Here is a 114,032-nt window from a genome sequence, read left to right on the forward strand (position 1 = left end):
GGGGGTGGTGGTGGCGGTGCGGACCTGCGAGATGGTCGCCACCGGCGGCCCGGCGTGGCACCGGGCGTTCGTGACCGCGGCGCGGGAAACCGTGGCGGACCCCAGGAACGGCCTGCTGCTGGGCGCCGCGGCCGGCGTTTCCGCGCTGCTCGTCTGGATGCTGCCCATCCTCGCGCTGGTGGCCGCCGGGCCCCTCTGCCTCGCCGCCGTCGCGACCGGGGGCCGCCGATGATGCCGAGCGTGGTCGTCTTCGGTACGGCCGGTTATGCCGCACACCACCTGCGCCGGGCTCGTGCGCTGCACGACCGCGGCGAACTCGTGCTCGCCGGCGCGTGCGACGTCCGTGAACCCCCGGACGAGGCCCGTGCGCTGCTGCCCGGAGGTGCCGTGCTCACCCGGGACGCGGCCGAACTGCTCGCCCGGACCACCCCGGACATCGCCGTGGTCGCCACCCCGCCGCACACGCACCTGCGGCTCGCCAAGCTCGCCCTCACCGCGGGCTGCCACCTGCTCGTCGAGAAACCGCCGGTGCTCGACCTCGCGGCGTTCGAGGAACTCACCGCGCTGGCCCGCGGCCGCGCCTGCCAGACCGGCTTCCAGAGCTTCGGCTCGGCCGCCGTCCCGGTGGTGCGGGCGGCGATCGGGACCGGCGAGATCGGCACCGTCACCGGGATCGCCGCCGCCGGCGCGTGGATCCGGCGGGACCGGTACTTCGCCCGCGCCGAGTGGGCGGGCCGGCGGCGCGTCGGCGGGCAGCCGGTGGTGGACGGGGCCCTGACCAACCCCTTCGCGCACGCCGTGGCCACCGCCCTGCTGGTCAACGGCACCGCCGGAGTGCTGCCGGAACGGACCGCCGTCGAGCTGTACCGGGCCCGGGACATCGAGTCCGACGACACCGCGTGCGCCCGGCTGAGCTTCGCCGGGGCGCCGGACGTCGTCGTCGCCGCGACCCTCGGCGCGGAGGCCGACCACGAGCCGTACGTGCTGGTCCACGGCACGGAAGGCCGGATCCGCTGGCACTACAAGACGGACCTGGTCACCGTCGGCGACCGGCCGCGGCCGGTCGGGCCGCCGCGGGACCTGCTGGCCAACCTGGTCGCGCACGTCCGCGGCGGCGAGCCGCTGCTGGCCCCGCTGGCCGCCACCCGCGCGTTCACCGCGCTGGTGGCGGCGGTCCGCGACGCGCCCGAACCGCTGCCGCTGCCCGCCGAGTGGGTGCGGGCCGTGGGCAGCGGGCCCGAACGGCACTTCGTCGTGCCGGGCGTCGACCGCGACGTCGACACCGCGGCCGAGCGGCTCGCGCTGTTCTCCGAACTCGCCCTGCCCTGGACCGGCGCCGTGCTACCGGAACGAGAGAGGTGATGGCGGTGCGTCGCCACGCGATCATCGGCCTGGGCTCCCGCGCCCAGCTGGTCGCCCGGGCCCTGGCCGCGTCGCCGCGGGCGGAGCTCGCGGCCTTCTGCGACTCCAGCCGGACCCGGATGCGGGTCCACAACGAGTGGCTCGGCACCGGGATCCCCGGCTACCGGCCGGAGGACTTCGCCGCGATGCTGGCGAAGGAACGCATCGACGTCGTCGTGGTGTGCACCCCCGACCACACGCATGCCGATTACGTCGTCGCCGCGCTGCAGGCCGGCTGCGACGTGGTCACCGAAAAACCCATGACGACCGACGTAGAGGGTGCGCGGCGGATCCTGGCGGCCCGGCGCGAGACGGGCCGCTCGGTGCGGGTCGCCTTCAACTACCGGTACAACCCGGTGCACCGCCGGGTGCGCGAGCTGCTGGCCGGCGGCGCGATCGGGGAGATCGGCTCGGCCGAGTTCAGCTGGCTGCTCGACACCGCGCACGGCGCCGACTACTTCCGCCGCTGGCACCGGGACAAGGCGAACTCCGGCGGCCTGCTCGTGCACAAGTCGGGCCACCACTTCGACCTGGTCAACTGGTGGCTCGGCCGGGGCCCCGAGACGGTGTTCGCGCTGGGCCGGCTGTTCTTCTACGGCGACGAAGCCGGCCACCGCACGGACGGCGACCGGTTCGCACTGGACCTCGAAGCCTCGCCCAAGCTGCGCGCCCTCTACCGCGACGCCGAACCGGAAGACGGCTACGTCCGGAACCAGGACGTGTTCGCGCCCGGCGTCACCATCGAAGACGAACTGTCGGTGCTCGTGCGCCACCACGGCGGGGCGGTCCTGAACTACCACCTGCACGCGTATTCGCCGCGGGAGGGGTACCGCGTCGCGTTCGCCGGCCGCGAAGGGCGGCTGGAACTGGACGTCCGGGAGAACGAGTACGCCTCCGGCGCCGAGCCGGTGCCGAAGCAGGGGCGGGCCCGGCTGACCGTGCAACGGCACTGGGCCCCACCGGAAACCGTGTTCGACGGGCTCCTCGGCGACGGCCACGGCGGCGGCGACGAACGGATGCTCGCCGAGCTGCTCGGCGACGCCGCACCGGACGAGCTCGGCTGCGCGGCCGACCACGACGCCGGCTTGCAGGCCCTGCTCACCGGGCTGGCCGCGAACCGGTCTCTGGCCACCGGCCGCGCGGTCGCGGTGACCGAGCTGCTCGGGGAGATCGGGGAACCGGCGTGAGCCGGGCGGCGGTGGGGGACCTGTCGCTGGAGCCGGCCGGGTCCGGCGACGGCCGGGTGCGGGTCCGCCTCGGCGACGTCGTCCTGGCCGAGTACGTGGTCGCGCCGCCGACGCCGGCCGGGGACTCGCCGAAGCCCTACCTGCACCCGCTGCGGACCACCGCGGGGGAGGTGGTGACGGCGGTCCGGCCGCACGACCACACCTGGCACAACGGCCTGCAGTTCACCATGGCCCACCTCTCCGGCGAGAACTTCTGGGGCGGCCGCACCTACGTCCGCGGCCGCGGCTACACCCCGCTGGACAACAACGGCACCATCGGCCACGTCCGCTGGGAGGGCCTCGACGGCACCGCCGGCCACTGCGAGCTGCGGCACGAACTGGCCTGGCGCACGGCGGCCGGGCGGCGCTGGCTCACCGAGCACCGCACGCTCCGCTTCGGCGACGTCTCGGCCGGCGGCGGGCACTGGACGCTCACCTGGTCCAGCCGGCTGCGCAACACCAGTGGCCACGAGCTGCGGTGGGGGAGCCCGGTCACCGAAGGCCGCGATACCGCGGGCTACGGCGGCCTGTTCTGGCGCGGGCCGCGCTCGTTCGTCGGCGGCACGGTCCGGACGCCGGACGGCCGGTCCGCGGCCGACGCGATGGGGCACCGCGCACCGTGGCTGGCCTTCACCGGGCAGCACGACGAAAGCCTGCGCACCTCGACGCTGCTGTTCGCCGACAGCCCGGCGAACGCGGCCCACCCGACGGCCTGGTACGTCCGCGCCGAACCGTTCCCCGTGGTCAGTTTCGCCGCCACCTACCACCGGCCGTGGCTGCTCGAACCGGACGCGGAACTGACCCTGACCCACCACGTCGTCGTCATCGACGGCGACCCGGACACCGCCCGGCTGTCCGAGCTCGCGGCCCGGGCGGCCGAGCGAAGGAGCTGACGACATGCTTAGGAAGGTTTTCGCGGGGTGTCTCGCCCTGCTCGGACTCACGCTGACCGCGGCCCCCGCGTCCGCGCACGGCCGCGACCCCGGCCGGGTCGTGCTCGGAGCGCACGACGGCTGGGCCGCGGCGACCACCGGGACCACCGGCGGCTCGGCCGCGGCACCCGGGGACGTCCACACCGTGACCAAGCGATCGGAGCTGGCCGCGGCCCTCGCGGCGAACCCCGGCGCACCGAAGATCGTCGAGGTCCGCGGGACGATCGAGGGCAACGTCGATGCCGCGGACCGGCCGGCGAGCTGTGGAAGTTTCGCCGACCCGGCCTACACCCTCCCGGCGTACCTGGCCGCCTACGATCCCGCGACCTGGGGGAGAGTGCCGCCGTCCGGGCCGCTGGAGGAGGCCCGCGCGCGGTCGCAGGCCAACCAGGCCGGGCAGGTCGTGCTCGACGTCGGCCCGGACACGACGATCGTCGGGCTGGGCGCGCACGCCACCCTGCACGGGCTGACCCTGCGCGTCACCGGCGACAACGTGATCCTGCGCAACCTGCACTTCTCCGACGCCCACGACTGCTTCCCGCAGTGGGACCCGCTCGACACCGCGGACGGCAACTGGAACTCCGAGTACGACAACGTGGACCTGGCCGGCGCCACGCACGTCTGGGTGGACCACAACGAGTTCAGCGACGGCGGAAACGACCGGCAACCGTCCTACTTCGGCCGCAAGTACGAGGTCCACGACGGCCTGCTCGACATCGTCAACGGCGCGGATCTGGTCACCGTGTCCTACAACCGCCTGCACGACCACGACAAGACCATGCTGATCGGCAACACCGACAAGCCCACCTACGACGTCGGCAAGCTGCGGGTCACCCTGCACCACAACCTGTTCTCCGAGATCGGCCAGCGCGCGCCGCGGGTGCGGTACGGCCAGGTGCACGTCTACGACAACCTGTACCTGGTCAGGAATCCGGCCGCGTACACCTACTCGCTGGGCGTCGGCGTGCAGTCGCGGATCTACGCCGAGAACAACTTCTTCGGGATCCCGGCCGGGCTGCCGCTGGGGCAGCTGGTGCACTACTGGAAGGGAACCGTGCTGCACGCGACCGGCACGCTGGTCGCGCAGGGCTCGTCGTGGCCCCGGCCGGTGGACCTGCTGGCCGAGTACAACGCGGCCGACGACCCCGACCTCGGCCCGGACGTCGGCTGGACGCCGGGCCTGGTCGAACGCCTCGACCCGGCCTGGGCCGTCCCCGCGCTGGTGCTCGCGGGTGCCGGCCCCGGCCGCTGAGGGTCTTCGACACTTTCGCGTTTTCTGAAAACTTCCGGCCGCGGCGACCATCCGGGCGACATGCACGCCGCTGCGGCGAACGACATTGACACCCCGTGTCCGCAACCCGAAACTTCGGTACGAGAAAGCGCTTTCACAACCGGGTCGGACGTTTTCCATCAGCGCCGATTGAAGCTCGAGACCAGGGAGTGATGACGAAATGATTTCCCCAGCACTGTCCCGGATCACCCGGGTGGCGGCGGTCGCCGCCCTCGTGGTTTCGGCCGCGGTCGTCGCCGGCGCGACCGCGTCGGCCGCCTCCTGGCCGACCCCGGGCAGCAGCGTGCCGGTGCCCAAGACGATCAAGGTCACCAGCGGCACCTACGACGGCGGGCTCAAGCGGTTCTACGGCACCGGCGACCTCGGCACCGGCGGCCAGAGCGAGGACCAGGGCCCGATCTTCGAACTGTCGAACGGGACCACCCTGAAGAACGTCGTCCTCGGCAGCCCGGCCGCCGACGGCGTGCACTGCCTCGGCACCTGCACGCTGCTCAACGTGTGGTGGGAGGACGTCGGCGAGGACGCCGCGACCTTCAAGGGCACGTCCGCCTCGCAGACCATGACCATCGACGGCGGCGGCGCGCGCAAGGCGTCGGACAAGGTGTTCCAGCACAACGGCCCCGGCACCATGTACATCCGCAACTTCCAGGTCGAGGACTTCGGCAAGCTGTACCGCTCCTGCGGCAACTGCAAGACGCAGTACAAGCGCAACGTCGTCGTGGACAACGTCACCGCCACCGCGCCCGGCAAGGCGCTGGTCGGCATCAACACCAACTACGGTGACACCGCGAAGCTGACCCGGATCACCATCGTCGGCGACTCCGGCCGCAAGATCGAGCCCTGCACGAAGTACAAGGGCGTGACCAGCGGTGAGCCGACGAAGATCGGCAGCGGCCCGGACTCGACGAACTGCCTCTACACCGCGGCGAACATCACCTACAAGTAACCGACCCGCGCCGGGGGTGGCGGCCGCCGTCCGGTACCCCCGGCGCGTTCCACCGTGGAGGCGTCATGTTCAAGACCCTGCTCGTCGCGTCGGTCGTCGCCGGGGCGTCCCTGGCCGCCCCGGCGGCCGGCGCCGCGGCGGCGAACGTCGTCGTGGCGAAGGACGGATCCGGCAACTACCCGACCGTGCAGGCCGGGATCAACGCGGTCTCGGCGGGCGGCACGGTCTCGGTCAAACCCGGGACCTACCGCGAAGTCGTCTCGGTGCCGTCGGGCAAGACCGGGATCACCCTGCGCGGCACCACCGGGAAGGCCGCCGACGTCGTCGTCGACTACGACAACGCCAGCGGGACGAAGAAACCCGACGGCTCGACGTACGGGACGTCCGGGAGCGCGACCGCCACGATCGCCGCGAACGGCTTCACCGCGACCGCGCTGACCTTCCGCAACTCCTTCGACCGGGGCGCCCACCCGGAGATCAAGGACACCCAGGCCGTCGCGGTCAAGACCACCGGTGACCGGATGGTCTTCGACAACGTCACCTTCCTCGGGCACCAGGACACGCTGTACGCCGACACCGCGGCCGTCGGCACGGCCGGGCGCCAGTACTACCGCAACTGCGCCATCAGCGGCGACGTCGACTTCATGTTCGGCCGCGCCACCGCGGTGTTCGACCGGGCGACGATCACCGCGCTCGACCGCGGTTCCAGCAGCAACAACGGGTTCCTCACCGCGGCCAGCACCCGGCGGTCGAACCCGTACGGCTTCCTGATCGTCGGCAGCCGCGTGCTCAGCGCGGCGGCCAACGCGAGCTTCTACCTGGGCCGGCCGTGGCACCCGGGCGGGGACGTCGACGCCATCGCCCAGGTCCTGATCCGCGAGACGGCCCTGCCGGCGGCGATCAAGGCCGCGCCGTGGACCGACATGTCGGGCTTCTCGTGGAAGGACGCGCGGTTCTCCGAGTACCGCAACACCGGACCGGGCGCGGGGACCGGCACCGACCGGCCGCAGCTGCCCGCCGCGCAGGCCGGGAACTACACCGCGCAGAAGTACCTCGCGGGCGGCGACGGGTGGAACCCCGTGCACTGAGGACGTCGCGGGCCGGGCCGGGGGAGCACCCTCCGTCCGGCCCTTGACGCCCGGGGCGGGCGCCGCCGACCATGTGACCACAGCAGTTGTTAGCGCTAACAGAGGACTTCCATGAGCCTGCGCCGCCTCCCGGCCCTCGTCGCCGTCGCCGCCGCCCTGCTGAGCGCCCCCGCGGCGCAGGCCGCGACCTACCCGGACCCCGGCTACGTCACCGGGGACATCGAGGCGGTGCACGACCCGTCGATGATCCGCGCGGCGGACGGCAGCTACCTGCTCTACTCCACCGACCAGTACCTGCAGATCCGCCGCTCCACCGACCGGATCCACTTCACGAAGATCGGCTCGGTCTGGCCGAACGGGGCGCCGTGGACCGCGCCTTTCACCGATCCCGCCAAGCCGGAGTACCTGTGGGCGCCGGACATCTCGTTCCACAACGGCCGGTACCACCTGTACTACGCCGCCTCGTCGCTCGGCTCCCGCCACTCGGCGATCTTCCTGGCCACCAGCACGACCGGCCTCCCCGGCAGCTGGACGAACCAGGGCATCGTCGTGCAGACGAGCACGAGCGACGACTACAACGCGATCGACCCGAACCTGTTCGTCGACTCGTCCGGCCGCTGGTGGCTGAGCTTCGGCTCCTGGTGGACGGGCATCAAGCTGATCCGGCTCGACCCGGCGACCGGCAAGCGCAGCACCAGCGACACCGCGCTGCGCGGCATCGCCCAGCGCACCGGCGGCACGACGGCCGAAGAAGCGCCGTACATCATCCAGCACGGCGGCTACCACTACCTGTTCGTCTCGTGGGACCTGTGCTGCCAGGGCACGAAGAGCACCTACCGCGTGATGGCCGGCCGGTCGACGTCGATCACCGGGCCGTACACCGATCGCAACGGTGTCCGGCTGACGGCGGGCGGCGGCACGCAGATCCTGGCGAGCCACGGCGCGGTCCACGGCCCCGGCCACGTCGCCGTGCTGCACGATTCCGACGCCGACGTGCTGATCTACCACTACTACTACTCGGACGCGACCCCGCTGACGGGCAAGCTCGGCATCAACCTCATCGGCTACGACAGCGCCGGCTGGCCGTACGTCTATTGAGCTCGTATAACGACCTATACCTCGCCCGACCGGAGAGTCCAGCCATGCGCCGGTTCCTGTCCCTGTTCGTCAGCCTGCTCGTCACGGCCGGCCTTGCTGCCGCACCGGCGCCGGCCGCCCCGGCGGCGGCGCCGGTGCAGCACCAGGTCAGCTTCGACAAGTACTCGCTGATGCTGGACGGCCGCCGCCAGCTCGTCTGGTCGGGCGAGTTCCACCCGTTCCGGCTGCCGAGCCCGGACCTGTGGCGGGACGTGCTGCAGAAGATGAAGGCCACCGGCTACACGGCGGTCTCGATCTACTTCGACTGGAACTACCACTCGCCCGCGCCGGGGGTGTACGACTTCACCGGCGTCCGGGACATGGACCGGGTCCTGGACCTCGCCGCGGAAGCGGGCCTGTACGTCATCGCCCGGCCCGGCCCGTACATCAACGCCGAAGTCACCGGTGGCGGTTTCCCGGCGTGGCTGAGCACCCAGGCCGGCCGGGCGCGCAGCGACGCGCCGGACTACCTCGCCGCGGCCGACGAGTGGCTGACGCGGATCGACCGGATCATCGGCCGCCACCAGTACACCGACGGCCGCGGTCCGGTGATCCTCTACCAGATCGAGAACGAGCTGGCCGCGACCGGCACCGCCCAGCGCAACTACGTCAGGCACCTCCACGACAAGGTGCGGGCGGACGGGATCGCCGTCCCGGTGTTCCACAACGACAAGGGCCGCAACGGGATCTGGGTGCCGCCGGGCTCCGGCGTGCCCGGCACCGTGGCGGGCGAGGTCGACCTCTACGCCTTCGACGGCTACCCCGGTGGCGCCTGCCGGACCGACGCGACGCCGGGCAACCCGAACACCGCGCCGGACTGGGGCACCTACGGGCCGGGCGGGGCGAAGGGCGGCGCGAGCGCGTCGCCGGACACGCCCGGGTTCGTCGCGGAGTTCGGCGGCGGCTGGTTCGACTACTGGGGCAGCAACGGCACCTACCCGTGCACGGCCGTCCGGCAGGGGCCGGGCTACGAACGCGTCTTCTACGGCACGAACCTGGCGAACGGCCTGACGCTCCAGAACTTCTACATGACGTTCGGCGGCACCTCATGGGGCTGGTTGCCGGCGCCGGTCGTCTACTCCTCCTACGACTACGGCGCGGCGATCGACGAAGGCCGTCAGCTGCGGCCCAAGGCGCTGACGATGAAGGAGCTGGGCTACTTCCTCGCCACCGTCCCGGATCTGGCGAAGCTGGAGCACGGCGAGCCGGTGACGCCGTCGTCGGCCGCGGTGAAGGTCTACCACAACGTCAACCCGGACACCGGCGTCCACTTCTACCTGCCGGTGCACTCGCCGTCGAACGCGACGACCGACGACAGCTTCACCTTCCCGCTGTCCACACCGGACGGTGCCTATACCGTGCCGGTCCGGCTGAACGGGCAGGACGCCAAGCACCTGGTCGCGAACTTCGACGTCGCCGGGCAGCACCTGGTGTACTCGACGTCGGAGCTGATGGCGCAGGCGGCCGGCACCGTGCTGCTGCACGGCCGGCCGGGCGAGGACGGCCAGACGGTGCTGCGGTACGCCTCCCAGCCGCGGGTGGACGTCCTGGCCGGGGCGGTCACGACCACCTGGACCGGCCACGACCTGCGCCTGGACTACCGGCACGACGGGCTGGCGCGGGTCCGGATCAGCGGCGGCGGCCGCCCGGCCGTCACGCTGCTGCTCGCCGACGACGCCACCGCCGGCACGTTCTGGCCGGCCAACGACGTCCTCGTACGCGGGCCGGACCTGGTGCGCACGGCGCAACCCGGCCGGTGGACGACGCTGACCGGGGACACGAAGGCACCACGGGAGCTCGAGGTGTGGGGTGCCCGCAGCCCGGTGGTGCGGTGGAACGGCACGCCGGTGCCGGTGCGGCCGACCGCGTCGGGCAGCCTGCTCGCCGTCCGGCCGCTGCCCGGGCCGGCCGACCCGCGGCTGCCCGGGCTCACCGGCTGGCGCTCGGCCCCCGGCTCCCCGGAAGCCGAGCCGGGCTACGACGATGCGGCGTGGCCCGCCGCGGACCGGACCATGACCAGCAGCACCACGCCGCCCCCGGCCGGGCAGCCGGTGCTGACGGCCGACGACTACGGCTTCGGCGTCGGGGACGTCTGGTACCGCGGCCGGTTCACCGGGACCCCGGGGGAGCAGCTCGGCCTGCGCTACGGCGGCGGCGGGGCCGGGATGCTGCAGGCGTGGCTGGACGGCCATTATCTCGGCCAGCACGTCCTGCCGTCCGCGCCGGCCGCGCCGCCGACGACCGGCACGGCCGCGTTCACCGTGCCCGAAGACCTGCGCAGCGACGGCCCGCACGTGCTTTCGGTGATGGTGCGGAACAACGGCCACAACGAGGACGGCGGCGTCAACGACGCCCACAAGGAAGGGCGCGGGCTGATTTCGACGTCGCTGACCGGCGTCGCGTGGAAGCTCCAGGGCGGGACGCCCGACCCGGTGCGCGGTCCGCTGAACAACGGCGGCCTGGCGGGCGAGCGCGCGGGCTGGACCCTGCCGGGCTTCCCCGACCGCGCCTGGACGCCGGCGGCCGTCCCCGCGCCGGCGGCGGCGCCGGGGACGACGTGGTACCGCACGACGTTCTCGTTGCGCGTCCCGCGTGGCCAGGACACGTCGGTGGGCCTGACGATCGGCGACCCGGCGAAGCCGCGGTCCGGCGGCCGGTACCGGGTCCTGGTCTTCCTCAACGGCTGGAACGTCGGCCAGTACATCGGGGACGTCGGGCCGCAGCACACTTTCGCGCTGCCGGACGGGATTCTCGACGCCCACGGCCGCAACACCCTGGCGCTGGCGGTGACCAGCGACGGCGGTGCGGGCAACGGCCTGGAACGGGTCGCGCTGACGGATCTGGGGTCGGCGCGGGGCGGTGTCCCGGTGCGGCCGGTCGCCTCACCGGGTTTGGCCGCGCCCGCGGCGGGGTAGTGGGTGATCACCCGAACGTGATCCCGTGTGGAAGGAGCCCGTCGATGACCGTCCTCGACCCGTCCGCCCTGCTGCTCACCGCGACGACCGCGGAGCCCCGGCCGGGAACTCTGCGGGTCACGGTCACCGGCGAGATCGACATGGCCACGTGCCCGCGCCTCGACGCCGAGCTCGAGCGGGCGGTGGCGGCGGCACCGGAGCGGCTGGTCGTCGACCTGGTGGGGGTCGGCTTCTGCGGCGTCACGGGCGTGGCTTCGCTGGGCCGGTTGCGGACCCGGTGCCGCGAAGCGGGAATCGACCTGGCCCTGAAGCCGTCTTGGGTGGTCACCCGGGCGCTGGACAACGCGGCGATCGCCCCGCTGTTCCGGGTGGAAGGCCGTCAGGAGCAGGTCATCGCGCGGTGACCGGCGGCCCGGTGAACGTCCGGGCCTCTTCGCCGGCCGCGGCCAGTTCGCGTTCCGCGGCCGCCGCGTCGCCCGGTGCGCCCCGGCGGCGGAGGGCTTCGGCGTGGCGGCGCCGGGAAAACACCACCGCCGGCCAGTGGGCCAGCGCGAGGTTGTGCCGGACCGCGGCCCGCAGGTGCGTCACCGCCCGGTCCGCGTCGCCGGTGGTCAGGGCCGTCGTGCCCATCGGGTGGTGGACCGAGCCGAAGCAGGCGGCGCCCAGGCTCGCCATGGCCGGCAGGTGGCCGAACGGGCGCAGCAGCTCGTGGATCCGCGCCGCCGTCGCGGGGTCGTCCAGGAGGTAGGCCGTTTCCGCCGCGCCGCACAGGGAAAGCAGCCACGTGCTCGACCGCGGCAGCGCGCCCGGGTCTTCGCCGCACAGGCGGGCCGGCGCGCCCGCCGCCGTCCGGCGGTCGCCGGCCGAGGCCGCCGCCACCGACAAGGCCGCGTAGTACGAGTCGTCGACGAGGCTCAGGGTCGGCGAGTGCATCAGGCCGTCCAGCACCGGCACCAGTTCCCCCAGCCGGCCCTGGAACCACCGGATGGCCACCAACTGCGCGCCGTACCAGCCCAGGGCGTCGTAGTCGCCCGCTGCCTGGCCGAGTTCGGCGCACGCCTGCGCCCCTTCTTCGGCCTCGCGGAACCGTCCGGCCCGGATGTGCAGCATGACGTGCAGCGCGTCCGCCACGAAGCCCGCCGCCAGGTGCTTGCGCTCGGCCAGGAGGTCGTCCAGCTCGCCGAGGCGCCGCTCGGCGTGCGGGTCCGCGGCGAGGAACGAGTCGACGGCGTCCCACAGCACGCCCATCACCAGGTCGGTGCGCCGCCCCGAGTGGCCGCTCACCGCGACCAGCTCGGTGGCCAGCGCGTGCCGCAGGTGCGTGTGGTCGGGGCCGAGCAGGCAGTGGTGGGCGAGGCTGAGCGCTTCGGCGTGCGCGACCGGGTCGCCCGCCGCCCGGGTCCGCTCGGCGACCCCGAGGATCCGCTCGTGCGTGCCGGCTTCGTAGTCCAGTTCGGCCGCGAGCCGCGCGCGGAGCCGGTGGCCGAGCGAGGACTCCGGGTCCACCCGGTCCAGCGCGTACCGCACCCGCGTCAGCAGCGACGCCGACGCCGCGCACGTCCGGTGTTCGTGCACCCACACGCCGCCCAGGCCGAGGGCCGCGCGAGCGAGTGTCCCGGTGTCGCCGGTCCGTTCGGCGCGGAGGTAGGCGGTTTCGAAGTGTTCGCGGCCGGTCCGGAGGTCGCCGTCCTCGAGCAGCGCGTGCTCGCCGGCGGCCAGGGCGTCGTCGGGGGCGGTCACCACGGCCTCGGCGCGCACCGCGAGCAGCGCCGGGTCGTGGGCCAGCACCCGGCGGTGCACCTGCGCCAGTACCGGGGACGGCTCGACGCCGGAGGCGGTGATCAGGCCGTGGCGGGCCCGCCGGAACGCTTCGAGCGCGTCACCCTGCCGCCCGGCCCGGTAGAGCGCCGTCATCAGCTGCGCCCACAGCCGTTCGTGGCCGGGGAACGCGGCGGTCAGCGTCTCCAGCTCGGCGATCAGGCCGGTGTCTTCGCCGGTGGCGAGGTCGGCGTCGATCCGGTGCCGGACGGCGTTGTGCCGCAGCCGGTCGAGCCGCATCCCTTCGGCGGCCAGGGTTTCGACGTCGGCGAACTCCTCGTAGGCGCCCCCGCGCCACAGGGCCAGCGCGGCGGCGGGTTCCCCGGCCGCGAGGGCCCGCCGTCCCTCGGCGGCGAGCTGTTCGAACCGCGTGGCGTCGAGGGCCGGGGGCGGCAGGTGCAGCACGTACCCGGGGGACCGGGTCAGCAGCACGCCGGCGTCGACCGTGCCGCGCAGGCACGAGAGGTAGGTGCGCACGGTCCGGTCGGCGTGCGCGGGCGCCCGCTCGCCCCACAGCGCCCGGCCCAGCGCGGGGACGCCGACGACCCGGCCCCCTTCCGCTGCCAGCACCGCCAGCAGGGCGCGCAGGCGCGGCCCGCCGACGTCCCGCAGCTCTCCGCCGACCCGCACCTCGAACGGTCCCAGCACCCGGAGGTCCACTCCGCCCGTGCCCGCCCCTCCGCGCGCGGGTGTGCCGCGCGCTTCGGCGTACAGGAGCGGCGCGCGTCGCCCGGGATACGTCCGACAGCGGGATAAATGTCCGTCGACGAACTGTCGACGGATTGTCGAGCGCGGTGGCCAGTCTCGGTGCCACGGGCCGAAGGGGTCCGCCAACCACCGGTTCTTCGGGAGGACGTCCATGGAACGCACGATTCGGGGTCTCGCACCGGTTCTCGCCGCCGCGGCGGCGGGGACGGCGCTGCTGTCGGGTGCCCCGGCGGCCCAAGCCGCGCCGGCGCACTCCGCGGCCGTGCTGGAGGTGAAGAGCGCGACGTGGGGCCAGCTGCACGTCGGGGACTGCGAGCAGGACAACGGCACCATCGTGATCCGCTCGGACGGCACGGGTGACTGGAGCGCGACGACGCTGACCTTCCAGACGCACTCCGGCGACGTCTGGCACTCCGGCTTCGACTTCAAGACCACGGCCGGGACGAAGCTGTTCTCGGCGGGCACGTTCGACAGCCCGCGGATGAACGACGGCAACCCGCCGCCGCGCTACTTCTGGACGAAGCACTTCACCTTCGACGCGGCACTCTTCGGTGCCGTCGACATTTTCAAGACCAACCAGCACTCGAGCTGCTGACGGGGTGAGGGCCGCGCTGGGTCACGGTGCGCCGGGGCCCAGCGCGGTGCCCGCGACGGCCCCGCCGGGACGGGGTTCCTTCAGCTCGACGAAGAACGAGTGCGTCGGCGTCTCGCCGATGTTCTCGCCCGAGTGCTCCTGGGCGGCGACCCAGCGCACCGCGCCGGCGGGCAGGTCCACCTGCACCTCGCGGCCGCCGGCCGAGATCCGGCGGCTGAACGCGCTCAGCGTGACCATCACCGTGTCGGGGTGGCGGTGCGGTGCCGTCCGGTCGCCGGGGCCGTCCCGGTACTCCAGGACCCGCACCCGCTCATTCTCGAAGACCACCCGGTACAGCTCGGGGTTCGTGTCGGCCGGGTCACCGGTCATGGCCGCCTCCTTCGTGGGACTGGAGTACCATGATGGCATGGCAGTACCGTATGAGTCCACGGGCCGGAGCCGGCAGAAGGGACGGACCCGGGCGGCACTGGTCGCGGCGGCCCACGAACTGCTCGCCGAGGGCCGCTCGCCGACGGTCGAAGACGCGGCCGAGGCGGCCGGCATCTCCCGCACCACGGCCTACCGCTACTTCCCCAACCAGCGCGCGTTGCTGCTGGCCGCCTACCCGGAGATCCAGGACGACGCGGGCCTGCTGCCCGCGGACGCGCCGGCCGACCCCGCGGCCCGCCTCGCCCTGGTGATGCGCGCGTTCGTCGAGTTCACGCTGCGCTGGGAGCCGCAGCTGCGCGCGCAGCTGCGGCTGTCACTGGAATCCGGCGCGCCGCAGCCGGTGCTGCGGCGCGGCCGGGCGATCCGCTGGATCGAGGAGGCGCTCGCCCCGCTGGCCGGCACGCACCCGGAGGTCGACGTCCGGGGCCTGGCCGTGGCCATCCGGTCGGCGACCGGCATCGAGTCCCTGGTGTGGCTCACCGACATCGGCGGCCTGGACCGCGACCGGGCGGCCGCGGTGCTGGCCGGTTCGGCGCAGGCCATCCTGCGCGCGGCGCTCGACCCGAGCTAGCTGATCGGCACGGTCGCCGTGCAGGACTCGGTGCCGTTGTCGAACGTCGCCGCCGCCGAGCCCACCGACGTGGCCGGCACGTCGGTGCCCGTCGGCGTCGTGAAGGTGGTGCTGCCGGTCGTCGGCAGGGACCGCGTGTACACCGTGTGCGTCGTCGATCCGGTGCGGTAGGAGATCCGCAGGGACACCTTGCCCACGGCGTCGCCGATGTAGGGCCCCGACGTGGTGTACCCGTTCATGATGCGGTGGTAGCCACCGGAAGTGTCGTACCGGAGGGTGAACGTGCCGCTGTAGGCGCCCGCGTGGCAGACGGCCGTCCGCTGGACGATCGTGGCCGCCTGCGCCGGGGCGGCCGGTACCGTCACGCCGGCCAGCAGCGCCACCAGCCCGGCTGTTACCGCAGTCTTCATCTTCGTCCTCCCGCTCGGTCCGCCGTCATCCTGCCCCCGCCCGCTTCCGTCCCGCTTCCGTTCACGCGGTGGTGCGCACCAGCAGGACCGGGCAGGCGGCGTGGTGCAGGAGCGCCTGGCCGGTGCTGCCGAGCAGCAGGCCGGGGAACCCGCCGCGGCCGCGGTCGCCGAGGACGACGAGCTGGGCCGCGGCGCTGCGCTCGACGAGCTCCCGCCGCGGGTGGGCGTGCACCACGACCTGCTCGACCGCGACGTCGCCGGTGTCGTGGGCGAGGACCCGCTCGCCGAGCAGCCGGCGCCCCGCCTCGGTGACGCACCGCGGGTCCCGGTGCGGCGGGGGAGTGTCCGCCCAGGCGTGCAGGACGACCAGCGGTGCCCGGCGCGCGCGGGCCTCGGCGACGGCGGCGACCAGCACCCGGCCGCCGGCGTCGCTGCCGTCGATGCCGGTGACGACCGGGCGGGCGGCCGCGGCGGGTTCGTCCCAGCTGTCCCCGCGGACGACGACGGTGTCGCAGCGCGCGTGGGTGCCGACGGCCGCGGCGACCGAACCGGCGAGCAGGCTGGTAAGCCTGCCGTGCCCGGCCGACCCGACGACGAGCAGCGCGGCCGCGCGCGAGGCCCCGATCAGCGCCTGGGCGGCCCGGTCGGGATCGAGCCGGGCGGCGGCTTCGGGCACCCCCTGTGCGGCGGCGAGCTCCTGCGCGGTCCGCAGCGCGCGCCGGCCCCGGGCGCGCAGGGCGTCGACCATCTCCTCGGGCGGCGGCACGACCCCGCCGGCGACCAGCGCCGGGACGTCGAGGGCGTGCACGATCTCGAGCGGCGCGTCCCGCAGCCGCGCGGCCCAGCGGACGGCATCGAGCGACTCGGCCGACCCGTCCACCCCGGCAACGATCGGCCCTCCGGCGGCGGTCATCCTCCAGACTGTAGGCGCGGCCGCCCACGCCGGGGACCCCTAAGTCGCGTACCCGGACGGTCGGCTTGCGTACCGGGATGGTCGGCTCGTGTACCTGGGCGGTCGGCTTGCGTGCCTGGGCGGTCGGCTTGGCCGGACGTCTGTCGTCCGGTCGCGGGCGGGACCGGGGTCGGGCATGATCTGCGGCGTCCCGACCTGATCCCGGAGGAGCCCGATGGCGGTGCTGGTCGTGACGGCGGCCGTGCTGGGGCTGCTCGCCGGTTCCTTCCTCAACGTCGTGGTCCACCGGGTGCCGCGGGGCGAATCGGTCGTCCGGCCGCCGTCGCGGTGCCCGGACTGCGGGCGGGGGATCCGCGCGCGGCACAACGTGCCCGTCTTCGGCTGGCTCGTGCTGCGCGGCCGGTGCGCCGGCTGCGGTTCCCGGATCAGCGTCCGGTACCCGCTGGCCGAGCTGGGCACCGCGGTGCTGTTCGCGCTGCTGGCGCTGCGGTTCGGCCCGGCCGACCTGCCCGCCTTCCTGTACTTCGGCGCGATCGGGATCGCGCTCGCCCTGATCGACCTCGACTGCCGCCGCCTGCCGAACGCGATCGTGCTGCCGTCCTACCCGGTCCTCGCCGTCCTGCTGACCGCGTCGGCCTGGTACCGCGGCGACTGGTGGTCGCTGGCCCGCGCCGGCCTCGGCGGCGCCGCGCTGTTCGCCTGCTACCTCGCCCTCGCCCTGGCCTACCCGGCCGGCATGGGCTTCGGCGACGTCCGGCTCGCCGGCATCCTCGGCGGCGTGCTCGGGTACGTGTCCTGGGCGGCGCTGCTGATCGGGGCGTTCGGCGGGTTCCTGCTCGGCGCGGTCGCCGGCGTCGTCGTCCTCGCGGCCGGCAAGGGCGACCGCAAGACGGCGTTGCCGTTCGGGCCGTTCATGATCGCCGCCGCCCTCGTCGCGCTCTTCGCGGCCGGCCCGCTCGGGCAGGCATACCAGCGGCTGACCGGCCTGGCCTGAGCGCTCACCGGTCCCCGGACCAGCTGAGCACGGGCACCTGGCGGGCGCCCGGCACCGGGTTCGCCGGATCGCCGTCCACGTAGGCCACCCGGGCCCGGGCCGCCGGCGTCCCGGGGCGTGCACGTCCCCGCGCCGGGACAGACGCCGGCAGTGCCGTTGCCGGCGACCGGCACCGGCCGGGGGAGCGCGTCGGCCCGCACCGCCGAAGCCGGGCAGGCCGGGACGGGCCGGCCGCGGCCGTCGACGGGCTTGCCGACGCCGGCCGTCACGGTCTGGACGAGAATCGGGAAGTTCTCGGCGTCGGTCAGCCGGAGCCACCGCGTCCCGGTCGCGCCGGGGAACGACGCGGTGGCCCGGCCGGGCACGCCGGCGATGCCGAACTGCTTGCTGCCGTTGCCGTTCGCGGTGTTCCCGGCGGGCGCCGGGCCGGCCGCGAACCAGGTGAGCACGACGGTGGCCAGGGCACCGGCCGCAACCGGGAGCCGCCACCTGGGCATCGGGCAGAGTTGAACATGTTCAACTCTTTCGATACCGTCGGGTTCGTCGAAAGGGGCGGTCGTGAAGGTCGTGATTCCGGGGGGCACCGGACACCTGGGGCGGGTGCTGGGCCGGGCGCTGGCGGGGCAGGGGCACGAGGTCGTGGTGCTGACCCGGCGGGCGGCGCCGCCGGAGCCGGGGGTGCGCCACGTCCATTGGGACGGGCGGCGCGCCGGGCCGTGGACGGCGGAGATCGACGGCAGCGACGTCGTGCTGAACCTGGCCGGCCGGTCGGTGAACTGCCGCTACACCCGGGCGAACCTGCGGGAGATGATGAACTCCCGCGTCGACTCGGCCCGGGTGGTCGGCGGCGCGATCGAGCGCGCGGCGCGCCCGCCGCGCGTCTGGCTGCAGATGAGCACGGCGACGATCTACGCGCACACGTCCGGCCCGCCGAACGACGAAGCGACGGGCACCCTCGGCGGCGCCGAGCCGGACGTGCCCGCGTACTGGGCGTACAGCGTCGACATCGCGAAGGCGTGGGAGCGCGAGCAGGACGTGGCGGACACCCCGCACACGCGCAAGGTCGCGCTGCGCACGGCGATGGTGATGAGCCGGGAACCGGGCGGCGCGTTCACGATGCTGCTGCGCCTGGCCCGGCTCGGCCTGGGCGGCCCGGTGGCGGGCGGCGCGCAGTACCTGTCCTGGATCCACGACGACGACCTGGTCCGGGCGATCGGGTTCCTGATCGGCCGCGACGACGTGCGCGGGCCGGTGAACCTGGCGGCCCCGGAACCGTTGCCCTACCGCGACTTCCTCCGCGTGCTGCGCACGGCGGCGGGGATCCCGGTGGGCCTGCCGGCGACGAGGTGGATGGCGGAGATCGGCGCGTTCGTGCTCCGCAGCGACACGGAACTGCTGCTGAAGAGCCGCCGGGTGGTCCCGGGCCGCCTGCTGGAGGCGGGTTTCGAGTTCACCCACCCGAAGTGGCCCGCGGCGGCCGAGGACCTGGTCCGCCGTTCACGCGCCCCCCTGACCCCGGTCACCTGACCCGCCCGACCGTCCAGGTACGCGAGCCGGCCATCCACATACGCGAGCCGACCATCCAGGTACGCGAGCCGCCCGCGCCGGCCGGTCAGCCCACTCAGCCCACTCAGTCCACACAGGACGGTCAACCCAGCTCGGCGTTGTCGCGCAGCCGCCGCAACACCAGGGCCAGGTGCAACCGGAACCTTCCCGCCGGGGAATCCACCTCGAACCCCAGCACCGCCGCCGCGCGGGCCAGGCGGGCCGGCATCGTGCTGTGGTGCCGGTGCAGCACCGCCGCCGCCTTGCGGGCCGAGCCCGTTGCGCACAGGGCGTCCAACGCCGCCAATGTGTCTTCGCCGTGGGGTTCGGCCGCCAGGCGGTCGAGGCCGCGGATGTCCGGGAGCTCGGCCAGCTCCGCCGGGCCCAGCTTGCCCGCCACGGCCGCCAAACCGCCCAGCCGCTCCCACCACACCAGCGGCTCGGCCGCCGACGTGAACCTCAGTGCCGTCCGGGCCGCCGCCCACGACCGGGGAGCCTCCAGCGCCGGCCCGTCCGGGCCGATGCCCGCGCGGGCGCCGTCCGGCAGCGAGGCCACCTCGCCCGGCAGCAGCACCACCCGCACCCCGCCCAGCCGGGCCGACCGGCCGGCCAGCGCGTCGACGCCGGTGCCCGCCAGCACGCGCAGCCGGGTCGACGGGCCGAAGCCGAGCAGGTGCAGGGCCCGGGACCGCTCCGCCGTGCCCGCGTCCGAAGACAGCGCCAGCTCGACCAGCGCCGGATCGCCCAGCTCGGGCCGCGGGACGCCGGAGTGCTCCAGCAGGATGGCCGTGGCGATCGCGAACCGTTCCAGCAGCATGTCGTCGAGCGGGACCGGCTCGCCCGCCCGGGCCACCCACACCACCACGCCGGCTTCCAGCGTCCGCGTGGCCGCCCCCGCGGGCACGCCGCCGGCGGTCACGGTGTCGGCTCCCGGTGACGCGCACAGCGAGAACCCCTGGCCCGGCGCGTGCACGCCGACCGGGCAGCCGGCCAGGCCCGCCGTGCTGTGCACCAGCGTGTCCAGGCCGGCGCGGCCGGCGATCAGGCGGTCGAAGAACCCGATCACCCGCACGGCGTTCTCGGCGTCGGCGTCGAGCCCGGACAGCCTCAGCAGCAGCCCCTTCATCCCGCCACGATAGGCGCGCCCGCCGCCGGATGGCGAGGATCGGCGCGGCAACGCCCGCCGGGTGGCGGTGGCCGGGGTCACGCCCGGCGGCCGATGATCGGACCATGACCTACGCGATCGATCCCGAGCTGCTGCCGTGGCTGGACATGCTCCCGGCCGTGACCCTCACCGACCACGAGGCCCTGCTGTCCGCACGTTCCTCGATGGCCCAGCTCGCCGAAGTGCTGCCGGCCTGCGAACCGGCGCAGCCCCTCGACGTCCGCGACACCGCCGTGCCCGGGCCGTCCGACGCCCCCGACGTCCCGGTGCGCGTCTACGCGCCGGCGAACCGCACCGCGGCGGCGCCCGGCCTGCTCTACATCCACGGCGGCGGCTTCGTCATGGGCGACCTGGACACCTTCGACGCCCACCTGCTGCGCCTGGTCGACGAGCTCGGGATCGTGATCGTTTCGGTGGACTACCGCCTGGCGCCCGAACACCCGTTCCCGGCTCCGGTCGAGGACTGCTACGCCGCCCTGGCCTGGGTCGCCGCCAAGGCCGGCGAGCTGGGCATCGACCCGGCCCGGCTCGGCGTGGCCGGCGAGAGCGCCGGCGGCGGGCTCGCGGCCGCGGTCGCCCTGCTGGCCCGCGACCGCGGCGGCCCGGAGCTGTCCTTCCAGTACCTCGGCATCCCGGAACTGGACGACCGGCTCGCCACGCCGTCGATGCGCGCCTACACCGACACGCCGGTCTGGAACCGGCCGAACGCGATCTTCAGCTGGACGAGCTACCTCGGCGCGGAACCGGGCGGCGCCGACGTCTCGCCCTACGCCGCGCCGTCCCGCGCCACCGATCTAGCCGGGCTGCCGCCGGCGTTCGTGACGACGTGCCAGTTCGACCCGCTGCGCGACGAAGGCATCGACTACGCGCAGCGGCTGGCCCACGCCGGTGTGCCGGTCGACCTGCGCCTGTACCCGGGCACCTTCCACGGGTCCTCGCTGGTCGAGACGGCGGCGGTCTCGCGCCGCATGTTCGCCGACGAACTCGACGCGCTGCGGCGCGGCCTCGGCATCGAAAGCTGACCGGCGGCCGACGCCGGGACGCGGCCCGCCATTTGCCCGCGGGCCGCGTCCTGCGGGACGAAATCGGCCTCCCCGTCCCGGCCCCGGTTTCCGGTCCGTGAAGCCACAATCACGGACATCGAGTCCCGGAAATGCGGCTCCCACGGAACATCAGCCGGCGGCCGTGACGTCGATCAGCACCTTTCCGGTGACGCCGTCTTCCGATGCGGCATGCGCTTTCGCCGTCTCGGAAAGCGGGAACCGGTGGACCGGTACGCCGTGGTCCTCGTCGAGCCGCAGCGCGCCGTCGGCGAAGGCCGCGGTGATGTCCTCGGTGCCGGCGCGCAGCTTGTCCTCGCCCACCGTGTAGAGCACCAGGAACTGGTAGCGCACGTTCAGCCACAGCGCCGGCCCGAAGTCCAGCGCGATGGTGCCGGTGCCCCGGTCGTCGCCGTAGGCCGCGACCGTGCCGCGCGGGCGCAGCACCTCCGTGTGCAGCTTCGCGTTGACCCCCGCCGCGACTTCGACCACCACGTCGACGCCCTCGGGCGCGACCTCGCGGACGCGCGCGGCGAGTTCCGGGTCGGGGTACCGCAGCACGTGCTGGGCGCCCGCGGCGCGGGCGAGGGCGGCCTTCTCGTCGCTGCTGACCGTCGCGACCACCGTCGCCCCGGCCCAGCGGGCCAGCTGGATCGCCGCGTTGCCGACCGCGCCCGCGCCGCCGCTGACCAGCACCGTGCGGCCGTCGAGCGCGCCGGGGGACAGGCGCGACGGCCCGTCTTCGGCGACGGTGAGCGCCCGGTGCGCGGTCAGGGCCGGGACGCCGAACCCGGCTCCCTCGTCGAACCCGGCGCCGTCGGGCAGCCGGACGAGCTTCGCCGCCGGGAGCACCGTGTACTCCTGCGCGGTGCCGGACAGCGGCCCGTACGCGCCGGCGATGACCGTCCACACGCGGTCGCCGGGGGCGAAGCCGGTGACGTCCGGGCCGACCGCGTCGACCACGCCCGCGCCGTCCTGGTTGGGCACGGTTTCCGGGACCTCGGCCCCGGGCTCGGCGCGCAGCCCGCTGCGCGCTTTCCAGTCGGTGGGGTTGACCGCGGACACCACGATCCGGACGCGGACCTCGCCGGGCCCGGGGTCGGCGGCCGGGCGTTCGGTCGGCGACAGGACCTCGGGACCGCCGTGGCGGCGGTAGACGACTGCTTTCATGCCGGGTGCAATCCCGGGCGTGGCCGGGTTATTCCCGGCGTGCCGGGAATGGGGCCTCGGTAAATGGCTTTTCCGGCCGCGGCCGGAAAGGGAAATCGACGCGCGGGGATGATCCCCCGGGCGGGCGATTTTCCGTGCCGGCGTCAGCGAAATCGGCGGCCGTCCCAGAAACTGGGCGCGTGGGAGAGGAAAAGCGCACCCCGGGGGACGAACGGCCGAAGCGCGACGACGGTGAGCCGACGCCGATCTTCGACGCCGTGTTCAGCGCGACGCGGGCCCAGGCGAATACGCCGGAACCGGCCGCGGAACCGGAGGAAACCGGGCGGTGAGCGGACACGGCCCGCCGATGTGCGGCACTTCGTTCGACGTCCGCAGCGAACATGTAGCATCCCGGGTGCACGGGCACCCGCGCTTGAGGAGTGAGCTTTGGCCGGCGTCGTGAACAGCATGATCGCCGCCGAGTACGCGGCGGGCGCGTCGATCTCCGAGCTCGCCGAGCGGTGGGGGATCGACCCGCGCCAGGTCGTCGAACGGATCTCGGCGGCCGCCCGCTCCTGAGCCGGAGCGCCCGGCTCAGATCGCCCGTTCCCCCTTGCCCAGCACGACGATGCCGCCCTCGCTGACGTGGTAGTGCCCGCGGTCGCGGGCCAGGTCGACCCCGATGTGCGCACCCGGCGGCACCACGACGTTCTTGTCCAGGATCGCCCGCCGCACCACCGCGCCGCGGCCGACGCGGGCGCCGTCGAGCAGCACCGAGCCCTGCACCACCGCGCCCTGTTCGACGATGACGTCGGGGGAGAGGACCGAGTCGACGACCTGCGCCCCGGAGATGATGCAGCCGTTGCTGACGATCGACTGGTTCGCCGAGCCGCCCTCGACGAACTTCGCCGCCGCCCGCTGGCCGGGGTGGGCGAGGATCGGCCACCGCCGGTTGTAGAGGTTGAAGATCGGGTGCGTCGAGATGAGGTCGGTGTGCGCCTCGTAGTAGCTGTCGATCGTCCCGACGTCGCGCCAGTAGCCGTGGTCGCGTTCGGTCTCGCCGGGCACGACGTTGGTGTTGAAGTCGTAGACGGCGGCTTCGCCCGACTTGACCAGCGCCGGGATGATGTCGCGGCCCATGTCGTGGTGCGAGGCGGCGTTTTCCGCGTCGGCGTAGAGCGCTTCCAGCATCACCTTCGTGGTGAAGATGTAGTTGCCCATGGACACGTACGCCTCTTCGGGGGAGTCCGGCAGCCCCGGCGGGTCGGCGGGCTTCTCCATGAAGGCGTCGATCAGCAGCCCGTCGGTGGTCCGGATGACCCCGAACGAGCTCGCTTCCTTCCGCGGCACGCGGATGCCGGCGACGGTGACGCCCGCGCCGGAGGAGATGTGCGCCTCGAGCATCTGCCGCGGGTCCATCCGGTAGATGTTGTCCGCGCCGAACACCGCGATGTACTCGGGGTTCTCGTCGTGCACGAGGTTGAGGCTCTGGTGGATGGCGTCGGCACTGCCCTGGTACCAGCGCGGGCCCAGCCGCTGCTGCGCCGGCACCGGCGTGACGTACTCGCCGGTCAGCGCCGAGAGCCGCCAGGTCGTCGAGATGTGCCGGTCGAGCGAGTGCGACTTGTACTGCGTCAGCACGCACAGCCGGCGGATCCCGCCGTGCACCAGGTTCGACAGCACGAAGTCGATCAACCGGTGCGTGCCGCCGAAGGGCACCGCCGGTTTCGCCCGGTCCGCCGTCAGCGGCATCAGGCGCTTGCCCTCCCCGCCCGCGAGCACGATGCCCAGGACATGGCATTCGCTGTTCACAGCGACCTCCCGCACGCCTCGTAGAGGGCGACCGTCCGCTCGGCGATCGCCTTCCAGCCGAACTCGCCGACCGCGCGCTCGCGGCCGGCGGTGCCCATCGCGGCGGCCCGGTCCCCGGCGTCGACCACTTCGTTCAGCGCATCGGCCAGGCCCGCCTCGAACGCTCCCGCGTCCCCTTCGTCGTAATGCACGAGCAGCCCGGTCCGGCCGTCGTCGACGACCTCCGGGATGCCGCCGACGTCGCTGGCCACCACCGGGGTGCCGCACGCCATCGCCTCCAGGTTCACGATGCCGAGCGGCTCGTAGACCGACGGGCAGGCGAACACCGCGGCGTGCGTCAGCAGCTGCACGACCTCGTCGCGGGGCAGCATCTCCGGGATCCAGCGGACGCCGGTGCGGGTCTTCTCCAGCTCGGCGACCAGGCCGCGGAACTCCGCGTCGAGCTCCGGGGTGTCGGCGCCGCCCGCGCACAGCACGAGCTGGACGCCGGGGTCGAGCGAGGCGCCGGCGCGGACGAGGTGCGGGACGCCCTTCTGCCGGGTGATCCGGCCGACGAACAGCACGTACGGCCGGTCCGGGTCGATGCCGTGCTTGGCCAGCGCGTCGGTGCGCGGGTCGGGCCGGTAGAGCGTGGTGTCGATGCCGTTGTGGATCACGTGCACGCGCTCGGGCGGCACCGAGGGGTAAGCGGCGAGGACGTCCCGGCGCATGCCGCCGCTGACCGCGACGATCGCGTCGGCGGCTTCGTAGGCTTCGCGTTCGATCCAGGACGAGACGCGGTAACCGCCGCCGAGCTGCTCGGCCTTCCACGGCCGCAGCGGCTCCAGCGAGTGCGCGGTGACGACGTGCGGGATCCCGTGCGTCATCTTCGCGAGGTGCCCGGCCAGGTTCGCGTACCAGGTGTGGCTGTGCGCGAGGTCGTGGCCTTCGAGGGCGTTCGCCATGGACACGGCGATGTCCATGGTCGTGAACGCGGGCTGGCGGTAGCCGTGCGGATCGGTGTGCCCGGTGGCGTCGGCGCGGTCCGCGCCCCAGCAGTGCACGTCGAGGTCGACCAGCGGCCGCAACTCCCGGGCGAGGAACTCAACGTGGACCCCGGCGCCGCCGTAGACTTCCGGCGGGTATTCGCGGGTGAGCAGGCCGACCTTCATGATGCGAACCCTATGGCCTTTCCCGGCCGCGGCGCAGTCTGGCGTCCAGGGGATTTCGGCGAGTTTTCCGTCACGGCCCCGTGATCACGGCCCGGGGGTGAGGGTGAAGTGGCCGTCGCCCTTCGCCGCGGACCGGACCGGCCAGCTGTCCGGTCCGGTCGCCGGGCCCGAGCCGTACTGCAGCCGGTAGTCCGGCCGCCGTGGCGCGAGCGAGGTGTCCAGCCAGTGGTAGTTGACCCGCAGCGCCAGGCTCATCAGCGGGTTGGCCAGCTGGATCCGCTTCTCGATCAGCTCCACGGCGTGGCCGCGGTCGGAGAACTCGTCGATGATCGCGCACTCGCAGTAGTAGGCGAGAGTGCCGATCTCGCCGGGGCTGGCGACGCTCGCGCCGTGCAGCCGGGCGCCGAGTTCCGTCCCGACCCGGGCGTAGTCGCGGGCGCTCGCCCAGTTCCCGAAGACCACCGGCGACGGCCACGGCAGCCCCTGCGCGGCGTCGACCGCGGCGGCGCTCAGGGCCAGCACCCCGGTGAGCCCCAGGGCCAGCACCGGCGGCCCGGTCCGCCACCCCGTCCGCTCGCGCGCCTGGGCGTACCAGGTGCCGAAGGCGGCGACGGCGAACGTGCTCGCCGCGGTCACCGGAGCCACGTAGTACCAGTGGAACGGGCCGACGCCGAGGAACGAGTAGGCGACGTAGTGCAGGATGCCGCCGCCGGCCAGCGCGGCGACCGGGCCGAGCGCGGGGAACTCCGGCCACCGCACGGCGAACCGCGCCGCGGCCCAGGCGGCGAGCGCGACCACACCGACGACGGCGGGCAAGAACGACACCAGCACGGTGACCGGCCAGCCGAGGTAGTACATCATCGGCCCGGTGCTGTAGCTCCACGGCGCGAACACGCCGGCCTGCAGCTGCTTGATCACGAGCGTGTCGGGCACGAACGAGCCGAAGGCGAGCCAGCTCACCAGGAACCACGGCGCGGCGGTGAGCGCGGTCAGCCCGGCGGCGGCCCGCCACCGGCGCCGGAGCGCGGGCGTGCTCACCCCGATCACCACGACGAACACGACCAGGTCGAGCCGGGTGAGGACGGCGAGGCCGCCCGCGACGCCGAACCAGGCCGCCCGGCCTTCGAGCGCGCAGACGGTGAGGGCCAGCAGCACGACCGGGATCAGCAGCACTTCGAGCCCGACCGCGGACAGCACGAACGGGTTCAGCAGCACCAGGGCGACGCCGAGCACCCCGGCCGCGGGCGGCAGCGCGAGCACGCGGCCGGCGCGTTGCCACAGCCAGCCGAGCCCGGCGCCGCACAGGACGGTGAGGACGCCGAGCGCCACGACCGGGTGCGGGTCGCCCGCGACGCGCGTCACCAGGGTCAGGGCGGCGAGAAGCAGGACGTTCAGGGGCGAGGTCGCCGAGTTGGCTGGCGAACCGGGGATGATGCCCCATTCGCCGTGGACGGCAAGGTTCCTGGCGTAGGCCAGGGTGATGTAGCCGTCGTCGGTGAGACTGGTCCGGACCAGGAAGAAGACCGCGGCGCCGAGCACCGCGCCGAACGCAGCGGGCAGCCACTGGCCCCGCGCGCTCGTCCGTTCCGCGTTCGTTGTTACCGCCAGCAACCTGCCTACCTCGTCGTGCGGGACTTCACCCGATCGTGGCATGTGCGGCGTGGGTTCGCAGTACGGCGAGTCACGGCTGAGCGGGTGCCGCCGTCCTCGAACCGGAGCAGGCAGCCGGGCCCACGGCCGCGTGGGCGGCGTCGAGCCGCGGGTGCAGGGGCAGCACCCGATCCAGGCCGAGGAGCTGCAGCGGCCGGGTGACCGCGACCTCCCCGGCCGCGATGGCGTAGGGGACACCGCGCGCGGCCGCGGCGTGGAAAGCCTCGGCCAGCACGCTGAAGACGGTCGAGTCGCAGAAGGTCGTCTCGGTGAGGTCCGCGACGACGCCGCGCGCGCCGTCGTGGATCGGCGTCAGCAGGACTTCGCGGAGCCGGCGGGCGCAGCCGAGGTCGAGCTCACCGGCGCAGTGCACGGTGACGATCCCGGCGGCGGTCGTGGTGTCGAATCGGGGCGCGGTGCGGTGGTCGGTCATCGGGTCCCTCCCTCACTCGGGCGCCTAGCAGGTGATACCCACCCCGGCGTGAGATCACTCCCCGCCTGGGCCGGAACGCTGCGGCATCCGAGGGAAGCCGATGCACAACCGTTGCGTGGAGGTATAGCGTGGAAGGGCACGACGTAGCCGGCCGTCCCGAACGCCACACCGGGCGACCGGCCGGATCCGGCCGACGCGGGCCGGATCACCGGCGCCGGGCGGCGCCGAGGGGGACGCGGCCGGCCTTCGCCCCGCCGCCGCGTCCCCGCCGCCGGCTTCCGGCCGCCGGCCTTTGCCTTGGCCGCCTTCCCGCTGCCGGCCTTTGTCCTGGCGCTGCCTCCTCGTCGCCGGGTCCCCGCTGCCAGCCTTTGCTCGCCGCCGCTGCCTCCTCGTCGCCGGGTCCCCGCTGCCAGCCTTTGCTCGCCGCCGCGGACCCCGCCGCCGGGTCCGGGTGATGGCGCTTTCCCGGCCTCGGCGTGGGCCGCCTTCGCGCGCGCCGGCTCGAGGCGCCGCTCGCCGCGTTTTCCGGTGGCGGCCGCACCCGGGCCGCCACGATTCCGGCTGGTCGGCACCGGGCCGGCCACCCCTCCGTCACCAGCGGCTCGCCCGGTGCCGGGCCCCTCGCCACCTGCGCCTCTTCGCCGTGTCGCCGGTGAGGTGCCGTCCGCGTCGCTAAGCTTCCAGACGTCCGCCGTCCGCGAGCGAAAGGATGCGGTGGAACCCGAGAACGTCGACGCGCCGTCCGTCGCAGGAGCCTGGGCGCCCGGCAAGGTGGCCGAGCTGCTCGGCGTGTCGCCGGTGACGCTGCGCAGCTGGAGCGCGCGGTACGGGATCGGCCCGCCCGCCGGCGCCGGACGGCACCGCCGCTACTCCGACGCCGACGTCCGCCGCCTGCAGCACATGCAGCGCCTGGTCGCGCGGGGGATGCCGGTGCGGGAAGCCGCGGCGGCCGCCTTCGGCGGCGGACCGGGGGCCACCGGCCGCGAGGTGCCGGCGTCCCGCCGCGTGGACGAGCTCGCCGGCGCCGTGGACGAGCTCCGCTACGCCTCGGTCGCCGGCCTGCTGGACGAAACCCTGGGCACGCTGGGCCCGGCCGCGGCCTGGACGGAGGTGCTGGCACCGGTCCTGCGCGGCCTCGGCGACCGCTGGCAGCGCGGCGACGTGTGCTTCGCATCGGAGTGGGCGTTGACGACGGAGATCTCCCTGGCGTTCGAGCGGTTCAGCCGCCGCTTCCCCGAGGCGGTGCCGGGCCGCCCGGTGCTGCTGGCGTGCTGCCCGGCGGAGCGGCACTCCCTGCCGATGGAGGCCCTGCGGGCCACGCTGGCCGAATCCGGCGTCCCGGTCGCGTACCTGGGCCAGCTGGTCCCGGCGGAGACCCTGGCGGACCTGGCCGCCCGCCTCGACCCGGTCCTGGTCCTGCTCTGGTCGAAAGCACCCCCGACGGCGGACGACCTCCTGGCGGCCCGCATCCGCGACCTCGGCTGCCCGGTCGGCACGGCGGGCCCGGGGTGGGACCACCTCGGCGACCGCGGGTTCCCCCGGGTGAACGACCTGGCCTCGGCGATGGAGCTGGCGGTCCGCTACGCACAGGTGTAGCGGCGCAGGCGGGCGGGACTGCAGCTGCCTGGTCGCAACGCCCACCCGGCAATCGTCGCAACCCCGTTGCGCCCCCCGAGCCGGCCCGCCGGCACTCGACGGACCCCCACACCCGTCGCCGGCGGCCATGACCGCGTCGTCCTCGTCACCGAGCAGTACCTCGGAAAGTGGGAGGCCGCGGTTCCCGTCCACGTCCGGGAGACCCGGCGGCACAGCCGGCACGAACACGAGCCGGAGCTGCGGAGCGGATACTTCCGCGGCTCGGCGACGCGTCCTTCCGGATCATCCCCTGGTGGAAGGAGGTTGGTCGCCCACGACCAAACCGGATGCTGATTTCGTCCGCGGCGACGAACTAGGCTGACGGCGTCGCGCCTAGCTTCAGGAGGTGCTCGTCTCCGTGAACCTGCGCCCGCACGCCAGCCTCGGCCGTGTCCTCGACGACCTGGGCGGCACCCTCCTGGACCTGCTCCTCGGCGACGGCGACCGCCCCGGCGGCATCGGCGGTGTCGCCATCCACGACCCGCTGGACGAGCCCGCGCTGCCGCAGCACGCCCTGGTGCTGGGCGTCGGCCTCGCCGATCCCGACGAGGTCGTGCGGCAGCTGCGGACCCTGGCCCGCCACGACGCGGCCGGCCTCGTGCTGCGCGCGCCGGTCACCGTGACCGCGGCGATCACCGCCGCCGTCGCGGAAACCGGCGTCGCCCTGCTGAGCCTGGCGCGGGGTGCGTCCTGGGCGCAGCTCGCCGCCATGCTGCGGTCGCTGCTGGCCGAGGGCGACGTCGGCGACGCCCAGCCCGAGACCCTCGCCGGGCTGCCGTCGGGCGACCTGTTCGCCGTGGCCAACGCCATCGCCGCGCTCATCGACGCGCCGGTCACCGTCGAGGACCGGCGCTCGCGCGTGCTGGCCTTCTCCGGCCGGCAGGACGAAGCCGACCCCTCACGCGTCGAGACCATCCTCGGGCGCCAGGTGCCCGAGCGGTTCGCCCGCGCGCTGGCCGACCGCGGGGTGTTCCGCGAGCTCTACCGCACCGACCAGCCGGTCTACGTCGACCTGCTCGACGCGGGCCTCGACGGGCTGAAGCTGCTCCGGGTGGCCGTCGCGGTCCGCGCGGGCGACGAAATCCTCGGCTCGATCTGGGCGGCGGTGCGCGAACCGCTGACCGCCGACCGCACGCAGGCGCTCTGCGACGCGGCACGGCTGGTGGCGCTGCACCTGCTGCGCGTTCGCGCGGGCGCCGACGTCGAACGGCGGCTGCGCGCCGACCTGCTCAGCACGGCCCTCGAAGGCGGGGCCGCCGCGCGCGAGGCGCTGAGCCGGCTCGGTCTGGCCGACCAGCCGGTCGTCGTGCTGGCCTTGGCGGTGCTGGGGCCGGGCGCCGCCGCCGACGCCGAGCTCGCCGCCGACCGGCAGCGGCTCAGCGACGGCCTGGCGATGCACCTGAGCGCGGTGCACCCGCGCTGCGCCGCCGCGCTCGTCGGCGACACGGCGTACGGGCTGGTCCCGGTGATCCGCGACGCCGACGGCGAGCGGCGCGCCCTGCGGATCGCCAAGGACTTCCTGGACCGGGTGGGCGACCGGGTCCGGGCGGTGGTCGGCATCGGCCCGGTGGCGCGCAGCGCGGCCGAGCTGCCGGAAGCCCGCGACAGCGCGGACCGGGCGTTGCGGGTGCTGCGCTCGGGCAGCGGCGCCGGCCGCCGCGTCGCGCTGCTGGCCGACGTGCACGTCGAGGCGCTGCTGCTGGAGCTGCAGGACCTGGTCGCCGCGCGCGGCGACCGCCCGACCGGCCCGGTCGCGCGCCTGCTCGCCTACGACGAGCAGCACCACGCCCACCTCGTCGAGACGCTGCGGGCCTGGCTGGACGCCTTCGGCGACGTCATCGCGGCCTCCGCCGCGGTCCACGTCCACCCGAACACGTTCCGCTACCGCCTGCGCCGCCTCGCCGAAGTCGGCGGCTTCGACATGGCCGACCCGGAGGCCCGGTTCGCGGCCATGCTCCAGCTCCGCGTGGTGGCCCCACCCGCCACCTGACCCCGTGCGGAAGAAGCCGACTCGCGTGACTGGAGCCGGAACTCGCGTGACTGGAGCCGGAACTCGCGTGACTGGAGCCGGAACTCGCGAGATCCGGGTTCGATCACGCTGGTCACGCGGGTCGACTCCCGGATCACGCGAGTCGACCCTTCCCGCACGGCGGTGAAGGGAAAACCGGTTGGCGGCGGCGCCGGGCGTGGCTAGGCTGCGCCGGAACCTGTCCACCGCGTCGAACGAAGGGAGCCGGCCGTGCGTGTGCGCATCGCTGTCGCTCCCCGGTCGCGGTCCGAGGTGATCCTGGTGTCTTCGCGCCCTCGGTGCCTGCCGCGCGGCTCGCACCGGACTCCGTGACGCGTTCCTGAGACGCCGGTCGCGGGGAATCGCGCCGTCCCGATCACTTCGTCCACAAAGGACACGGCTGTGCGTACCACCCTGACCACCGTCCGCAACCTCGGCATCCTCGCCCACGTCGACGCGGGCAAGACCACCGTCACCGAACGGATCCTGCACCGCACCGGCGCCACCCGCAAAACCGGCGAGGTGCACGACGGCACCACCGTCACCGACTTCGACCCGCAGGAACGCGACCGCGGCATCACCATCTTCGCCGCGGCCGTCAGCTGCACCTGGGCCGGCCACCGGCTCACCCTCATCGACACCCCCGGCCACGTCGACTTCACCGACGAGGTCGAGCGGTCGCTGCGGGTGCTCGACGGCGCCGTCGCAGTGTTCGACGCCGTCGCGGGCGTCGAGCCGCAGAGCGAAACCGTGTGGGGGCAGGCCGACCGGCACGGCGTGCCACGCATCGCGTTCGTCAACAAGCTCGACCGCGCGGGCGCCGACCTCGACACCGCCGTCGCCTCCATCCGGGCGCGGCTGCACCCGGCGCCGCTGGTCGTGCAGCTGCCGATCGGGCGCGAGGACGGCTTCACCGGTGTCGTCGACCTGCTGCGCCTGCGGGACGTGCCGGCCGACCTGGTCGCCGAGGCGCGCCGGCGGCGCCGGGTGCTGGAAGAGGCCGTCGCCGAACTGCACCCGGTGGCGCTGGACGAGTTCTGCGCCACCGGCACGGTTTCGGCGGAGACGCTGGAGAAGGCGCTGCGGGAGCTGACCCTCAGCGGCGCCGGGCTCGTCGTGCTGTGCGGCGCGGCCTACCGCGACCGGGGGATCGAGCCGCTGCTCGACGCCGTCGTGGCCTACCTGCCGTCACCGGCGGACGTCCCGCCGGTGCGCGCCGACCGGCCCGCGGACCCGGCCGCGCCGCTGGCCGCGCTCGTGTTCAAGGTCGTCTCGGCGGCCACGGGACGGCTGACCTACCTGCGGGTGTACTCGGGAACGCTGCGGAAGGGGGACCAGGTGACGGACGCGGGGCGCACCGAACGCGTCGCGCGGGTGCTGCGCGTGCAGGCCGACCGGCAGTCCGAAGTGGACAGTGCGGTGGCCGGTGACATCGTCGCGGTGGCCGGGCCGAAGGCGGCGCGCGTCGGCGCCACGCTCTGCACGCCGGGCGCCCCGGTGCTGCTGGAGCCGCCGGTGACGGCGGACCCGGTGGTCTCGGTGGCGGTCGAGCCGCGGCGCGCGGGCGACGGCGAGCGGCTGACGGCGGCACTGGCCCGGCTGGCCGAGGAGGACCCGTCGCTCGTCGTGCGGGTCGATCCGGAGACCGGGCAGACGGTGCTGTCCGGGCTGGGCGAACTGCACCTGGAGGTGGCGGTGGAGAAGCTGCGCCGCGACCGCGGCCTGGAGGTCGCGGTGGGCCGCCCGTCGGTGGCGCACCGCGAGACGGTGGTCCGCGGCGTGCCGGGGCTGGTCTACCGCCACGTCAAGCAGGACGGCGGCGCGGGCCAGTTCGCGCACGTGGTGCTGGACGTCGCCCCGGCGGCCGACGGGTTCGAGTTCGCGTCGGCGGTCGTGGGCGGCCGGGTGCCGCGCGAGTACGTCCGCGCGGTCGAGGCCGGCTGCCGGGACGCCCTGGCGGAGGGACCGCTGGGCGGCCACCCGGTGACGGGCCTGCGCGTGACGCTGACCGACGGGGCAACGCACCCGAAGGACTCGTCGGACCTGGCCTTCCGCACGGCGGGCCGGCTCGGCCTGCGGGAAGCGCTGCGGGCATCGGAGCTGCGGCTGCTCGAGCCGGTGGCGGAGGTGGTGGTGACGGTGCCGCCCGACGCGGTCGGCACGGTGCTGGGCGACCTCGCGGCCCGCCGCGGCCGGGTGGCGGGCTCGGCGGTGCGCCCGGGCTCGGCGGTGGTGACGGCGACGGTCCCGGTGGCCGAGCTGTTCGGCTACGCGAACCGCCTCCGAAGCCGGACGCAGGGCCGCGGCACGTTCACGGTGCGCCCGGCCGGATTCGCACCGGTCCCGTGAAAGCCGTGAGTGGTAAGGCGGGTTCCAACCCGCCTTGCCACTCACGACAGCTGCGGCAGCGCTCAGGCGCGCGGGAGGGACGCCACCCCGGCCAGCAGCCGGTCCACGTCTTCTTCGGTCGTGTACGGCGCGATCCCCGCCCGTACCGCCCCGGTGTCACCCAGCCCCAGGTGCCGCGAACACTCGATCGCGTAGAAACTCCCCGCCGGCGCGTTCACCCCCGCCGCCCCGAGGTGCTCGTACACCGCCTGTGAGGGCACGCCTTCCACCGAAAACAACACCGTCGGCGTCCGGTGCCGCCCAGGCGCGCCGTAACGCGTGACTCCGGGCAGCGAACCCAGACCACCGTCCAGCCGGGCCAGCAGGGCGTTCTCGTGCTTCTCCAGCTCCGCCATCGACGCCAGCAGCCGCGCGCGCCGGGAACCCGTGCCCGGCACCAGGTCGGCGAGGAAGTCGATCGCCGCCGTCGTGCCCGCCAGGAGCTCGTACGGCAACGTGCCCAGCTCGAACCGCTCCGGGACCGCGTCGGTCGAGGGCAGGAGCTTGTCCGGGTGCAGCGTCTCGAGCAACGCCGGTGCCGCCGCCAGCACGCCGAGGTGCGGTCCGAGGAACTTGTACGGCGAGCACGCGTAGAAGTCCGCCCCGAGGTCGTCGACCGACACCGACGCGTGGGGCGTCAGGTGCACGCCGTCCACGTACAGCAGGGCGCCGGCGGCATGGACTTCCGCCGCGATCGCCGGGATGTCCGGGCGGGTGCCCAGCAGGTTCGACGCCGCCGTCACCGCGACGAGGCGAGTCCGCTCGGTCAGCAGCGGGCCGATCGGGGCGAGTTCGCCCGTCGCCGGGTCGAAGTCCGCCCAGCGCACCTTGGCGCCCGTCTGGACCCACGGGCGGATGTTCGCGTCGTGGTCGAGGCGGGTGACCACGACTTCGTCGTCCGGGCCCCAGGTGCGGGCCAGCGTGCGGGAGAAGTCGTAGGTCAGCTGGGTCATGCTGCGGCCGAAGACCACGCCCGCCGGGTCGGCGGCAAGCAGGTCCGCGACCGCCTGCCGGGCGTCGGCGACCACCGCGCTCGCCCGGCGCTCGGCCGCGGTGACGACGCCGCGGTTGGCGATCGCCGCGCACAGCGTGCCGGCCACCGCCGCCCCGACCACGTCGGGGACCTGGGAGCCGCCGGGGCCGTCGAAGTGGGCGGCGTCGAGGGCGGGGAAGTGCTCGCGGATCTTCCACACGTCGTAGGTCACCGCGCCAGCATGCCTCAGGATCGGCGCAGCGGGGCGGCCGCGGTGACCGGCAGCTGCGGCGGCGCCGCCACCGGCCGCCGGACCGGCGCGGGCGGGCGCAGGTGCCGGCGCAGCCGCTGCGTCGGCTTCTCCACGTAGTTCCAGGACAGCTGGCCGACGACGTAGGCGGCCGGCACGGCCAGCAGCATCAGCAGCCACACCTGCCGCACGCCGGCGAGGATGAGCAGCTGCTGGATCGGGAAGCCCCAGATGTAGGTGCCGTAGCTGCCGTAGACGTACGGCGCGGCGGCCTCCAGCTTCCGCGGCCAGTGCGTGGCCAGGGTGATCGCGCCGTACGCCGCGCTGAGGGCCAGCGCGTACCGGCTCGCCGGCGTCTGGCTCAGGCCGAGGTACGCGGCGAACAGCACCAGCGCCACCCACGGCTTGAGCGGGATCCGGTCGCGGTAGGCGTGCAGCACCACCCCGATGACGAAGGGCACCAGGAACGACACCGTCGACCCGATCGGCACGACCAGCAGCGACCCGCCCGCGCCGTGGTACTCGAACGTCGCCTTCAGCACGCTGTCGGTGTAGACCATGCCGCCGAGGACGAGGAACAGGAACCAGCGCGGCACGCCGATCAGCACGACCAGCCCGGCCACCAGGACCAGCCCGTAGCCGAGCAGCTCCATCGGCAGCGTCCAGAGCGCGCCGTTGACCGAGAACGGGTACGGGTTCGCCGCGAACACCCCGGGCAGGTCGTGCTGCATGTAGAACAGCACGGTGGTGCCGACCAGGTAGCGCCAGGTCTGGATGTGCGTCCAGTAGGCGTGCGCCGGCCACGTCGTCACCAGCGGGCCGAGCACGAACACCGTCACCAGCAGCACCACGACCAGCGGCGGCATGATCCGCAGCAGCCGCCGCGCGGCGAACCGCCACCACGACGGGTCACGGGACCAGCTGTCCTGGATCTGGTAGCCGCTCATCGCGAAGAAGCCCATCAGCGCGATGTAGCCGGGCGACATGTGCCAGGACGCGGGGAAGATCGTCAGCCGCTGCGGGTGCAGCAGCGGCATGCTGTGGTCGACGATGACGGTGATCGCGCCGATCATCCTCAGCCACGCGAAGCCGGTGTTGGGATTGGCGTGAATTTTTGGCGAGGTCGGCACGGGACGGGATGCTAGCCCATCCGGTTGTGCCGCTTGACCCGAACGGCCGTGAGAATCAGCGTCCGCGGTTGCGCGGGTGCTCCCGGGCGCGGCGTTCGTTGCCGTGCTTGTAGTTGCCGGTCACGCGGGCCATCAGCAGCTGCTGGTCGTCGCCGCGCGCCACCGCGGCCAGGAACCGCGCGGCGGCGGCCCCGCGCAGCGTCCCGGCGGGCCGGCCGTGGTGGGTGATGGTCACCGTGCCGCGCTCGTCGCGGTAGGCGAAGCCGTCCGGAGTCCCCATGCGCCCAGGGTGGCACGGGCGGCAAGGAGTTTTCCGGGGGTTTCCCGGATGGTGCCCCGGCCGGGACCCGACAGAATGCGGGGGGTGACCGGAGGGGGATCAGGGGTGCGGTTCAAGCTGGGGAACAGGTACGTGCTGCCCGGGGCGCAGCTGCTCGTGCTGGTGGCGTTGCTCGTGTCCTACAACGGCGGCCGGTGGCGGTTCCCGGCCTACCGGGTCGACCTGGACGTCTACCGGCTCGGCTCGGCGGCCCTGCTGCACGGCCAGGCGCTCTACGGCACGCTGCCGCCGACCGGCGACGGCCAGTCGCTGCTGTTCACCTACCCGCCGTTCGCGGCGATCGTCCTGGCCCCGCTGGCGCTGCTGCCGTACTGGGCCGCCTGCCTCGCGCTCACCCTGCTCACGCTCGGGCTGCTGGCCGTGGTCCTGGTGACCGTGCTGCGGGCGCTCGGGGTGCGGTGCGACTGGCGGCGCGTCGGGGTGCTGCTGCTGGCCGCCGAAGTCCTGGAGCCGGTGCTGCGCACCTTCTACGCCGGCCAGATCGACCTGCTGCTGCTGGCGCTCGTCGTGCTCGACGTCCTGGTCGAGACCCCGCGCCGGCCGCGTGGCCTGCTGATCGGCCTCGCCGCCGCGGTGAAGCTGACCCCGGCCGTGTTCCTGCTGTACTTCCTGCTGCGCCGGGACACCCGGGCCGCGCTGACCGCCGCCGTGACGTTCCTGGCCGCGACGGCGCTGGGCTTCCTGCTCGCCGGCGCGGATTCGGTGCGGTACTGGACGGGCGCGCTCTGGGACACCGGCCGCGTCGGCGAGCCGACCTACGCCGGCGACCAGTCGCTGCTGGGCCTGCTCGCCCGGGCCGGGGTGCCGGTCCAGGCGCGGACGGCGTGGTGGCTGCCGCTGGTCGCGGTGGTGCTCCTGCTGACGGTGTGGGGGATGCGGCGTGCGCTGAACGCGGGGGAGACGACGCTCGCGCTCGGCCTGAACGCCGTCGGCGGCCTGCTCGTCTCGCCGATTTCGTGGACGCACCACTGGGTCTGGGCGGTGGTCGTCCTGCTCGGCTGGGCGGAGCTGGCCCGCCGGACGCGGCGGCGCGGGCCGGCGGCCTTGGCCGGGGCCGGCGCGGTGCTGTTCGTCGCCGGGCCGCAGTGGTGGTGGCCGCGCGGCGGCGAAGTGGAACGGCACTGGAACTTCGGCCAGCAGCTCACCGGCAACGGCTATGTCCTCTTCGGGCTCGCGGTCCTGGTCACGGCGTTGCTGGTGCGGTTCCGGCCGCGGGACGGCGTCCTCAGCGGCGCCGTGCCGGTCCGCGCCGGAGCCAGCCCCAGCCGAGAATGAGCATCGCGGTTCCGAGCGCCAGGTCGAGGCAGACGCCCGCGGTGTTCACCGGCAACGTGTCGGTGACCGCGGACGGCAGCGGGAGCAGCCCGGCCAGCCCCACGACGGCGTAGCAGGCGCCGGCGACGAGGAGGAACCGGGCGGCCCAGCGCGGCGACCGGGTGCAGAACACCGCGACGGCGCCGGTCAGCAGGTGCACCAGCGCCCACGTCCCGGACACGGCCAAGCCGCCGAAGAGCGTACGCGGACCGCCGCCGGCGGCCGCTCCCGTCATCAGCTCCAGCGCGGCGAGCACGAGGAACAGCAGGCCGATCAGCATGCCCATGCCCTGGACGGGGGCGGGACCCCGCTTCGGCACCCGGGTCTCGGGTTCGGTGGCCGTCATACCTCCGGAGTTCCCCGCACGTGCCCTTTTAATGCACCGCATCAGGGGTAACCGGGCACGAAACGGACCGCCGAGCAGGAGTGAGACGATGACCGAGTACCGCCACACCGCGACCGCCGACATCCCCGCCGACGAGCTGTTCGCGTTCCTGAGCCACCCGGAGAACCTGCCGCGCTACTTCCCGGAGATGAAGGTCGCCGAGCCGAAGGACGGGGACACCGTCCACGTCGAGGCCGAGGTGCACGGCCACCGAGTCGCGAGCGAGGCGTGGCTGCACACCGACCCGGGCACGAGGTCGCTGAAGTGGGGCGCCGAAGGCCCCGACGACTACCACGGCGAACTGCGCATCCGCGAGGACAGCCCGGCGACCTCGGAAATCACCGTCACGCTGCACAGCGTCCGCGAGGCCGACGGCGACGAGGTCCAGCAGGGCCTCGAGCGCACGATCGCCGCGATGACCCACGCCGCGTCCGCCGACGCCGACGTCGAAGCGGCCGAAGGGCAGGGCGGCTGGAGCTCCTACGACGACAAGAGGGACTCCTCCAGCTGAGGCGGGAACGGCCCGTAGGCGTTGCCGCGCGCGCCGCGGGTGCGCACGCCGGGCAGGGCGAACAGGTACTTGAGCAGCTTCGGGGGCGCGGTGCCGCGGCCGCGGGCCCGGGCGGCGGCCGCCCGCCGCTCGACCCGCACCTGGTCGGCCTGCACCCGCTCGATCGCCCGGATCCGGTCGGCCTGGACGCCGGCCAGGTCCGCCGGGGTGACGCCGCCGCGGCGTAAGGCCGGGACCAGCCGGTTCGCCGCGGCGACGGCGTCCTGCACGGCCATCAGGATGCCGTTGCCGCCGACCGGGGAGATGACGTGCGCGGCGTCGCCGAGCAGCAGCAGCCCCGGCCGGTGCCAGCGGTCCACGCGCGAGATGTCCACCGACAGCAGCGTCGTCTGCGAGAAGTCCGTCAGCAGGTGCGCCCGGTCGGCCAGCCACGGCACGCGCTCGCGCACGAACGCCCGGACCGGCTCGACCCCGCGCTCGCGCAACGCCGGGTACGAGCCCTTTTCGAGGCTGTAGCCCACCTGCCAGTCGCGGACGCCGCCGAGGACGCCGACGTAGGCGTCGCGCCCGAAGTAGAGGTCGAGGTCGGCGTCGGGCGGGTCGCCGGGGGAGCGGGGCAGCCGGAACCAGAGCAGGTCGGTGGTGGCGCCGAGCGACCGCGCTTCGAGCCCGGCCAGCCGCCGCACCGTGGAGAACCGGCCGTCGGCCCCGACGACCACGGACGCCGACAGCTCGCCGCCGCGGTGGCGGACGCCGGTGACCGTGCCCGCGGCGTCTTCGAGCAGCCCGGTGACCTTGGCGTTGGTGCGCAGGGTGAACGACGGCAGAGCGCTCGCGCGCTCGGCGAGGAAGTCGAGGAACCGCACCTGGGGCATCAGGGCGACGTAGGCGAACGGGGTGCGGAGGCGGTCGTAGTCGGCGGCGCGGTAGACGCCGTCCGGGGTGTGGAACCGGAACGAGCGGGCTTTGAAGTGGTCGAGCTCGAGGAGGTCGCCGGCCAGGCCGAGGCGGTCGAGCAGTTCGAGGGTGTAGGGGTGCAGGGAGTCGCCGCGGAAGTCGCGGTCGAAGTCCGATCGCGACTCCAGGACGGTGACGTCGATCCCGGCGCGGGCGAGCAGGTAGCCGAGCAGCAGCCCGCCAGGGCCGCCGCCCGCGATCGCGACGCTCACCGGGTGTCCGCGGTGGACAGGCGGAACACCGCCATGCCGGGCAGGTGCTCGAGGATCTGCCCGGGCGTCGCGTCCTGGGGGACCGGGAACGCCCGGACCGCCCACGGCACCGACATCGCGGCCAGGTAGGCGGCGACCACGGCGGCCGCCTCTTCACCGCCGGCCGGCTCGGCGTGCCGCTCCTCGCGGAGGCCGCCGGAGAGCAGCGTGCAGTCCGGCGTGGCCAGCAGGTTCTCCACCCAGTCGCGGTCGCGGACCGGGGAGACGAGGTACTGGCCGCCGTCGTGGGCGACGACGGCCAGCGGCACCCGCCGCGGAGCGCCGCTGCGGCGGCCGCGGGTCTCGACGACCCGCAGCGCATAACCACCGTCGGGTGGTGCCTCGGCGGGCGCGTCGATCAGCTTCGCGGTCATTTCGGCGTTCATCGCTCGGACGTCCACCCGGTCCACGGTAGCAAAACTAGCTAGTTTGTCTAGCTACCTTAGAATGACCGGGTGGAAGACCGTCCCGTCGCGCTCCGGGTGAACCTCGCCTTGCGGGAATTGCTCGCGCTCGCCCACGACGTCCAGGTCGCGCTGGCCCGCCGCCTCGGCCTCGGGGCGACCGACGTGCAGGCGCTGCAGCACCTGGCGGGCGGTAGGCCGATGGGCACCGTCGACCTCGCGCACGCGCTGAAGATCCGGTCCGCGTCGGCCACCGTCCTGGTCGACCGCCTGGAGGCCGCCGGGCACGTCCGCCGCGGCCCGCACCCCCGCGACGGGCGGCGGATCACCCTCGTCGTCAGCGAAGCGGCGCGTGCCGAGGTGCGGGCCGCGCTGGCGCCGCTCGTCGACGCCATCACCCGGTTGACGGACGGCCTGCCGGCGGGGCAGGCCGAGGTGGTGGCGCGGTTCCTCGGCGACACCACGGAGGTCCTCCGGGCGTACGCTGCGCAGCCGCCGGAAGCGGGTTAGCGTTCGCGCATGCGAGACGAGCCCGCGCTGTGGCTGTTCGCCGACCAGCTCGGGCCGCACTTCCACAGCACGCCCCAACACCGCCACCGAAAAGTGCTGCTGATCCGCTCGGCCGCGGCCTTCGCCGCGAAACCGTTCCACCGGCAGAAGCTGCACCTGGTCCAGGCGGCCCTGTACCGGCTCGCCGCCGACCTCGGCGACCGCGCCACCCTGATCGACGCGCCGGACTACCGCACCGGCCTGCGCCGCTTCGGGCGCCCGGTGGTGGTGCACGAACCGACGTCGCACGCGGCCGACGCCTTCGTCCGGCGGCTGCGCGACGAAGGCGTCGTCACGGAAATCCTGCCCACGCCGGGTTTCGTGCTGTCCAAAGAGGACTTCGCCACCTGGGCCGGCGGGCGCACGCGGTTCGTCATGGAGGACTTCTACCGCGACCAGCGCCGGAAGTTCGGCGTGCTGCTCGAGGCCGACGGCGAGCCCGAAGGCGGGCACTGGAACTACGACCACGACAACCGGCGGCCACCGCCGAAGACGGTCCGGCTCGACGTCCCGGCGCCGTGGCACCCGCGGGAGAACGAGATCGACGAGCGGGTCCGCGCCGAACTCGACGCGGCTGAGCGCGCCGGGGAGATTCACCCGGTCGGTGTGGACGGGCCGCGCCGGTTCGCCGTCGGACACGACGAGGCCAAGCGGGCGCTGCGCCGCTTCCTCGACCACCGCCTGCCCGCGTTCGGCCCGCACCAGGACGCGATGCTCACCCACGACTGGGCGATGGCGCACGCGCTGCTCTCGGTGCCGCTCAACCTGGGCCTGCTCGACCCCCGCGAGGTCGTGCGGCAGGCCGAGGCGCGGTACCGGGCCGGCGACGCGCCGCTGAGCAGCGTCGAGGGGTTCGTCCGGCAGGTGCTGGGCTGGCGCGAGTGGGTGTGGCACTGGTACTGGCACGCCGGGCCGGAGTATCTGCGCCGCAACGCCCTGCAGGCGCACCGCGAGCTGCCGGAGTGGTGGCGGATGCTGGATGCCGACGCGGTCGAGGCGGCGTGCCTGCGCACCGCGCTGGCCGGCGTCCGCGACCGCGGCTACGCCCACCACATCGAACGCCTCATGGTGCTCGGCAACCACGGGCTCCAGCGCGGCTACGACCCGGCCGCGCTGACGCGCTGGTTCGCCACCGCCTTCGTCGACGGGTTCCCCTGGGTGATGCCGGCGAACGTGATCGGCATGAGCCAGTACGCCGACGGGGGAGCCGTGGCGACCAAGCCGTACGCCGCCGGGGGTGCCTACATCAACCGGATGAGCGATCACTGCGGGGGCTGCGTGTTCGACCCGAAGAAGCGGACCGGGCCGGACGCGTGCCCGTTCACGGCGGGCTACTGGGCTTTCCTGGATCGCAACGCCGGCCGGCTGCGGGGCAACCACCGGATGCGGCAGCCGCTGCGCGGTCTCGAACGGCTCGCGGACCGCGCCGAAGTCGTGGCCCGGGAAGCGGACCGCGAGCACTTCTGACCGTATAACGATCTATACGGCGGCCACTGAGTGACCCTGCTGTGGCCAGCACGAACAACCCGCAGGCGACGGCCGCGGCCACCTGGACGCTCACCGTGCAGGCCGCCCGGGCCGCGGCCAGGAGCTCGGGGGCCGACGCCAGGCCGTGCGACGCCGCTTCCGCCTGCGCCGGACCGGCCGTCGCCAGCCGTTTCGCCGCGTCCGGCACGCCCGGCGGCACCACCAGATGCGCCGCGTAGACGGCGGCGGCCAGCGCGCCGAACGCCGTCGTGCCCAGGCCCGCGCCCAGCTCGTAGCCGGTCTTCTCGACCGCGGCCGCGCCGCCCGCCCGGCCGGCGGGCGCGGCGGACAGCAGCGTGTCCGTGCTCGACGTGAGCGCGAGCGCCATGCCGAAGCCCGAACCCACCAGCGCGACCCCGAGCCACCACGGCGACGTCAACGCGCCCGCCGCGGGCAGGCCGAGGGCGGCCGCGGCCAGGGCGAACCCCGCCGTGCGGACCTCCACGTTGCCGAACCGCGCCAGCAGCGCCGGGGCGACGACGCTGCCCACCGCCGACGCCCCGAGCACGAGCAGCAGCCGCGCCGCCGCGGCCGTCGGGGAGAGGCCGAGCACCACCTGCAGGTACTGGGCGAGCAGCAGGCCGAGCCCGACCAGCGTGCTCATCACCAGCAGCACCCCACCGGCCGCGCCCGGCACGCCCGGCCGGCGGAACAGGGCCAGGTCCAGCAGGGGCACGGCCGCCCGCCGCTGGCGGCGCACGAACAGCGCGAGCAGGACGCCGCCCGCCGCACCCGCCGCCAGGCCGCCCCCCGACGGCCCGGCGGCGAAGGCGATCCCGAGCACGCCGCCGGCCGCGAGCCCGGCGCTGAGCGCGTCCCACGGCCCGCGGCCGGGCGGGGTCCGCGGGAGCCACCGCAGCGCCGCCACCACGGCGGCGAGGATCACCGGCGGGTTGACCAGGAAGGTCGCCCGCCAGCCCCACGTTTCGACGAGCACCCCGCCGAGCACCGGGCCGAACACCGAGCCCGTGCCGGCGATGCCGCTGCACACCGCGATGGCCGTGCGCCGGCGTTGCCGGTCGGGGAACAGCTCGCGCAGCAGCGACATCGTCACCGGCATGATCAGCGCGCCGCCGACGCCGAGGGCGGCCCGGGCGGCGAGCAGGGCCGGGACGTTCGGGGCGAGCGCGCAGGCCAGCGACGCCACCCCGAAGACCGCGTAGCCGGTGACGAGGACCCGGCGCCGCCCGAAGCGGTCGCCGAGCGTGCCCGAGGGCAGGAGCAGCGGCGCCGCGGTCAGCGGGTAGATCGCCACGATCCAGACCTGGGCGGCGGCACCGGGCCGCAGCTGCCGGACGAGGTCGGGCAGCGCGACGTGCAGCACCGTCGCGTCGACCGCGACCAGGAACAGGCCGGCGCCGAGCACGGCCAGCAATGGCCACGCCCGGACGCCGGCGTGCGTCACGGCCACAGCAGGCCCGCCAGGTGCCGCGCGACGACGTCGACGTGCGGCGGGTCGACCACCGAGAGGTGGTGCGCGGCCACCGGCACGATCTCCAGCCACGGGCACAGGTCAGCCCACCCGGCCGCGGGGTCGGTGCGGGAGTAGCGCGGTTCCATCGCGAGCCCGGCCGCGTACGGCTCGGTCGCCCGGTACAGCACCACCCGGCCGTCGTAGGGCCGCGGTGTCCCGCGTTCCGCCGCCAAGGTGTCCTCGAAGGACTGCTGCTGGTGGCGCAGCACGCCCGGGCTCAGCAGCCCGGCCTCGGCGACCCGCCGCATGGTGAGGTCGATCTGCTCCTCTTCGGGCAGCGGCGCGAGTTCGTCGTGGGCGAGCCGGACGGTCCGGCCGTAGGTGCCTTCGACGTAGCCGGTGAACCGCAGGAACCGGCGGGCCGACGACGCCCGCGGGTCGAGGTCCGGTTCCGGCAGCGGCAGCATCGTGTCGATCAGGGCGACGAGTTCGACCGGTTCGCCTTCGTCCGCGAGCCGCGTGGCGACGCCGTAGGCGAGGGCGCCCCCGAACGACCAGCCGGCGAGCCGGTACGGCCCGTGCGGCCGGCGGGCCCGGACCAGCGGCAGCAGCCGGTCGACGCGCTCCTCGATGGTGCCCCCCGGCACGCGTTCGAAGCCGACGCAGGGGACACCGGCGGGCAGCCGGTCCAGCAGCGGCCGGTAGACGGTGCAGGTGCTGCCGCCGGGGTGGAACAGCAGCAGCGGCACGGTCCCGGCGTCGCCCGCCTTCAGGACGTGCACGGGTCCGCGTTCTTCCCGGGTGTCGAGCACGGCCCGGGCGGCGTCGGCGATGGCGGCGAGGGAGTCGTGCGCCAGCAGCTCGGCCGGCCCGATCGGGGTGTCGAGCTCGGTGGTGAGGCCGTCGGCGAGCAGCCGGGCCAGGTGCTCCGGGTCTGCGCAGGCGGTCAGCCGGGCGTGCGTCCCGCCCGCGTCGGTACCGGTGTGCTCGCGCCAGAGCCGCAGGACGAGGCGGTCGGCCGCGTCCCAGGCCCGGCCGCGGGGCGCGAGGTCGCGGTTGAGGTCGGCGAGGGTGGCGCCGCGCAGGACGGCGGCGGTGTCGGGTTCGGTGCCCAGCTCCCGGCGGACGGCTTCGCGGATCCGGTTCGCCATCAGGGAGTCCAGCCCCAGGTCGACCAGCGGGGTGCCGGGGTCGAGGCGGTCGGGGGACAGGCCCATGATCGCCGCGACGATCTCGGTGAGCCGGTCGGCCCCGGTGGCGCGGGCCGGTGGCGTGACGGGCCGCGGCTCCTCGGTGTGCGGCCCGGTTCCGGTGTACCAGTGCCGCTCGTGGCGCCAGGGCATCGGGGGGACGTCGGCGAGCCGCGCGCCGTCGTCCGGGGTGGTGAGGGTGATCCGGGTGCCGGCGCAGTACAGCGTCCCCGCCGCCGCGCCGAACGCGCGGACCTCGTCCTGGCCGCGGCGCACGGTGCCGGTCACGACGGCGTCGGCGAGCCCCGCGGCTTCGAGCGTCCGGGCGAGCGAACCCCGCAGGATCGGGTGCGGCGAGACCTCGACGAACACGCGGTGGCCGTCCGCGGCCGCGGCGGTGACGGCCTGCCGGAACCGCACCGGGCGGCGCAGGTGGGCGGCCCAGTAGCCGCCGTCGAAGTCCGGCAGCTCGCGCGGATCGGTCAGGACCGTGTCGTACCAGGGCACCAGCGGCCGGCGCCCGCCGAGCTCGGCGAGGGCGTCGCGCAGGGCGCCGAGGACGGGCTCGACCCCGGCCGAGTGCCCGGCGACGCCGACCGGCAGCCGCCGCGCGCTCCGCCCGGCGGCGGTGAGCTCCGCGACGAGGGCGTCGAGCACGGCCGCGTCCCCGGCGACGGTCAGCTGCCCGGGTGCGGAGTCGACGGCGAGTTCGACGCCCGGGTGGGCGGCGAGTTCGCCGGGCGTCAGCTCGACGGCGGCCATCGCGCCGCCTTCGCCGATGGTGCCGAGCAGCCGCGCCCGGGTGGCGACCAGGTGGACGGCCTCGTCGGCGGTCAGCACCCCGCCCACGACGGCGGCGGCCGCGGACCCGAGCGAGTGCCCGAGCATGGCGGCGGGCCGCACCCCGAGCGCCTCCCACCGCGCGGCGAGCGCGACCTGCATCCCGAAGATCGCGAGCTGCGTCTCGGCGAGCGAGCGGGGCGTGCCGCCGGTGAGCAGCGCGCGCAGGGAGCGTCCGGTGTGCTCGGTGAAGGGATCCCCGAGCTTGTCGACCTGCGCGGCGAACGCGGGTTCGGCGGCCAGGAGCCGCCGGCCCATCCCGGGCCACTGGGAGCCGTGCCCGGAGAAGACGAAGACGGGCCCGTCCCCGCCCGCGGCGGCACCGGTGACGGCCCCGGCGGGCAGCGGCTCGGCCCCGGCGGCGACGGCCCGGAGCAGGCCGGCGAGCTCCTCGTGCCGCTCGGCGACGAGGGCGGCGCGGTGCGGATCGCCGTTGCCGCGCCGGAAGAGGGTGTGGGTGATGTCGGCCAGGGGGCTCTCTTGTCCGGCGGGGGAGTCGAGCCAGGCGGCCAGCTGGGCGGCTCGCTCGGCGAGCCGGTCGCGGGTACGGGCGGAGAGAACGGTGATGCGGACGCCGCTCTGCGGCGAGGGGGTGAGGTCGGCCGGTGGTGCGGTCCGGTCGCGAGGGCCGCGCGCCGAGGCGCTGCCGGGTGGCTGCGGGTCGGGGCCGGTTGCGGCCGCGCGGCGAATGCCGTTCGTTCGCGGGCCGCCGCTGTCGTGCGCCGAGGCGCCCGTTCGTCGCCCGCCCGCCGGTTCCTCGACGACCACGTGCGCGTTCGTCCCGCCGAACCCGAACGCCGATACCCCGGCCACCGCACGGCCGTTGTGCCGGGGCCACGGCGTCGCCTCCGTCACCACCCTCAACCTCAGCTCGTCGAAGGAAATGTGCGGGTTCGGTGCCGTGAAGTGCAGCTGCGGGGGCAGCGAACCGTGCTTCATCGCCAGGACCACCTTGATCAGCCCGGCGATCCCCGCCGCAGCCTCCGCGTGCGCGATGTTCGTCTTCACCGAGCCGATCAGCAGCGGTGCGTCCGCCACCCGGCCCGCGCCCAGCACCGCGCCGAGCGCGCGGGCCTCGATCGGGTCGCCGAGCAGCGTGCCCGTCCCGTGCGCCTCCACGTAGTCTACTGTGGACGGATCGAGGCCCCGGTACGCCTCGCGCAGCATCGCCTGCTGGGCTCCGGGGTTCGGCGCCGCCAGGCCGTTCGACCGGCCGTCGGAGTTGACCGCCGAGGCGCGGATCACCGCGAGCACCCGGTCGCCGTCGTATTCGGCGTCCGTCAGGCGTTTCAGGACCACGACGCCGCAGCCCTCGGCACGCGCGATGCCGTCGGCGCCCGCCGAGAACGTCTTGCAGCGGCCGTCGCCGGCGAGCAGCCCGGCCGCCGCGAACGCCGCCGTCGGGCCCGGCAGCAGCATCAGGTTGACCCCGGCCGCCAGCGCCAGGTCCGCGTCGCCGTCGCGCAGCGCGCGGACCGCGTGGTGCACCGCCACCAGCGAAGACGAGCACGCCGTGTCCACCGCCATGCTCGGCCCGCGCAGGTCGTAGACGTAGGACAGCCGGTTGGCCGCGATGCTGCCCGCCGCGCCGGTCGCCGTCCACAGGTCCGGCTCGCCGCCGGTCATCGTCAGGTGGCCGTAGTCGTGGGTGGCGATCCCGGTGAACACCCCGGTCCGGCTGCCGCGCAGCGACGCCGGCGCGATCCCGGCGTCTTCCAGCGCCGCCCAGGTGACCTCCAGGAGCATCCGCTGCTGCGGGTCCATCGTCGCCGCCTCGCGCGGGGTGATGCCGAAGTGCCCGGCGTCGAACCCGGCCACGTCGTCGAGGAATCCGCCGAGCACCGGCGCCGCGGCGGCGTCCCAGCGGCCCGGCGGGGCGGTCCGGACGGCGTCCCGCCCGTCGCGAAGCAGCGCCCAGAACTCGTCGGGCCCGTCCGCGCCGGGGAAGCGGCAGCCGACGCCGACGACGGCGACCGGGTCGGTCCGGCGGCGGTCCGTGCTCCGCGGGACGTCGGGCTCCTCGGTGCCGGTCAGGCTGCGGACGAGGTGGTCGATCGTCGGGCTCTCCCACAGCAGCGTTGCGGGCAGCCGACGGCCGAGCCGTTCCTCGAGGTCGGCGGCGATGCCGACGGCCTGGCGGGAGGACAGGCCGTAGTCGCCGAGCGGGTGGCCGGGTTCGGCCCGGACGCCGGTGTGCTCGGCGACGGTGTCCAGGAGCCAGCGGCGCAGGATGTCGGTCGTCGGGTCGCTCATCGCGCCAAGGCCTTTCCGTAGTCGCCGGCGAGGTAGCGGTCGCGGCAGGCGGCGCGCGCGATCTTGCCGCTGGAGGTGCGCGGGACCCGCCCGGGCGGGACGAGCAGGACGTCCCGCAGCGCGAGCCCGTGCGCGTCGGAGACCAGCCGCCGGATCGCGGCGGCGAGGGCGCGCTCGGCGGGTTCGGTCAGGTCCGCGTGGGTCCGATGTTCGGCGATCACCACCACGGACTCGGTGTCGGTGCCCTCGACGGCGAACGCGGCGACGCTGCCGGGGCGGATGGCGGCGTCGGCCGACGCGGCGGTCGCCTCGACGTCCTGCGGGTAGTGGTTGCGCCCGTCGACGATGATCAGGTCCTTGATCCGGCCCGCGATGTAGAGCTCGCCGTCGTGCCGGACACCCAGGTCGCCGGTCCGCAGCCACGGCCCCGCGGGCCGGCCGCCGGCCGCCCGCGCGCCGAAGGTTTCCGTGCTCTCCAGGGGTTTCCGCCAGTACCCGGCGCCGACGTTGGGGCCCTGCACCCAGATTTCGCCGACCGAGCCGTCCGGGAGCGCGACGGCGGTTTCCGGGTCGACCAGCGCGACGAGCTGCCCGGCGGGGGTGCCGCAGGCGACCAGCCGGACGCCGTCGGCGGCCGGGCGTGCGGTGCCCGTGCCGAGGGCGTCGCGGTCGAACGTCGTGACGCGCGGGACCGCGGCCGGGCCGGTGGTGACGAAGACGGTCGCCTCGGCCAGTCCGTACGCCGGGCGGGTCATCTCCGGCCGGTACCCGGCGGCGGCGAAGGCGGTGTGGAAGCGGTCGAGGACGTCCGGGTTGATCGGCTCGGCGCCGTTGACGATCGCGGCGACGCGGCCGAGCCGCAGCCGGGCGCGGTCGGCGTCGCGGATCCGGCTCGCGCAGTAGTGGAAGGCGAAGTTCGGCGCCGCGCTCCAGCTGCCGGCGTGGTCGCCGAGCAGTTCCAGCCAGCGGACCGGGCGCTCGATGAAGGCCAGCGGGTCCATCAGCACCGAGCGCAGGCCCAGCGCCAGGGGCGTGATCAGGCCGAGGACGAGGCCCATGTCGTGGAACAGCGGCAGCCACGAGACCGTGGTGGCGGCCGCCGGGTCGAGGCCGAGGCCCCGGACGGCCTGGGTGACGTTGGCCAGCACGTTCGCGTGGGTCAGCACCACCCCGGCCGGGCTGCGGGTCGAACCGGAGGTGTACTGCAGGTACGCGACGTCGTCCGGCGCCGCCTGCGGCGCGGGCCACGACCGGGCCGGGCCCGGGCGGTCCACCGCGACGACCGGGACGTCGTCGCCGAGGAACGCTTCGACGGCCGCCTGCGCGGCGGTGTCGGTGACGACGGCGGTGGGAGCGCAGTCGGCGAGGACGGCGGCGAGCCGGCCCGCGTGGCCGGGCAGGCCGGGGTCGAACAGCGGCACCGCGATCGCGCCCGCGGCGATCGCGGCCAGGAAGCCGACGACGTAGCCGGGGCCCTGCGGGGCGAGCACGGCGACGCGGTCGCCCGGTGACACCGGCAGCGCGGCCGCGGCGGCGTCGACGCGGCCGGCCAGCTGCCGCCAGGTCAGGGTGCGCCGCCGCCCGGCGCGGTCAGTGGCGAAGTCGGCGAAGGTGAGAGCGGGGGCGTCGGGGGTGGCCGCCGCCCAGTGGCGCAGGCACGCGGTCAGGGTGTCGCCGCCCAAAGCGTTCGGGGACATGGGTTTTCTCCTTGCGAGGTCAGCGGCCGAGCCGCGGGGCCGCGTGCTGCCACGCGGCGACGGCCAGGGTGTCGAGGTCGAGGCCGGTCGGGCCGGCGTCGCGGAGCAGAACGAGCACGTCGCCGGCGGCGATGGCGACGGTGCGCAGGCGCAGGCCCGGCACCGCGGCCGGCTGGCCGGGCAGGGTCAGGACCTGCTGGTAGGACAGGGTTTGCGCGCCGGGAACGGCCGGCGGGGCCGTGACGGTCGTGGTCGAAACCGCCGGCAGGTCCTGGTCGTCGACGGTGACCTGGCCGCAGCGGCGGGCCTGGGCGGTCCAGGCGGCGAGGTCGGGCGGGTGCGGGGTGCGGGCGACCAGCTCGGACACCTGGCCGCCCGCGACCGTCGTCTGGAAGCCCTGCCCGGTGCCGGCGCGCAGCAGCCGCCCGTGGACGACGTCGGCGCACGCCGTGCCGTCCATTCTGTCCGAAGTGGACAGTGCGGTGGCGATGTCGAACACGGCGCGGGTCGCGGGGCGCCCGGGTATCGCTTCGGGGGGGAGCAGGGCGGCGGGAGGTACCGCGGGCGGTCCGGGAACCGGGGTCGTGGCCGCGGCGCGGATGGCCGGTGCGGCCCGTCCGGCCGGGGAAATGGTCGTCACCGCGGCCGCGGCGATCAGGAGGACGGCGGCGCGAGCTGGGGAGAAACGAATTCGGGCAGGCATGGGGGACCCTTCCGGGAGCATTCTCGGGGGAGGTGCGGTCCCGGCGCTGGAACCCTTCGCCGGGAGGATGCGGACCCGGCGGCACGGGGAAGGCTACCGGTCGGTAATCGGTTACCGGAAGCACCTCAAGCCGGCGTAAACATCTTCGTGTACGGGCGGTGACCTGCGGACTCCCTGGTTACTGGCGAGTTCGGGACGGCGGAGTGGCACGGGCGTCCGAGATTGGCCACGCTCCGCGACCGGCGACTCACCCGGGCGGGGGAGTTTGTTTTCCTGTCATTCACATTGTCCGCCCGCATCGTGGACAGGACAATTGCGGTTCCGGACGGGTTTCCGCTAACTTGGCCGCACTTCTTCGGAATTTTCGTGAACGGGAAAGGAAACGCATGCGCCTGGTGGCGAGGTGGTGCATGGTGCTGGTGGCCGTGGCGGGCACGCTGCCCGGCACGCCGGCCGCGGCGGCGGTGCCGGACGCGCGGGCGGACGACGGGTCGCACGTCGTCGCCGAGACCACTGTGGACGGTGACGGGCGGGTGCTCGACCTGACCGTGCGCTCGACCGGCGTCGGGGCGTACGCGATGGTCCGGCTGATCCTGCCGCGGGCCTGGGCGGCCGAGCCGGACCGGACGTGGCCGGCGGTCTACCTGCTCGCCGGCGAAACCCGGCTGCAGGACTACCGGGGCTGGAGCGCGAACACCGACGTCCGGCGGCTGGCCGACGACGCCGGGGTCCTGGTCGTGATGCCCGGCTCGGGGCCGGCGGGGTTCTTCAGCGACTGGTGGAACTACGGCAAGGACGTCGCGCTCAACCAGTGGGAGACGTTCACCGCCGTCGAACTGCCGCAGCTGGTCGACCGCGGCTACCGCGGGAACGGGCGGCGCGCCGCGGCCGGCCTGTCCCTCGGCGGCTACGGCGCGATCGAGCTCGCCGCGCGGCGCCCGGGCGTGTTCCGCTACGCGGCGTCCTTCAGCGGCAACGTCAACCCGACGGGGCCGGCCGGCGAGCTGCTGACCGGCGCGATCGTGACGTCGGCCCGCCTCGACCCCGAGGCCCTGTGGGGCGACCGGCGGCGCGAGGCGGCCCGCTGGGCGGCGCACGACCCGCTGGTGAACGCGGACCGCCTGCGCGGCACCGAGCTGTACCTCTCGGCGGGCAACGGGCTGCCGGGACCGCTCGACGCGAAGCTCCCGATCGACGTGCTCCCCGGCGCGATGCTCCTGGAGTTCCTGTGCGGCGCCCAGACGACGGCGATGGCCGGCCGCCTGCGCGACCTCGGCGTGCCGGCGACGGTGGACCTGTACGGGCCGGGCACCCACCAGTGGGCGTACTGGCAGGAGCAGCTGCACAAGACGTGGTCCCGGATGCTGGCGGTGGTGGCGTCGTGAAACCGTCCTATGTGGTCACCGGAGCGGCGGGCGGCATCGGCCGCGCCTGCGTGGCGGAGCTGGTCCGGCGGGGCGCGCACGTGTGGGCGAGCGTACGCACCGACGCGGACGAAGCGGATCTCGAGCGCGCGTACGGCGAAGCGGTCACGGTGCTGCGGATGGACCTGCGCGACGCGGAGTCGATCGAGGCGTGCGGGGAGCGGGTCGCGGCGGCGGGACCGTTGCGCGGCTTGGTGAACAACGCGGGCCTGGCCCGGCCGGGCCCCCTCGAGCACGTGCCGCTGGCGGCGTTCCGGGAGCAGCTGGAGGTGAACGTGACGGGCCAGCTGGCGGTGACCCGCGCGATGCTCCCGGCCCTGCGGCGCGCGGAGTCGGCCCGGGTGGTGACGCTCGGCTCGATCGGCGGCCGGATAGCGGGCCCGATGGTGGGCCCGTACCACACGGCGAAGTTCGCACTGGTCGGCTTGACGGACAGCCTGCGCGCGGAGCTGGCCCCCGAGGGCATCCACGTGGTCCTGGTCGAGCCGGGCGCGGTGACGACGGCGATCTGGCCCCGCGCCCGCGCGGCGGCGGAGGAGGTCCGCGCGGCCTTGTCCCCGGCAGCACTGGAGCGCTACGGCGACCAGCTGGCGGCCGCGGAGCGCAGCGCGGCGAGATCGGAGCGGACGGGAGTGCCACCCCGCCGGGCGGCGGAGGCGGTGGTCCGGGCGTTGGTGGCCCGCCGGCCGGCGCCGCGGTACCTGGTGGGCACGGACGCCCGGGTCGCGGCGGTATTGGCGAGCCTGCCGTTCCGGTTGAGGTACCGCTTGACGGCGGCCAGAAGGTGAGCCGCCTGGTCGTCATCGTCGCGCCCGGGTCGCGAGGGGACGTTCAACCCTGTGTCGCCCTCGGCGCCGGGCTGGCCGCCGGGGGTGAGCGGGTCCGGGTGCTTGCCGCGCCGGCCTTTCGCTCGCTTGTCGAGTCGCGTCACCTCGGCTTCTCGCCGCTCTCGGCCGATCCCGGTGCCCTTCTCGGCTCGGCTGCCGGGCAGGCGTGGACCTCGGGCCGGAACCGGCTCGCCTTCCTCTCCGGGCTTCGCGATGTGCTGCGGCCCGTCCTCGACCGGCTCCTCGCCGACGTCCACGCCGGGGCCCGCGGGGCCGATCTGGTGCTCGCGCCCTCGCTCGGCTTCCTCGGCGCGCACCTGGGCGCCCACCTCGGCGTCCCCGATGCCGAACTGCACTACCAGCCCAGCGTGTCGACGCGGGCCTTCGCACACCCCCTCCTCCCGCACGCCGCCCGGCTCGGCCCCTGGGGCCGCCAGCTCAGCTTCGCCGCCGTCGACACCCTCGCCTGGCAGGTCCTGCGCCCCGGAATCGACCGCTGGCGCGTCGGAACGCTCGGCCTGCCCCCGGCCGGGCGACGCGGGCCGCGGCGGCGTTCGGCCGTGCTGTGCGCCTTCTCCGACGCCGTCGTGCCGCAGCCGCCCGACTGGCCCGGCCGCGTGCACGTCACCGGCTACTGGTTCCTCGACACCGCCGGCCCGCCTCCGGACCCGCGGCTGCGCGACTTCCTCGCCGCCGGGCCACCGCCGGTGTACGTCGGCTTCGGCAGCCTGCAGCCCGCCGCCGCCGAACGCACCTTCGACGTCGTCCGGACGGCGTTGCGCCGGGCCGGCCTGCGCGGCGTCCTCGGCGCCGGGGTCGACGACGACGACGTGCTGGTCGCCGGGGACGTGCCGCACGAGTGGCTGTTCCCGCGCACCGCCGCCGTCGTCCACCACGGCGGCGCCGGCACCACCGCGGCCGGGCTGCGGGCCGGGGTGCCCACCCTGGTCTGCCCGGTCTTCTCCGACCAGCCTTACTGGGGCGAACGGGTGTCGCGGCTGAGCGCGGGCCCGAAACCGCTGCCCCTGAACCAGCTCGACGCCGGCACGCTGACCGCCCGCCTGCGCGAGCTGACGGAGAACCCGCTGTTCCGGCGCGGCGCCCAGTACGTCGGCGCACGCCTGCGCGCCGAGGACGGCGTGGCCCGCGCGTGCTCGATCCTGCGGCCGGGTTAGGCGAAGATCGTCAGCGCCAAACCCGTCCCGATGATCACCACACACGCGGCGATCGTCGTCCGGCGGTAGTACAGGATCAGGGCCGCGAACTCGCGCAGCAGCGCGCTCGGCAGGAAGTACCGGGCCGTCGGTGAGCCCGTCGCGTGGAACGGCAGGCCCAGCCGGCGGCACTCCACCGCCGTCCGGAACACGTGGTAGTTGCTCGTCACCGCCACCACCCGGCGGGCGTCCGCGGGGAGCAGGGCGGCCGAGAAGCGGAGGTTCTCCTCGGTCGTCGCGGCCTGGTCCTCCCGCCGGATCCGGTCCGGGGGCACGCCGCGGTCGCGCAGGTAGGCGTCCATCGCTTCGGCTTCGCTGACCGTCTCACCGGGACCCCGCCCGCCGGAAACGACCAGCAGGGGCGGGGCCGCCTCCCGCCCGGCGAGGCGGATCGCGCGGTCGAGGCGCCCGGCGAGCAGCGGCGGCACGCGCTCGCCGGCCAGGCCGCAGCCGAGCACGATGATCGCGTCGAACCCGCTGCGGCGGCCGAGCCGGCCGTACACCACCGAGTAGATCAGCAGCGACAGGAACAGGAACCCGAAATAGCAGGCAAGCACGGCCGCGATGGCCACCAGCGCCGAGCCCCACCGGCCGAGCGGGACGAAGAACAACGCCTCCAGCCCGACGAGCCCGGCGCCCAGGCCGAGCGACAGCAGGTTCCCGGCGCTGCGCCCTTCCCGCCGCCACATCCGCACGCCGTTGACGACCAGGGCGACCGGCAGCCCGAGGGCGACGAGCACCGCCAGCACAGCGAGCACGCCGAGCAGCAGCGGCGTCAGCCATTCGAGGTGCAGGGCCGCGCGCAGCAGCCACAGCGCGGTCAGCAGCAGCGCCACCCCGAGCCAGACGGCGTTGCCGAGCCGCCGCGGTTCGCGCGCCAGCCGCACGGCGAACACGACGAGGGCGATCCCGGCCGCGACCGGCAGCACCCCACCGGCGACGTTCACCGCGGCCTCCCTGGTTTCCCCGTGTGCGGGTCCAACCTAGCCGGGCCGCCCTCTGGCATGGTGAAGGGCGTGACCGATCGGCGACCGGCGTTCGTGCTGCACGAGCACTGGCGTCCCCGGCACCACTTCGACCTGCGCCTGGAGGAGGCGGGGGTGCTGCGCTCGTGGGCCGTCCCGCGCGGCCTCCCGCCGGACGCGGGCACGAACCGGCTGGCGGTCGCGGTGCCGGACCACGCGCTCGACCACCTCGCCTACGAGGACGAGACGAAGAAGATCGCCGACACGGGCTGGTGGGACGAACACGACCGGACGGAGAAGCGGATCCTGTTCACCCTCCACGGCCGGACGGGAGCGGTGCGGTACGCGCTCATCCGGACGGCGAGCGACTGGCTGCTGCACCGCACCCGCGACCAGCCGGGCGAGGAGGGCGGCCCGGGTCAGGCGGGCGACACCTGAGCGCGAGGCCGGAACCGGACCCCGGTCGGCATCGCCCGGTGCGCCCAGTACCCCAGCACGCCCAGCAACGCGATCTCCAGCACCATCATCAGCCGCTCGACCAGGCCGGTCGCCACCGTCGGCAGGTGGCCGCCCAGGACGACGTTCACCGCGAACGGGACGATGAACGGCAGGTAGAACGGGATCGCCGCCAGCGCCAGCCGCCGGGACCAGGTCGCGAACCGCCGCCAGCGCGGGTCGTCGCGGTGGCGGCGGCCCAGGGCCCAGCCGACCACCGGCAGGCTCAAGCACGTCACCGCCGAGGCGTAGAGGTGGATCTTGCCCGTCGCCGTGACCGCGCCGCCCTGCGGGTCCTTCGCGAACACCGCCACCGCCAGCAGGCTGACGCACCACAGCACCTTCGCCGCCACCAGCGCCGGGTTCGCCAGCAGGCCACGGCGGCAGAGCGCCACCAGCAGTAAGGCCGACCCCGTGCTGGTGAGCAGCAGCGAGCCGTCCCACAACCCCCGGCCCGGGCTCAGCGCGTAGTCGCTGAGCATGGTGCTCACCGGGTCGAGCGGGGCCAGGCGCCGGTCGACGTGCAGCACGGTCAGGAGCACGACGGCGCCGGCGAAAGCGGCGAGGGCTCCCGGGACGAGCAGGCGGGCGCGCAGGCGGGGACGGACGGGTGCGGGACACAGCATGTGGAAAGACACTCCGGGACGGTTCGGCTGGTTCAGGCGCAGCCGCGGACGCTACCCGTGACCTTTCCGTGACCATCGCCGACGCGCCCGCGCTGTGACGCAGGACACGTCAGTGGTCGCCGTCCTGGGGGATTTCCGCCGAGTCGGTCAGCCGCAGCTTGCGCCGCGCCCGCTGGTAGAACGTCGTCATGCCGAGCCGGACCACCCGGGCCGCGCTCGGCCGGCCACGCAGGTCGAGCCGGTCGCCGGCGGAGACGTACCCCTCGACCTGGCCGTCGACCTCCACCGCCAGCCGGCCGCTGGTCGGCAGCAGCTCCAGGGTGACCTCGTCGTGCACCGAAAGCACCACGCCCCGGCTGTACGCCGAATGCGGCGCCGCCGGCGTCACCAGCAGCGCCTCCACCGCCGGGCTGGTGATCGGGCCGCCCGCCGAGAAGCTGTACGCCGTCGAGCCGGTCGGGGTCGCCACCACCACCGCGTCGGCCGAGTAGCTCACGAACGGCTGGCCGCCGACCCGCACGGCGACCACCGCGCTGCCGTCACCGGGCACGCGCACCACCGCGATGTCGTTGAACGCCGTGATCTTCCGTCCCTGCAGCACGGCGTCCACGGCCAGCCGCGGCTCCACGGTGAACTCGTGGCCGTCGATGGCCGACAGTGCGCCGGGCAGGTCGGGGACGTCGACCTCGGCGAGGAAGCCGAGCTTGCCGAGGTTCACCCCGAGCACCGGCGCGCGCTGGCCGTCGGCCAGCCGCATGGCCCGCAGCATCGTGCCGTCGCCGCCCAGGCTGACCACCAGGTCGGCGCGGCGCCCGAGCTCCTCGGGCGTCACGCCGACCGCGGCGCAGTTCAGCCGGACGATCTCGTCGGCGATGCCGAGGACCTCGATGCCCCGGTTCCCGGCCCAGCCGAGCACGGCTTCGACGGCGGCCGCGGAGTCGCGGCGAGGGTGCAGCACGAGTCCCGCGGAGTGCATGTCAGCGGCCCCGGGCGGGCGGAGTACCGAGCTTCATGGGCCCAGTCTGCCCGCTCCCGCCCGTCCCCGCCGCGAGAACCGCAGCGCGCCGTCGTCGATCCGGCCGTGCCGGAGCTTGACGACGTCGTGCGCGTAGCTCATGCCCAGCTGCCACGGCGCCCGCGAACCGGCCTTCGGGAACTCGTCGATCGACCGCAGGACGTACCCGGCGTCGAAGTCCAGCAGCGGCCGCTCGGTGACCGCCGGGTCGTCGTTGACCGGGACGGCCTGGTCGTGACCGGTGCGGTCCAGGTGGCGCAGCAGCCGGACGACGTACTCGGCGACGAGGTCGGCCTTGAGCGTCCACGACGCGTTCGTGTAGCCGATGGTGAACGCGAAGTTCGGCACCCCGCTGAGCATCATCCCCTTGTACGCCATGGTTTCCGGCAGCTTGACCGGGTTGCCGTCGACGACGAGCTCGATGCCGCCGAAGGCCAGCAGCCGCAGCCCGGTGGCCGTGACGACGACGTCCGCTTCGATTTCACCACCCGATTCCAGCCGGATGCCCCGCTCGGTGAAGGACGCGATCCGGTCGGTGACGATCGAGGCGTCACCGTGGCGGATCGAGCGGAACAGGTCGCCGTCCGGGACCAGGCACAGACGCTGGTCCCAGGGCTGGTAGCGCGGCTTGAAGTGGGTGTCGACGGCGTACCCGGCCGGCAGCTGCTTCAGCGCCGCCTTGCGGATCAGCCGCTTCACCACGCCCGGGCGGCGCCGGCTGAGCTGGTAGATCAGCGTGCTCACGGCGACGTTCTTCCAGCGCGCGATCGGGTACGCCAGCTTCGGGCCGAGCAGCCCGCGCAGCCGGTTGGCCAGGGCGTCTTCCGACGGCAGCGAAAGGATGTACGTGGGGGAGCGCTGCAGCATGGTCACGTGCGCGGCGCGGTCGGTCATCGCCGGGACGAGCGTCACCGCCGTCGCGCCGCTGCCGATGACGACGACCTTCTTGCCGGTGTAGTCCAGGTCCTCGGGCCAGTGTTGCGGGTGCACGACGGTGCCGCCGAAGTCCTCGAGGCCGGGAAACTCCGGTGTGTGCCCGGCCGCGTAGTCGTAGTAGCCGCTGCAGAGGTACAGGAACTTCGCGGTCAGCCGGACGGGGGAGCCGTCGTGCACCGCCTCGACCGTCCACTGAGCGTCCTCTGTGGACCATTCGGCGCGGACCACCCGGTGCCCGAACCGGATGAACCGGTCGATCCCGGCGTCGGCCGCGGTGTCGCGGACGTACCGCAGGATCGACGGGCCGTCGGCGATGGCCTTGCTGTCGGTCCACGGCCGGAACCGGTAGCCGAGGGTCTGCATGTCCGAATCGGACCGCACGCCCGGGTAGCGGAACAGGTCCCACGTGCCGCCGATCGCTTCGCGGGCTTCGAGGATCGCGTAGGTCTTGCGCGGGAACGCCGTCCGCAGGTGGTGGGCCGCGCCGACGCCGGACAAGCCGGCCCCGACGATCAGCACGTCGACGTGGTCGGTCATCTCAGGCGGCCTCCGTCCGCCGTCGCCGCATCACGCGGGTCAGCACGGCGTTGTAGTGGGTGGGGGTGATGCGGGCCAGCGCGTCGAACAGGTAGGCGTCCGGGCCGACGAGGATCCGGGCCTTCCCGCGGTCGACGCCGGCGTGGATGACGGCCGCCGCCTTGTCCGGCGACGTCATCGTCATGGCCTCGAACTGGGCGGCCAGCTGTTCGTGGGTGCGGCCGCGCCCTTCGGGGTCGCGGCGCACCCGGGCGTTGCGGGCGATGTTCGTCGTGATGCCGCCCGGGTGCACGGTCACCGCGCGGACGTCGGTGCCGCGCAGCTCCTGCCGCAGCGATTCGGTGAAGCCGCGGACGGCGAACTTCGCCGCGCAGTAGGCGCTCTGGTAGGGCATGCCGAGCAGGCCGAACACGCTGGAGGTGTTCACGATCGCGCCTTCGCCCTGCGCCACCAGGATCGGCAGGAAAGCGCGCGTCCCGTGCACCACGCCGTGGAAGTTGATGTCGTGCAGCCAGTCGTCGTCCTCGGGCACCGCGTCGAGCACGGTGGACGTCACCGCGACGCCGGCGTTGTTGAACACCGCGGCCAAGGGCGCCGGGAGCCAGTCGCGGACTTCGGCGGCGAACTTCAGCTGGTCCCCGGCGTCACGGACGTCGAGGACGCGGGTCAGCACGTGGCCGTGCAGGGCGGCCGCGGTGGCCTTGAGGCCGTCTTCGTCGACGTCGGCGACCGCGACCGGCGAGCCGAGCCGGGACAGCCGGGTGGCCAGCGCCCGGCCGATGCCGGAGGCGGCGCCGGTGATGACGACCGGGCGGCCGGCGAGGCTACGAGGCCGGGACATCGCTGCTCCTCGCGTGCTGGTCGATGAGGTCGAGCACGGTGGGCCACGCGCCTTCGGGGAGGTCGTGCCCCATGCCCCGCACGGTTTCGCGGCGGGCGCCCGGGATGGCGCGCGCGGTGGCGGCGCCGCCGGTGGGGTGGACCATCCGGTCGCGGTCGCCGTGGATCACCAGCGTCGGCGCGGTGATCTTCCGCAGCAGCGGTGTCCGGTTGCCGGACTTCATGATCGCGGCCAGCTGGCGGCCCACGCCGCCGGCGGTCGGGTCGCGGTCCCAGCCGGTGCCGGCCAGCTCGCGCACGAAGGCTTCGTCGAACGGGAAGCCGTGCGAGCCGATGTGCCGGAACATCCGGACGGCGCTTTCGACCGCCTCTTCGCGGGACTTCGGCGGCTTCGCGCCCATCATCCGCAACGTCGAGAGCGCGGGACGGCCGAGCAGCCGTGACCCGGTCGTCGACATGATCGACGTCAGGGTGCGGATCCGGTCCGGGTACAGCGCCGCGGTGGTCTGCGAAATCATGCCGCCCATCGAGACGCCGGCGATGTGCGCGGTCTCGAGGTCGAGGGCGTCGAACAGGCCCATCGTGTCGGCGGCCATGTCCGTCAGGTCGTACTGCTGCGCGGGAAACCGGCCGGCGAGCATGCCGAGCAGGCTCGGCGGCCGGAACCGCGGGTGCGTCGAGCGGCCGGCGTCGCGGTTGTCGAACCGGATGACCTGGTAGCCGCGTCCGGCGAGGTTCGCGCAGAAGGCGTCCGGCCAGCTGTGCAGCTGCTGGCCCAGCCCGGCGACGAGGACCAGCGGCTCGGCGCCGGCGTCCCCGATCCGTTCGTAGGCCAGGGAAATGCCCCGGCCGGCGTCGGCGATCTCTTCGGTCACGATTCTCCTCCGGTGCTCCGGCGGCGCACGACCGCGCGGCCGCCCTTGGCCGGGGCGTAGGCCACGCCCCGCGAGTGCCAGCGTTCGCCCGGTTCCCCGGTCGGAACCAGCGTGAAGTCCCGCAGCAGGGTCCGCAGCACGACGGTCATCTCCATGGTCGCGAAGGCGGCGCCGAGGCAGCGGCGGGTGCCCCCGCCGAACGGGATCCACTGGTAGAGATCCGGGCGCGCGCCGGCGAAGCGGTGCGGGTCGAAGGTGGCCGCGTGCGGGAAGACGGCGTCGTCGTCGTGGATCAGCGCGATGCTGACCAGCACCGCGTACCCCTTCGGCAGCGTCCACCGGCCGAGCCGGAAGCCGTCCTGCTTGACCTGCCGGGCGGTGAGGTCGATGACCGGGCGGGTGCGCTGAACCTCGAGGATGGTGGCGTCGAGCAGCTTGCTGTCCTCGGCGTCGATGAGTTCCTCGACGAGCGCGGGGTGCCGGCGCAGCCGTTCGACGGCCCAGGCCAGCGTGGTCGCCGTGGTTTCGTGCCCGGCGGTGAGCAGGGTGAGCAGCTGGTCGGAGATCTCCTCGCGGCTCAGGCCCGACCCGTCGTCGTAGCGGGTCTGCAGCATCATCGCGAGGACGTCGTCGCCGTCCGGCCGGGCCTTCGCGATCAGCCGGTCGACGATCGCGTCGTACTCGCGGCGCATCCGTTCGAAGCGGCGCCACGGGTTGAAGCGGCCCTTCTTGGAGATCGGTGCGACGGCCAGCCGTGAGCCGAGGGTGACGAACGGCGGGAGCAGCTCGCGCAGCTCGGCGAATTCGGCCCCTTCGGCGCCGAACACCGCGCGCAGGATGGCGTTGAGGGTGATCCGCATCATCGACGGCAGCGTGGCGAAGGGCTTGTCGTCGGGCCAGGTCGCCAGTTCGCGGACGGTTTCCTCTTCGACGATCTTTTCGTACGCCGCCAGCCGCCGGCCGTGAAACGGCGGCACCAGCAGCTTCCGCTGCCGTTTGTGCTCGTCGCCGGACAGCGCGAACATCGACCGCGGCCCGAGCACGCGCCCGAGGTTGACCTCCAGGTTGTCGACGAGGTCGGGCCCGGAGGTGAACAGCTGCTTGATCTCGGCCGGGCCGCTGATCACGACGGCCCGCCCGAAGATCGGGACGTTCACCGTGAAGGCGTCGCCGTAGCGGTCCCTGAGCCGCCGCATCCCCCGCAGCGGCTGGGTCAGCGCGTAGGCGCCCTGGACGGCGCGGGGCACGGTGGGCCCCGGCGGCAGCGTCGTGGGGCTCGTCATGGTCGTCATCGACCCTCCCGGAAGGTGGTACGCGAGCGTACCGTCGGTACGGTACGCCGGTGTACCATCTCCTTTCAAGAGGAGGGGTATAGCGTGATTCCCGTGGACGTCGACACCCGCCGGCACCGGCAGCGCCTGCTGGACGGGCTGGCCGGGTCGATCACCGAGGACGGCTTCCGCGACACGACCGTGGCCGGCATCGTCCGCCGCGCCCGGACGTCCCGCCGCACGTTCTACGAGCACTTCTCCAGCCGCGAGGAATGCCTGATCGCCCTGCTGGCCGACGCGAACCGGTCGATGATCCAGCAGATCTCGGACGCGGTGGACCCGCGCGCGCCGTGGGCGGTCCAGGTCCGCCAGGCGATCGAAGCGTGGATCGCCTGCGCGGAGTCGGAGCCGGCGATCACGCTGAGCTGGATCCGCGACGTCCCCGCGTTGGGCGCCCAGGCCCGCGACCTGCAGCGCGACGCGATGGAGGGCTTCATCGCGATGACCCAGCGGCTGACGGACACCCCCGAAATGCGCGCGGCCGGGATCAGCCCGCCCTCGCGGCAGCTGTCGATCATGCTGCTGGGCGGGTTGCGTGAACTGATCGCGACGACCGTCGAGGACGGCGGCCGCGCGGGGGACGTCACCGAAGTCGCGGTGCGCGCCTCGATCGCGCTGCTCGGCCCGGCGTAGCCGCCCGGGCCGGGGTGGCGGCACCCGCCGGCGGATGCCGCCACCACCTCCCCCTGCCGCAGCGCCGGAGTCGCGCTGCCCGAGATCAATCTCGCAGGCCGCGGCGGCCCGGGGGAGGGAGGATTCGCGGGATACTTGCGGCCGGGCGTCAGCCCAGCGCGGCCAGCCGGCGTTCGACCCGTTCGATGTCGGACGCCCGGTGCTGCTGCCGGAAGAGGGCGAGGGCGTCGAGCCACAGGTGCCGGGCCCGGCGGTACCGGTGGGCCGAGGCGTAGACCTCGGCGAGGTCGGCGAGCACGACGGCCTCCTGCTTGGGGTCGCACGCTCCGCGCAGGAGGATGACCGCGCCCCGGTAGTGGCGGACCGCGCTGTGGTTCCGGTGGGCTCGGTGGTCGATGTAACCGAGGCTGTGCAGGGTGTACGCCTCGGCTCCGGGGTGCTGGAGCCGGCGGAAGAGGCGAAGCGCGGCTGTGCAGTAGGTGGTGGCCTCGCCGAGTTCGCCGAGGCGCGCGAGTTCCCACCCGACCGTGTTGAGCGCACTGGCGGTACAGGCGGGCCGGTCGAGCCCTTCGAACACGGACAACGCCTCTCGCGCTGACGCCAGGGCGCGCCGATGCTCGCCCAGCTGTTCCCAGGCGGCGGCGATGGCCTGGTGCGCGCTGCCCTGGCCGGCGAGGTCGCCCTCGAGCCGGAACAGCTCGAGGGCCCGGCCGAGGTGCGCCATCCCGGAGACGTGGTCTCCGACCATCATCCGCGCCCAGCCGAAGAGACGATGGACCCGGGCCTGGTCGGAGACCGGGTGGATGCCGGCGACGGCGTCGATCGCGGGCTGCCAGGCCCGGAGGTTGTCGTGCTGGCGGTCGTGGCGCAGGTGGTGGGTGTTCATCGCCCACGCGATGCGCCACACCTCGCCGGTCCAGCCGAGTTCGGCCGCGCGCTGCTGGACGGCGAGGAGGTTCGCGTGTTCGTCCGTGAACCACCGCACGGCCGCGGCGTGGTCCTCAAGGGCCGCGGGAACGCACCCGGGCGGCGGGGGCGGCAGGTCGATCGGCGGGCGGTGGTCGTCGAGCAGGCGCTCGGCGGCGAACGCCGTGTGCAGGTAGAAGCCGGTGAGCCGGCGCAGGGCCTGGTCCCGGGCGGTCCCGGACAGATCGGTGCGCGCGCGGTCGCGGGCGTAGAGGCGGACGAGGTCGTGCATCCGGTACCGGCCGGGGCGGTGCTGCTGGAGCAGGTGGGCGTGCTCGAGGGCGCGCAGCGGGGCCCGGACGCGGTGCAGGGGCCGGCCGGCCAGTGCGGCGACGGCCGCGGCCGGGACCTCGGTGCCGGGGACCAGCCCGAGGTGCCGGAACACGTCCGCGGCTTCGTCGTCCAGCGCGCGGCAGGAGGCGGAGAAGACCGAAGACAGCCGCACCGACGCCTCGCCGGCGTCGAGCCCGTCCAGCCGGCCGGTCTCGTCGGCCAGTTCGGCGGCCAGCAGGGTCAGCGGGAAGCCCGGGTTCGAGCCGGCGCGGGCCGCGACGATGCTGATGGCCAGCGGCAGACCCGCGCAGAAGCGGACCAGCGCGGCGCTCGCGCCGGCCTCGGCGCCGACCTTGGCCGCGCCGAGGTGCTTGACGAGCAGCTCGCCGGCTTCGGCCGGGGTGAACATCGGCAGCCGCAGCGCGTGCGCGCCGCGGGCGACGAGCCCGGTGAGGTGGTGGCGGCTGGTGACGATCACCGTGCAGCCGGCGCTGCCGGGCAGCAGCGGTTCGACGGCGGCGCTGTCCCGCGCGTTGTCGAGGATGATCAGCAGGCGCTTCCCGCTGACCAGCGTCCGGTACAACGCGGCCTGCGCGGTCAGGCCGGCCGGGATGGCCGACGGGTCGGCGCCGAGGGCGTCCAGGAAACCGCGGATCGCGGTTTCGGGCGGCATCGGCGCAGCGGCGGGGTCGAACCCGCGCAGGTCGACGTACAGCTGGCCGTCCGGGAACCGGTGCCGCTCGCGGTGGGCCCAGTGCAGCGCCAGCGCCGTCTTCCCGACCCCGCCGGCGCCCGCGACCGCCGAGATGACCAGCACGGAACCGTCCGCGGCCCGGGTACCGGCGGCCGACAGCTCGGCCAGCTCGTCCGCGCGAGCGGTGAACCGCAGGGGTGGCGCCGGGAGCTGGTGCGGCACGGGCCGGCTCTGCGTGACGGGAACCGTGGCCCGGCGGGGGTTGACGAACCCCAGTTCCGCGTCGGTGGCGACGGCGAGAACGGCGCGGAACGCTTCCCGGTACCGGGCGTTCGGCCACCGGATCGTGCCGCGCTCGAGCTTCGCGACGTAGTTGTCGTCCAGCGCCGCCCGCTGCCCGCCGTGGTCCCAGAGGTGCGCGTTGACTCGCTCCGCCAGCTCCCGCCGCGACAGGCACTCGCCGGCGTGGTGCCGGGACTCCGTGCGTTCCCGGGCCGCGCGAAGCCGGTTGTTCTCCGTCACCGTCGCCGAGCTCCTCCCGCCAGTTCAAGCCCACAGGGTGACCATCCGTGCGCGCCTTGTCAACGCGCACCGGGCCCGCTCAGAAGGCGGGCGCGAACACCTCGCGGCACCAGGTCCGGAAGTCCGTCGCCGTGATCGTCGCCTTCGCCCAATCCGCGTCGTAGACGCCCTCGTCCTGGGCGGCGAACATCTCGACCGCGTCCGCGACCATCCGTTCGCCCGCGCCCTGGGACCGGCGCATCGCCGCGAACTCGGCGAGGGAAATCCGGTGGTAGCGGACCGGACGGCCGAGCTGTTCGCCGATCACCGCGGCCATGCCGTCGGGGGTGAGCCGGTCCGGGCCGAACACCGGCACGGCCGCCTGCCCGGTCCAGGAGAGGTCGGTCAGCAGGCCGGCGGCGGTGGCGGCGATGTCCCGCGTCGCGATCGTGGCCAAGGGCTGGTCGCCGGCGCAGGTCAGCGAGAACGCGCCCCGCTCCCGGATGCCGGGCAGCTGCCCGAGGAGGTTCTCCAGGTAGAAGGGCGGGGACACCGCCCGGTAGGCCGCGCCCGCCCGCTCCAGTTCGGCGTCCATGGCGAAGGCCGCGGAGAGCACGCCGGCCGGCTTGGCCCAGCCGTGCCCGGCGCTGCTCACGGCGACGACGTGGCCGACGTCGTGCCGGCGGACGGCTTCCCGGCCCGCCCGGGCGAAGTTCAGGTAATGCTGCTCGGCGCTCGGTGCTGCGGGGTTCGGCGGAACGAGCCAGAACAGGGCGTCGGCGCCGGGCAGGGCCGCGTCGAGCGTGGCCGGGTCGTCGTGGGTGCCCTCGACGACCTCGACCTGCTCGCGGACGTCGTCGTCGAGCCGTGCGGCGTCCCGGACGACGACCTTGACCTTGCGGCCCCCGGCGAGCAGCAGCCGGACGAGCCGGCGGCCGACCTGCCCGGCCGGGGTGGTCACGACGATCATGGCGGCTCCTAAGGTGAAGGTGAATTCCGGTTCCGAATATAGCCCGGATGCCGCCGCAGTCAAGTACGCTGAGGCCACCATGACCGCTTCCCGACGTGCGCTGCGCGCCGACGCCCGGCGCAACCGCGACGCCATCCTCGACGCCGCCGGCGAGCTGTTCGCCCAGCGGGGCGACGCCGTCCAGATGGAGGAGATCGCCGACCGCGCCGGCCTCGGCGTCGGCACCCTGTACCGCCACTTCACCGACAAGAAAGCCCTGCGCGCGGCCATCATCGGCCGCCGGTTCGAGGAGATGACCGTCCTCGCCCAGGCCGCCGAGGAAGCCGGGGACCCGTGGGCGGCGTTCGAGTCGCTGCTCTACGGCTACCTCGAAGCGGCGGAACCCGACGCGGCGTTCCGCTTCGCCCTCCTCGGCCCGGAGGAGCCGGCCTGGGCCGACATCGAAGACCAGAAGAACGCATTCGCGGCCATCGTCGACCGCATCGTGCACCGGGCCGTCGAAGCAGGCCGGCTGCGGGCCGACTTCGAGGCGGGGGATTTCATCCTGGTCACCCGCGCGGCCATGGCCAACATGACGGGCGGCGGCCGGTGGCGCCGGCTGCTCGACCTGCAACTGGAGGGAATCCGCGCCTGAAGCGCGCGGCGGGGGTGTCGTTGAAGGGGCTATCCCGCCTCAGGTGACGACCGGATCGCCGAGGCCGAGCTCGGGCGGCCGCCCCCGCCGGCTGACGACGACGGCGGCGGACCCGAAGGGCGACGCGGGAACCCCGGGCCGGGACATTTCCAGCCGCAGCACCCGGGCGCCGGTGACGTCGAGGTCGATGGTCGCCGGCTTCCCGGCGGCGACGTCGTGCTCGGACCGCGGCGTTCCGTCGAGCACCACGCGGACCCGCCCGACCTGGAAGGGATCCCGGGCGTCGTCGAGCACCCCGGCGACGGTGGTGAACCGCTGGTAGCGGCCGTCGAGGTCGAGTTCGACGAAGCCGGCCCCGGTCGCGGTCGGCGTGGCGGGCCGCAGGACGATGCCGTGTTCGTAGTGCGTGCCGTCGATCGATGCCCCACCGCGGCGCACCCCCTGGCTGGCGCACGTCCACGGCAGCTCGCCGGCCCGCACCGGCTGGGGTTCCGCTGCCCCGCCACCGAGCCAGGCACCGCGGCGGGGCATCGGGTACTGCCCCTGTCCCGTGATCGCGGCGAGCAGATCGGTGACGCCGGCCCGGGTGAACTCCTCGACGTGGTACCGCGTGGTCGAATGGGCGTTGAGGAACGTGGGGATCTCGTCGACCGAGCGGCCCGGCAGGATGACGGGCAGCACGCGCTCGGTCTCCCGGCGCAGGTCCCGGGTCAGGTTGTTCCGGATGATCCCCGCCTCGAACTGGGCGCCCCGGCCTTCGTGGGGCATCGCCGCGCCGTCCGCACGGCGCTTGTACTCGGGGGACGCGATCACCAGGATGAAGTCCGCCTTGTCCAGGTGCTCGACCGCCCACAGGGACCAGTCCCGGCGGGTGTTGTCGTACCACGCGTCGAGGTGCACGTCCAAGCCGATGACCGCGCGCAGGAACGTCGCGAACTTCCCGACGAGCTCCTTGTGCTCCGGGGTGTCGTGTGAATAGGTGACGAACACCCGGGGTGCCTCGCGGTCGGACATCATCTCGCTCCTCGGATATACCGGAAACGATTGACGATTTCGTTTCCCGTGTGCGCCTGTCATATATCGGTGGCCCGGCGCGTTGTCAAGAGCGCTTTTTCCGGTGGCTTGAGGGGGTGGCCAGTTATTGTCCGGGATCTGTCAGGTTTCCGCCTTCTTCGGTGGCACGCAGCGGATCTAGGATCGGATCCGCCTGGTAAGGGGCAGTTAAGGAGCGAGCGCACGCGTGTACGAGTACGACGTGTTCATCAGCTACCAACGCTCCGGTCATGACGTCCCGTCGTGGGTGCGAAATCATTTCCACCCCCGATTGACCGAGGTACTCGACAACAACTTCTACCGGGACGTCCGGATATTCCTGGACGACCGGATCCCGACCGGTGCGAACTGGCCGGCGCAGCTGCGGTCGGCGCTGCAGCGCACCCGCGTGCTGGTCCCGGTGTGCTCGCCGAAGTACTTCAAGGACGAGTGGTGCCTGGCCGAATGGCACTCGATGGCCAAGCGGGAAGAGCTGATGGGCGATGACCCGCGTCAGCTGATCTACCCGGTCATCTTCTGCGACTCGTGGAACTTCCCCGACTACGCCAACGAGCGGCGCATGCGCGACCTCCACAAGTGGAGCCAGCCGTTCGAGCACTTCCAGGCCGCGCCGGCGTACCTCGACTTCAACGAGCAGATCGGGCAGATCGCCAAGGAGCTGGAAGAGCTGATCGAACGGGCGCCGGACTGGCGCGCCGACTGGCCGGTGCTCACGCCGGCCCCGGAACCGCCGAAGCGGGCGCGGATGCCGAGGTTCTGACCCATGCCCGGATCGGTCTTCACCTTCTACTCCTACAAGGGCGGGGTCGGCCGCAGCTTCACCCTGGCCAACATCGCCGTGCTGCTCGCCCGGTGGGGGCACCGCGTGCTCTGCCTGGACTGGGACCTGGAGGCCCCCGGCCTCGCCGACTACTTCCGCGACCGGCTGCCCCGGCGGCCCGGTGGCGGCGTGGTCGACCTCGTCGCCGACTTCCGGCGTGGCCGGTTCGCGCCCGAAGCGCACGTCCTGCGGCTCAAGGACGTCGGTGCGCTCGACTTCATCGCGGCCGGCCGGGAGGACGCCGGCTACATCGGGCAGGTGCAGGAGATCGACTGGGAAGCCCTCTACGAGGACGGGTTCGGCGAGTACCTGGACAAGTGCCGTGAGCAGTGGGCCGCGGACTACGACTTCGTGCTGATCGACAGCCGGACCGGGATCTCCGACATCGGCGGGATTTGCACGGCGCACCTGCCGGACCACCTCGTGCTGCTGTTCACCGCCAACCGGCAGAGCATCCACGGCGCGGTGGAGGCGGCCCGGCGCGCGGACGCGGCGCGCAACCTGCTGCCGTTCGACCGCGCGAGGCTCACTGTCCTGCCGGTGCTGTCGCGGTTCGACAACCGGGAGGAGTACGACCGGTCGGAGACGTGGCGCCGGTTCGTCGTCGACAAGACGGCCGAGCTGTACCGGACGTGGCTCGACCAGACCGTCGAACCGGCGACGATGGTCCGCCACCTCACCCTGCCGTACGTGTCGTACTGGAGTTTCGGCGAGCAGCTCCCGGTACTGTCGGAACAGACGCCGGGAGCGGACCAGATCGGGTTCGCGCTCGAGACGGTCGCGGCCGTGATCGCCTGCCGGCTCGACCGGACCGACCTGCTGGCCGAGAACCGCGATGCGTACGTGGCCGCCGTGCGGGCGAGACGGCAGGAGTTCCGGCACGACCTCCGGGTCAGCACGCCGCGGACGGCCTTCGACACGGCGACCGAGCTGGTCACCGCGCTGGAAACGCACGACGTCCGCGCGGTGAAGTCGCTGTCGGGCGACCGTTCGCTGCTCGCCCGCGCCGAGGACGACGCGCGGCACCTGTGCCTGGTCGTCGACGGCAAGGTCAGCCGCTGGCAGGCGGCCGAGGTCGAGCTGTTCCTGCACCGGACGCTCGGCCAGGACCGCCGGGTGATCCCGATCCTGACGGCAGGCACCGAGGCGGCGTCGCTGCCGGGCTACGTCGGGAACCTCCGCTACCTGCGGCTGAGCGGCACGCGCGGGCCGGCCGAGGTGGCCCGCGACCTGGTCGGCCAGCTGAAGGGACTCACCCCGCTGGTCGACGCGGACGACGACGTCGACCTGGCCGCTCTGCTCGGCCAGGCCCGCGGAGCGCGGCTGCGCCCGTCCCGCTGGGACCTGGTCGACGAGCTGGTGACGGCCCTGCAGCCGGCGGTCGGCGCGGGCGACACCGACCGCGCCCGCGACCTGGCGACCGACCTGGCGGTGGCGATCAAACACCGCCCCCCGAACGACGACACCCACCTCGCGGCGCCCACGAAGATCCGCCTGTCGATCGACTGGCTCCTGAGCATCCTCGAAGCCCGCGCCCGGACCACGACGAAACCGAACCACCGGAAGGATCTCGGATGACCGACCGCTTGGCGCACAAGCAGATCGCGGCGCTGTTCACGCTGATGGTGCTGGGCCGGGAGGTGCCCAACCAGGAACTGGAGGAAGTCGTCGGGTTCACCCTCACCGGCCCCGAACGCACCGGCCTGAAGGAACTCGGGTACATCGAAAGCGACCGGACCGGGCCGCGGCGGAGCTACGTGCACCAGTTGAGCGACGACGGCTGGGCGTGGTGCGAGAAGGAGCTTTCGGCCGGCGGCCCGCCTCCGCAACGAGGGCAGAGCCCCCTCGCCTCGGCGTTGTACGTGCTGCTCGGGGGCTTGAACGGGTACCTCCGGCGAGAGAACAAGCGGCTGTTCGAGGTTTTCGCTCCTCCGGCCGGAAACTCGGTCGAGACGCCGGCCGAGCCCGAGCCGAAGGGGGACCTCGAAGACCGCATCCGGGTCGCGTACCGCGAACTGGTCAGGGAACCCCGGGGCTGGGTCGGCCTGGTGGACCTGCGCCCGAAGCTCGGCGCGCCCGCGGCGGAGGTCGACGCCGTGCTCAAGAAGCTGAGCAGTGCCGGAAAGGTGCACCTCGTCCCGGAGGACAACCGCAAAGCGCTCACCGCGGCCGACCACGAAGCGGCCATCCGCATCGGCGGTGAAGACAACCACTTCGTCTCGTTCGAGGCATCGTGATGGACGAACTCCAAGCACTGGCGACCCTGAGCTTCGACTGGGCGGACACCCCCGACCACGTCTGGCGGGACTCGCCGTACCACGTGGACGGTCTGCACGCCGACGCGCTCGCCGCGCTGGACACGGGTATCCGCGATGCCGTCGCCAGCGACGGACCCAGCCCCATCGGCCTCGTAATGCGCGGGCTGAAAGGAGTCGGCAAGACGCACCTGCTCGGCCTCGTCCGGCGCCAGGTCCACCGCGCGCGGGGGTACTTCTTCCTCGATGACGTCACCGCGGCCGAAGCGTTCTGGGAGAACACCGCGGAGGCGCTGCGCCGCGGGCTGGCCCGCCCGGACGATTCCGGCGAGTCGCAGCTGAAGAGCTTCCTGCTCCGCGTATGCCTGCGTGCCCAGGTCAGCGCCGAGGTCACGGCGACGATCCGGCGCGGCCGCGGTCTGACCACGGCCGATGTCGAAGCCTTCGTGGACGGGGTGGCGACGCTCGACGAGATGGTCGCCGACGAGTGCGGGGACACGGCACGCGCTCTCGTGCTCATTGCGAGCCGGGACCGCAGTGCCAAGTACATCGGCGAGGACTTCCTCGACGGTGACACGGAGCTGACATCCGAAGCTCGCCAATGGAACATCTACTCCCGGCCGAAACCCTCCCGGGTCCTCGTGCGGGAGATCACGCGGCTGCTCGCCCTCACCGGACCGGTCGTGATCGCCGTCGACCAGCTCGACACCCTGGTCGCGCGCTCGAAGCAGGGCATGCTGGGCGAAGGCGTCGGGGAGGATCCGCTGGTGGCGCAGATCGCCGACGGGCTCATGGGGCTGCGGGAGGTCACCCACAAGACGCTGACCGTCCTGGCCTGCCTGCCGTCCACCTGGGAGCAGATCAAGTCGAAGGCGGCGGGCACCGTCCCGGACCGCTTCCGGGAATCGTTGATGCTGGGCCGGATCATCGATGCCGAGGTCGGCCGGGCGCTGGTGGCGAAGCGGCTCGGAGTGGCCTACCAGGACATGGGGTTCACGCCGCCGCACCCGACCTGGCCGGTGGCGCCGGCGGCCTTCGACGCGCCCTGGGAGCAGTGGACTCCGCGGGAGCTGCTGAAGCGCATCGGTGCGCACATCGACGCGTGCCTGCGTGCCGGGCAGGCACGCGAGCTCCTGTCCTTCGACGAGAAGGCCGTCGTGCCGGTCGCGCCGGTGCGGACCGCGGTCGAGAGCGACCGCTTCGCCGACCTCGACGCCGAATTCGAGAAGCTGCAGGCGGAAGCGGAACCCGAGAAGCTGCTCGCCGAAAAGACCGTGGACAAGGCCATGCCGGACCTCCTCTCGGCGGCTCTGCGTTGCTGGGTCACCGAAGTCGGCGATGATGACATGGAATGGTCGTGCGAGCGCCAGAACGGCCGGAGTGAGGTACACGCCTGGCTCACACGTACCCTCGACGAGGCCGCCGATCTGCAGGAGCACTGGGCGTTCCGGGTGATCGCGGCCCGGGATCCGCGAGCTGCGCTGAGCCGCTTCCGGAAAGCCCGGTCCGCGGCGGGGCAGTTGCAGGGCGCGGACAACCGGCACCTCGTCATCCTCCGGGACGCCTGGGGACGCGGGGCCAAGACGCGGGAAGAAGTCACGAAGTTCACCACCGCGGGCGGCCGGACGATCCCGCCCAGCCCGGCCGACGTGAAAACCTTCTGGGCGTTGCAGAAGATGCTCGGCAACGGCGGCCGCGAACTGCACGAGTGGCTGATCGACCGCCGGCCCGCCAGCCGGTCCGAACTGCTCTCCGCCGTCCTGCCGGAGAAGCCGTCGGGGCAGCCTGCCGAAGGGACGCACCCGCCGCCCGCTGAGGGGGAGATCACTCTCGGGACCGTCGTCGGCTCCGGGGAGCCTGTGCGGGTCGAACTCTCCGCCCTTCGCAAGCACGCCGCCGTCTTTGCCGGGTCCGGATCCGGGAAGACCGTTCTACTACGGCGGATCGTCGAAGAATGCGCTCTTCTCGGCGTCTCCGCGATCGTGCTCGATCCGAACAACGACCTCGCCCGGCTCGGGGACCCCTGGCCCGAACCGCCGGACGGCTGGAAGGACGGCGACGCCGGACTCGCCAAGCGGTACCTCGCCGAGACCGATGTCGTCGTCTGGACTCCCGGGCGCGCCACCGGGCGGCCGCTTGCCTTCCGGCCGCTGCCGGACTTCGCCGGCGTTCTCGACGACTCGGATGAGTTCGCCGCCGCCGTCGAGGTGGCCGTCGCGACGCTTGCGCCGCAAGCGCGGCTGACCGGGAGCACCGCGAAGACGAACATCGGGCTCGCCGTGCTGCGGCAGGCCGTCGTGCGGCACGCGCGGACCGGGTCGCGGAGCCTGCCCGAACTCATCGAGCTGCTGACCGACCTGCCCGAGGACGTCAGCAACCTCAACGACGCCCCGCGCATCGCCGCCGGTCTGGCCGAGGTGCTGAAGGCCGCGATGGTCAACGACCCCCTCTTCGCCGGCGGTGGTGAGCCGGTGGACCCCGGAGCACTGCTCACGCCGGCGGAGGGAAAGCGGGCTCGCGTCTCCGTGATCAGCTTCGTCGGCCTGCAGGCGGAGGAGCAGCGGCAGAACTTCGTCAACCAGCTGCAGATGGAGCTGTTCGCCTGGATCAAGCGCAATCCGGCGGGGGACCGGCCGCTGGGTGCGCTGTTCGTGATGGACGAAGCCCAGACGATGGCCTCGTCCGGGAGCCTGACGGCGAGCACGCGCAGCACCATCGTGCTGGCTTCGCAGGCCCGCAAGTACGGCCTGGGCCTGCTTTTCGCCACGCAGGCGCCGAAGGGCCTGCACAACCAGGTGGTCGGCAACGCGATGACGCAGTTCTTCGGCCGGCTCAACAGCCCGGCGCAGATCGCGGCGGCGAACGAGCTGGCGCGGGCCAAGGGCAGCCCCGTCGCGGACATCTCCCGCCTGGAACGCGCGCAGTTCTACGTGGCGGGGGAGGCGTTCGGGTTCCGCCAGGTGGCGACGCCGCTGTGCCTGTCCCACCACCCGGCGAGCCCGCTGCGGCTGGAGGAGGTGATCGCGCGGGCGCGCCGCGAGGCCGAGTAGCGGCCCGGGTCCGGGAACTTCACCCGGCGAGGAGGAAAGTGGTGGCCCGGCCCCGGAATCCGGGACCGGGCACCGGTCTCAGTCCGCTTCCGGGAAGTGGATGTCGGTGACGTGCACGTCCACGACCTCGACGTCGAGGCCCAGGTACTGCTCGACGGCGTCGATCACGGCGACCCGGAGCTGCTCGCCCAGCGCCTTGACCGCGTGACCGAACTCGAGCACCACGGGGATGGTGATCCAGGCGACCTCGTCGGCGAGTTCGACCGTCAGGGCGCTTTCGTCGACGCTGTGCACGCCTTCGGCCTGGCCGGCGATGCGGAGCACGATCTTGCCGACGACCCCGTCGGCGACCGTGGTGCTGCCGCGGGTGCCCGCGGCCGGGCGGGCCGCGGCCGCCGCGGTCCCGGCGGCCGGTTCCGCTTCGGCGACCGGCTCGTCCGCGACCGCTTCTGCGATCGGCTCGGCTTCCGCGACCGGCTCGTCCGCGACCGGCTCGGCTTCCGCGACCGCTTCGGCTTCGGCTTCGGCGACCGGTTCGGCTTCGGTTTCGGCCGTGTTCGGGTCCGTGTCGTCGTCTTCCTCGTCGGCGTTCTCGGCGGCTTCCGTCGCGGTTTCCGCCTCCGGTGCGGTTTCCGCCTCCTCGACAACGACGGCGACCGCCGCGTCGTCGGTCTCGGCGGCGGGCGCCTCGGCGACCACCACCGGCTCGGGCTCGACGGCGCCGTAGGCGTACCCGCCGGTGTTTTCGTTCTTGGGGCGGCCGAAGATGCTGTTCATGACGTCGGACATGGTTTCCCTTTCCGGGAGCGACGACTTCCTGTGGGGACGAGCAGACGGCGACATGATAGGGGCACCGCTGTGATCCGCGGCACAGGACCCCCGCCTTCGAGACTCGCTTGTGTCCCAACAGGTATCCGGCGTGATCACCGTCCGTCAGACCGGGATCGGCGATCAGTGATCAGCGCCGGAAAACCGCGTCCAGGAATTGTCCACTATTCGCGGGGAAATCCCTTCACGAAAACAAGCGCAGCGAGACGCTCGAACCGAGCGCCTGATATCCCGCCGGGGTGAGGTGCAGGTGGTCGCCGACGTCGTAGGCCGGGAGCAGGTGCGTCGGCGCCGCCGGGTCGCGGGCCACCTTGTCGAAGTCCAGCAGGGCGTCGAAGTGACCCGGGCCGCGGATCCAGTCGTTCACCCGCTGCCGGGCCGCTTCGCGTTCCGGCAGGTCGTAGGCCGTGTTGCCGCCGAACGGGGTGATCGTCGCGCCGTACACGCTGATGTCCTGGGCGTGCGCGCGGGTCAGGATCTGGTCGTACGCGTCGATCAGCTGGTCGGCCACGGCCGCCGCGTCGGCCGGGGCCGCCGTGCCGATGTCGTTGACGCCTTCGAACACGATCGCCCGCGAAACCCCGCTCGTCGACAGGAGATCGCGGTCCAGGCGGGCCAGCACGTTCGGGCCGAGGCCGTCCTGCAGGACGCGGTTGCCGCCCGCCGCCTGGTTCACCACGGCCACCCCGTGCAGGCGCGCGGCCAGGACGTCCGGCCAGCGGTCGTTGCCGTTCGTGGTCGACCCGCGACCGTCCGAAATGGAATCGCCGATCACCGCGACCGCGGACGCGGGCGAAAGCACCTCGACGCCGCTGAAGAAGTACCAGTGGTCCACCGGGGTCGCGCCCGGCAGGTCGGTCGCCGACACCTGGTTGCCCGTCAGCAGGTAGGACGTCGTGCGGGAGCCGGGGTGCGAGGTGATCGACGTCGACGCCTGGCCGTGGGCCAGGTAAGCCGTCACCGTGATGTTCTCCGAGGGCCGCACCGGGAACGGCAGCGGGTCGGACACGACCTGGGCGCCCATCGGCACCACCGTCGACGCCTTGCCGTGGAACGTCACCGGCACGACGCTGCCCGGAACCACCGACGCGACCCCGGCGGCACCGCCGGCCGGCCGCGCCACCGACACCGCCGTGAGCGGCAGGGGCGCCCCGCCGAAGGCGTTGGAGAACCGCAGCCGGATCCGCGGGCCGCCGGCCGTCACGTGCGCCGTCTCGCGCACGGATGCGTCGTCCAGCACCCGGTCGGTCCCGGTGAACGGGGCCGGTGGCAGGTTGCCCGGCTCGGTCAGCTGGGGCATCGACGTCCAGGTCGCCACCCAGTGCGACGGCGCCGGACGGCCGGAGGCGCCCACGAACAGGGCGGTCAGCACGGCCAGGAACAGGACGACCAGCGGACGTTTCACGACGAGAACTCCGGGGCCAGGACCCGGTCGAAGCCGACGAAGCGGCGCGGCCCGGTCAGCGTGCAGTGCAGTGTCGCGACGATCTCCTCGCTCGACGTCCCCACCCGCAGCTCGACGTCACCGGGGTCGACCTGACGCCGGCCCGCGCGGCCGGTGTAGGACGTCAGGTCCGCGTGCAACGCGATGTCCAGCACCGTCGTGGCGCCGGGGGCCACCGTGACGCGGCGGGCCGCGACCAGCTGGCGCTCGGGCCGGGCCACCTCGGCCACCGGGTCGTGCAGGTACACCTGGACGACTTCGGACGTCTCGCGCTGGTGGTCGTTGCGCAGCGTCACCCGGACCCGGCAGACGCCGTCGGTCGGCCAGAGCGAGCCGGTCGCGCTGACGTCGAGCCAGGTCACCGGGGCGTAGGACAGCCCGTGGCCGAACGGGAACAACGCCGTCGGATCCACTGTGGACACTTCGCTGCGGCGGCCGAGCGGCGCCGACAGGTAGGTCGAGGGCTGACTCGCGCCGGCCGCCGGGAAGCTCACCGGCAGCCGCCCGGCCGGGTTGAGCCGGCCGCTGAGGACGTCGGCCAGCGCCGGCGCGCCCTCCTCGCCGGGGTAGAAGCCGCACACGACCGCGGCCAGCCGGGGGAGCTGCCGGGACAGCTCGTACGGCCGTCCGGAGAGCAGGACGAGCACCACCGGCTTGCCCGTGTCCAGCAAGGCGTCGAGCAGTTCCTCCTGACGGCCCGGCAGCCGCAGGTCGGGCGCGTCGCAGCCTTCGCCGGACGTCCCGCCGCCGAACAGCCCGGCGCGGTCGCCCAGCACGGCCACGCACACCGACGCTTCGGCGCACGCCGCCACCGCCTCCGCGATCCCGTCGTCGTCCCCGCCGGTCACCGGGCAGCCCAGGGCGTAGGTGACGTCGTAGGACGCGCGCAGGGCTTCCAGCACGGTCGGCACCGACACGCCGAACGGGACGTCGGGGTGGTGGACGCCGACGTGCAGCGGGAACGAGTAGCAGCCGAGCATCGCGCCGGGTGTGTCCGCTCGCGGGCCCACCACGGCGATCCCGGAGCCGGGCGCGAGCGGCAGCGTGCCGTCGTTGTGCAGCAGCACGATCGAGCGCTCGGCGACCTCGCGGGCCAGCGCCCGCGACTCCGCGTCGTCGAGGTCGATCTCCTCGGGCACCTCCGGCGCCCAGTCCGCGTCGAGCAGGCCCAGTTCGCACTTCTGGCGCAGCACCCGTTCGAGGGCGCGATCGACGGCGGCGACATCGACCGCGCCCCCTTCCACCGCGGCGAGCAACGGCTCGCCGTAGCAGTCCATCGTGGGCAGTTCGACGTCGATGCCCGCGGTGAGCGCCTGCCGCGCGGCGTCGCCGCGGTCGGCCGCGACCCCGTGCAGCCGGTGCAGGAAGGCCACCGAGAAGTAGTCGGCGACGACCGTGCCGTCGAAGCCGTAGGTGTCGCGCAGCAGGTCGGTCAGCAGCGTCGTGTCGGCGGCGGACGGGACGCCGTCGGTGTCGGTGTAGGCGTTCATCACCGACCGGGCGCCCGCGCGCAGCGCGAGCTCGAACGGCGGCAGCAGGACGTCGGCGATCTCCCGCGGTCCCGCCGAAACCGGCGCCAGGTTGCGCCCCGCACGCGAAGCGGAGTACCCGACGAAGTGCTTGAGCGTGGCGACGATGCCGGCCGACTCCAGGCCGGCGACGTACGCGCTGCCGATCGTCCCGACCAGGTACGGGTCCTCGCCGATGGTTTCCTCGACCCGCCCCCAGCGCAGGTCGCGGGCGACGTCGAGGACCGGCGCGAGGCCCTGGTGCACACCCAGGCCGCGCATCGTCCGCCCGATCCGCGCGGCCATCCGGCGCACCAGATCGGGGTCGAAGGTCGCGCCCCACGACAGCGGGGCCGGGTAAATCGTCGCCTGCCACGCGGCCAGGCCGGTCAGGCACTCCTCGTGCACGACGGCCGGGATGCCGAACCGGCTGCTGGTGACGATCTGCCGCTGGGTGCGCGCGAGGCTGCGCGCGCCGATCACCGGGTCGACCGGCCGGGTGCCGAACGCGCGGGTCAGCTGCCCGATGCCGTGCCGGACCAGGTCGTCGAGGTCCACCGCGGCGTCGACGAAGTCGTGCTGGTGCGGGGCCATCTCGCCGCCGGAGTCGATGCCGACCCAGACGCCGTAGAGCTGGGCCAGCTTCTCGCGCAGGGTCATCCGCGCCATCAGGACGCGGACTCGCTCGCCCGGATCGGCCGCGGGGTCGCGCCACGGCTCTCCGGCCGTGGTGGGCTGCGTGGTCAAGGGTTTCCGCCCTTCGTCTGGGGGAGGCGTGGGAAAGGAGCTCAGGGGAGGGCGCGGGTCGAGTGCCGCACCACCAGGCCGGTGTCGAGGGTGACGTGGGTCGGCCCGACCTCGTCGCCGTTGATCAGCGCGATGAGCATCCGGATCGCCCGGAGGCCCATCTCGCGGATCGGCTGGTCCACTGTGGTCAGTGGCGGGCTGCAAAGTGCGGACTCGGGCACGTTGTCGAAGCCCACCACGGAAAGGTCGGCGGGCACGGAGAGCCCGAGCTCGCGGGCCGCGCCGACGGTCGCGATGGCCGAGATGTCGTTCGCGGCGAACACCGCGGTCGGCCGGTCCGGCCCGGTCAGCAGGGCGTGGGCCGAGGCCGCGGAGACCTCCGGGTCGTAGGCGCCGACCCGGATCAGGTCTGCGTCCGGGGTGATGCCCGCGGCCGTCAGCGCGCGCAGGTACCCGGTCTTGCGCAGCTCGGCCGACTGCAGGTCGGGGCGGCCGGAGAGGAACGCGATCCGCCGGTGCCCCAGCTCCAGGAGGTGCTCGGTGGCCAGCTGCGCGCCGCGCAGGTTGTCGGAGTCGATGGTCGGCAGGTGCGACGGCCCGGTGTGCGGGTCGACCGCGACCACCGGCGTGCCGGGCACGGCCTCCAGCGAGACGGCCGGCGTGACCAGCACGGCGCCGTCGACGAGGGTGCCGCTCAGCCGGGAAAGGTAGCGCTTCTCCCATCCCACCGGGTCGCCGGTGCGCCCGCCCGCGGAGTAGACGACCAGTTCGAAACCGCTGCCGCGGATGGCGTCCGCGGCTCCCTTCAGCAGCTCGGTCGAGAACGGTTCGAGGTCGGCGACCAGGATCCCGATGACGTTCGTCCGGTGGTTTCTCAGGCTCTGCGCCACGAGGCTGGCCTCGTAGCCGAGCTCTTCGATGACGGCACGGACGCGCGCGAGCGTCGCGGCGGAGACGCCGTAGCGCTCGTTGATCACTTTGGAGACCGTGGCCACCGAGACGCCGGCCCGGGCGGCGACGTCACGGATGGTCACCCTGGAACTGGGCTGCATCGGCTCAGACTAACCATGGAAAACGTTATCGACAACGATTGACATCGCATTTGCCCGGGGAGCAGACTCTTCGCCAACCCGGGCGCAGTCGCCCCGTCCAACTCGGCCGAAGTCGTCAGGAGTGGACCCACGATGTCCTTGAAACACCGGATCCCCGTTCTCGCCGCCCTGGCGGCCGTCGTCCCGCTCGCGCTCTCGGCGTGCAGCGGGGGAAGCAGTGACACCCCCGCCCAGCCGTCGGGCCCGGTCACCCTCACCTGGTGGCACAACGGCACCACCGACCCGATCAAGTCGGTCTGGGCGCAGGTCGTCGCCGACTACCAGAAGGCGCACCCCGAAGTCACGATCAAGGCCCAGCCGCTGCAGAACGAGGACTTCAACACGAAGGTGCCCCTCGCCCTGCAGTCGCCCGAGCCGCCGGACATCTACCAGTCCTGGGGCGCGGGCGACCTGGCCGGGCAGATCACCTCGGGCAAGGTCGCCGACATCACCGGCGACACCAAGTCGTGGATCGAGCAGGCCACCGGCAAATTCGGCGAGAAGTGGCAGGTCGACGGCAAGCAGTACGGTGTGCCGTTCACGCAGCACTTCGTCGGCTTCTGGTACCGCAAGGACCTGTTCCAGCAAGCGGGCATCACCACCCCGCCGAAGACCATGGACGAGCTGAACGCCGCCGTCACGGCGCTGAAGGCCAAGAACATCGCGCCGGTCTCCGTCGGCGGCAAGGACCGCTGGCCGGATGCTTTCTACTTCAACTACTTCGCCATCCGCGAATGCTCGACCGCGGTGCTCCAGCAGTCGGTGAAGGCGGTCAAGCTCGAGGACCCGTGCTGGACGAAGGCCGGTCAGGACCTGAAGAACTTCCTGGCCACCCAGCCGTTCCAGACCGGGTTCGCCGGCACGCCCGCCCAGCAGGGCGCGGGCAGCTCCGCCGGTCTCGTCGCCAACGGCAAGGCCGCGATGGAACTGCAGGGCGACTGGGAGCCCGGCACGATGTCGTCGCTGACCGAGGACAAGGACCTGGACTCGAAGATCGGCTGGTTCCCGTTCCCGACCGTGGCGGGCGGGCAGGGCGACCCGGCGGCCGCGCTCGGCGGTGGTGACGGTTTCGCCTGCACCACCCGTGCCTCCAAGGCCTGCACGGCCTTCCTGCAGTACCTGGTCAGCGAGCCGGTGCAGACCGAGCTCGCCGCGAAGGGGACCGGCCTGCCCGTGAACGTCGCGGCCGCGAAGTCGCTGAAGACCGATGTGCTCCGGCAGGTCAACGACTACGGCACGAAGGCCCCGTACGTGCAGATGTACTTCGACCGGGCGTTCCCGACGGCGGTCGGCGCCGCGCTGAACGACGCGGTGGCCAACATGTTCGCCGGCCAGGGCACCCCCGAAGGCATCGTGACCGCCGTCAACCAGGCCGCGGCGGGCAACAAGTGACCACGGCGACGACCCCGGTGCGAGCGGCGGCGCGGCCGCCCGCACCGGCGGTCCGCGCCCGGGGAAAACGCTCCGGCCTCGGCAAACGGCTGGAGCTGGTGGTGCTGCTCGGCCCGGCCCTGCTGGTGTTCGCCGGGTTCGTCCTGGTGCCGATCGGGATCGCCGCCTTCTACAGCCTGTTCAAGTGGAACGGCTTCGGCGCGCTCGACGACTTCGTGGGCTTCGACAACTACGCCGACGCGTTCACCGGCACGGTGTTCCAGAGCGCCATCGTGCACAACCTGATCATCGCCGGGTTGTCGATCGTGGTGCAGCTGCCGCTGTCGATCGGGCTGGCGATGCTGCTCAACCGGAAGCTGCGGGGCCGCGCCGTGCTGCGCGCCCTGGTGTTCGCCCCCTACGTGCTGTCCGAGGCGATCACCGCGGTCATCTGGTCGCTCATGCTGCAGCCGGGCGCGTTCGCCGACCAGGTGCTCAAGGCCGTGGGGCTGGGCGGTGCCGTCCACCAGTGGCTGGCCGACCCGGGCATCGTGCTCTACACGATGTTCGCGGTGATCACCTGGAAGTACATCGGGTTCGGCATCATCCTGCTGCTCGCCGGCCTGCAGGGCGTGCCGGCCGAACTGCGCGAAGCCGCGGCGCTCGACGGCGCTTCGGCGTGGCAGACCACCCGGCACGTCGTGTTGCCGCTGCTCGGCCCGACCATCCGGATCTGGATCTTCCTGTCGGTGATCGGCTCGCTCCAGCTGTTCGACGTCATCTGGATCATGACCACCGGCGGCCCGGCGAACGCCTCGACGACGATGGCGACCTACCTGATCGACCACGGCTTCAAGCGCTACGAGTTCGGGTTCGGTTCGGCGGTGGCGGTGATCCTCTTCGTCATCTGCTTCCTGTTCGCCCTGCTGTACCAGCGGTTCGCGCTCCGCCGGGACACCCAGGGCGCCCTGACCAGGATGGTGGGCTGATGCGGTCCGGCAAGTTCGGCCTGTCGATGGGCTACCTCGCGGCGATCGTCATCGTCGGCGTGACGGTCGTGCCGCTGCTGTTCGTGGTGCTCGGCGGGTTCCGCACCAACGCCCAGATCAACACCGACCCGGCCGGGCTGCCCGGCCCGTGGGTGACCGACAACTACGCCTCGGTCCTGGGCTCGAGCGCGTTCTGGACGTTCCTGGGCAACAGCGCACTGATCGCGGTGATCGCGACCGCGGTCGCGGTCGCCCTCGGGGCGATGGCCGGGTACGCCCTCTCGCGGTACCAGTTCAAGGGCCGGGAGGCGTTGTACACGCTGTTCACCATCGGCCTGCTGTTCCCGCTGACGGTGGCGACGCTGCCGCTGTACCTGTGGCTGCGCCAGCTGGGCATGCTCGAAAGCTTCTGGGGGGTGGCGATCCCCGAGGCGGCCTTCTCGCTGCCGGTGACGATCGTGATCCTGCGGCCGTTCATGCACGCGATCCCGGGCGAGATCGAGGACGCGGCGGTGCTCGACGGCGCCACCAGGCTCGGGTTCTTCTGGCGGATCCTGCTGCCGCTGTCGACGCCCGCGCTGACCACGGTCGCCGTGCTGGCCTTCGTCACCAGCTGGAACGCCTACCTGCTGCCACTGCTGGTGTTCAACGACTCCGGCCACTTCACGCTCCCGCTCGGCGTCGCGATGTTCCAGTCCCAGTTCTCCCAGGACACCGCCCGGGTGCTCGCGTTCACCGCCTTGTCGGCGATCCCGGCGCTCGCGTTCTTCGTGCTCGCCGAACGGCGCATCGTCGGCGGGCTGACCGGATCCGTGAAGGGCTGACTCAGGAGGTCTGCCGTGCCGTCCGAGGTCCACCGTCGTACCTTCCTCCAACTGCTCGCCCTGGCCGGGGCGGGGTCCCTGGCCCTCCCGGCGCTGGCCGAAGCCGATACCGGTTTTCCGTTGGTGTCGCGGGGGAAGGCCGCGACGATCGTGGTGAGCGACGGCGATCTGCCGGGGGTCCGGCGCGTCGTGGGCGACCTGGCCGCCGACATCGAGCGGGTGACCGGGGTCCGGCCGGCCGTGTCCGGCGTGGTTCCCGCCGGTGGGCCGGTGGTGCGGGTCGGCACGCTCGGGCACAGCCCGCTGGTCGACGACCTGGTCGCGGCCGGGAAGCTCGACGTCACCGGGATCGCCGGGCGGTGGGAGACGTCGCTGAGCCAGGTCGTCGACGGGCAGCTCGTGCTGACCGGCAGCGACCAGCGGGGCGTGATCTACGGCGTCTACGAGGTGTCCCGGCGCATCGGCGTCTCGCCCTGGTACTGGTGGGCGGACGTGCCGCCGCGGCGGCAGAGCGAGCTGCACCTGCCGCGCGAGCGGTTCAGCCTCGGCACGCCGCACGTGAAGTACCGCGGGTTCTTCATCAACGACGAGAACCCGGCGCTGGGCACCTGGGCCCCGGCCTGCTTCGGGCCGGGCCGGGCGCCCGGCTTCCCCAACGGGTTCAACCACCTGTTCTTCGCCAAGGTCTTCGAAACCATGCTGCGGCTGCGGGCCAACTACCTGTGGCCGGCGGTGTGGGGACGCGCGTTCGCCGAGGACGACCCGCTCAACCACGCCACGGCCAAGGAGTACGGCATCGTCATGGGCACCTCGCACGAGGCGCCGATGATGCGGGGGATCGAGGAGTGGAACCGGCACGCGGTGCCCGCGGTCCGCGATGCGGCCGGGACCATCACGACCCCGGGGCACGACCCGTACGGCGGCACGGGGGAGTGGAGCTTCCGCCGCAACGGCGAGGCGATCAAGGCGTACTGGGCCGACGGCATCCGCCGGATGGTCCGCGAGGACTTCGAAGGCGTCGTCACGCTCGGCATGCGCGGCAACGGCGACGTCGGCCTGCCCGACGGCGACGGCATCGAGCTGATGCGCGAAATCATCGCGACCGAGCGGGACATCCTCGCCCGCGAGACCGGCCGGGACCTGTCCACGGTGCCGCAGGTCTGGACGCTCTACAAGGAAGTCCAGCGGTACTGGGCGAAGGGCCTGCGCCCGCCGGACGACGTGATCGTCGTGTTCACCGACGACAACTGGGGCAACATCCGCAAGATGCCCGACCGGTCCCTGCCGCCGCACCCCGGCGGGTACGGGCTGTACTACCACTTCGACTACGTCGGCGGCGGCCGCAACTACAAGTGGGTCGACACCGCGCTGCTCGCGAACACCTGGGAGCAGCTGCACCAGGCGTCCGCCTACGGCAACGACCGGCTGTGGGTGGCGAACGTCGGGGACATGAAGGGCAACGAGCTGCCGCTGCAGTTCTTCCTCGACTACGCCTGGGACCCGGCCGCGCTGCCGGTCGAGCGGCTGTCCACTTGGGAGCGTTCGTTCGCCGCGGAGAACTTCGGCGCGGCCCTGGCGGCGGAAATCGCCGGGGTGCTGCACGACTACGGCCGGCTGCAGTCGCGCCGCAAGCCGGAGCTGCTCAACCGGCGGATCACCGTGGACGCCGCCGGGACGATCACCTACGACGACCAGATGACGCCCTTCAGCCTGGTCAACTACCGCGAGCTGGACCGGGTCACCGACGAGTGGCGCGACCTCGCGGCCCGGGCGGCGAAGATCGGCACGCGGGTGCCTGCCGGGTACCGCGACGCGTTCTACGAGCTGGTGGGGTACGAGGTCGAGGCGTCGGCGAACCTGTACGCGTTGCGGCGGGCCGAATTCACGAACCTGCTGTACGCGGCGCAGGGCCGGGCCTCGGCCAACGGGCTCGCCGCCGTCACGGAGGCCCGGTTCGCCGACGACCTCGCGCTGGCGGAGAAGTACAACACCGGCATCGCCGGCGGCAAGTGGAAGGGGTTCCAGACCCAGCCGCACATCGACTACGGCGACGTCGCCCGCTACGGGCCGAACGCGCCCTGGCAGCAGCCGGAGCTGAACAACGTGGCCCTGCCGGACGTCATCTTCCCGGCGGTGCGGCGCCTGGACCTGCCGGCGGCGGCGTCCCCGGGGATCGCGGTCGACGGCTCGCCGGACGCGTGGCCCGGCGCCGCGGGACGGCCGGCCCTGCCGGAGTTCAGCCCGTACCAGAGCGCGCCACCGCAGTACATCGACGTGTTCAACCGCGGCCGGACGCCGTTCCGCTGCACCGTTTCGTCCGGTGCGCCGTGGGTGCAGGTCGAACCGCGCGGCGGCCGGGTCACCGAGGAGCTGCGGATGACGGTCCGGATCGACTGGGCCCGGGCGCCGAAGGGCACCACGACGGTCCCGATCACGGTGACGGGCGCGGGGACGTCGGTCACGGTGGACGCCGTCGTCCGCAATCCGGTGCTGCCGCCGCGCGGGTTCGTCGAAGCCGGCGGGTACGTCTCGATGGAGGCCGAGCACTGCACGGCCAACGTCGGCGCGGCGGCGGTGTCGTGGCGGCGCATCCCGGACCTCGGCCGCACGGGCGCGGGCATGACCCCGTTCCCGGTGACGGCGGCGAGCCAGGCACCGGGCGCCGGCCCGCGCCTGGAGTACCGGATGACGCTGTTCACGCCGGGCCCGGTGACGGTGTGGGCGTACTTGTCCCCCCGCAGCAACGTCCTGCAGGGCGACGGCCTGCGCTACGCGGTCTCATTCGACGACGCGGCCCCGCAGACCGTGAACATCACGACGGCCACGGGCGCCGACGACACGACGATGAACCGCCAGTGGGAGAGGACGACGTCGGACAACGTGAACCTGACGTCGACCCGGCACGTGGTCGAGGCGGCGGGACAGCACGTGCTGAAGTTCTGGATGGTGGACCCGGCGGTGATCGTCCAGAAGCTGGTGGTCGACACGGGCGGGTTGCGGGCCAGCTACCTGGGGCCGCCGGAGAGCATGCGGTGGCCGTGGTGAGCGAGGCGAAGGGGCGCGCCCCTGGTCCACGCCGGCGGGGGAAGCCGCAGAACGCCCACCCGCCGGGGGCGCCCCCCGTTTTCCACTCTACCGGTGAGCACCGACGATTCCGGGGCCCGGGAACAGCGGGCCGACCGCCGGCGCCGCGCCCGCCGGCCGTGGCTCACGCCCTACCGCCCGCCGCCGGTCAGCACCCGGTAGCCCCGGTGGGCCGGGGCCGCCGTGCTGTGGCGGACCACCAGGCTGGTGGCCAGCTCGAGGCGGTGGCTCTCCGGGTCCACGCCGCGGGCCAGGGAAATCGCCAGCCGGGCGCCCGCCGCCGCCATCTCCTGGAGGGGCTGGCGGACCGTCGTCAGCTCCGGGGTCAGCCAGCGGGCGATCGGCAGGTCGTCGAAACCCACCACCGAAAGGTCGTCCGGGATGCGCAGTCCCGCGTCGCGCGCGGCTTCGTACACGCCGAGCGCCTGCAGGTCGCTGCCCGCGAACACCGCCGTCGGGCGGTCCGGGAGGGTGAGCAGTGATGCCAGCTCGCGGTAACCCGAACGGACGTGGAAGTCGCCGCGGCGGACCAGGGCCGGGTCGAACGCCAGGCCGGCCGTCTCCAGTGCCGTGCGGTAGCCGTCGATGCGGGCCCGGCTGCACAGCACCCCCTCCGGCCCGCCGATCATCGCGATCCGGCGGTGGCCCAGCTCCACGAGGTGCCGGGTCGCCGTCAGGCCGCCCTGCCAGTTCGTGGCCCCGATCGAGGGCGTCTCCGGCCCGGGCGCGCCCGCCGGGTCGACGACGACCAGCGGGATGTCCCGCGCGCGGAGCTTCGCCAGCTGCCCGCCGGTGAAGTCGGAGCAGACCGAGACGATGCCGACCGGCCGCCGGGCGAGCACGCTCTCCAGCCAGCTCTGCCCCGGCGTGTGCCGGCCCGATGAGTCGGCCAGCACCACCGCCATTCCGTTTTCGCGGGCGACGCACTCGACCCCGCGGATGATTTCCAGCGCCCAGGTGCTTTCGAGTTCGTGGAACATCAGTTCCAGCAGCCGGGAACGACGGGAGCGTTCGTCGGCCCGGCGCCGGTAACCGTATTTCCCGATGACCGCTTCGACACGGGCACGGGTGGTTTCGGCGACGTCGGGCCGGCCGTTCAGAACTTTCGAAACAGTCGGCACGGAAACACCGGTCTCGGCGGCGATCCGGGCAATGGTCACCCGGGATGCGCTCGGCTCGAGATCGTCGGACTTCGTTGTCATGAAGGAGATTCTAGGTCATCGAAACCCGATTTGAAACGGTTGGAAACTTTCGGAGCTCCATTGTCACGCGGAGGTAGAAGATGTCGGCAAGAATTCCTAAGAAACGCGCCCTGATGGCGGTTGCGGCCGTCATGGGTATTACGGTCTGGCAGGCGCCCGCCGCATCGGCGTCGGTGCCGCTGCAATACACCACGAACCGTTACGTCGGCAGCGCGGTGGCGGCGGCCTACCTGGCCTCGGAAACCGATTACCGGGCGGTGCTCACCCGGGAATTCGACAACGTGACGCCCGAGAACGAGATGAAGTGGGGCACGGTCGAAGCCGTACGCGGGACGTACGACTGGTCCGGCGCGGACGCGATCGTCGAGTACGCCCGAAGCCACCACAAGACCATCCGCGGGCACACCCTCGTCTGGCACTCCCAGCTCCCGGACTGGGTCGCCGCGCTGCCCGCCGACGAGCTGCGCCGGATCCTGCGCGACCACATCACCACGGAAGTCAAGCGGTACAAGGGGAAGATCCGCGCCTGGGACGTCGTCAACGAGATCTTCAACGAGGACGGCACCCGGCGTGACACGGTCTTCCGGCAGAAGCTCGGCGACGGCTTCGTGGCCGACGTCTTCCGCTGGGCGCACGCGGCCGACCCGCACGCGAAGCTCTACATCAACGACTACAACATCGAAGGGATCAACCCGAAGAGCGACGCGGTGTACGACCTGGTGAAAACGCTGCGGCGGCAGGGCGTGCCGATCGACGGCGTCGGCATCCAGGGGCACCTGTCGATCCAGTACGGCTTCCCGGGCCAGTACCGCGAGAACCTGGCCCGCTTCGCCAAGATCGGCGTGGAGACCGCGGTCACCGAGGCGGACGTCCGGATCCCGACCCCGCCCGACGCGGCCAAGCTCGCCACCCAGGCGAGCTACTTCGGCCAGCTCTGGGACGGCTGCCACGCGGTCCGCAAGTGCGTCGAGTTCACGACGTGGGGCTTCACGGACCGGCACTCGTGGGTGCCGGACGTCTTCCCCGGCGAGGGCGCGGCCTGCCTGTTCGACGAGAACCTGCGTCCGAAGCCGGCGTACTTCGCCCTCAACCCCTGACCGGGACGCGGCCGGGGCGCAGCCCGCGCGTGGCGAGCGCGGCGAGGATGCGGGGGACCGCGTCGAGGGTGGCCGGGCGGCCTTCGTGCAGCAGCACGACGCCGCCCGGCTCCACCCCGTCCGCCGCGGCGACGATCTCGTCCGCGGAGCAGCCGGCCCAGTCGCGGGTGTCGACGCTCCACAGCACCTCGGTGAGGCCGTGGTCCGCCAGCATCGCCCGGACGGCGGCGTCCGTGTCGCCGTAGGGCGGCCGGAACAGGGCCGGGCGGATCCCGGTCAGCCGGGTCAGGAGGTCCTGCGTGCGCCGGACCTCCTGGTCGCGGGCGGGCGCGGGCAGCGTGGACAGGTGCGGGTGCGTCCAGGTGTGGTTGCCGATCGTGTGCCCCGCCGCGGCGATCGCCCGGACCAGGTCCGGGTGCGCCGCGGCGTGCTCGCCCCACAGGAAGAACGTCGCCCGCGTGCCGCCGAGCGCGGCCAGCAGCCCCGGGGTCGTCTCGGGGTACGGGCCGTCGTCGAACGTCAGCGCGACCGTGTCCATCCGTCCAAGATCACCCGTGCCCGCGGCGGCGGGCAAGGACTTTCGAACGGTTATCGGGCCAGGGCCGCCAGCCGCTTGGCCGTCGGCCAGCGCACGTTCCACGCCCAGCCCAGCTTCTCGAACGCCCAGATCACCCGGGCGGAGACGTCGAGCTGGCCGCGCAGCACACCGTGGCGGGCCGAGGTCGGGTCCGCGTGGTGGGTGTTGTGCCAGGACTCGCCCATCGACAGGATGGCCAGCGGCCAGAAGTTCGCCGACCGGTCGCGGCTGGCGAACGGGCGCTCGCCGATCATGTGGCAGATCGAGTTCACCGACCACGTCACGTGGTGCTGGAACGAGATCCGCGCCAGGCCGGCCCAGAGGAACGCGGTCAGCGCGCCCCACCACGACAGCGTGAGCAGGCCGCCGAGCACCGCCGGGAGCAGCAGGCTCAGCACCACCCACAGCGGGAAGAGGCGGTCGACGACGCGCAGGTCGCGGTCGGCGGCCAGGTCCGGAGCGAACCGGTCGACGTTGGTCTTGTCGCGGCCGAAGAGCCAGCCCATGTGGGCGTGCCAGAAGCCACGGGCCAGCGCCACCGGGGACGTGCCGAACAGCCACGGCGAGTGCGGGTCGCCGTCCCGGTCGGAGAAGGCGTGGTGGCGGCGGTGGTCGGCGACCCAGCCGATCACCGGCCCTGCGCGGCGAGGCCGCCGGCGATGGCCAGCGCGATCCGAAGCACCCGCTTCGCCCGGAAGGAGCCGTGGGTGAAGTAGCGGTGGTAGCCGACGGTGATGCCGAGCGTCGACACCACGAAGAACGCGCCGCCGAGGGTGAGGTCGAGCCAGCTGACGCCCCAGCCCCAGAACACCGGGACGGCGGCGGTGAGCGCGAGGAACGGGACGATCAGGAAGGTGCGGATGGTGATCAGCTCGGGGATCGTCTGCTTGCCGTCGAGCACGGGTTTGGGGGTGGGCCGGGCAGCCTTCAAGGAGGCGGTCATGCGGTACTCGTTTCGAGGTCAGCGCGCGCGGGAGGGGATCCGCGCGGAAGCCGGGGAGCGGGAACACCCGGCGATCAGCGGTCTGCGGAAGGCCGGGCTCGTCGCCGCTCCTGCCGGCGATCGGCCTCGATGGCCACGGGGCGAGGGGGGAGACCGGCGGGCCGCCGACGTCCGAGGGCCCCTCGACGTGCTCCACGTTACCGGACCGTTGTGAATCCGCAGTGTGGCTCGGAACGAGTAAGGCCCCCGCCCCGGAGGGGGCGAGGGCCTTAGGGTGCCTCGTGGCTCAGATGACGCTGACGCGCTGGGCCTGCGGGCCCTTCTGGCCCTGGCCGATTTCGAACTCCACGCGCTGACCCTCGTCGAGCGACTTGAAGCCGCTGCCCTGGATCTCGGAGTAGTGGACGAACACGTCCGGACCCCCGCCGTCCTGCGCGATGAAGCCGAAGCCCTTTTCGCCGTTGAACCACTTGACACTGCCCTGAGCCATACCCATACCTACTCTTTGTAGTGAGCCTGGATGCCCCGTTCGGACACCCGGTCTCAAGACCATTATCCCATCACCGGGCCGAAGAGGCCACCCCCGGTCGTCAAACTCCCCAATCGGGGCGCAGCGGCATGCTCATGCCGCCCTCGCGGTCGGTCCGGACGCCCAGGATGTGGTGCAGCTCGATCTCGCGGCGTTCGAAGGCCAGCCGGCAGGCCGCCAGGTAGAGCGCCCACACGCGGCTGCGCCCGGCACCGGCCTCGGCGACCGCCTCGTCCCAGTGCTCGTCCAGGTTGGCGCACCACCCGGCCAGCGTCTTCGCGTAGTGCTCGCGCAGGTTCTCCGAGTGCCGCACCTCCAGCCCGGCGTCGTGCATGGCCGTGACCAGCTCGCCCGGGGACTCGAGCTCGCCGTCCGGGAAGACGTACCGGTCGATGAACCCGCGCGACCGGTGGGCGACGCTGGAATCGGGGTTGGTGATGCAGTGGTTGAGCAGCCGGCCGTGCGGCTTCAGCTTGGCGGCCAGGAAGCGGAAGTAGCCGGGGACGTTGCGCGCGCCGATGTGCTCGGTGAGCCCGATCGAGGAGATCGCGTCGAACCCCGTTTCGGTGACGTCCCGGTAGTCCAGGTGCCGGATCTCGGCCCGGTCCGCCAGGCCGAGCGCGACGATGTTCTTCTGCGCCCACTGCGCCTGTTCACGCGAAAGGGTGACACCGAGCGCCTCGACGCCGTAGTGCCGGACCGCGTGCGCGACCATCCCGCCCCAGCCGCAGCCGACGTCGAGCAGGCGCATTCCCGGCTCGAGGCCGAGCTTGCGGCAGATCAGGTCGAACTTGTTCGCCTGGGCCTCTTCCAGCGTCGCGTCCGCGGTCGGGAACACCGCGCACGTGTACGCCATCGACGGGCCGAGGACCAGTTCGTAGAACCGGTTGGACACGTCGTAGTGGCTGGCGATGGCTTCGCTGTCGCGTTGCTTCGAGTGCCGCAGCGCGGTCAGCCCGCGCCGGAACCGGCTCGGGTGTTCCTCGGCCGGCGGCTTGACCGGCCGCAGGTGGCGCGGGCCGAGCTTGCGCAGCAGCCACACCCGGTCGGCCGGGGTGAGCTGGTCGACCTGGGCGGCCAGTGCGTGCAACGCCGTGTAGAGGTCGCCTTCGACGTCCAGCGCGCCGGCGACGTACGCGCGGGCCAAGCCGAGGTCGCCGGGGGAGGACATCAGGTAGTCCAGCGCCAGCGGGGACCGCACCCGGATGGCCACCGGGGCGTCGGCCGGGCCGCTGCTGCTGCCGTCGTAGGCGGTGATCGACACGGTCGCGCGCGGGCCGAGCAGCCGCTCGAAGACCTCGCCGACCGTGGGGCTGTCCTGGGTCACGTTCGTTCCTTTCACCGGCGGCGGACGCACTTCTCGTAGAGGCCGAGCAGCCGCTCGCCCGGGTCGTAGGCCTGCTTGAGCGCGCGGTAGGCGTCGCCGTTGTAGAGCCGCCAGAACTCGTCTTCGGTGTAGAAGCTGTCCGAATAGAGCGACTTGTGGCCGCCGAGCCGGGTGACCTCGGCCTCGACCAGCCGGTTGTGCACGCCGTCGCGCTCGCCGGGGTCCAGCGGCACGGCCGACCAGAACCCGAAGTTGACGTAGAGCTCTTCGGGGTCCAGTTCGTAGAGCGGCCAGCGGACGCCGCCGGGCCGTTGCCGCAGCGGGCAGATCCAGACCGGGCTGATCGGGATCTCCCGTTCGAAGAACTCGAGGAACTCCGCGGCCCGGCTGAGCGGGACCTCGATGTCCTGCACGATCGTCTCCTCCGGCGGCAGGCGCCGGAGTTTCAGCAGCCGCTCGGCGATCCGGAACCGGCGGTCGAGGGCGACGGCCTTCCAGTACACCGAGGACCGGAGCAGGCGGCGGCCGAGCAGCAGCCGCGGCAGCTTGTGCTGGACGCCGAACGCCCGCGAGCACCAGAACCAGTCCGTGTCCCAGCGCCAGAGGTAGTCCCGGACGGTGAGGTGGTCGGTTCCGCGTTCCCGGATCGAGCGGTAGTAGATGTTCAGCCAGGTGTAGTCGCTGGTCGCCGGCGCGCTGTCGGTGAACGTGCCGAGGGTGAGGTACAGCTCGTCCGGGCCGAACACCGTGCCGTCGACGAAGTCGTGCTCGCCGGCGTCGCAGGCTTCGCGAAGGGCGCTGAAGTAGGTGTCCCGGTCGTGGAAGCGGACGTGCCGGAGCTCGACGAACGGCTTCACCGGCTCCAGGAGGATCCGCAACCGCAGGGCGTAGCCGAGCGTGCCGTAGGAGTTGGGGAAGCCGTGGAACAGGGCGCGGTGCTCGTTGTCCGGCGTCGCGACGACGATCCGGCCGTCCCCGGTGAGCACCTCGAGCTCGAGCACCGACTCGTGCGGCATGCCGTTGCGGAACGACGAGGACTCGATGCCGAGCCCGGTGACCGCGCCGCCGAGCGTGATGGTCTTGAGCTGCGGCACCACCAGCGGCATCAGGCCGTGCGGCAGCGTCGCGTCGACGAGCTGCTCGTAGGTGACCATGCCCTCGACGTCGGCGGTGCGGGTCTCCGGGTCGACGCGCAGGACGTGGCTGAACCCGGAGACGTCCAGCCCGGGGTGCTTGGCGGCGGCGCGGGAGCGGAAGAGGTTCGACGTCCGTTTCGCCAACCGGACGGTCGCTTCGCCGCTGATCGCGGTGAGCTGCCGTCTCAGGGCGTCGACGCGGGCTTCGTGCGCGGGGAAAGCCGGGCCCGGACGGGCTTCCGGCACCCCGGCCTGATCGATGGTCACGTCCCGATCCTGCCTCACGCCGACGGCGGGCGCACTGGTGCCACCGGTGCACGATTTCCCGGCCCTTCCCGGGGGGTGGGAACCGGTCCGGATCAGGCCACCGCGCGGAGCGGGCGCTGCCCGTCCAGCAGCGACTCCGCGTCGGCGAGGACGGCGTCGACGTGCCGCAGCCGCTCGGCCGTGCGGCGTTCGACCGCGGCCAGCCGGTCCGCGCGGGTGCGGGCGCCGGCGACGATCCGGTACGCCTGCGCGCGGGCGTCGGCGGTCCGCCGCTGCGCGGCTTCTTCGGCGTCCCGGACGATCGCGGCAGCGCGCTCCTTCGCCGTCGCGACGATCCCGTCCGCTTCGGCGCGCGCCAGTCCCAGGAGGTGCCCGACGCGGTCGCCGACCGCGGCCGGGTCCGCGGGGGTGCGGCAGAGCCGGTCGGTGCGGGCGCTCAGCTCGGTGAGTTCGGTTCGGGCCCGTTCGAGCTGCCGCGCGAGCGTCTCGGCTCCGGCAACGGCGGCGTCGCGGTCGGCCGTCAGCCAGCGGATCTCGGCGAGGAGCTCGTCGATCCGCTCGTCGACCTGCTCGCGGTCGTAGCCGCGCAGCCGCAGCGCGAAGCTCTCGGGCAGGGGCAGCGGCGCGGTCATCGGGCCGCCGCCGGCCGGCGCAGCACCGCGGCGAGTGCGTCGGCGTCGTCCGCGGTCCGCAGCGGTACGGGGTCCGGCCGCCCGACGGTGTGGTCGTCCTCGTACAGGGCGGCGACGAACCGCGCGACCCGCCGCGGGGGCGGGGCGACCGTGGGGCCGCCCAGGTAGCGCAGGACGATCAGGTCTTCGCCGGAGTGCGTCTCGACGGCGGCCGCCCAGCCGTGCACCTCGTCCCAGAGCAGGGCCAGGTCCCGGCCGGGGTAGTGCGGCAGCCGGGGGTCGAGGGCGACGTAGGCGGAGATCGGGCGGTCGTGGTCGACGGCGCACGATTCGAGGCCGATGCCCAGCTCGGCGGTGACGTCGCGGAGGTAGCCGAGCAGCGCGGGGACGGCGGGGTGCGGGTAACCGGTCGGGAGTTCGATCGATGCGGTCACGGGGGTGCGGCACCTTTCTCTTCGGGTGCTCCTGTTCTAACATGTCATCGGAATGATGACAACAGGGATGTCGCCGGATGGACGACACAGCCGCCCGGTTCGCCGGGATTGACCCCGGCACCGGCGGGGTACCCGATCGAGTGATCGCGGAGGATCCCGCGGCGGGACGGGGAAAGCGAGGCGGCGTTGAGCATTCTGATCGACTTCGGGCGCGACACGGAGTTCTCGTTCGAGCGGCGGTTGCGGGGGTACGTGGGGGCGGTCGCCCGGGCGGTGGGGGTGGGCCTGGAGTCCTGCACGCTGGACACCGGCACCCCGGCGGCGGCCTACATCGCCCTCGACTGGCGCCTGTCCCGGTTTCCCGGCCACGACCTGGCCCTGGTGTGGGACGAGGTCCACGGCTGGGCGGCGGCGCTCGAGGACACGACCGGTTCGACGGTCCTGACCTACCTCGGCGGCGAAGTCCTGCCGGACCCCCGTGCGGTGGTCCGGTTCCTGGCGGCGGTCCGCGCGGACGACCCGGACGCCGGCACCCTGGACGCCCCGGTCCTGCGCGAGGCGGGCGATCACGAGCAGCTGCTGGCGCTGGTCCCGGAGGTGGCACCGGCCGCCCGCGCTTAGGCAGACTGAGGGGCATGGGGGAGCTGACGGCGGAGGCCGTGGTCGACCGGGCGGTGCCGCAGACGCCGAGGCTTTCCCCGGACGGCCGATGGGTGGTCTTCGTGAGCGCCCCGGTGAGCCGGTTGGGACAGCACGCGGTGAGCGGCCTGTGGCTCGCTCCCGCCGACGGGAGCGAGCTGCCCCGTGAACTCGCCCCGGGTCCGGCGGAGGACCGGGAACCGCGCTGGTCGGCGGATTCGGCGTGGATCTGGTTCCTGTCGGACCGCGCCGAACCCGGTACGGCGCAGCTGTACCGGGTGCGCCGGGAGGGCGGGACGCCGGAGCGGCTGACCGACTGGCCTCCGGGCATCCACGATCACGTACTGCTGCCGGACACCGGCGCGGTGGTGCTCGTCGCGCCGGAGGAAACGGAAGCGACAGCCGACCCCCGGGTGCGCGTGGTGCGGCCGGGTGCGGCCGAGGCACCCGTCTGGGACACCGTCGCCCGGCCGCAGCGGCTCTGGCTGCTCGACCCGCGGACCCGCGCTGTCCGCCCCCTCGGGGACTTCGGCCGCCGGCACGTCACCGGAGCCGCGCCCCGGCCGGACGGCCGCACCCTCGCCGTGCTCACCTGGTCCGTCGCCGACCGGGAGCCGGGGCGCTTCGATCCCGGCCTCCACCTCCTCGACCCCGCCACCGGTGCCCGGCAGGAGCTCGGCGTCCCGGCGCCGGAGGCCCGCTCGCTCACCTGGTGGCGCGACGCGACCGGGTGGCGCCTCGCCTACCTCGGCGTGACCCCGCCCGGGCTGATCGGGGGCAACGCCGTCTTCGACGCCGGTGACCACGGGAACCTCACCGCCGGGCTGAGCTCCTGCCCGGCCGAGCTGGCCGGGTCCGGCGACGGCGGCCTGCTGGCGCTGTTCGCCGACGGCCTCGACACCACGATCCGGCGCTTCGACCCCGCCACCGCCACCTTCGCCGAACTCGGCCACGCGCCCGGCAGTCTGGAGGACCTGAACGCGAGTGCCGGCAGGATCGCCGTCGTCGCGAGCACCGCCACCGAGCCCGACGCCGTCCACTGCGGACCACCCGGCGGCCCGCTCATCCCGCTCGGCGAACCACCGCTGCCCGGGATCCGGTGGGGCACCCAGGAACGCCTGTCCTACCGCGCCGGAGACGGCTTGGAGCTCGACGGCCTCCTGATCCTCCCACCCGGCCGGACCCGCGCCGACGGACCGTTCCCGCTGGTCACCCTGGTCCACGGCGGCCCATACGACCGCTACGCCGACCGGTTCCAGCTCCACTGGTCCCGGTCCGGCCAGTGGCTGGCCGCCGCCGGGTTCGCGGTGTTCCTCCCGAATCCCCGCGGCGGCCTCGGCCACGGGCACGCCTTCGCCGCGTGCATCGAAAAGGGCGTCGGCGGTGCGGAGTTCACCGACCTCCTCACCGGAATCGACCTGCTCGTCGAAGCGGGCGTCGCCGACGAAGACCGGCTCGGGATCGCCGGCGGGAGCCACGGCGGGTTCATGGCCGCCTGGGCCGTCGCGCACTCGGATCGCTTCAAGGGGGCCGTCGTCAACGCGGGCGTCATCGACTGGCCCCTGCTCGGCGCGACCGGTGAGCACGGCCGGTACGACTTCGCCCTCGGCAGCCGCGAAACCAGCCCGATCACCTACGCGGACCGGATCGCGGCCCCCGTGCTCATCGCGCACGGCGAGGACGACACGAACGTCCCGCTCTCGCAGGGCGAGCTCCTGCACCACGCCCTCGGCGACCGCGAGCACGAGTTCGTGGTCTACCCCCGGGAGGGGCACTCGCTCCGTGAACGCGGCCACCAGCTCGACTACCTGCACCGCACCCGCGACTGGTTCCTACACCTGCTCGCCTAACTTGAACTCCGCTTCACCGGTGCGGTAGGAGAACCCGTCGGCGCCGATGGTGACGTCGGCTTCGCGCGGCTCGGCCCGTTCGAGGACCGGCTGGACCGAGCCGTCGAGGTCCAGCACGACCGACGCGTCGGTGTACCAGCTCGGCACCACCGGGTTGCCCCACCAGTCGCGGCGCTGGTTGTCGTGGACATCCCAGGTGATCACCGGGTTGTCCGGGTCGCCGGTGTAGTAGTCGTGCGTGTAGAGCTCGATGCGGTGCCCGTCCGGGTCGCGGACGTACAGGTAGAACGCGTTCGACACGCCGTGGCGGCCCGGCCCGCGCTCGATCATCCCGGACTTCCGCAGCGCGCCCAGGTGGTCGCAGATGTGCAGGATCTGGTGCCGCTCGTGCGAGGCGAACGCGATGTGGTGCAGCCGCGGGCCGTCGCCACCGGTCAGGGCCACGTCGTGCACCGTCGGCTTGCGGAACATCCAGGCCGCGTACACCGTGCCCTCCTCGTCCTGGATGTCCTCCGAGACGCGGAAACCCAGGCCCTCGTAGTACTTCCGGGCCGCCGGGACGTCCGGGGTGTCGAGGTTGAAGTGGTCCAGCCGCGACAGGGCGCCGGCGCCGTGGACGTCGTAGCGCTGGGTGAACCGCTCGACGTGCTCGGCCTCGTGGAAGAACTCCACCGGGAACCCGAGCGGGTCGAGCACCCGCACCGCCTCGCCGATCCCGCGCGTGGCGCCCGCCGCCCGGCGCTCGACCCGGCAGCCGAGCGCGCGGTAGTACGCCTCGGCCAGGTCGAGGTCGGCCGGGGTGCGCACGCGGTAGGCCAGCACGCCCAGCGCGGGCACCGGTCCCTTCCGCAGCACCAGCGAGTGGTGCAGGTACTCCTCGAACGCCCGGAGGTACAACGCGTCGGCGTCTTCGTGGGTGACGACGAGCCCGAGCACGTCGACGTAGAACGCCCGCGACGCGGCCAGGTCCGTGACGACGAGCTCGGCGTACGCGCAGCGGATGACGTCCGGCGGAGTGGTGGTCATGACTGTCCCTTCCGGACGGCACCGAAGCGGGCGGTGTGGACCGGCCCGAGCGAAACGTGGATGGCCTGCTGGTCGGTGTAGAAGTCGAGCGAGCGGTAGCCGCCTTCGTGGCCGAGGCCGGACGCCTTGACCCCGCCGAACGGCGTCCGCAGGTCGCGGACGTTGTGCGAGTTCAGCCAGACCATCCCGGCCTCGACGGACTGCGCGAAAGTGTGCGCCCGCTCCAGGTCGGCCGTCCACAGGTACGCGGCCAGCCCGTACTTGACGCCGTTGGCCAGTGCGAGGGCCTCGGCTTCGGTGTCGAACGGGGTCAGCGCGACGACCGGGCCGAAGATCTCCTCCTGGAAGATCCGTGCGGTCGACGGTACGTCGGCGAACACCGTCGGCGCCACGTAGTTGCCGCTGTCCGACCCGGACGGGCGGCCGCCGCCGGCCAGCAGCCGGCCTTCGGTCTTGCCCAGCTCGACGTACCGCATCACCTTGTCGTAGTGCTCCGGGTGCACCAGGGCGCCGACCTCGGTGGCCGGGTCGTGCGGGTCGCCGACGACGATGTTCGCCGCCCGTTCCGCGTACCGGGCGCAGAATTCCTCGTAGATCGGGCGCTCCACCAGGATCCGGCTGCCCGCCGTGCAGCGCTCGCCGTTGAGGGAGAACACGCCGAACAACGTCGAGTCGATGGCGGCGTCGAGGTCCGCGTCGGCGAAGACGATCGCCGGGGACTTGCCGCCCAGCTCCATCGACATGCCCTTGAGGTGGGCGGCGCAGTTGCGGTAGATCGTCTGCCCGGTCGTGGTCTCGCCGGTGAACGAGATCAGCGGGACGTCCGGGTGCTTGACCAGGGCGTCACCCGCTTCCTCGCCGTAGCCGTTGACCAGGTTGAACACGCCATCGGGCAGGCCCGCGCCGGCGAAGATCCCGGCCCACAGGCTCGCCGAGAGCGGCGTGAACTCGGCCGGCTTGAGCACCACCGTGCAGCCCGAGGCCAGCGCCGGTGCGAGCTTCCAGCTCTCCAGCATGAACGGCGTGTTCCACGGCGTGATCAGCCCGGCGACGCCGACCGGCTTGCGGTGTACGTAGTTCACCTGCCGGCCCGGCACCTGGTAGGTGTCGTCGGCCTGGGCGACGACGAGGTCGGCGAAGAACCGGAAGTTCTCGGCCGCGCGCTGCGCCTGCCCGAGGGCCTGGGTGATCGGCAGGCCGGTGTCGAACGTCTCCAGCTCGGCCAGCCGCTTGTCCTGCGCCTCGACGGCGTCGGCGATCTTGTTCAGGATCCGGGCCCGGGCCCGCGGCAGCATCCGCGGCCACGGGCCTTCGACGAACGCCTTGCGCGCCGCGGCGACCGCCCGGTCGACGTCCTCGGCCTGGCCCGCGGCCGCTGTGACGTACGGGGTGTTGGACACCGGGTCGAGCACGTCGAACGTCCTGCCCGAGACGCTGTCGACGAGCTCACCGCCGATGTAGTGCTTGAGCTCGCCCGGCAGTCCTTCCGGGACGTAGTGGGTCATCGCGTTCCTTCCACGGCAGAGCCTTCCACGGTGAAGCCTTCGGTCGGCGACAGGTATTTCGCGCCTTCGGTCATGAGGTCCTCGATGCGGGCGACGCCCTTCGCGGTCGGCGGGATCAGCGGCGGCCGGACGTGGCCGGAGGCGATCAGCCCGCGCTGCTGCAGGACCCACTTGCCCGGCGCAGGGTTGGTCTCGACGAACAGCAGATCGACGAGCGGGTGCAGGCCGTAGTGGATCTCCCGGGCCCGTTCGTGGTCGCCGGCCTCCCACGCGGTGTACATCTGCGCGCAGGCGGCCGGGGCGATGTTGGCCGTCGCGCTGACGAACCCGGCGCCGCCGAGCGCGAGCAGCGGCAGGCAGAGCAGCTCGATCCCGGACCAGACCAGCAGTTCCCGGCCGCACAGGTGCAGCACGCGGGAGAAGTGCTCGAAGTCCTTCGTCGTCTCCTTGATCCCGACGAAGTTTTCGCACGAGCGGTACAGCCGCGCGACGGTCTCCGGCGCGAGGTCGACCGCGGTCCGGCTCGGCACGTTGTAGGCGACGATCGGCAGATCGGGGAACTCCCGGCAGACCGTGCGGTACCAGACGAACAGCGCGTCCTGCGTCGGCCGCGCGTAGTACGGCGTGATGACCAGGGCGGCGTCGATCCCGGCGTCCTGCGCGAGCGCCGTCAGCTCCAGGGTTTCGTCGAGCTTCGCCGAGCCGGTGCCAGGCACGAACGGGACGCGGTCGCCGACCTCGGCGGCCACCGTCCGGATCGCCTCGGCGCGCTCGGCCACCGTCTGGGAGCCGGGCTCGCCGGTGGAACCGCCGATCGAGATGCCGTGCGTGCCGGAAGCGAGCTGCCAGCGCACGAGGTTCGCCAGGCCGTCGTGGTCGACCGCCCCCTCGGCGGTGAACGGCGTCATCAGCGGCGCGATCGACCCGCGGATGGCCTGGGGGTCGGAGCGGAATCGCATGGGTTTCCCTTTCCTGCGTCAGTGGCGGCGGTAGGCGAGGTAGGCGTCCAGGGTGGCCAGCCGGTGGGCGCGGACGGCCTGTTCGACTTCGGCGGCGGGTGCGCCGTTTTCAAGGAGGCCGAGGATGGTTTCGTGCTCGGCGACCGATTCGCGGGCGCGCCCGGGCACGAAGCTGAACGTCGAAGAGCGCAGGCCGCTGAGCCGGTCCCAGCCGCGCCGGACCAGGTCGAGCACCTGCGGGTTGGGGCAGGCGTCGAACAGCACGGCGTGGAAGTCGCGGTTGAGCCCGGTGAACCGGGCCGGTTCGAAGTGCCCGAGGCAGCCGGCCAGTTCGGTGTTGAGCGCCCGGGCCTTCGCCAGGGCGCCGGCCGGGAGGACGGGGGTGGCGAGCGCGGCGGCGTAGCCCTCGACCAGGGCGAGGGTCTGCATGGTGTGCTGGTACTCGCTTTCGTCGACCATCGCGACCTGCGCGCCGACGTTGCGCTCGAAGGTCACCAGGCCCTCGGCCTCCAGCAGCCGGATCGCCTCGCGGATCGGCACCACGCTGACGCCGAGCTCCTGCGCGAGCTGCCCGAGGACCAGCCGGTAGCCGGGGGAGAAGGTGCCGTCGGCGATCCGGGCCTTGATCCACCGGTAGGCGATCCGCGACTTGCTCATCGCCGCGCCGTTCACCGTTTCGCGCGCCATGCGGTGTACCTCCCGCGCCAGTGCTCGTCCATCGGGTAGAGCCCCTCGACGCGTTCGCCCGCGGCCACCTGCTCGGCGATGAACGTCTCCTGCAGCTCCTGCTCGATCGCCGCGTCGACGATTTCTTCGACGAGGTCCGGCGGGATGACCAGGACACCGTCGCCGTCGCCCACGATGACGTCGCCGGGGCAGACCGCGGCGCCGCCGCAGGCGATGGCGACGTCGACGTCCCACGGCACGTGCCGCCGGCCGAGCACCGCCGGGTGCGGCCCGGCGTGGTAGGTCGGGATGTCCAACGCGGACACCGCGGCCAGGTCGCGGACCCCGCCGTCGGTGACGATCCCGGCCGCGCCGCGCACCTGCGCCCGCAGCGCGAGGATGTCGCCGACGGTGCCGGTGCCGCGTTCCCCGCGGGCCTCCATGACGAGGACGTCGCCCGGGCCGAGCGTGTCGATCGCGCGCTTCTGCGCGTTGTAGCCGCCGCCGTGGGCCTTGAACAGGTCTTCGCGGTAGGGCAGGTACCGCAGGGTCCGCGCGCGGCCGGTCAGCCGGGCGCCCGGCCGGGTCGAGGTGAGCCCGTCGATCGACACGGCGTTGTAGCCGCGCTTGCGCAGCTGGGCCGACAGCGTGGCGGTGCCGACGGACTCGATCCGCTCCTTCAGGGCCGCGGTCAGCCCGAACCCCGGCTCGGCCGTCCCGTACGCGTCCGCGCGCTGCTGCTCGTCGACCCGGGGGAGGGCGCCGTACGGTCCGAACGGGACGGTCCCGCCGGCGATCGTCGTGACGAGCCGGCCGGTGGTGTGGCGGCCGCTGTCGACCTCGACCTCGACGACGTCGCCGGGGATGACGACCGACGCGCCCGCGGGGGTGCCGGTCAGGACGACGTCGCCGGGTTCGAGGGTGATCAGCTGCGAGAGGTCGGCGACCAGCCGCCCGAAACCGAAGAGCAGGTCGCCGGTGGTGTCCTCCTGGACGAGCTCGCCGTTGACCCAGGTCCGCAGCCGCAGCGCGGCCGGGTCGAGGTCCGCCGCGGGCAGCACCGCCGGGCCGAGCGGGGTGAAGCCGTCGCCGCCCTTGGACCGCAGGTTGCTGCCCTTGTCGGCGTACCGGAGGTCGTAGACGCCGAAGTCGTTGGCCGCGGTGACGCCCTCGACGTACGACCAGCCTTCTTCGGGCGTGACGCGGCGGGCGGTGCGGCCGATGACCAGCGCGATCTCGCCTTCGAAGCCCAGCAGCTCGGTGCCGGCCGGGCGCTCGAGCACGGCGCCGCTCGCCGCGACGGACGTCGGCGGCTTGAGGAAGTACGACGGCTGCTCCGGCACCCGGCCGCGCTGGGCGGCGCGGGAGCGGTAGTTCAGGTGCAGCGCGATGATCTTGCCGGGCCGCGCGATGCTGGTCATCCGTGGTTCCTGCCTGCCGGTTCGGGAAGATATCCAAAATAATATACGATCGGTGGCACGGGGAAACCCCCTTTCAGGTCCCGTAGTGCAGCCAGACGGACTTGACCTCGGTGTACGCGTCGAGGGCCCACGGCCCCATCTCGCGGCCCCAGCCGGACGCCTTGTAGCCGCCCCACGGCGCCGCCATGTCGGGGATCGGGGGCATGTTGACGAAGACCGCGCCGGCCCGGATGCCGTCGGCGTACCGCTGGGCCGTGCGCAGGTCGCGGGTCCACACCGTGGCGGCCAGGCCGTACTCGGTGTCGTTGGCCCGGGCCAGGGGCTCGTCGCCGTCGTCGTAGGCGGTCACGGCCAGCACCGGGCCGAAGATCTCCTCGCGCATGATCGCCATGTCGTCGCGGACGCCGGCGAACAGCGTCGGGGTGTAGAAGTAGCCGTCGCCGTCGACCGGGTGGCCGCCGGTGACGAGGTCGGCGCCCTGGTCACGGCCGGTGCCGACCAGGACGTCGACGTGTTCGCGGTGCTTGGCCGACACGAGCGGGCCGAGCTGTGTGGTCTCTTCGGTACCGGGCCCGAGCCGGAGCCCCTCCAGGCCGCGCGCCATCTTGTCGACGAACTCCTGTTCGCGCTTGCGGTCGACGTAGAAGCGCGTGTACGCGGCGCAGACCTGGCCGGTGTTGAGCGTCGCCCCGGCGAGGTTGCCCGCGACGGCGGCGTCGATGTCGGCGTCGGCCGCGATGATGCTCGGGGCCTTCCCGCCGAGTTCGAGGGTGAGCCGCTTGAGGTTGGACGCCGCGCTCGCCGCGGTGATCAGCTTCCCGACCGCCGTCGAGCCGGTGTAGGAGACGTGGTCCACGTCCGGGTGTCCGGTCAGCAGGGCGCCGACCGCGCCGTCGCCGGTGACGAGGTTGACCACGCCGGCCGGGATCCCGGCTTCGTGGACCAGCTCGACCAGGCGGATGCTGGTCAGCGGCGTCACCTCGCTGGGTTTGATGACCACTGTGTTGCCGGTGGCCAGGGCCGGCGCGAGCTTCCAGGCGAGGATCATCAGCGGGAAGTTCCACGGCGTGATCAGCGCGTTCACCCCGACCGGCTCGCGGCGGGTGTAGTGCAGGGTGTCCGGGAAGGACACCGGGTTGGTGGTGCCCTGCAGCTTCGTCACCCAGCCCGCGAAGTAGCGGAAGTGCTCGGCCGCGCCGGTCACGCTCACCTGCCGGGACACCCCGATCGGCTGGCCCTGGTCCAGGGTCTCCAGCCGGGCCAGCTCCTCGTGGTGCTGCTCGACGAGGTCGGCCAGCCGGAACAGCAGCGCGGCGCGCCGGACCGGCAGCAGCCCGGCCCACGCGGGCGCGGAAAGCGCTCGCCGGGCGGCCGCGACGGCGGCGTCGACGTCGGCTCGCGAGGCCGTGCCGACCTCTTCGATGACCTGCCCGGTGGCCGGGTCGTGGGTGGGGAGCGCGCCGCCGCCGGCTTCGGTCCACTGTCCGTCGATGCACAGGCGTGTCGCCATCCCGTTGTCCTCCTCGGCCTGGGGTGAGCCGAGTATCGGGCGGCGGGACGCCGTGGGTCTTGTCCGCTCCCGCACGCCCGTTGACCGACCGCGAAGGGATGCCGCGGGAGCTCCGGGCCGCGCGTCAGGCTGGGCGGCATGGACGTGATCGTGGTGGGTGCCGGCTCGGCCGGTTCGGTGGTGGCGCGGCGGCTGGTGGACGCGGGCGCGGCGGTGACGCTGCTGGAGGCCGGGGGCGAGGACGTCAACCCGGCGATCCACGACCCCGGGCGGGCCGGGGAGCTGTGGCACGGACCGGAGGACTGGGACCTGTACACGGTCCCGCAGGAGCACGCGGCCGGCCGGCGGCTGCACCTGCCGCGCGGCCGGGTGCTCGGTGGTTCGCACGCGCTCAACGCGATGATCTGGGTCCGCGGCGCCCCGGCCGACTACGACGGCTGGGGCCTGCCCGGCTGGACCTGGGCCGACGTCGAGCCGGTGTTCGCCCACGTCGAGAAGGACCTCCTCGACGTCGTCCCGAACGAGCCGCTGCACCCGATCCAGCAGTCCATGGTGGACGCCTGCCGCGAGGTCGGCCTGCCGCTGAACCCGGACTACAACAGCGGAACCCTCGACGGCGTGTCCGTCGAGCGGATCACCGTGCGCGGCGGCCGGCGGTTCACCACCTGGAACGCCTACGGGGCGCCGGTGGCCTCCCGGATGACCGTCCACACGGGAGCGCTGGTGCACCGGCTGCGGTTCTCCGGCTCCCGCGTGACCGGCGTGGTCGTGGCGCTGGACGGGGTGCTGCAGGAGCTGTCCGCGGATCTGGTGGTGCTCGCCGCGGGGGCGCTGGCGTCCCCGGCGATCCTGCTCCGCAGCGGCGTCGGCCCGGCGGACGAGCTGGCCGCGCTCGGCATCGACGTCGTCGCGGACCTGCCGGGCGTGGGCCGCAACCTGCACGATCACCTGCTCTCCCCGGTCATCTTCGCCACCGGCCGGGAGGTCTCGCCGGCGCCGGGCCGGCCGGTGACGCAGGTGCACTGGTTCTGGCGCAGCCGGCCGGGTCTGGCGGTGCCGGACACGCAGCCGATCTGCTTCAGCGTGCCGATGTACGAGCCGTGGATGTCCGGGCCGCCGACCGGGTTCTCGCTGATGGCCGGGATGGTGACACCGGAGAGCCGCGGCAGCCTGCGGCTGGCCCCGGACGGCTCGCCGCTGATCGACCTGGCTGCGTTGTCGGCGCCCGCGGACTTCGAGAGCCTGGTGGCCTCGGTGGAGCAGTGCCTGGCGGTCGGCCGGGCCCCGGCACTGGCGTCGGAATGGGGCGCCCGGCCGTTGTACCCGGGGCCGTCGGACGACATCCGCGAGTACGTCCGCCGGACGGCGATCACGTACCACCACCAGGTCGGCACCTGCCGGATGGGCACCGCCGCGGACGCGGTCGTGAACCCACGGCTGGCGGTGCACGGCCTGGAGGGGCTGGTCGTCGCCGACGCGTCGGTGCTGCCCCGGGTGCCGACGGGCAACACCAACGCGCCGGCGGTCCGGGTGGGTGAACAGGCCGCGCGGTTCCTCATCGGGGGATGAGCATGCGGGTGGTGAGGTGGTGAGGCGGGTTCTGAGGCGCCTCACCACTCACGACTCCGCACCGAGGGCCGGCCGGGGAGGGCCGTCGGCCGGAAAGCGCACTCGGCCGCCGGCCGCCCCCGCCTCAGCGTTCGAAGACCCGGCGCCCGGCGAACCACGTCTCCACGACCCGCGTTTCCGCCACCTCGGCCGTCCGGAACGGGTCGCGGTCCAGGACCACGAAGTCCGCCGATCGGCCCGGTGTCAGCGCGCCCGTCACGTCGTCCAGGCCGCACGCCCGGGCGCCGCCCAGGGTGAACGCCTCGATCGCCTCGGCCAGGGTGATCGCCTGCTCCGGCCAGAGCGCGCCCGGCCGCCGTCCGTACGGGTCCGAGCGGGTCACCAGGCCCGCGATGCCCTCCCAGGCGTTCGGGGACTCGCTCACCGGCCAGTCCGAACCGCCCGCGACCAGTGCTCCCGTGTCCAGCAGGGTCCGGTTCGGCTGCATCCGCGCGGCCCGCGCCGCCGGCAGGACCTCCGCGATCGCCGAGGGGATCACGCCCGGTACCCACAGGAACGGCGAAATGTCCGCCGCGACGCCCAGTGACGCGAACCGCGGCAGGTCGTCCGGGTGCACGAACTGGCCGTGCGCCACCTGGAAGCGCGTGCCGGTGAACCCCGCCGCGCGCACCTCGGCGACCGCGTCCAGGAACTGCCGCACCGAGGCGTCCCCGGTGCAGTGGACCTTCGCCGAGAAGCCGGCGGCGGCCGCCGTCAGAAGCCATTCGGTCAGGTCGGCCGGGGACATCGTCGTCGACCCGTGGAAGCAGCCGCCGTGGGTCTCGTCGGGCAGGTACGGCTCCAGGAACGCCGCCGTGCGGGTCGGCGGCACGCCGTCGAGGAAGATCTTCACGAAGTCCGGGCGGTGGTGCTCGGTGCGGTACTCCCCGGCGACCGCCAGCAGCGGCGCCCCGATCGGGTCGACGCCGAAGATCGGGTCGTTGACCAGCAGCGACGACACGACCCAGGCGTCGAGTTCGCCGGCGAGGTCGAGCGAGCGCAGCGCGCCCAGGATGTCGGTCGACACCCCGGCGTCCTGGAACGCCGTGACGCCGAAGCCGTGCAGGATCTCGATCGCCCGCCGGGACGCGCGGCGGTGCTGCTCCGCGGTCAGCCCGCCGGCCACGCGCTCGACGAGCACGCCGGCGGCCTCCAGCAGCAGCCCGCTGGGCTCGCCGCCGTCGCGGACGACGATCCCGCCGGGCGGGTCGGGCGTCGCCGCGGTGATCCCGGCCAGCTCCAGGGCCCGGCTGCTGACCCAGCGGTTGTGCCGGCTGTCGTCCGACAGCGACACCGGCCGCCCGCCCGCGGCGTCGTCGAGCGCGCGCCGGGCGGCCTCGGTGGACAGCTTCGCGACCAGGGTGGACGCCCAGGCGCCGCCGGTCAGCCACTCGTCCGGGCCCAGGGACGCGGCCCGGGCGCGGACCGCGTCGAGGATGTCCTCGAAGGCCGCGTCGGCGCCGAAGGTGAGTTCGAACAGGTCCGCGCGGCCGGCCAGCGCGTGGTGGTTGTGCACGTCCACCAGCCCCGGCATGACGAACGCGCCGCCGAGGTCGAGCACCTCGGTGTCCGGGCCGGGTTCGGCGCCGGCGGTGACCTTCCCGCCGGCCACGGCCAGCGAGGACGCCCAGGGCCGGGCGGTGTCCATGGTGTACACCCGGGCGTTCGTCAGCACGAGATCGGCGGCCATGGTCAGCTCGCCGCCGGGTCGAATTCGCCGGGGTGGACGGTGGTGCTCAGGAGCCGGCCGTGGGCGCCGAAGGTGAAGTGCGTCGGCCGCTCGCCGGTGGCGTCGAGTCCGAAGAGGACGCCGTGCGAACGCAAGTTGCGGGCGTCGCGGTGGTCGGCGACGGTCACCGACGCACACGGGATGACCTTTTCCCGCCAGGTGAAGACGTGGATGCCGGGCCGGATCCGGTAGACGGTGTTCTCGTCGGTGTCGGCGAGCCCGCGCTCGGGGCCGGCCAGGCACTGCCAGGTGTACCAGTGCGGGCTGAGGTAGACGTGCTCGTAGGCGTGCTCGCGGCTGTAGACCCACAGCACCCGGCGGCCGATCAGCGCGGTGCTCGGCGCCATCGGCTCGCCGCGGACCTGGTAGCCGCCGATCGTCGCGGGCCGGAACTCCTGCGTGACGCGTGGGGTGCCGTGGTCGCCGATCGTCGTGGTGACCACCAGCGCGCGGCCGTTCCGCAGGTCCAGGAACAGCGACACCGCCTCGCGGGCGTCCGGCGACGGGTGGCGCTGGACGTAGTAGAGGTCGTCGTCGACGAGGAACGTCTCGCCGGCCGCGATGTCGGAGCCGGTGACCCGGTCCGGGCCGCCGGCGTCGTCGAGCAGCACGAAGGAACGGCCCTGCAGGTCGTCGACCGTGGGGGCCTTGTTGGCGTCGAAGCCGGGGGCGAGGCCGTCGAGCGGCAGCCAGGTGGAGGTGTCCGAGAGAGTCATTTCTTCCTCAGTGGATCGGTTGGGGGTCCGGGTGGCAGCGCCCCCGGCCCGGGGCGAAGCCCCGGACCTCAGTGTGCGCAGTGGTCGCCGGAGGGGAGGTCGAGCGCGGGGTTGCGGTCGAGGAACCCGGCCGGCCGGAACAGGAACCCGGAGCGGTCGACCGGCATCACCGGCCAGTCCTCGGGGCGGGGGACGTGGGTCGGGCCGAAGACGTGCCAGAGCACGAGGTCGGTGTCGACGAGGTCGCGGTCGGCGGCGGTCCACGCGGGCAGGCCCGCGCCGCCGGGGTGGGCGTTCGGCCGGTCGCCGGCCGGGAACCGCTCGTCTTCGTGGTACGGCGTCGCCCACAGGTGCTGGGTCGCGAAGGTGGCGCGGGCGTGCACGGTCGCCTCCGGCTGGGCCATCAGCGTCGCCGACGGACGCGGCACGAGCTGGTAGGCGGTCGGCTTGCCGAGCCGGTTGACCCGCGAGGAGCTGCGGACCTCCCAGACGCGGGCGCGGGCCGGGTCGGCCCGGCGCATCGCCTCGCGTTCGGTCCGCAGCGGCGTGGTCTTCCAGGTGAACGCGTTGCCGTACGGGTTCTGCGGCCCGGTCGGCACGCCTTCGACGTCGACCTCGTGCAGGCTGGTGCGGTCGCCGTCGACCTCGACGTCGAGCCGGGCGCAGAAGAGGTGCTGGTGCACCGGCGCGAACAGGCCGGGCGCCAGCTCGGTGGCGTGCGGCTGGTCCTGCCCCGGTGTCCCGGCGCCGCAGAAGACGATGCCGGTGGCCTTCGCCTCGAACTCGATCGAGCCGTCGAGGTGGAAGTACCAGTAGTGGCCGTAGTCGTAGTTGCCGATGGTGGAGATCGAGGAGACCACCAGCCGCCGCGACCGGCGGACCTCGGGCCGGCCGGCGAGGTCGGTGTGCTTCCAGAGGATCCCGTCGTCCTCCTCGTGCAGGCAGATCGCGCGCGGGATTTCCACCGGCTCACCGCGGTCGTCGGCCACCCAGGCCGGGAGGTAGCGGATCTCGCCGACGCAGTCGCAGCCGAGGCGCAGGTCGTTGCCGTTCTTGCCGAACTGGTACTCGCCGGCGTCGAAGTAGCTGATCCAGAACCGGCCGGGCGCGACGTCCCCGTACGGGACCACCATCTCCGGGACGGAGGCCCGGTACAGGACCGGCCGGTCCTGGAAGCTCATCTGGTGCAGCGTCAGGCCTTCGCGGGAGTTGAAGCCGACGCGTAGCCGCCAGCCCTCCCAGGTCACCTCGGCGCCGTCGACGGCGAAGGTCGGGCCGGCGGGCTGGGTGATCTCGATCGGCTTGAGCGTCGTGCGGGCCGGGACGCCGGTGTACCGCCCGCTCTCGGCGGGCACCGGGACGTCCCCCTCGTCCTCGACGCGCAGCACGCGCTGCTCGGTCAGGTTCAGGTGCACGATCAGGCCCTCGACCGGGTGCGCCCACGGGCTGTCGTCGGCGTCTTCGCGCAGGAAGGTCAGCGAGCGCAGGACGCGGCCGGTCTCGTCTTCGCGGCCGAAGTACCCGGGGGCCAGCGGCGCGCAGAAGGCGTGCTCGATCCGGTCGGCGAGACCGCGCCGCGCCATCGCGGCCTGCCAGCCCGCCGACGCCTTCGTCAGCTGCTCGGCCAGCGCGTACTCCTCGAACAGGTAGGACGGCTGCCCGCCGGCATCGGCCCAGTCGTCCCAGGACACCAGTTCGTCCTTGGTCACCGAGACGACGGCCTCGCCGGCGCGGCCGGTAGCGGTGTCGAGGAGCGTGTAGCGGATCCGGCGGTCGCCGGCGCCGGCGCGCACCTGCTCCTTGGCGGGCTCGACCGGCAGGGCCTGCGGGACCCGGATCGTGGCGCCGGCCAGCCCGGCGGCGGCGAGGACCGCGCGGCCGGCGGTCAGTTCGGCGGCGGTCAGCGGGTCGAGGGGGTGCGGCGTGCTCACCCTGGCCAGTCTCGGCCCGCGCCGCCGCGCGCGCCATCGCCCGTGCGTCGGCGGACAACAACGGTGCACTCGGCGCCAATCGCCCGGCGGCGCCCGCGGTGAGGATGGGCGCATGCGAACAGATCTCGCCGGGAAGGCGGTCCTGCTGACCGGCGGGGCGTCCGGCATCGGGCTGGCCTGTGCCCGGGCGTTCCGCGCCGAGGGCGCCCGCGTCGGCGTCGTCGACCGGGAGGCCGGTCCGGACGTCGTCCAGGCGGACGTCACCGACGAGGCCGCCCTGGCCGCAGCCGTGGACACCGTCGCCCGCCGCTTCGGCGGTCTCGACGTCGTCGTCGGCTGCGCCGGGATCTCCGGCCCGGTCGGCACGCCGCTCACCGCGACCACGGCCGAGGACGTGGCCCGGGTCCTCGCGGTCAACGTCACCGGGCAGTTCCTGCTGGTCAAGCACGCGCTGCCGTGGCTGGCCGACGGTGGCGCGGTGGTGCTGCTCGGCAGCGACTCGGCGTTCACGGCGGCGCCGGGCATGGTGCCCTACTGCGCTTCCAAGGGCGCGGTGGTGGCGATGACCCGCGCACTGGCCGTCGAGGTCCCGGGGATCCGGGTCAACTGCGTCTGCCCGTCGGTGGTGGACACGCCCATGGCGCGCGCCGACCTCGGTGCCGTCCTGGACGACCCGGCGTTCCCGGTGCAGGCGGCCGGCGACGTCGCCCGGCAGGTGCTGTTCCTCGCGTCCCCGGCTTCGCGGCCGGTCAACGGCCAAGCCCTGCTGGCCGACTTCGGGATGTCGGCCCGTTCCGCGTTCCCCGCTTAGGAAAGGATCCACAGTGGACTCATCAGGCAAGGTCGTCGCCATCACGGGCGGCGGCACCGGCATCGGCGCCGCGGTCGCCCGCCGCTACGCGGGCGAAGGCGCGCACGTGGTCGTGCTGGGCCGGCGGCGCGAGCCCCTCGAGAAGGTGGCCGCGGAAACCGGCGCGCACGTCATCGCCGGCGACGCGAGCGTGCGCGAGGACGCCGAAGCCGCGGTCGCGGAGATCGTCGGCAAGTACGGCCGCCTCGACGTCGTGGTGGCGAACGCCGGCGGCCACGGCCTGTCGTCGGTGGTCGACACCGGCGACGACGAGTGGGAGCTGGCCCTGCGCTCGAACCTCTCCAGCGCGTTCGTGCTCTGCCGGGCCGCGCTGCCGTCGCTGGTCGAGACGGGCGGGCAGGTCGTCGTGGTGTCGTCGCTGGCCGGGCTGTTCGCCGGGCCGAACGTCGCCGGCTACACCGTCGCCAAGCACGCGCTGATCGGCCTGACCCGCTCGATCGCCCGCGACTTCGGGCCGCGCGGGGTGCGGGCGAACGCGGTCTGCCCCGGCTGGGTCCGCACCCCGATGGCGGACGGCGAGATGGACCAGTTCGCCGCGGCGGCGGGCTTCACCGGCGGCCACGACGAGGGCTACCGCCGGGTGACGGCCGAGGTCCCGCTGCGCCGCCCGGCCGAGCCCGGGGAGATCGCGGCGATCGTCCGGTTCCTGGGCTCGGCGGAGTCGTCCTACATCACCGGCGCGGTGATCGTCGCCGACGGCGGCGCCCACGCGGTGGACCTGCCGACCCTGGCCTTCGAGCGCGCCGGGATGTGACCCGCCTGGGGGCGTGGGTCGTCACGCCCCCAGGTAGGCGCGGTGCAGAGTGGCGGGGGAGTCGAGGAGGGCGCGGGCCTCGCCGGCGTAGGTGACCCGGCCCGACGAGACCACCACCGCGTCCTGCGCGACGCCGAGGGCCAGGTGCGTGAACTGCTCCACCAGCAGGATCGCCGCCCCCTCGGCGGCGAACCGGGTGACCACCGGCAGCAGGCGGGTGAACACCACCGGGGCCAGGCCCAGCGACATCTCGTCGATGAGCAGGAACGCCGGGCGCGCGGCGAACGCGCGTGCCAGCACGACCATCTGCTGCTCGCCGCCCGACAGCAGCGCCGCCGGGGAGTCGCGCCGCTTCTCCAGCTCGGGGAACAGCTCCAGGACCTCGTCGACGGCGGCCGACGTGCGCGCGGTGAGACGGAGGTTTTCCAGCACCGTCAGCCCGGGGAAGACCGCCCGGCCCTGCTCGATGTGGGCGAGCCCGAGCCGGGCCCGCGCCACCCGCGAGTGCCGGGTGACGTTCACGCCGCCGATGTGGACGCTGCCGGCCGACGGCGGCACCACCCCGGACACCGCCTCCAGCAGGCTCGTCTTCCCGGCGCCGTTCGGGCCGACCAGCGCGGTGATCCGGCCGGGTTCGAGGGTGAACCCGACGTCCCGGATGACCGGGCCGGCCCCGCGCTCGACCGTCAGGCCGTCGGCTCGCAACGTGTTCACAGCAGCTCCGTTTCGCCCATGTAGGCCTTCAGCACGGCCGGGTCGGCCAGGACGTCCGCCTGCGGCCCGCTCGCCAGGACCTGCCCGAAGTCGAGCACCGTGAGCGTGTCGCAGACCGACCGCACGAGGTCGAGGTCGTGCTCGATGAGCAGCACCGACACCCCGAACCGGGCCGGGACCTGCCGCAGCCGCCGCCCGAACGCCACGTGCTCCTCGTGCGGCAGCCCGGCGGCCGGTTCGTCGAGCAGCAGGACGCGGGGCTTCGCGAGCAGGTGCCCGACGACTTCGACGAGCCGCCGCGCGCCCGCGTCGACCCGGGACAGCGGCGTCCGCGGACCCGGGCAGCCGAAGAACTCCAGCGCGTCGGCGACCTCGTGGCCGGCGAGCCGCCGCCGGGCGACGAACCGCACGTACGCGCCGACGGTGAGGCCGGGCGGGACGCGGTCCTGCTGGAAGGTCCGCCGCAGGCCGCTGCGCGCCCGCCGGGTGGGCGAGCCGGTGAGCGGCCGGCCGCCGAGAGTGGCGGTGCCGGTGGCCCGGGGGAGGAAGCCGCTGATCGCGTCGACCAAAGTGGACTTCCCGGCGCCGTTCGGCCCGATAACGCCGAGGATCCCGTGTTCCGGCACGCTGATGTCCACATCGGACAGTGCGGTGACGTGCCCGAAGGAGACGCTCAGCCCCCGCACCTCGAGCACCGGATCGCCGATCGGCACCGGCTCGACCTCGGCGACGTCGGTCAGGCCGGCGGTGATCGCGGGCCGGCGGCGGTACCGGAGCGCCCGCACGGCCGTGCCGAGGTTGCCGCGGCTGGTGAGCGCCTGCACGCCGAGCACGCCGAAGACGACGAACCCCCAGTCCTGCGGGACGCCCCAGCGTTTGAGCAGTTCGGGCACGGCGACCCAGAGCAGCGCGCCGAACACGGCCATGTCGATCAGGTGCGCGCCGGACATGATGGCCAGCACGTAGAGGGCGAGTGACTGGATGGCGGTGAAGCTGGCCGGGAAGGCGAGCCCGACCTGCCCGGTGAGCAGGCCGCCGCTGATCCCGCCGAGCGCGGCGCTGACCGCGAAGGCGGTGAGCTTGGAGGTCCGCACGCCCGCGCCGACGGCGGCGGTCCCGCGTTCGGAGAAGGCGACCAGGTGCCAGCTGCTGCCCCACCGCCCGCGGCGCAGGAAGTACACGACGAGCCCGCAGGCGACGAGCACGAGCACGGCGAACAGGAAGTACGACCGGTCGTCGGAGAAGGCGTCGGGGCGTTCGACGGAGAGACCTTCGGTGGCCCCGGGGAACTGGATCTGCACGAGGGTCAGATCGGCGGCCGCGGCGAGCCCGAGCGTGACGACGGCGAGGGTGATGCCCCGCAGCCGCAGCGCGGGCAGCCCGACGAGCACCCCGGCCAGCGCGGCGGCGAGGCCGCCGAGCAGCAGCCAGGTGACGAACCCCCCGGGAACCTGGGCAACGTTGCAGGCGCAGACGACGAACGCCCCGACGGCGGCGAAGGTCAGCTGGCAGAGCGAGATCATCCCGGCGGTCCCGGTGACGACGCCGAGCCCGAGCAGGGCGATGGCGGCGACAACGGCACTGACCCCGAGGTAGACGAAGTACCCGGCCAGCCCGACGCTGAGCGCATAGCCGACGGCAACGGCGGCGGCCGCGACGAGCAGGGGGAGCGTTGTCCGGGCGAGCGGGTGTTCAGCGAGCCGCATCCCACACCTCCTTGCGCTGCGTCCACAGCAGCAGCGCCACGATGACCAGGAACGGCAGGAAGTACCGCAGCACCGACAGCCGGTCGCTCTGGGCGACCGCGCCCTGGGCCATGCCCAGGACCAGGCCGCCCGCCACCGCCAGGTCCAGCCGGCGGAAGCCGCCCAGCAGGGCGGCCGCCGCGGCCGGGACCACCAGCATCGCCAGTGACGTCGGGTCGTTCGACTGGGACGGTGCCACGATCGACACCGCCAAGGTCGCGATCACCCCCGTCGCCGTCCACACGCCGACCGACAGCGGGCGGGCCGGGATGCCCAGCAGCTCCGCCGTCGTCGGGCGCTCCGACAGGGCCCGCAGGCGGACCCCCAGCGACGTGCGGGCCAGCACCGTGCGGCAGCCCAGGGCCACCAGCACCGCCAGCGCGACCGTGAGCACCGTGACCTGGCTGACCACCACCCCGCCCACGGTGAACGCCGGGCCGGCCAGCAGCGGGTGGAACGGCTGCGGCTTGTTGCCGAACAGGATGAACGCCAGCGAGATCAGCAGCAGGAGCACCGCGACCGTCGCCGCCGAGCGCGTGCCCGTGTCCGCCTCGGCCAGCCACGTCGAGACGATCCAGCCCAGGACCGCGCTCAGCGCGCCGCCGAGCAGGATCCCGGTCAGCGTCGCCAGCCACGCGGGGACCCCGAGGTGGACGGCGAGGAAGACGGCGACGTAGCAGCCGAACATCCCGGTCGCGGACTGGGCGAAGTTGACCACCCGCACCAGCCGCGACATCAGGGTGAGGCAGACCGCCAGCACCGCGTAGAGCCCGCCGGCGGCGAGCCCGGCCAGAGCACCCTGCAGCATGCCCGTCCTCCTAGGACTTCGGGATCCGGAGCCAGTCCTGCGCCACCAGTTCCCACTTGTTGGCGCCGGTGGCGAGCTTGATCGGCCAGCCCGCGGTGTTGTCGTGGTGGGCCTGCCCCGGGCCGAACACGTACGGCGTGCCGACCATCGGGTCGCTGATCGGCTTCATCTCGCGCAGCGCCTTGGCCACCGTCTCGCGCGTGATGTCGCCCTTCATCCCGCGCAGGACGGCGAGGAAGTACTTCGCCGCCAGGTAGCCGCCCTGGCTGAACGACGTCAGCGGGATCTTGTGCTGCGTCATCAGGTCCCGCCACTCCTTGTTGGCCGGGGCGGCGGCGTCGGTGAAGGGGTAGAACTCGGCCGGCACGTACACGCCGGCGCCCGCGTTCGAGATGGCCTTGGCGTAGTTCTCGCTGTAGACGCTGGTCAGCAGCAGCCACGTGACGTCGGTCCAGCCCTGCGCCTGCGCGGCCTTGAGCTGGCCGATCGAGTCCGGCTCCACCGGGTTGACGGTGATCGCCTGGCAGCCCGCCGCGCGCGCCTTGACGATGTAGGGCGTGTAGTCGGACCCGCCGTAC

General features: G+C 73.5%; 97 protein-coding genes and 3 pseudogenes (1 of these 100 running past the window's edge). 45 read left to right on the forward strand and 55 right to left on the reverse strand.

The window, feature by feature from the left end:
• The 10 genes and pseudogenes from C2L59_RS36755 to C2L59_RS36800 form a co-directional block, all read left to right on the forward strand.
• Positions 1-232: pseudogene (locus tag C2L59_RS36755) on the forward strand (hypothetical protein); the annotation flags it as partial.
• Positions 229-1,362, forward strand: coding sequence for a Gfo/Idh/MocA family protein (locus C2L59_RS36760; protein ID WP_103354159.1), 1,134 nt, complete (start codon positions 229-231; stop codon positions 1,360-1,362). The pseudogene C2L59_RS36755 and the gene C2L59_RS36760, both read left to right, overlap by 4 nt.
• Entirely contained in the window at positions 1,362-2,588 is a 1,227-nt protein-coding gene (locus C2L59_RS36765; RefSeq protein ID WP_199199438.1) for a Gfo/Idh/MocA family protein, read from the forward strand. Before C2L59_RS36760 ends, C2L59_RS36765 begins: the two co-directional genes overlap by 1 nt.
• Positions 2,585-3,520, forward strand: coding sequence for a PmoA family protein (locus C2L59_RS36770; RefSeq protein WP_103354163.1), 936 nt, complete (start codon positions 2,585-2,587; stop codon positions 3,518-3,520). The genes C2L59_RS36765 and C2L59_RS36770 overlap by 4 nt, the downstream gene beginning before the upstream one ends.
• 4 nt (positions 3,521-3,524) lie before the next feature.
• A complete protein-coding gene (locus tag C2L59_RS36775) occupies positions 3,525-4,811 on the forward strand; it encodes a polysaccharide lyase family 1 protein (protein WP_103354164.1) in 1,287 nt (428 codons plus the stop codon).
• Positions 4,812-5,025: 214 nt separating this feature from the next.
• Positions 5,026-5,796 carry a pectate lyase gene (locus C2L59_RS36780; protein WP_103354371.1) on the forward strand — a complete coding sequence of 257 codons (771 nt, stop codon included), beginning with the start codon at positions 5,026-5,028 and terminating at the stop codon, positions 5,794-5,796.
• Between the two features lie 65 nt (positions 5,797-5,861).
• Complete coding sequence (locus tag C2L59_RS36785; protein WP_103354165.1) at positions 5,862-6,884, forward strand: pectinesterase family protein; 1,023 nt, start codon at positions 5,862-5,864, stop codon at positions 6,882-6,884.
• Between the two features lie 111 nt (positions 6,885-6,995).
• Complete coding sequence (locus C2L59_RS36790) at positions 6,996-7,982, forward strand: arabinan endo-1,5-alpha-L-arabinosidase (protein ID WP_103354166.1); 987 nt, start codon at positions 6,996-6,998, stop codon at positions 7,980-7,982.
• A gap of 44 nt (positions 7,983-8,026) precedes the next feature.
• Entirely contained in the window at positions 8,027-10,936 is a 2,910-nt protein-coding gene (locus tag C2L59_RS36795) for a beta-galactosidase (RefSeq protein ID WP_103354168.1), read from the forward strand.
• 44 nt (positions 10,937-10,980) lie between these two features.
• Positions 10,981-11,340: an STAS domain-containing protein gene (locus C2L59_RS36800; protein WP_103354170.1), complete on the forward strand. Its 360-nt coding sequence runs from the start codon at positions 10,981-10,983 to the stop codon at positions 11,338-11,340.
• Here the strand turns inward: C2L59_RS36800 and C2L59_RS36805 are convergent.
• Complete coding sequence (locus C2L59_RS36805; RefSeq protein ID WP_233223878.1) at positions 11,327-13,402, reverse strand: AfsR/SARP family transcriptional regulator; 2,076 nt, start codon at positions 13,400-13,402, stop codon at positions 11,327-11,329. The two genes, C2L59_RS36800 and C2L59_RS36805, sit on opposite strands and share 14 nt — an antisense overlap.
• 211 nt (positions 13,403-13,613) lie before the next feature.
• On the opposite strand from C2L59_RS36805, the gene C2L59_RS36810 reads away from it, so the two are divergent.
• Entirely contained in the window at positions 13,614-14,057 is a 444-nt protein-coding gene (locus C2L59_RS36810; RefSeq protein WP_103354171.1) for a DUF6294 family protein, read from the forward strand.
• Positions 14,058-14,078: 21 nt separating this feature from the next.
• Here C2L59_RS36810 and C2L59_RS36815 read toward each other — a convergent pair whose 3' ends face one another.
• Complete coding sequence (locus C2L59_RS36815) at positions 14,079-14,426, reverse strand: cytoplasmic protein (protein WP_103354173.1); 348 nt, start codon at positions 14,424-14,426, stop codon at positions 14,079-14,081.
• A 37-nt stretch (positions 14,427-14,463) separates the two neighbouring features.
• Here C2L59_RS36815 and C2L59_RS36820 point away from each other — a divergent pair, with 37 nt between their 5' ends.
• Positions 14,464-15,057: a TetR/AcrR family transcriptional regulator gene (locus C2L59_RS36820; protein ID WP_103354174.1), complete on the forward strand. Its 594-nt coding sequence runs from the start codon at positions 14,464-14,466 to the stop codon at positions 15,055-15,057.
• Here C2L59_RS36820 and C2L59_RS36825 read toward each other — a convergent pair.
• Positions 15,054-15,467 (reverse strand): hypothetical protein, encoded by a 414-nt coding sequence (locus tag C2L59_RS36825; protein WP_103354176.1) that lies wholly within the window; start codon positions 15,465-15,467, stop codon positions 15,054-15,056. The two genes, C2L59_RS36820 and C2L59_RS36825, sit on opposite strands and share 4 nt — an antisense overlap.
• Positions 15,468-15,528: 61 nt before the next feature.
• Positions 15,529-16,380, reverse strand: coding sequence for a universal stress protein (locus C2L59_RS36830; protein WP_103354178.1), 852 nt, complete (start codon positions 16,378-16,380; stop codon positions 15,529-15,531).
• A gap of 214 nt (positions 16,381-16,594) precedes the next feature.
• Here C2L59_RS36830 and C2L59_RS36835 point away from each other — a divergent pair, with 214 nt between their 5' ends.
• From C2L59_RS36835 to C2L59_RS36845, 3 genes are all read left to right on the forward strand, one after another.
• Entirely contained in the window at positions 16,595-17,374 is a 780-nt protein-coding gene (locus C2L59_RS36835) for an A24 family peptidase (RefSeq protein WP_103354179.1), read from the forward strand.
• Between the two features lie 150 nt (positions 17,375-17,524).
• Positions 17,525-17,884, forward strand: coding sequence for a hypothetical protein (locus C2L59_RS48325; protein WP_199199440.1), 360 nt, complete (start codon positions 17,525-17,527; stop codon positions 17,882-17,884).
• 48 nt (positions 17,885-17,932) lie between these two features.
• Positions 17,933-18,901 carry an epimerase gene (locus C2L59_RS36845; RefSeq protein ID WP_103354180.1) on the forward strand — a complete coding sequence of 323 codons (969 nt, stop codon included), beginning with the start codon at positions 17,933-17,935 and terminating at the stop codon, positions 18,899-18,901.
• 121 nt (positions 18,902-19,022) lie between these two features.
• On the opposite strand, the gene C2L59_RS36850 is transcribed toward C2L59_RS36845, so the two are convergent.
• Positions 19,023-20,045, reverse strand: a complete 1,023-nt coding sequence (locus tag C2L59_RS36850; RefSeq protein ID WP_103354182.1) for a helix-turn-helix domain-containing protein — start codon at positions 20,043-20,045, stop codon at positions 19,023-19,025.
• A gap of 104 nt (positions 20,046-20,149) precedes the next feature.
• Here C2L59_RS36850 and C2L59_RS36855 point away from each other — a divergent pair, with 104 nt between their 5' ends.
• Positions 20,150-21,106, forward strand: a complete 957-nt coding sequence (locus C2L59_RS36855; RefSeq protein ID WP_103354184.1) for an alpha/beta hydrolase — start codon at positions 20,150-20,152, stop codon at positions 21,104-21,106.
• A 150-nt stretch (positions 21,107-21,256) separates the two neighbouring features.
• Here C2L59_RS36855 and C2L59_RS36860 read toward each other — a convergent pair whose 3' ends face one another.
• Positions 21,257-22,294, reverse strand: coding sequence for an NADPH:quinone reductase (locus C2L59_RS36860; RefSeq protein WP_103354185.1), 1,038 nt, complete (start codon positions 22,292-22,294; stop codon positions 21,257-21,259).
• A 179-nt stretch (positions 22,295-22,473) separates the two neighbouring features.
• Here C2L59_RS36860 and C2L59_RS48330 point away from each other — a divergent pair, with 179 nt between their 5' ends.
• Positions 22,474-22,623: a hypothetical protein gene (locus C2L59_RS48330; RefSeq protein WP_199199442.1), complete on the forward strand. Its 150-nt coding sequence runs from the start codon at positions 22,474-22,476 to the stop codon at positions 22,621-22,623.
• Positions 22,624-22,720: 97 nt separating this feature from the next.
• Complete coding sequence (locus tag C2L59_RS49955) at positions 22,721-22,852, forward strand: hypothetical protein (RefSeq protein WP_020647431.1); 132 nt, start codon at positions 22,721-22,723, stop codon at positions 22,850-22,852.
• 15 nt (positions 22,853-22,867) lie between these two features.
• On the opposite strand, the gene glgC is transcribed toward C2L59_RS49955, so the two are convergent.
• The 4 genes from glgC to C2L59_RS36880 all read right to left on the reverse strand — a co-directional run bounded on the left by glgC (position 22,868) and on the right by C2L59_RS36880 (position 27,319).
• The gene (glgC, locus tag C2L59_RS36865) at positions 22,868-24,085 is read right to left on the reverse strand and encodes a glucose-1-phosphate adenylyltransferase (protein ID WP_103354186.1); all 1,218 of its coding nucleotides are present in this window, start codon (positions 24,083-24,085) and stop codon (positions 22,868-22,870) included.
• The gene (gene glgA / locus C2L59_RS36870; protein WP_103354187.1) at positions 24,082-25,236 is read right to left on the reverse strand and encodes a glycogen synthase; all 1,155 of its coding nucleotides are present in this window, start codon (positions 25,234-25,236) and stop codon (positions 24,082-24,084) included. Before glgA ends, glgC begins: the two co-directional genes overlap by 4 nt.
• An 84-nt stretch (positions 25,237-25,320) precedes the next feature.
• Positions 25,321-26,847, reverse strand: coding sequence for a hypothetical protein (locus tag C2L59_RS36875; protein ID WP_233223880.1), 1,527 nt, complete (start codon positions 26,845-26,847; stop codon positions 25,321-25,323).
• Positions 26,848-26,917: 70 nt separating this feature from the next.
• A complete protein-coding gene (locus tag C2L59_RS36880) occupies positions 26,918-27,319 on the reverse strand; it encodes an STAS domain-containing protein (protein ID WP_103354188.1) in 402 nt (133 codons plus the stop codon).
• A 714-nt stretch (positions 27,320-28,033) separates the two neighbouring features.
• Here C2L59_RS36880 and C2L59_RS36885 point away from each other — a divergent pair.
• From C2L59_RS36885 to fusA, 3 genes are all read left to right on the forward strand, one after another.
• Positions 28,034-28,915: a MerR family transcriptional regulator gene (locus tag C2L59_RS36885; protein WP_103354189.1), complete on the forward strand. Its 882-nt coding sequence runs from the start codon at positions 28,034-28,036 to the stop codon at positions 28,913-28,915.
• Between the two features lie 385 nt (positions 28,916-29,300).
• Complete coding sequence (locus C2L59_RS36890; RefSeq protein WP_233223881.1) at positions 29,301-30,944, forward strand: CdaR family transcriptional regulator; 1,644 nt, start codon at positions 29,301-29,303, stop codon at positions 30,942-30,944.
• A gap of 420 nt (positions 30,945-31,364) precedes the next feature.
• The gene (gene fusA, locus C2L59_RS36895) at positions 31,365-33,311 is read left to right on the forward strand and encodes an elongation factor G (RefSeq protein WP_103354190.1); all 1,947 of its coding nucleotides are present in this window, start codon (positions 31,365-31,367) and stop codon (positions 33,309-33,311) included.
• A 62-nt stretch (positions 33,312-33,373) separates the two neighbouring features.
• Here the strand turns inward: fusA and C2L59_RS36900 are convergent, their stop codons facing one another.
• From C2L59_RS36900 to C2L59_RS36910, 3 genes are read right to left on the reverse strand one after another with little or no spacing between them, the layout of a single operon-like run.
• Positions 33,374-34,555 (reverse strand): cysteine desulfurase-like protein, encoded by a 1,182-nt coding sequence (locus C2L59_RS36900; RefSeq protein WP_103354191.1) that lies wholly within the window; start codon positions 34,553-34,555, stop codon positions 33,374-33,376.
• A gap of 14 nt (positions 34,556-34,569) precedes the next feature.
• Positions 34,570-35,703 (reverse strand): acyltransferase, encoded by a 1,134-nt coding sequence (locus C2L59_RS36905; protein ID WP_233223882.1) that lies wholly within the window; start codon positions 35,701-35,703, stop codon positions 34,570-34,572.
• 55 nt (positions 35,704-35,758) lie between these two features.
• Positions 35,759-35,983 (reverse strand): hypothetical protein, encoded by a 225-nt coding sequence (locus C2L59_RS36910; protein ID WP_103354194.1) that lies wholly within the window; start codon positions 35,981-35,983, stop codon positions 35,759-35,761.
• Positions 35,984-36,088: 105 nt separating this feature from the next.
• On the opposite strand from C2L59_RS36910, the gene C2L59_RS36915 reads away from it, so the two are divergent.
• Positions 36,089-37,318 (forward strand): glycosyltransferase 87 family protein, encoded by a 1,230-nt coding sequence (locus tag C2L59_RS36915; protein ID WP_103354196.1) that lies wholly within the window; start codon positions 36,089-36,091, stop codon positions 37,316-37,318.
• On the opposite strand, the gene C2L59_RS36920 is transcribed toward C2L59_RS36915, so the two are convergent.
• Positions 37,269-37,703 carry a DUF4383 domain-containing protein gene (locus tag C2L59_RS36920; protein WP_103354198.1) on the reverse strand — a complete coding sequence of 145 codons (435 nt, stop codon included), beginning with the start codon at positions 37,701-37,703 and terminating at the stop codon, positions 37,269-37,271. The two genes, C2L59_RS36915 and C2L59_RS36920, sit on opposite strands and share 50 nt — an antisense overlap.
• 88 nt (positions 37,704-37,791) lie before the next feature.
• Between C2L59_RS36920 and C2L59_RS36925 the strand changes: the two genes are divergently transcribed.
• On the forward strand, positions 37,792-38,253 hold the full coding sequence (locus tag C2L59_RS36925; RefSeq protein WP_103354200.1) for an SRPBCC family protein: 462 nt from the start codon (positions 37,792-37,794) through the stop codon (positions 38,251-38,253).
• Here C2L59_RS36925 and C2L59_RS36930 read toward each other — a convergent pair.
• Together C2L59_RS36930 and C2L59_RS36935 are read right to left on the reverse strand one after the other, a co-directional pair.
• The gene (locus tag C2L59_RS36930; RefSeq protein ID WP_103354201.1) at positions 38,223-39,422 is read right to left on the reverse strand and encodes an FAD-dependent oxidoreductase; all 1,200 of its coding nucleotides are present in this window, start codon (positions 39,420-39,422) and stop codon (positions 38,223-38,225) included. The genes C2L59_RS36925 and C2L59_RS36930 overlap by 31 nt on opposite strands.
• Positions 39,419-39,862 carry a nitroreductase family deazaflavin-dependent oxidoreductase gene (locus C2L59_RS36935; RefSeq protein WP_103354375.1) on the reverse strand — a complete coding sequence of 148 codons (444 nt, stop codon included), beginning with the start codon at positions 39,860-39,862 and terminating at the stop codon, positions 39,419-39,421. Before C2L59_RS36935 ends, C2L59_RS36930 begins: the two co-directional genes overlap by 4 nt.
• Before the next feature lie 54 nt (positions 39,863-39,916).
• Here C2L59_RS36935 and C2L59_RS36940 point away from each other — a divergent pair, with 54 nt between their 5' ends.
• Both C2L59_RS36940 and C2L59_RS49500 read left to right on the forward strand, forming a co-directional pair.
• Positions 39,917-40,375 carry a MarR family winged helix-turn-helix transcriptional regulator gene (locus tag C2L59_RS36940; RefSeq protein ID WP_103354202.1) on the forward strand — a complete coding sequence of 153 codons (459 nt, stop codon included), beginning with the start codon at positions 39,917-39,919 and terminating at the stop codon, positions 40,373-40,375.
• Positions 40,376-40,384: 9 nt separating this feature from the next.
• A pseudogene (locus tag C2L59_RS49500) lies at positions 40,385-40,978 on the forward strand (cryptochrome/photolyase family protein); the annotation flags it as partial.
• Positions 40,979-41,735: 757 nt separating this feature from the next.
• Here the strand turns inward: C2L59_RS49500 and C2L59_RS36950 are convergent.
• Genes C2L59_RS36950 through C2L59_RS36965 form a run of 4 tightly spaced genes read right to left on the reverse strand, consistent with a single transcriptional unit; the run spans position 41,736 to position 50,038 of the window.
• Entirely contained in the window at positions 41,736-43,346 is a 1,611-nt protein-coding gene (locus C2L59_RS36950; protein ID WP_103354376.1) for an MFS transporter, read from the reverse strand.
• A complete protein-coding gene (locus tag C2L59_RS36955; RefSeq protein WP_103354206.1) occupies positions 43,343-47,638 on the reverse strand; it encodes a type I polyketide synthase in 4,296 nt (1,431 codons plus the stop codon). Before C2L59_RS36955 ends, C2L59_RS36950 begins: the two co-directional genes overlap by 4 nt.
• Positions 47,635-49,335: a fatty acyl-AMP ligase gene (locus C2L59_RS36960; RefSeq protein WP_103354208.1), complete on the reverse strand. Its 1,701-nt coding sequence runs from the start codon at positions 49,333-49,335 to the stop codon at positions 47,635-47,637. Before C2L59_RS36960 ends, C2L59_RS36955 begins: the two co-directional genes overlap by 4 nt.
• 19 nt (positions 49,336-49,354) lie before the next feature.
• On the reverse strand, positions 49,355-50,038 hold the full coding sequence (locus C2L59_RS36965; RefSeq protein WP_103354210.1) for a hypothetical protein: 684 nt from the start codon (positions 50,036-50,038) through the stop codon (positions 49,355-49,357).
• A 386-nt stretch (positions 50,039-50,424) separates the two neighbouring features.
• On the opposite strand from C2L59_RS36965, the gene C2L59_RS36970 reads away from it, so the two are divergent.
• Genes C2L59_RS36970 through C2L59_RS36980 form a run of 3 tightly spaced genes read left to right on the forward strand, consistent with a single transcriptional unit; the run spans position 50,425 to position 53,464 of the window.
• Positions 50,425-51,423, forward strand: coding sequence for an alpha/beta hydrolase (locus C2L59_RS36970; RefSeq protein WP_370444813.1), 999 nt, complete (start codon positions 50,425-50,427; stop codon positions 51,421-51,423).
• Positions 51,420-52,250: an SDR family NAD(P)-dependent oxidoreductase gene (locus C2L59_RS36975; protein ID WP_103354213.1), complete on the forward strand. Its 831-nt coding sequence runs from the start codon at positions 51,420-51,422 to the stop codon at positions 52,248-52,250. The genes C2L59_RS36970 and C2L59_RS36975 overlap by 4 nt, the downstream gene beginning before the upstream one ends.
• Complete coding sequence (locus C2L59_RS36980) at positions 52,247-53,464, forward strand: glycosyltransferase (RefSeq protein ID WP_103354214.1); 1,218 nt, start codon at positions 52,247-52,249, stop codon at positions 53,462-53,464. The genes C2L59_RS36975 and C2L59_RS36980 overlap by 4 nt, the downstream gene beginning before the upstream one ends.
• Here C2L59_RS36980 and C2L59_RS36985 read toward each other — a convergent pair.
• Positions 53,461-54,450 carry a YdcF family protein gene (locus C2L59_RS36985; RefSeq protein WP_103354215.1) on the reverse strand — a complete coding sequence of 330 codons (990 nt, stop codon included), beginning with the start codon at positions 54,448-54,450 and terminating at the stop codon, positions 53,461-53,463. The two genes, C2L59_RS36980 and C2L59_RS36985, sit on opposite strands and share 4 nt — an antisense overlap.
• A 69-nt stretch (positions 54,451-54,519) precedes the next feature.
• Here C2L59_RS36985 and C2L59_RS36990 point away from each other — a divergent pair, with 69 nt between their 5' ends.
• Positions 54,520-54,906: a DNA polymerase ligase N-terminal domain-containing protein gene (locus C2L59_RS36990; protein WP_233223883.1), complete on the forward strand. Its 387-nt coding sequence runs from the start codon at positions 54,520-54,522 to the stop codon at positions 54,904-54,906.
• Here the strand turns inward: C2L59_RS36990 and C2L59_RS36995 are convergent.
• The 6 genes from C2L59_RS36995 to C2L59_RS37020 form a co-directional block, all read right to left on the reverse strand.
• A complete protein-coding gene (locus C2L59_RS36995) occupies positions 54,888-55,601 on the reverse strand; it encodes a DUF998 domain-containing protein (RefSeq protein ID WP_233223884.1) in 714 nt (237 codons plus the stop codon). The two genes, C2L59_RS36990 and C2L59_RS36995, sit on opposite strands and share 19 nt — an antisense overlap.
• Before the next feature lie 97 nt (positions 55,602-55,698).
• Positions 55,699-56,565, reverse strand: coding sequence for an NAD(+)/NADH kinase (locus tag C2L59_RS37000; protein ID WP_103354218.1), 867 nt, complete (start codon positions 56,563-56,565; stop codon positions 55,699-55,701).
• A 33-nt stretch (positions 56,566-56,598) separates the two neighbouring features.
• Positions 56,599-58,077: an NAD(P)/FAD-dependent oxidoreductase gene (locus C2L59_RS37005; protein ID WP_103354219.1), complete on the reverse strand. Its 1,479-nt coding sequence runs from the start codon at positions 58,075-58,077 to the stop codon at positions 56,599-56,601.
• A 1-nt stretch (position 58,078) separates the two neighbouring features.
• Positions 58,079-58,918, reverse strand: coding sequence for an SDR family oxidoreductase (locus C2L59_RS37010; RefSeq protein WP_103354221.1), 840 nt, complete (start codon positions 58,916-58,918; stop codon positions 58,079-58,081).
• Positions 58,902-59,792, reverse strand: coding sequence for an alpha/beta fold hydrolase (locus C2L59_RS37015; protein ID WP_103354222.1), 891 nt, complete (start codon positions 59,790-59,792; stop codon positions 58,902-58,904). Before C2L59_RS37015 ends, C2L59_RS37010 begins: the two co-directional genes overlap by 17 nt.
• Positions 59,789-61,084 (reverse strand): cytochrome P450, encoded by a 1,296-nt coding sequence (locus C2L59_RS37020; RefSeq protein WP_103354224.1) that lies wholly within the window; start codon positions 61,082-61,084, stop codon positions 59,789-59,791. Before C2L59_RS37020 ends, C2L59_RS37015 begins: the two co-directional genes overlap by 4 nt.
• Before the next feature lie 84 nt (positions 61,085-61,168).
• On the opposite strand from C2L59_RS37020, the gene C2L59_RS37025 reads away from it, so the two are divergent.
• A complete protein-coding gene (locus tag C2L59_RS37025) occupies positions 61,169-61,756 on the forward strand; it encodes a TetR/AcrR family transcriptional regulator (protein ID WP_103354226.1) in 588 nt (195 codons plus the stop codon).
• A gap of 148 nt (positions 61,757-61,904) precedes the next feature.
• Here C2L59_RS37025 and C2L59_RS37030 read toward each other — a convergent pair whose 3' ends face one another.
• Together C2L59_RS37030 and C2L59_RS37035 are read right to left on the reverse strand one after the other, a co-directional pair.
• The gene (locus C2L59_RS37030; protein WP_103354228.1) at positions 61,905-64,211 is read right to left on the reverse strand and encodes an NB-ARC domain-containing protein; all 2,307 of its coding nucleotides are present in this window, start codon (positions 64,209-64,211) and stop codon (positions 61,905-61,907) included.
• Positions 64,212-64,290: 79 nt separating this feature from the next.
• A complete protein-coding gene (locus C2L59_RS37035) occupies positions 64,291-65,160 on the reverse strand; it encodes an NAD(P)H-binding protein (RefSeq protein WP_103354229.1) in 870 nt (289 codons plus the stop codon).
• Positions 65,161-65,239: 79 nt separating this feature from the next.
• Here C2L59_RS37035 and C2L59_RS37040 point away from each other — a divergent pair, with 79 nt between their 5' ends.
• Positions 65,240-65,794, forward strand: coding sequence for a TetR/AcrR family transcriptional regulator (locus tag C2L59_RS37040; RefSeq protein ID WP_103354231.1), 555 nt, complete (start codon positions 65,240-65,242; stop codon positions 65,792-65,794).
• A 39-nt stretch (positions 65,795-65,833) separates the two neighbouring features.
• Here the strand turns inward: C2L59_RS37040 and C2L59_RS37045 are convergent, their stop codons facing one another.
• Positions 65,834-66,808, reverse strand: coding sequence for an SEFIR domain-containing protein (locus C2L59_RS37045; protein ID WP_103354377.1), 975 nt, complete (start codon positions 66,806-66,808; stop codon positions 65,834-65,836).
• Positions 66,809-67,034: 226 nt separating this feature from the next.
• Here C2L59_RS37045 and C2L59_RS37050 point away from each other — a divergent pair, with 226 nt between their 5' ends.
• The 4 genes from C2L59_RS37050 to C2L59_RS37065 are packed head-to-tail and all read left to right on the forward strand — an operon-like array spanning position 67,035 to position 72,972.
• Entirely contained in the window at positions 67,035-67,607 is a 573-nt protein-coding gene (locus C2L59_RS37050) for a TIR domain-containing protein (RefSeq protein WP_103354232.1), read from the forward strand.
• Between the two features lie 3 nt (positions 67,608-67,610).
• Complete coding sequence (locus C2L59_RS37055) at positions 67,611-69,245, forward strand: CATRA system-associated protein (protein WP_103354233.1); 1,635 nt, start codon at positions 67,611-67,613, stop codon at positions 69,243-69,245.
• Complete coding sequence (locus C2L59_RS37060) at positions 69,242-69,904, forward strand: hypothetical protein (protein ID WP_103354234.1); 663 nt, start codon at positions 69,242-69,244, stop codon at positions 69,902-69,904. Before C2L59_RS37055 ends, C2L59_RS37060 begins: the two co-directional genes overlap by 4 nt.
• Positions 69,904-72,972: an ATP-binding protein gene (locus C2L59_RS37065; protein WP_103354235.1), complete on the forward strand. Its 3,069-nt coding sequence runs from the start codon at positions 69,904-69,906 to the stop codon at positions 72,970-72,972. Before C2L59_RS37060 ends, C2L59_RS37065 begins: the two co-directional genes overlap by 1 nt.
• Before the next feature lie 78 nt (positions 72,973-73,050).
• Here C2L59_RS37065 and C2L59_RS37070 read toward each other — a convergent pair whose 3' ends face one another.
• The 4 genes from C2L59_RS37070 to C2L59_RS37085 all read right to left on the reverse strand — a co-directional run bounded on the left by C2L59_RS37070 (position 73,051) and on the right by C2L59_RS37085 (position 78,533).
• Positions 73,051-73,761 (reverse strand): Asp23/Gls24 family envelope stress response protein, encoded by a 711-nt coding sequence (locus C2L59_RS37070; RefSeq protein ID WP_103354237.1) that lies wholly within the window; start codon positions 73,759-73,761, stop codon positions 73,051-73,053.
• Positions 73,762-73,984: 223 nt separating this feature from the next.
• Positions 73,985-75,205: an SGNH/GDSL hydrolase family protein gene (locus C2L59_RS37075; protein WP_199199445.1), complete on the reverse strand. Its 1,221-nt coding sequence runs from the start codon at positions 75,203-75,205 to the stop codon at positions 73,985-73,987.
• Positions 75,202-77,499 (reverse strand): beta-glucosidase, encoded by a 2,298-nt coding sequence (locus C2L59_RS37080; RefSeq protein ID WP_103354238.1) that lies wholly within the window; start codon positions 77,497-77,499, stop codon positions 75,202-75,204. Before C2L59_RS37080 ends, C2L59_RS37075 begins: the two co-directional genes overlap by 4 nt.
• A gap of 41 nt (positions 77,500-77,540) precedes the next feature.
• On the reverse strand, positions 77,541-78,533 hold the full coding sequence (locus C2L59_RS37085; RefSeq protein WP_103354240.1) for a LacI family DNA-binding transcriptional regulator: 993 nt from the start codon (positions 78,531-78,533) through the stop codon (positions 77,541-77,543).
• Between the two features lie 150 nt (positions 78,534-78,683).
• Between C2L59_RS37085 and C2L59_RS37090 the strand changes: the two genes are divergently transcribed.
• From C2L59_RS37090 to C2L59_RS37105, 4 genes are read left to right on the forward strand one after another with little or no spacing between them, the layout of a single operon-like run.
• Positions 78,684-79,982, forward strand: coding sequence for an extracellular solute-binding protein (locus C2L59_RS37090; protein WP_103354242.1), 1,299 nt, complete (start codon positions 78,684-78,686; stop codon positions 79,980-79,982).
• Positions 79,979-80,950, forward strand: a complete 972-nt coding sequence (locus C2L59_RS37095; RefSeq protein ID WP_103354243.1) for a carbohydrate ABC transporter permease — start codon at positions 79,979-79,981, stop codon at positions 80,948-80,950. The genes C2L59_RS37090 and C2L59_RS37095 overlap by 4 nt, the downstream gene beginning before the upstream one ends.
• Positions 80,950-81,774 carry a carbohydrate ABC transporter permease gene (locus tag C2L59_RS37100; protein ID WP_103354245.1) on the forward strand — a complete coding sequence of 275 codons (825 nt, stop codon included), beginning with the start codon at positions 80,950-80,952 and terminating at the stop codon, positions 81,772-81,774. The genes C2L59_RS37095 and C2L59_RS37100 overlap by 1 nt, the downstream gene beginning before the upstream one ends.
• A 15-nt stretch (positions 81,775-81,789) precedes the next feature.
• Complete coding sequence (locus C2L59_RS37105; RefSeq protein ID WP_103354247.1) at positions 81,790-84,819, forward strand: glycosyl hydrolase 115 family protein; 3,030 nt, start codon at positions 81,790-81,792, stop codon at positions 84,817-84,819.
• A gap of 170 nt (positions 84,820-84,989) precedes the next feature.
• Here C2L59_RS37105 and C2L59_RS37110 read toward each other — a convergent pair whose 3' ends face one another.
• Positions 84,990-86,060, reverse strand: coding sequence for a LacI family DNA-binding transcriptional regulator (locus tag C2L59_RS37110; protein ID WP_103354248.1), 1,071 nt, complete (start codon positions 86,058-86,060; stop codon positions 84,990-84,992).
• 113 nt (positions 86,061-86,173) lie between these two features.
• Between C2L59_RS37110 and C2L59_RS37115 the strand changes: the two genes are divergently transcribed.
• Entirely contained in the window at positions 86,174-87,157 is a 984-nt protein-coding gene (locus C2L59_RS37115; protein WP_233223885.1) for an endo-1,4-beta-xylanase, read from the forward strand.
• On the opposite strand, the gene C2L59_RS37120 is transcribed toward C2L59_RS37115, so the two are convergent.
• The 7 genes and pseudogenes from C2L59_RS37120 to C2L59_RS37150 form a co-directional block, all read right to left on the reverse strand.
• Positions 87,147-87,695 carry a polysaccharide deacetylase family protein gene (locus C2L59_RS37120; RefSeq protein ID WP_103354252.1) on the reverse strand — a complete coding sequence of 183 codons (549 nt, stop codon included), beginning with the start codon at positions 87,693-87,695 and terminating at the stop codon, positions 87,147-87,149. The two genes, C2L59_RS37115 and C2L59_RS37120, sit on opposite strands and share 11 nt — an antisense overlap.
• Positions 87,696-87,745: 50 nt before the next feature.
• A pseudogene (locus C2L59_RS37125) lies at positions 87,746-88,677 on the reverse strand (acyl-CoA desaturase).
• A 286-nt stretch (positions 88,678-88,963) separates the two neighbouring features.
• Complete coding sequence (locus C2L59_RS37130) at positions 88,964-89,167, reverse strand: cold-shock protein (protein ID WP_004558414.1); 204 nt, start codon at positions 89,165-89,167, stop codon at positions 88,964-88,966.
• 100 nt (positions 89,168-89,267) lie between these two features.
• Positions 89,268-90,533, reverse strand: a complete 1,266-nt coding sequence (locus C2L59_RS37135) for a class I SAM-dependent methyltransferase (RefSeq protein WP_103354253.1) — start codon at positions 90,531-90,533, stop codon at positions 89,268-89,270.
• Between the two features lie 11 nt (positions 90,534-90,544).
• Positions 90,545-91,936, reverse strand: coding sequence for an FAD-binding oxidoreductase (locus tag C2L59_RS37140; RefSeq protein ID WP_103354254.1), 1,392 nt, complete (start codon positions 91,934-91,936; stop codon positions 90,545-90,547).
• A gap of 92 nt (positions 91,937-92,028) precedes the next feature.
• Complete coding sequence (locus tag C2L59_RS37145; protein ID WP_103354255.1) at positions 92,029-92,568, reverse strand: DivIVA domain-containing protein; 540 nt, start codon at positions 92,566-92,568, stop codon at positions 92,029-92,031.
• On the reverse strand, positions 92,565-93,002 hold the full coding sequence (locus C2L59_RS37150; protein WP_103354256.1) for a DUF6292 family protein: 438 nt from the start codon (positions 93,000-93,002) through the stop codon (positions 92,565-92,567). Before C2L59_RS37150 ends, C2L59_RS37145 begins: the two co-directional genes overlap by 4 nt.
• A gap of 186 nt (positions 93,003-93,188) precedes the next feature.
• On the opposite strand from C2L59_RS37150, the gene C2L59_RS37155 reads away from it, so the two are divergent.
• Both C2L59_RS37155 and C2L59_RS37160 read left to right on the forward strand, forming a co-directional pair.
• On the forward strand, positions 93,189-93,623 hold the full coding sequence (locus tag C2L59_RS37155; RefSeq protein ID WP_103354258.1) for a DUF6292 family protein: 435 nt from the start codon (positions 93,189-93,191) through the stop codon (positions 93,621-93,623).
• 14 nt (positions 93,624-93,637) lie between these two features.
• On the forward strand, positions 93,638-95,491 hold the full coding sequence (locus C2L59_RS37160) for a S9 family peptidase (protein ID WP_103354259.1): 1,854 nt from the start codon (positions 93,638-93,640) through the stop codon (positions 95,489-95,491).
• Here C2L59_RS37160 and hpaD read toward each other — a convergent pair.
• The 6 genes from hpaD to C2L59_RS37190 form a co-directional block, all read right to left on the reverse strand.
• Positions 95,474-96,517 (reverse strand): 3,4-dihydroxyphenylacetate 2,3-dioxygenase, encoded by a 1,044-nt coding sequence (gene hpaD / locus C2L59_RS37165; protein ID WP_103354261.1) that lies wholly within the window; start codon positions 96,515-96,517, stop codon positions 95,474-95,476. The two genes, C2L59_RS37160 and hpaD, sit on opposite strands and share 18 nt — an antisense overlap.
• Positions 96,514-98,022: a 5-carboxymethyl-2-hydroxymuconate semialdehyde dehydrogenase gene (gene hpaE, locus C2L59_RS37170; protein WP_103354263.1), complete on the reverse strand. Its 1,509-nt coding sequence runs from the start codon at positions 98,020-98,022 to the stop codon at positions 96,514-96,516. Before hpaE ends, hpaD begins: the two co-directional genes overlap by 4 nt.
• Positions 98,019-98,981, reverse strand: a complete 963-nt coding sequence (gene dapA / locus C2L59_RS37175; protein ID WP_103354264.1) for a 4-hydroxy-tetrahydrodipicolinate synthase — start codon at positions 98,979-98,981, stop codon at positions 98,019-98,021. The genes hpaE and dapA overlap by 4 nt, the downstream gene beginning before the upstream one ends.
• Before the next feature lie 18 nt (positions 98,982-98,999).
• Positions 99,000-99,668: a GntR family transcriptional regulator gene (locus C2L59_RS37180; protein ID WP_103354266.1), complete on the reverse strand. Its 669-nt coding sequence runs from the start codon at positions 99,666-99,668 to the stop codon at positions 99,000-99,002.
• The gene (locus C2L59_RS37185) at positions 99,650-101,068 is read right to left on the reverse strand and encodes a fumarylacetoacetate hydrolase family protein (RefSeq protein ID WP_103354268.1); all 1,419 of its coding nucleotides are present in this window, start codon (positions 101,066-101,068) and stop codon (positions 99,650-99,652) included. Before C2L59_RS37185 ends, C2L59_RS37180 begins: the two co-directional genes overlap by 19 nt.
• Before the next feature lie 73 nt (positions 101,069-101,141).
• Entirely contained in the window at positions 101,142-102,578 is a 1,437-nt protein-coding gene (locus C2L59_RS37190) for an aldehyde dehydrogenase (RefSeq protein ID WP_103354269.1), read from the reverse strand.
• Positions 102,579-102,716: 138 nt separating this feature from the next.
• On the opposite strand from C2L59_RS37190, the gene C2L59_RS37195 reads away from it, so the two are divergent.
• Positions 102,717-104,147, forward strand: a complete 1,431-nt coding sequence (locus C2L59_RS37195; RefSeq protein WP_103354270.1) for a GMC family oxidoreductase — start codon at positions 102,717-102,719, stop codon at positions 104,145-104,147.
• A 124-nt stretch (positions 104,148-104,271) separates the two neighbouring features.
• On the opposite strand, the gene C2L59_RS37200 is transcribed toward C2L59_RS37195, so the two are convergent.
• The 3 genes from C2L59_RS37200 to C2L59_RS37210 all read right to left on the reverse strand — a co-directional run bounded on the left by C2L59_RS37200 (position 104,272) and on the right by C2L59_RS37210 (position 108,562).
• Positions 104,272-105,876 carry an amidohydrolase gene (locus C2L59_RS37200; protein ID WP_103354271.1) on the reverse strand — a complete coding sequence of 535 codons (1,605 nt, stop codon included), beginning with the start codon at positions 105,874-105,876 and terminating at the stop codon, positions 104,272-104,274.
• Positions 105,877-105,878: 2 nt separating this feature from the next.
• On the reverse strand, positions 105,879-106,631 hold the full coding sequence (locus C2L59_RS37205) for a MoaF C-terminal domain-containing protein (RefSeq protein ID WP_103354272.1): 753 nt from the start codon (positions 106,629-106,631) through the stop codon (positions 105,879-105,881).
• Positions 106,632-106,699: 68 nt separating this feature from the next.
• Positions 106,700-108,562, reverse strand: a complete 1,863-nt coding sequence (locus C2L59_RS37210; protein ID WP_103354273.1) for a primary-amine oxidase — start codon at positions 108,560-108,562, stop codon at positions 106,700-106,702.
• A 112-nt stretch (positions 108,563-108,674) separates the two neighbouring features.
• Between C2L59_RS37210 and C2L59_RS37215 the strand changes: the two genes are divergently transcribed.
• Both C2L59_RS37215 and C2L59_RS37220 read left to right on the forward strand, forming a co-directional pair.
• Positions 108,675-109,373, forward strand: a complete 699-nt coding sequence (locus C2L59_RS37215) for an SDR family NAD(P)-dependent oxidoreductase (protein ID WP_103354275.1) — start codon at positions 108,675-108,677, stop codon at positions 109,371-109,373.
• 13 nt (positions 109,374-109,386) lie between these two features.
• A complete protein-coding gene (locus tag C2L59_RS37220; protein ID WP_103354276.1) occupies positions 109,387-110,187 on the forward strand; it encodes an SDR family NAD(P)-dependent oxidoreductase in 801 nt (266 codons plus the stop codon).
• Between the two features lie 21 nt (positions 110,188-110,208).
• On the opposite strand, the gene C2L59_RS37225 is transcribed toward C2L59_RS37220, so the two are convergent.
• The 4 genes in view from C2L59_RS37225 to C2L59_RS37240 are tightly spaced (at most 10 nt apart) and all read right to left on the reverse strand, a layout consistent with a single transcriptional unit that may run on beyond the window.
• A complete protein-coding gene (locus C2L59_RS37225; RefSeq protein WP_103354278.1) occupies positions 110,209-110,901 on the reverse strand; it encodes an ABC transporter ATP-binding protein in 693 nt (230 codons plus the stop codon).
• Positions 110,898-112,607, reverse strand: a complete 1,710-nt coding sequence (locus C2L59_RS37230) for an ATP-binding cassette domain-containing protein (RefSeq protein WP_103354279.1) — start codon at positions 112,605-112,607, stop codon at positions 110,898-110,900. Before C2L59_RS37230 ends, C2L59_RS37225 begins: the two co-directional genes overlap by 4 nt.
• Positions 112,594-113,454: a branched-chain amino acid ABC transporter permease gene (locus tag C2L59_RS37235; RefSeq protein ID WP_103354281.1), complete on the reverse strand. Its 861-nt coding sequence runs from the start codon at positions 113,452-113,454 to the stop codon at positions 112,594-112,596. Before C2L59_RS37235 ends, C2L59_RS37230 begins: the two co-directional genes overlap by 14 nt.
• A 10-nt stretch (positions 113,455-113,464) precedes the next feature.
• On the reverse strand, positions 113,465-114,032 hold the 3' end of the coding sequence (locus C2L59_RS37240) for an ABC transporter substrate-binding protein (RefSeq protein ID WP_103354282.1). Its footprint extends 605 nt past the window's final position; the window shows 568 of its 1,173 coding nt (coding positions 606-1,173); its start codon lies off the right edge, out of view; the stop codon is at positions 113,465-113,467.

The organism is Amycolatopsis sp. CA-128772 (assembly GCF_002904295.1).
Taxonomy (GTDB): domain Bacteria; phylum Actinomycetota; class Actinomycetes; order Mycobacteriales; family Pseudonocardiaceae; genus Amycolatopsis.

Excerpts from the sequence above, each read along its gene's own strand:
- C2L59_RS36760 (WP_103354159.1), top strand. The coding sequence starts at position 229 with ATGATGCCGAGCGTGGTCGTCTTCGGTACGGCCGGTTATGCCGCACAC.
- C2L59_RS36765 (WP_199199438.1), top strand. The coding sequence starts at position 1,362 with ATGGCGGTGCGTCGCCACGCGATCATCGGCCTGGGCTCCCGCGCCCAG.
- C2L59_RS36775 (WP_103354164.1), top strand. The coding sequence starts at position 3,525 with ATGCTTAGGAAGGTTTTCGCGGGGTGTCTCGCCCTGCTCGGACTCACG.
- C2L59_RS36785 (WP_103354165.1), top strand. The coding sequence starts at position 5,862 with ATGTTCAAGACCCTGCTCGTCGCGTCGGTCGTCGCCGGGGCGTCCCTG.
- C2L59_RS36790 (WP_103354166.1), top strand. The coding sequence starts at position 6,996 with ATGAGCCTGCGCCGCCTCCCGGCCCTCGTCGCCGTCGCCGCCGCCCTG.
- C2L59_RS36795 (WP_103354168.1), top strand. The coding sequence starts at position 8,027 with ATGCGCCGGTTCCTGTCCCTGTTCGTCAGCCTGCTCGTCACGGCCGGC.
- C2L59_RS36800 (WP_103354170.1), top strand. The coding sequence starts at position 10,981 with ATGACCGTCCTCGACCCGTCCGCCCTGCTGCTCACCGCGACGACCGCG.
- C2L59_RS36810 (WP_103354171.1), top strand. The coding sequence starts at position 13,614 with ATGGAACGCACGATTCGGGGTCTCGCACCGGTTCTCGCCGCCGCGGCG.
- C2L59_RS36815 (WP_103354173.1), bottom strand. The coding sequence starts at position 14,426 with ATGACCGGTGACCCGGCCGACACGAACCCCGAGCTGTACCGGGTGGTC.
- C2L59_RS36820 (WP_103354174.1), top strand. The coding sequence starts at position 14,464 with ATGGCAGTACCGTATGAGTCCACGGGCCGGAGCCGGCAGAAGGGACGG.
- C2L59_RS36825 (WP_103354176.1), bottom strand. The coding sequence starts at position 15,467 with ATGAAGACTGCGGTAACAGCCGGGCTGGTGGCGCTGCTGGCCGGCGTG.
- C2L59_RS36830 (WP_103354178.1), bottom strand. The coding sequence starts at position 16,380 with ATGACCGCCGCCGGAGGGCCGATCGTTGCCGGGGTGGACGGGTCGGCC.
- C2L59_RS36835 (WP_103354179.1), top strand. The coding sequence starts at position 16,595 with ATGGCGGTGCTGGTCGTGACGGCGGCCGTGCTGGGGCTGCTCGCCGGT.
- C2L59_RS36850 (WP_103354182.1), bottom strand. The coding sequence starts at position 20,045 with ATGAAGGGGCTGCTGCTGAGGCTGTCCGGGCTCGACGCCGACGCCGAG.
- C2L59_RS36855 (WP_103354184.1), top strand. The coding sequence starts at position 20,150 with ATGACCTACGCGATCGATCCCGAGCTGCTGCCGTGGCTGGACATGCTC.
- C2L59_RS36860 (WP_103354185.1), bottom strand. The coding sequence starts at position 22,294 with ATGAAAGCAGTCGTCTACCGCCGCCACGGCGGTCCCGAGGTCCTGTCG.
- glgA (WP_103354187.1), bottom strand. The coding sequence starts at position 25,236 with ATGAAGGTCGGCCTGCTCACCCGCGAATACCCGCCGGAAGTCTACGGC.
- C2L59_RS36880 (WP_103354188.1), bottom strand. The coding sequence starts at position 27,319 with ATGACCGACCACCGCACCGCGCCCCGATTCGACACCACGACCGCCGCC.
- C2L59_RS36910 (WP_103354194.1), bottom strand. The coding sequence starts at position 35,983 with ATGGGGACTCCGGACGGCTTCGCCTACCGCGACGAGCGCGGCACGGTG.
- C2L59_RS36920 (WP_103354198.1), bottom strand. The coding sequence starts at position 37,703 with ATGACGGCCACCGAACCCGAGACCCGGGTGCCGAAGCGGGGTCCCGCC.
- C2L59_RS36925 (WP_103354200.1), top strand. The coding sequence starts at position 37,792 with ATGACCGAGTACCGCCACACCGCGACCGCCGACATCCCCGCCGACGAG.
- C2L59_RS36955 (WP_103354206.1), bottom strand. The coding sequence starts at position 47,638 with ATGAGCGACCCGACGACCGACATCCTGCGCCGCTGGCTCCTGGACACC.
- C2L59_RS36960 (WP_103354208.1), bottom strand. The coding sequence starts at position 49,335 with ATGTCCCCGAACGCTTTGGGCGGCGACACCCTGACCGCGTGCCTGCGC.
- C2L59_RS36965 (WP_103354210.1), bottom strand. The coding sequence starts at position 50,038 with ATGCCTGCCCGAATTCGTTTCTCCCCAGCTCGCGCCGCCGTCCTCCTG.
- C2L59_RS36970 (WP_370444813.1), top strand. The coding sequence starts at position 50,425 with ATGCGCCTGGTGGCGAGGTGGTGCATGGTGCTGGTGGCCGTGGCGGGC.
- C2L59_RS37000 (WP_103354218.1), bottom strand. The coding sequence starts at position 56,565 with ATGCACTCCGCGGGACTCGTGCTGCACCCTCGCCGCGACTCCGCGGCC.
- C2L59_RS37005 (WP_103354219.1), bottom strand. The coding sequence starts at position 58,077 with ATGACCGACCACGTCGACGTGCTGATCGTCGGGGCCGGCTTGTCCGGC.
- C2L59_RS37010 (WP_103354221.1), bottom strand. The coding sequence starts at position 58,918 with ATGTCCCGGCCTCGTAGCCTCGCCGGCCGCCCGGTCGTCATCACCGGC.
- C2L59_RS37020 (WP_103354224.1), bottom strand. The coding sequence starts at position 61,084 with ATGACGACCATGACGAGCCCCACGACGCTGCCGCCGGGGCCCACCGTG.
- C2L59_RS37035 (WP_103354229.1), bottom strand. The coding sequence starts at position 65,160 with ATGATCGTCGTGACCACCCCGGCCGGGCAGGTCGGCCGCCGGCTCGTC.
- C2L59_RS37040 (WP_103354231.1), top strand. The coding sequence starts at position 65,240 with ATGACCGCTTCCCGACGTGCGCTGCGCGCCGACGCCCGGCGCAACCGC.
- C2L59_RS37045 (WP_103354377.1), bottom strand. The coding sequence starts at position 66,808 with ATGTCCGACCGCGAGGCACCCCGGGTGTTCGTCACCTATTCACACGAC.
- C2L59_RS37055 (WP_103354233.1), top strand. The coding sequence starts at position 67,611 with ATGCCCGGATCGGTCTTCACCTTCTACTCCTACAAGGGCGGGGTCGGC.
- C2L59_RS37060 (WP_103354234.1), top strand. The coding sequence starts at position 69,242 with ATGACCGACCGCTTGGCGCACAAGCAGATCGCGGCGCTGTTCACGCTG.
- C2L59_RS37065 (WP_103354235.1), top strand. The coding sequence starts at position 69,904 with ATGGACGAACTCCAAGCACTGGCGACCCTGAGCTTCGACTGGGCGGAC.
- C2L59_RS37070 (WP_103354237.1), bottom strand. The coding sequence starts at position 73,761 with ATGTCCGACGTCATGAACAGCATCTTCGGCCGCCCCAAGAACGAAAAC.
- C2L59_RS37090 (WP_103354242.1), top strand. The coding sequence starts at position 78,684 with ATGTCCTTGAAACACCGGATCCCCGTTCTCGCCGCCCTGGCGGCCGTC.
- C2L59_RS37100 (WP_103354245.1), top strand. The coding sequence starts at position 80,950 with ATGCGGTCCGGCAAGTTCGGCCTGTCGATGGGCTACCTCGCGGCGATC.
- C2L59_RS37110 (WP_103354248.1), bottom strand. The coding sequence starts at position 86,060 with ATGACAACGAAGTCCGACGATCTCGAGCCGAGCGCATCCCGGGTGACC.
- C2L59_RS37115 (WP_233223885.1), top strand. The coding sequence starts at position 86,174 with ATGGCGGTTGCGGCCGTCATGGGTATTACGGTCTGGCAGGCGCCCGCC.
- C2L59_RS37120 (WP_103354252.1), bottom strand. The coding sequence starts at position 87,695 with ATGGACACGGTCGCGCTGACGTTCGACGACGGCCCGTACCCCGAGACG.
- C2L59_RS37130 (WP_004558414.1), bottom strand. The coding sequence starts at position 89,167 with ATGGCTCAGGGCAGTGTCAAGTGGTTCAACGGCGAAAAGGGCTTCGGC.
- C2L59_RS37145 (WP_103354255.1), bottom strand. The coding sequence starts at position 92,568 with ATGACCGCGCCGCTGCCCCTGCCCGAGAGCTTCGCGCTGCGGCTGCGC.
- C2L59_RS37160 (WP_103354259.1), top strand. The coding sequence starts at position 93,638 with ATGGGGGAGCTGACGGCGGAGGCCGTGGTCGACCGGGCGGTGCCGCAG.
- hpaD (WP_103354261.1), bottom strand. The coding sequence starts at position 96,517 with ATGACCACCACTCCGCCGGACGTCATCCGCTGCGCGTACGCCGAGCTC.
- hpaE (WP_103354263.1), bottom strand. The coding sequence starts at position 98,022 with ATGACCCACTACGTCCCGGAAGGACTGCCGGGCGAGCTCAAGCACTAC.
- dapA (WP_103354264.1), bottom strand. The coding sequence starts at position 98,981 with ATGCGATTCCGCTCCGACCCCCAGGCCATCCGCGGGTCGATCGCGCCG.
- C2L59_RS37180 (WP_103354266.1), bottom strand. The coding sequence starts at position 99,668 with ATGGCGCGCGAAACGGTGAACGGCGCGGCGATGAGCAAGTCGCGGATC.
- C2L59_RS37185 (WP_103354268.1), bottom strand. The coding sequence starts at position 101,068 with ATGACCAGCATCGCGCGGCCCGGCAAGATCATCGCGCTGCACCTGAAC.
- C2L59_RS37190 (WP_103354269.1), bottom strand. The coding sequence starts at position 102,578 with ATGGCGACACGCCTGTGCATCGACGGACAGTGGACCGAAGCCGGCGGC.
- C2L59_RS37195 (WP_103354270.1), top strand. The coding sequence starts at position 102,717 with ATGGACGTGATCGTGGTGGGTGCCGGCTCGGCCGGTTCGGTGGTGGCG.
- C2L59_RS37200 (WP_103354271.1), bottom strand. The coding sequence starts at position 105,876 with ATGGCCGCCGATCTCGTGCTGACGAACGCCCGGGTGTACACCATGGAC.
- C2L59_RS37205 (WP_103354272.1), bottom strand. The coding sequence starts at position 106,631 with ATGACTCTCTCGGACACCTCCACCTGGCTGCCGCTCGACGGCCTCGCC.
- C2L59_RS37215 (WP_103354275.1), top strand. The coding sequence starts at position 108,675 with ATGCGAACAGATCTCGCCGGGAAGGCGGTCCTGCTGACCGGCGGGGCG.
- C2L59_RS37230 (WP_103354279.1), bottom strand. The coding sequence starts at position 112,607 with ATGCGGCTCGCTGAACACCCGCTCGCCCGGACAACGCTCCCCCTGCTC.
- C2L59_RS37235 (WP_103354281.1), bottom strand. The coding sequence starts at position 113,454 with ATGCTGCAGGGTGCTCTGGCCGGGCTCGCCGCCGGCGGGCTCTACGCG.